Genomic DNA, 115343 nt, shown 5'->3' on the forward strand with positions numbered 1-115343 from the left:
GTAGAAGACAAAGGTGCACAGCTTGCCCTGTTCTACGTAGCGAATGGTATCTTATCTATGGTATCGGATAACGTATTCGTTGGTACGGTTTACATCAACGAAGTGAAAACTGCGCTAGTTGAAGGCATCATCAGCCGCGACCAGTTCGACTTACTAGCAGTAGCGATCAACACAGGTACTAACCTACCTTCAGTTGCAACACCAAATGGTCAAGCAGCCTTCCTATTCCTACTGACTTCTGCTCTAGCACCACTTATCCGCCTGTCTTACGGCCGTATGGTAATCATGGCATTGCCTTACACTATCGTGCTGGCTCTAGTTGGTCTTGCAGGTATCGTGTTCTTTGTTGAACCAATGACAGCTTGGTTCTACGATGCAGGTTGGATTGTTCAACATACTGGTGAAGTGACCTCTGTGATTTCAAACGGCCACTAATCGCCATAACGTGTCGTAAAGCTAATAAGTGAATCTAAGTAATGAAAAATAATCATTGATTAGGAAACTTATCCAAGATAAAAAGCTCTGAGTAATCAGGGCTTTTTTAATTTTATTGAAGGACTAAATTCGTGAACTTTCTTGTAATGCTCAAAGATTTCTCTAAAGGCCGACTTTCTTGGCTATTGTTACTTGGCTTCGTAATCTTCTTTGAAGCATGTGCGTTGTTCTTCCAACACGTTATGATGCTTGGCCCATGCGTAATGTGCATCTATGAGCGAATTGCTATGCTCGCCATTGGTGTTGCTGCAATGATTGGCGCTATCGCACCTAACAACCCTATAGTACGTTGGCTGGGCTTGGCTGGATGGGGATTCGGAGCCTACAAAGGTTTAATGTTATCGCTCGAGCACGTCGACTATCAGTTCAACCCATCTCCTTTCGCAACCTGTGATCTGTTCGTGACTTTCCCAAGCTGGGCACCATTGAATGAATGGGCACCTTGGATGTTTGAGGCTTACGGCGACTGCGCTAAAGTTGTATGGCAGTTTGTTGGTTTATCAATGCCACAATGGTTGGTAGTGATTTTCGCAGGTAACTTGATTGCACTGGGTCTCATCGTGATTTCTCAGTTCGCTAAATCGAAATAGGCGAAATTTGAAATACCAATAAAAAAGTCGACCGATAAGGTCGACTTTTTTGTTTTTCTGTTTAGCGAGCCGTTAGTCTAAAACTAAGCTTGCGCTCGACCGCAACACTGTTTGAACTTCCTACCGCTTTCACATGGGCAAGGATCATTTCGGCCAATGTTTTTAAACGGGTTTACGCTTTGAGCTTTGTTACCTAACATAGCTTCATCTGCAGCCAATGCTACTTCGTTAACCATTAAATCAACTTGACCAACAAGGTCTGCAAGCGCTGGTGGATTTTCCAGTCCTGCGGCTACCATTTGCTGCTGAGTCTGTTCTTCATCGATTGCTAACATCAGTGTCGTCAGAAGTGCTTGAAGCATTCTCAGTGTACCGTCAGCCATATTCGCTTGTTGCCACTGCTCTTCCACAGTCGGCCAAACCATCATAAAACCTTCAGCGACATCCGCAAATTGCTCATTGAAATCACCTTCAGCAAGAACCTCTGTCAGTAAGTATTCACTGCGCTGAATTAAATTATGTTGACGGTTAATCTGTTCAGTCACCAAACCGATGAAGCTCTCTTCTGCTTCTGGCGAGATCACAGCCAGCCACTCTTTCGGGTCTAGTGGCTTAGTAGCAAGGTTAGATGCCAAGATTGCACCTTCAACAAACTGAGGCGTACACTCTTGCGGCAAGCCATCTTGTTTTAATAGTTGATATGTCATTAATACTTCATCGTTCATATGAGATTTGCGCTAAGTATACTCGTTATCGTCCATCTGCACAGTTTACCTTTGGCTGAATTTACCGAGATGAGGTAAATTTTCCGAAAATGCGCCAATAGTGACAATCAACAAGGGACACCGTACAATCACGCCTCTTTATTTTCAGGACAGAGATGTTTCGGTAGTTCGATATGCGAGTAATACTAGGCCCGATGGAGGGTGTGTTAGACCACCTAATGCGAGAGATCCTCACGGAGATCAACGACTACGATCTTTGTGTGACGGAATTCGTTCGCGTAACGGATCAGCTGCTACCACCGCACGTCTTTCATCGTCTATGTCCAGAGCTGCACCAAGGCTCTCAGACTATGGCTGGTGTCCCTGTTCACGTACAACTGCTTGGTCAACATCCAGAATGGATGGCACAAAATGCTATTCAGGCAGCAAACCTTGGTGCGAAAGGTATTGACCTTAACTTCGGCTGTCCGGCTAAAGCGGTTAATAAGAGTAATGGTGGTGCTTCTCTACTCAAAGAGCCCGACCTTATTTACAAGGTCGTGAAAGCATGTCGCGAGGCAGTGCCTGAACATATCCCTGTATCAGCTAAAATTCGCCTTGGTTGGGAAGATCCTGAAGAGTGTTTTGAGATTGTCGATGCCATTGAGCAAGCTAAAGCTGATGAGTTAACAGTCCACGCCCGCACTAAAACAGGAGGTTACAAAGCCTCTGAGATTAAGTGGGATTACATCAACCAGATCCGTCAGAAGACGACACTACCACTCATTGCCAATGGTGAGATTTGGAACTACCAAGATGGTCAGAACTGTATTAAAGCGACAGGTATAGACTCCCTAATGGTGTGCCGTGGCGCGTTTAATGTTCCAAATTTAGGTAACGTTGTAAAACACAACCACCAGCCCATGCCTTGGAAAGAGGTATTAGCATTGCTGTTGCGCTATTCTGAGTTTGAAATTGAGGGCGACAAAGGGCTTTACTACCCTAACCGCGTCAAACAGTGGTTTGTTTATCTGCGTAAAGAGTACCCAGAAGCGGAAGAGATCTTCCGTGAGATCCGTACCTTTAAAAAGGCAGCACCAATCGTAGAACACATTCAGCGCTATCAAGATAAACTGTTATCAGCTCCGATAGCCTAGCTCCTCAAAACAATGTATTCGTCGATAGAGCGACATTCAACGTCGCTCTGAACATTAGAATACAATCTTGTTCTTACCTGTCGTTTTCGCAAGATACAGCTTCTCATCCGCACACTTAAACACTTCGTCAAAGTTCAAGTGAGTGCTTTCAGACTCAACAATGCAAGCACCACCGGAAACCGTGAAGCCTCCTTCGATAACATGGGTCGACTGTTCACAAATCGCAGTCTTCACGCGGTGGAGGATATTCTTCAACGTCTGGCGCTCTTCTCCCCTTAGGTAGACCACGAACTCCTCTCCACCAAACCGAGCGCCAACATCACTACTACGAATCCCATTGTGGATCTGACGCGCCATATAACGAATCACTTCATCACCTTTATCGTGACCGAAGGTATCGTTGATGCTCTTGAAGTTATCGATATCAAATACCACCAGCACGAACAGTTCGTCATGTTGAACATTACGCCAAAACGCCTCTAGCCCACGTCGGTTGAGCAAACCTGTCATTGGGTCTTTAGCAGCAAGTTCTTTGAAATAGCCCTTTTCAATTGTGCTATTGATGTAGAAAAAGATCATTACCATAAACAGATACACAGTGAGCGCTACAAAGACACTATCGGTTTCCGTCTTAACAAAAGCTTTCAGCTCTTTCATCACATCAAGTTGATAAAAGATCATATGATGTGCAGCGACACCATTTAGCTCCAAAGGCTGTATCCACACTGCGTCGTCAGGCGGCAATGCATGGGTCAAGTCAACAATATTTATCTGACCAGCAAGTAGATGGCTCTGTGACGTCAGTAGCTTACCCGAGTCGATATCCACAGAAAGCATGCCTTGATGGCTGCCTTTGTAAAATACCGGTATCGTCATGCTAATCACTCTATCCAACGTATCGGTTCGATAAGTGGGGCCAGCTAGGGTTAACAGATCTGGGTTGTTGGCTGTCCTCTGCCAATATGGGCGGCTCTTAATTGTCGACAAGAGCTCTTTCCCTAAGCCTTTAGCGAAATCCTCAGGTGAAGAGATCACATACCCCTTAGCATCAATAAAATGAACGCCAAAGTAGTAATCATCTAATTGCGCTAAGAAAGAGAGAATGGGGGCGAGCGCCACTTTCTCACTGGCACTTCGATAGGCATCACTCAATTCAGAACACAACGACTCATTGCCAACCAACATATAGTTAATATCAACGGAAGGGATATCTGCGGTTTTACCGTCGGCAAGCAACAGGCCATCAATCGGCCATATACGGCACACGCCATCTACCACAGTCTTATTGTGGTCTAAGAATAGAGGGTTACTGGATTTGTAGTAATTAGAGAAGCTGTAGTCGAGAGCAGTAACAACCGTTGTCGTTCGTTCAAACGCATCAATGATTCTTTGATATTCGTACGTAACTTCTTTCTCTACCGCATCGAGGTGATTTTTAGCGATAAGCGCAAGCAACATGCTGATAATAATGGCGGGAAAGCCAAAAACAAAGGTTAGGCTAAAGTGCCTATTAACTTTCATAAACTGTATGCTCTTCTGCTTATCTATTTCCCATTAATATTATTACATCAGTAACGACATTCAACCCGATAAAATTATGTAATTTGTTATTTCACAAATAGATATGACTCGAAAACTTCGCCCCTTGTCGCTGATGAGTCGAACAAGGGGCTACTTTAATGGTAACTAGTAAGTGAGCAATAGGGGTTAGTTAACAAGCACTAGCGAAGAGACCGGTTTTAATGACAATTGCAGCTGGCCATCTTCAACGCTCAACACAGAGTTTTCATCGAATAGCGAGCTCAGTTCACCAGATTCAAACCCTAGCTTCCAAACTGGAAGCGTAACCTCAGAGACTGATGAACCAAGGTTTATGGCAACTAACGTGTGTTCTTGGTCCAAGCTTCGAGCATAAACCAACACGTTGTCGTCACAGTAAAGCTCTTGGTAAGCGCCTGTTTGCAAACTTTGACGCTCATGCCTCAACTGAATGAGTCTCTGAGTAAAGACATACCAGCTCGACGTCTGTTCTTCTCCCCACGGGAAACAACGTCGGTTATCTGGGTCTTGACCACCTTCTAGTCCGATTTCAGTACCGTAGTAAAGGCAAGGCGTTCCGACGTAGGTCATCAGTAATGTCAGAGCAATAGCCTGTTTCTGTGCATCACCGTCAAGCAATGAGATAAAACGCGCAGTATCATGGCTGTCTAGTTGATTCAATTGAGACAGTTGATTCTGCCAAGGCACTTTGGCACGAGCTTCAGCTAACCAATCAGAGAAATCTCGCATACTGATATCAATTGGCTCATAAGCGATGTCTTGCTTAGCCAAAAGAGCGCGAACGGGATGAGCAAACCCGTAGTAGTTCATGGAGCCATCTTCTTGGTCTCCCTGCAGCCACGAAGTCGCTTCAAAGAAATGCTCTCCGAGTATGTAGGCATCTGGGTTTTGGCTTTTAGCCGCGTTACGAAACTCTCTCACGTAGTGGGCGTTGTTATAGGCACCCTCGCCTTCGCCAAGCATATGGATCACATCAAAACGCCACCCATCAATGCCATAGGGTGCTTTAAGCCAGTGTTTGATCACCGAATCTTCTGATTGATAAATATAGTCTCGAACCGAGTCATTGGAGAAGTTCAATACGGGCAGAGAGTTAATACCTTTCCAACCTACGTAACTTTTCGCGTCATCTTCATTGAAAAAGTAGTAGTCATGGTACTCAGAGTCAGACTGACCAAAAGCCCCGGTGCCACTTGTGCCTAACTTATCAAACCATGGATGCTCAACCGACGTGTGGTTAAACACCGCATCTAACACCACTTTCATACCTCTTGAATGCAAATCAGCTGACAGCGCAGCAAACTCTTGATTGGTACCAAAGTGAGGATCGACATTGTAATAGTCGGTGGTGTCGTATTTATGGTTGCTTGGCGATTCGAATATTGGGTTCAAGTACAGCGCCGTAATACCCAAGTCTTGCAAGTAATTGAGTTTGCTATGTATGCCCGCTAAGTCTCCACCAAAGAACTCCGCAGCACCAGTGCCATTATGGCCTTCAACATCAGCCCCCCACTCTTTTACCACGACATCAAGAGTGCCCTCTTTTAATCGGTACTCGCCAGGCTGAACACTAATCTCTGGTTTCCCGTTACAAAAACGTTCTGGGAAAATCTGGTAAAACACTTGCTCAGGTACCCAGCTTGGCGGTTGATGATCAGCATTGTATTTAAAGTGATGCGCACGGCTTGGCATACGCAAATGAACGCCTTGTGAGTCCAACCAGAATTGGCCAGTGTTACTCAATAGTTTAAAGGTATAGTGGGTAATGGATTGATCGGAGTTAAGTGGAATCTGCGCTTCCCAGACAAAAAGTCGCCCTTGTTTTCCGACCAAAGACATGTCCACCAGATACTCTTCATTGTCTGGTTCATGGCGAATTTGCACCTTAATCCAGTCATCACGATCTGTATGGAGCTTTAAAGTAAGTACTCTTTGCTCAAGTTGAACGTAATCGCAGGTTTGAGCATGGAATAGATATGGACGCATAACGAATCTCGAACGTTGATTGATTCGCTAAAGATATGAAAAATCCTATTCGTAACAATGTGAAAACTATCAACAATTAAAGTGGATCACGCTTTGTAGCCCTACATTGTTCAAATAAAGTTCACTGGTTAGTGTTTTGTAGGGCTATCGTTTACTGCACGCTTGTCGCTTGATCTAAAATGGAAGTTGGCAATGTGATTCGAAACTTCTTTAGTGCCTCAAGATTTATCTTGAGGGTTGAGCTTTTAGGCGTTCTTACATTTAACTTCCCCGGCTGTTCACCCTCTAAAATCGCAGCCACATACTCTGCCGTTTCTAAACCAATTTGGTAGTAATCAAGACCAGCTCCAATAACCGCACCATTTTTGACATAGGCGGTGGTCCCCGCAACGACAGGTGTGTTCTGGCTATCGGCGGCTTGAATCAGATCATCGATGGCACTTGCCACTGTATTATCGGTCATCGCATACACCACATCAGATTTGGCAGCCACCAGACGAGTTTTCTCTTCCACCTCATCAACAGTAAACACTGGCTCGATATGCAATGTTAAATCGTATTGTTTCGCTGCGTCTTTCAACATTGACGTTAGAGCGACCGCGTTCGACTCTCCTGGGTTATAGACAACACCGATAGAATCGACATCGGGCATCAACTGTTTAATAAGCTCAACGTGTTGATGTACCGGTGAAAGATCAGACAACCCCGTTACATTGCGACCCGGCTTTTCCAACCGTCTTACTAGACGCGCACCAACAGGGTCCGTCACTGCTGTAAACACAATAGGAATGGTGCGCGTTGCTGAAACCAACGCCTGAGAAGATGGAGTCGCTATTCCGACCAATACGTGCGGGTTTTTGCTCACCAACTCTCTGGCAATTCTAGCAGCTTGGGCAGGCTTACCGTCTGCGATTTGTGATGTCAGCTCTAAATTCTTACCATTTTCATAGCCACGAGATTTTAAGCCATCAATCAGCCCTTTGTGCGCTGCGTTTAAGTCGGGATGATCGATAATCTGGGAGATAGAAACTTTTGCACTGCTTGCTAGAGAGACGCCAGAATAAAAGAGCGCCACCACACTCATCAACATGGCACTCGACCAATTCAACCTTATTTTCATCAGCACTCCCTGTGATGCACTCTCCTGCCTGCTTCCATATATCCACTGTTGCATAAATGGAATGGCGTATTATTACATTACTGATAGTATTACCAGTAAGAGTAAAGTAACGAAAGCTAAAAATAACAAAAGTGCAACAAGTGTCGAATTTATGAGCTAGCTTCAAAAATTAGAGTGAAAGGTCTGAAATGGAAAATTGAAAAGGCGACTAAGCGCACAAAAGAAAAGCAGGAGCAGGAGAGATCAAAAACGCCCCAAAGGAATCTCTAGGGCGCAGTGATTTATGATGTTGTTTGAAACTTGGTTTAACTTAGAACCAACGTTCCATTGATGACTTATCAAGTTGCCGGAAGGCTCGATTCAAAATGATCGCCAGCTCTTTATAGCGTGGGCGAGACTTCATTGGCTCTAAAGCAAAGCCCGTTTCAGTAATCTTTTCATGCAGTTCACGATACCAAGATACCAATGCTGGTGGCAGTTGTGTATTGGAGCGGTTGCCCAACCACCACATACCTTGCAGTGGTAAGCTAATCGCAAACAAGGCCATAACCACAGCTTGCGGCATCGCTTGATAATTGTTGAATACCATCTGCGTTAAAATGCTGATCGCTGCGATCGCTGGCATAACCTTAATACCAAAGCGAGTAGCCTTAATAATGCGTTGCTCGGGAAAGATCGCATTTAACTCTTTTCTGACAGGCCAGAGATCCATGTACTTTTGGCCATCTTTTAAACTACTGGCTAACCCAACTCTATTGCTCATATGAGTCTCCCGTTAAAAAAAAGTTGAAATCATCAACTAAAAACGCAAAAAATTGACGAAAAATAATATTCTTTCAAATTTTTTTGTTATATTTGCACAATATCGCTATTATTTGCAGACCTCAATCTCATTGTTGCCCTTATTTACAATTTAAGCAACTTTGTGACGACCTCTGCAAGGATTGCACCTGTCCCTTTTATGACGAAAGGCGACATTCACTTATACGGAAATTAATGTTTTTTTGACCAAGATTAGTACGCAAGCTTGTGTGCTTCGTCTATTCTTGTGATTGATTTTCACCCTTAACTGATTTTATCAGACAAATTTACAGGTAGTCATTCATGTCTAAGCTAGTTTTAGTTTTAAACTGCGGTAGTTCTTCTCTTAAATTCGCTGTTGTTGACGCAGAAAACGGTGACGAGCATCTAACAGGTCTTGCAGAGTGTCTGCACCTTCCTGAAGCTCGCATCAAGTGGAAACTTGACGGCAAACACGAAGCTCAGCTAGGTAATGGCTCGGCTCACGAAGAAGCGCTAGCGTTCATGGTAGAAACTATTCTTGCTTCTAAGCCAGAACTTGCTGAAAACCTAGCAGCAGTTGGTCACCGTGTTGTACACGGCGGCGAGAAGTTCACTCAGTCTGCGCTAATCACTGACGACGTACTAAAAGGTATCGAAGACTGTGCTGCTCTAGCACCACTTCACAACCCAGCTGCGATCATCGGTATCAAGGCGGCTCAAAAGTCATTCCCTGGCCTACCAATGTCTGCTGTATTTGATACTGCATTCCACCAAACAATGCCTCAAGAGTCTTACCTATACGCTCTACCGTACAACCTATACGAAGAGCACGGCATCCGTCGTTACGGCATGCACGGTACTTCTCACCTGTTCATCGCTCGCGAAGTAGCTGAGCAACTAGGCAAGCCTGCTGATGAAGTAAACATCATCAACTGTCACCTAGGTAACGGTGCATCTGTTTGTGCAATCAAGAACGGTAAATCTGTAGACACTTCTATGGGTCTTACTCCTCTTGAAGGTCTAGTAATGGGTACTCGTTGTGGTGACATCGATCCTGCGATCATCTTCCACCTACACGATTCTCTAGGTTACTCTGTTGAAGAAATCAACAACATGCTAACTAAAGAGTCAGGCCTAGCTGGTCTAACTGCAGTTTCTCCAGACTGTCGTTTTGTTGAAGACAACTACGGTAAAGAAGAAGCAGCAACTCGCGCGATGGACGTAATGTGCCACCGCCTAGCGAAATACATCGCTGGCTACACTGCAACTCTTGACGGTCGTCTAGACGCTATCGTATTCACTGGTGGTATCGGTGAAAACGGCGCTCCAATCCGTGAACTAGTACTTAACCGCCTAGGCATCTTCGGTATCGAAGTTGACGGCGAAGCTAACCTTAAAGCTCGCTTCGGTGGTGAAGGTGTTATCACTACTGCTGACAGCCGCATCCCTGCGATGGTTATCTCTACTAACGAAGAGCTAGTAATCGCTGAAGACACTGCACGTCTAGCAGGTCTTTAATCAAGATTTTTACCGCTAGCTCATCCGGGCTAGCGGTATTTTGATACAAAAATGGGGCTCAGCTTCTATTCCTATTCCTACCCTCCAATAGGAATATGAAGTTGAGCTTTTTTAATCCAATAGCTAAAGGTACTTATACGAATGTCTCGTACTATTATGCTTATCCCTACTAGTGCTGGTGTTGGTCTAACTAGCGCAAGCATGGGTGTTCTTCGCGCAATGGAGCGCAAAGGCGTTAAGGTTTCTTTCTACAAACCAATCTCTCAACCACGCTCTGGTGGTGATCAACCGGATCTAACTTCAACTATCGTTGGCGTAAACAGCGATGTTAAGATCGGTCAACCTCTAGCGATGTCTGTTGCTGAAAGCCTAATCGGTAACGACAACATGGACGAGCTACTAGAAACTGTTGTTGAGCGTTACAACCAGATCAACAAAGATGCTGACGTAACACTTATCGAAGGTCTAGTACCAACTCGTAAGCACCCATTCGCTAACCAAGTGAACGCAGAAATCGCGGCTACACTTGGCGCTGAGATTGTACTTGTTGCAACTCCGGGTACTGACAACCCAGCTCAACTTAAAGAGCGCATCGAAGTAGCGTGTTCTAACTTCGGAGGCACTAAGAACAAAAACATCTCTGGTGTTATTATCAACAAGCTTAACGCTCCAGTTGATGAAGCAGGCCGTACTCGGCCTGACCTATCTGAAATCTTTGACGACTCAGACAGCGCTCAGCAAAGCGAACTAAAAGTAATGGAGATCTTCAACACTTCTCCAATCCGTGTACTTGGTTGTGTGCCTTGGAGCATCGAGCTAATCGCGACTCGTGCTGCAGACATGGCTTCTCACCTAAACGCTGAAATCATCAACGAAGGTGAACTGAACACTCGTCGTATCAAGAGCATCACGTTCTGTGCGCGTTCACTGCCTCACATGATTGAGCACTTCAAGCCAGGTTCACTACTAGTAACTTCGGCTGACCGTCCGGACGTAATCGTTGCAGCAGCACTAGCAGCAATGAACGGCGTTGAGATCGGTGCGGTTCTTCTAACTGGCGGCTACGATATCCCTGCGGAAATCGAAGAGTTAATTAAACCAGCTCTAGAAAGCGGTCTACCAATCTTCAAAGCGCAAGGTAACACTTGGCAGACATCTCTAAACCTACAGAGCTTCAGCCTAGAAGTTCCTGCTGACGATAAAGAACGTATCGAGTTCATCAACGAACACGTTGCGGGTCACATCGACGGTAACTGGATCGAGTCTATGACTGAAGGTACTCAGAAGTCTCGCCGTCTAAGCCCACCAGCATTCCGTTACCAGCTAACTGAATTCGCTCGTAAAGCAGCTAAGCGTATCGTTCTTCCTGAAGGTGACGAGCCACGTACAGTTAAAGCTGCGGCTATCTGTGCTGAGCGCGGTATCGCTGAATGTGTACTTCTAGGTAACCCTGAAGAGATCAAACGTGTTGCTGCACAGCAAGGCGTTGAGCTAGGTGCTGGCGTTAAGATCATCAACTCTGACGAAGTACGTGAAAACTACGTTGCTCGTCTAGTTGAACTACGTGGCGCGAAAGGCATGACTGAAGTTGTTGCTCGCGAGAAGCTACAAGATTCAGTATTCCTAGGCACAATGATGCTTGAGAACGACGAAGTTGACGGCCTAGTTTCTGGTGCTGTTCACACGACTGCGAACACTATCGTTCCTCCGTTCCAAATCATCAAGACTGCACCTGATGCGTCTATCGTATCTTCTGTATTCTTCATGCTGCTACCTGACCAAGTACTGGTTTACGGTGACTGTGCGATCAACCCAGATCCAACAGCAGAACAGCTTGCTGAAATCGCTATCCAATCTGCTGATTCTGCAGCAGCATTCGGTATCGAACCTCGCGTTGCTATGATCTCTTACTCTACTGGTGAATCTGGCAAGGGTGCAGACGTAGATAAAGTACGTGAAGCGACGAAACTTGCTCAAGAGAAACGTCCAGATCTAGTAATTGACGGCCCTCTACAATATGACGCGGCTATCATGGAAAACGTTGCAGCTTCTAAAGCTCCAAACTCTCCAGTAGCAGGTAAAGCGACTGTATTCGTATTCCCAGATCTAAACACTGGTAACACGACTTACAAAGCTGTACAGCGTTCAGCAGACCTAGTATCTATCGGTCCAATGCTTCAAGGTATGCGTAAGCCAGTAAACGACCTGTCTCGCGGCGCTCTAGTTGACGACATCGTTTACACAGTTGCTCTAACAGCGATCCAAGCTGACCAAGCTGCTCAAGCTGAAGAAAAAGTAGTTAACTAATTCTCTTTTTCAGAAAGCAAAAACCCTAGATGATTATCTAGGGTTTTTTTATGCCTGAAGAAAAGCGAATTAATTAATGATTCTAACCGCGCCCATGAGGTGACTCTATGTCCAGCTCAGGACCTTTTGGTACCACTTGTGTTGGGTTGATGCCTGTATGGCTGTAGTAATAGTGACGTTTGATGTGGTAGAAATCCGTCGTCTCTTTAACACCCTTAACTTGGTAAAGCTCTTTCATATAGCCATTCAGATGTAGGTAATCAGCAATACGTTTTTTATTACATTTGAAGTGCCCTACATACACAGCATCAAAACGAATCAGAGTCGTGAACAAACGCCAATCCGCTTCGGTAATTGTATCTCCAGCTAAGTAACGACTTTTTGCTAGGTGTGCATCGACTTTATCCAGAGCAGCAAATAATCCTTCATATGCTTCTTCGTAAGCCTCTTGGGTAGTCGCAAAGCCACAACGGTAAACACCATTGTTGATGTTCGGATAAATAAAATCATTCCATTCATCGATCGCGTGGCGAAGTGCAGGTGGGTAGTAATCATCGTCATTACCCGTTAGGTCGTTAAACGCAGAGTTGAACATGCGAATGATCTCTGATGACTCATTACTCACGATAGTGTTGGTTTTCTTATCCCACAACACGGGCACCGTAACGCGCCCAGTATAATCCGGCTTAGCTTGTGTGTAGATTTGGTGTAGACGGGTATGACCAAACAATGGTTCAGGCAACCCCATCTGCCAGCCTTCACTCATCATGTCAGGGCATACAACGGTGACATCGATATGTCCAGTTAGGCCTTTAAGCTCGCGGAAAATAAGTGTTCTATGTGCCCAAGGACAAGCCAGAGAAACATACAGATGGTAACGTCCACTTTCGGGTTGAAACGGCGCGTCTGCGCGGTTCTCTATCCAGCTACGAAAGCCTGCATCTTCACGAACGAACTTTCCATTGCTTGCCTTAGTGTCGTACCAGACATCATGCCACTCACCTTGTATTAACTTACCCATTTTGAACCCCTTCATATCCGAACTTTTTATACCAAACACAACCAGTATAAAAAAAGCCAACTTTTTCAAAACTAGAAGAAGTTGGCTTAGTTGTTCGAATTATTTGAATAAGCGCTACAGACAAAAAAAGCGTGACCGTTTGACCAGCCACGCTTAAGCCTGTCACAGGCTGAATTACGTTTTATTAAACCTGAACATGAAGACAAGATACCGCGTGAACGTCGTTACCTTGAATCTTAGGTTTTGTTTCTGCACACGCCTCTGTCGCTTGAGGGCAACGAGTACGGAATACACAACCTGATGGTGGGTTGATTGGTGATGGTAGATCACCTTCCAACATCTGAATTGTCTTGCTGCGCTCAATACGAGGATCCGGGATTGGAACTGCAGACATCAGTGCCTTGGTGTATGGGTGTTTAGGATCAGAGAACAGTGCATCTGATTCACCTAGCTCAACAGCATTACCTAGGTACATTACCAATACACGGTCAGAGATGTGCTTAACCACTGACAAATCGTGCGCGATGAATACCAGTGAAAGACCTAGCTCTTTTTGCAGCTCTTTCAGAAGGTTAACAACTTGTGCTTGGATAGATACGTCAAGTGCCGAAACCGGTTCGTCACAGATGATCATCTTAGGCTTCAAGATAAGTGCACGCGCGATACCGATACGCTGACACTGACCACCAGAGAATTCATGCGGGTAACGGTTAATGACGTTTGGTAGTAGACCTACCTTCGCCATCATCTCTTTAACGCGGTCCTTTACTTCCTGCTTAGAAAGTTCTGGGTAGAACGTCTCTAGCGGCTCAGCAATAATGTCACCTACTGACATACGCGGGTTAAGCGATGCAAGTGGGTCTTGGAAAATCATCTGAATCTCTTTACGAGTTTCACGACGTTGAATCTCTTCCATTTTTGTTAGGTCTTGACCTAACCACATTACTTCACCGTCTGTTGCTTCAACCAAACCGATGATTGCACGAGCAAATGTTGACTTACCACAACCTGACTCACCCACTACGCCCAGCGTCTCGCCTTCGTAAAGGTGGATATCAACGCCATCAACCGCTTTAAGGTTAGAAGGCTTAGCCCAAGGCCATGCCGATTTAGCAGCGATGCTAAAGTGAACCTTAAGGTCTTTAATGTCTAATAGTAATTGCTTATCTACACTCATTTTTTCCAAGCCTCCCAATCAGAAAAACATGCACGTTGACGGTCATTTCCGAATGGCGTCAGAATCGGTGCTTCTTGCTTACAACGGTCCATTACACGATGACAGCGGTCTTGGTAAGGACAGCCTGGTGGTAGACGAAGTAAGTTTGGCGGGTTGCCTGGGATAGTCGGAAGAATCTCACCTTCAGTATCTAGACGAGGAATCGCTTTCAACAGACCTTCCGCATATGGGTGGCTTGGGTTGTAGAAGATTTCATCTACAGTGCCGTATTCCATGGTACGACCTGCGTACATCACAAGTACTTTGTCACAAGAACCCGCAACAACACCCAAATCATGGGTAATCATGATGATTGCTGTGTTGAACTCATCTTTCAGTTCGTTCAGCAACTCCATGATTTGCGCCTGAATGGTTACGTCCAGTGCTGTTGTCGGCTCATCGGCGATAAGCAGCTTAGGACGACAAAGTAGCGCCATTGCAATCATTACACGCTGACGCATACCGCCAGAGAATTCGTGTGGGTACATGGTAATACGCTTACGCGCTTCTGGAATCTTAACGGCTTCAAGCATACGTACAGATTCTTCGAATGCTTCTGCTTTGCCCATGCCTTTATGCAGCATCAGCACTTCCATCAACTGATCGCTTACCTTCATGTAAGGGTTAAGCGAAGTCATTGGATCTTGGAAGATCATCGCGATCTGTTCAGCACGAACTTTGTTTAGCTCTTTTTCTGGAAGGTTAAGAATCTCTTTACCTTCAAATTTTGCACTACCAGAGATGATGCCGTTTTTTGCCAGCAACCCCATGATAGAGAATACAGTCTGTGATTTACCTGAACCTGACTCACCTACGATACCTAGCGTTTCGCCTTGGTTAAGTGAGAAGTTCAAGTCATTTACTGCGGTTACGATACCATCTTGAGTGGTAAATTCGACGCGCAGGTCTTTGACATCTAATAAGCTCATCATTGCTTCCTTAATCTTTTATAGCTTTTATATTTTTATTTGCTATTTAGTTTATCTGTCTTTTGGATCAAGCGCGTCGCGCAGGCCATCACCTACATAGTTAAAGCAGAACAGCGTAACTACCATGAATGCTGCAGGGAATGCCAGTTGCCAGATAGCAACTTCCATCGTCTGCGAACCTTCTTGAAGCAGTGCGCCCCAGCTTGTCATAGGCTCTTGAACACCAAGACCAAGGAAAGATAGGAATGATTCCGTCAGGATCATGCTTGGGATAAGTAGAGTTGAGTAAACCGCTACGATACCCAGTACGTTTGGAACGATGTGACGTGTAATGATCTTCCATTTGCTTACACCACATACGTGAGCAGCTTCAATGAACTCTTTACTACGTAGGCTCAGCGTTTGACCACGTACAATACGCGCCATATCAAGCCAAGCAATCGCACCGATCGCAACGAAGATAAGTACAATATTACGACCAAAGAAGGTTACTAGTACGATAACTAGGAACATGAATGGAACCGCGTACAAGATCTCAAGGATACGCATCATCACTCGGTCAGTACGACCGCCAATGAAGCCTGAAGCTGCACCGTAAAGCGTACCAATCAATACCGCTACGAATGCACCCATCACACCAACCATCAACGAGATACGGCCGCCAATGAGAGTACGTACGTAAAGGTCACGACCTAAGCTATCAGTACCAAACCAGTGGTCAGCGTTTGGACCAACGTGCATTGCATACCAGTCAGTATCGTCATAAGTGTATTGAGCCAGCATTGGTAGGAAGATAACCGCCAATACCATCAGTGTTAGAATAAACAGGCTCACCATTGCAGCTTTGTTGCGCATAAAACGAATACGCGCATCTTGCCACAAACTACGACCTTCAATTTCTAAGTTCTCAGAGAACTTTTCGATCGCTTCTAAATTTTCTTTTTTCTTCAACATAACCATGCGTCCCTGTTAGTAGCGAATTTTCGGGTCAATAACCGCTAGCAAAATATCAACAATTGCGTTGAATAAGATGAATAGGAAACCAATCAAGATGGTTACACCCATTACTAACGAGTAGTCACGGTTAAACGCAGCGTTCACGAACAGCTTACCGATACCCGGTAGGCCGAAGATGGTTTCAACAACCACCGAACCTGTGATGATACCTACGAATGCCGGGCCCATGTACGAAACAACAGGCAGCATCGCTGGCTTAAGCGCATGTTTAAGAATGATGTAACGGTAGCTTAGACCCTTAGCACGAGCGGTACGGATAAAGTTACTGTTAAGAGTTTCGATCATGCTACCACGAGTAATACGAGCGAACGTTGCAACGTATAGAAGCGACATTGCGATTACAGGCAGAACGAGGTAAATAAAGGTACCACCATGCCAGCCACCTGCCGGGAAGATGTTCCAGTGAAGCGAGAATAGGTAAATCAGAGCGGGTGCCAATACAAAGGATGGCATTACAACCCCGAGCATGGCGGTCGACATTATGGTGTAGTCGATCCAGGTATTATGCTTCAAGGCGGCTATGGTTCCGACCGATACCCCCATAATCAGCGTAAAGATAAAGGCAACGAAACCAACCTTCGCAGAAACAGGTAGTGCTACTGCGATCAGCTCATTTACTGTGTAATCTTGGTACTTAAACGAAGGACCGAAGTCGCCTTGCAGAATGTTCGTTAAGTATGTTGTGTATTGCTCAAATACTGGTTTATCTAAACCGTATTTAGCTTCGATGTTCGCCATAACTTCTGGCGGTAATGGACGCTCGCTTGAAAACGGGTTACCCGGTGCGAAACGCATAAGAAAGAAAGATATAGTGATCAACACCAACATTGTTGGGATCGCTTCAAATATCCTTTTCATAATGAATTTAAGCATAAACTCACTCTTTCAGTCTGTGACAATTAAAATTAGAAAGACGCTACATGCGCGCCCTGCGCATGTAGTGTCTGTATCGTTATATTTTTATATTAACTTTCTAGAATCGAAGCGCAGATTACTGAGCTTTGATGTAGAGGTCTTTAGAGAAGATTTTCTCTTCCGCGTTTTCAGCTGGGAAACCACCAACTTGCGGAGAAAGTAGACGTGAACGCACGTATTGGTAAATCGGTGCGATTGGCATATCGTCAGCCATCATCTTCTCTGCTTCTAGGTAGATAGCTTTACGCTCTTCTTCAGAAGTAGATTTCAGTGCTTTGTCGATAAGAGCATCGTATTCTGCGTTGCCCCAGTGCTGACCACCTGTTGTGTTCGCACTTACCATTAGAGTTAGGAATGAAGATGCTTCGTTGTAGTCACCACACCAACCAGCACGTGCAACTTCGAAGTCACCTTGATCTTTAGAATCTAGGTATGTTTTCCACTCTTGGTTCTCAAGAGTTACTTTCAGGCCTAGAGTCTTCTTCCACATAGAACCAAGTGCTACCGCAATCTTCTTGTGGTTTTCGTTGGTGTTGTATAGAAGAGTGAATTCTAGAGGGTTGCTCTTACCGTAACCTGCTTCTTCAAGAAGACGTGCAGCTTCTGCGTTACGCTCTTTCTGAGATAGCTCACCGTAAGCAGCCATTTCTGGATCGAAGTTAGCTGTGATTTCAGGAGTTAGGAAGTAAGCTGGTTTTTGGCCTTGGCCAAGGATAGCACCCGATACGATGTCACGGTCGATAGCGTAAGAGATCGCTTTACGAACACGTACGTCGTTGAATGGTTCTTTCTTCGTGTTGAAAGAGTAGTAGTAAGTACACAGGCTACCTTCAACAGATACAGAATCTGCATGTTCTTTCTTCAGACGCTTAAAGTGCTCAGTTGGCAGCGTTGAAGTGAAGTGGATCTCACCAGATAGGAAACGGTTCATTTCCGCTACTTGGTTTTCGATCGGTAGGAAAGTAACTTTGTTTAGGACAGTTTTGTCGTTGTCCCAGTAGTTTGTGTTACGAACCATTTCTAGACGCTCGTTCACAACCCAGTTGTTTACTTTGAACGCGCCGTTACCAACGAAGTTTTCTGGTTTAGTCCATTGATCACCAAACTTCTCAACCGTTGCTTGGTGTACTGGCTTCATTGTTGTGTGGCCAGTCATCATTACGAAGTATGGTACTGCTGTTTCTAGCTCAACAACAAGAGTCTTATCGTCTAGTGCTTTAACGCCTAGTTCGCTCTTGTCTTTCTTACCAGCAATGATGTCTTTCGCGTTCACCATCTTCGTGTACTCCATGTACCAAGAGTATGGTGATGCTGTTGCTGGATCTACCGCACGCTGGAAGCTGTAAACGAAATCGCCAGCAGTTACTGGGTCGCCGTTAGACCATTTTGCGTCGTCGCGTAGGTGGAAAGTGAAAGTTTTGTTGTCAGATGTTTCCCAGCTTTTTGCTACGCCAGGAATAGTGTTGCCGTCCGCGTCTTGATTCACTAGACCTTCTAGTAGGTCACGAATTACGTGAGACTCTGGTACACCTTGAGATTTGTGTGGGTCGATTGTTGCAACTTCAGTACCGTTACCACGAACGAGTTCCTGAACCTTTGCCAATTTTGTACCCGCTGGAACGTCCGCAGCGATTGATGTAGTAGAAGTGGCAGCCACTGCCAGACCAGCACCTAGAAGAAGGGCCTGAGTGATTTTATTCTTGTACATGCATAAACTCCAAGTTTTTGTATTGCATCCATGACTTCTTTGCTTGGTTCACTGAACGGTTAGTGATTTAGATTTATTTAGCTCAATTTTTGAGCATAAAAACCTAAAACCTTACAAAGATTGCGGCACACACTATCAATCATTGAATTAATTTGCCATAAAGAACTAGCAAAAAATCGGATAATTCTCCGAAATACTCAATGATTCAGCGATAAACTCTAATAAAAACGTAATTTATAGCTATTTAAATACGATGTATTATTAAAAGTCAGCCGTAAATGTTGATATATCTGTTTTGATACTTATTTTTAGCATCTTATGCTAGAACAACCCTGACAAATTAACATTATTGCCACATGAAAGCTAATCGGGCATCACATATCACCTAAGTTGCTTACGTTAATTGTGAGGATTATCACTCTATAAAAAGCAGAACAAATAGCTGCTTAGTGAATTATATTGGTGTAACAAATTGTTTTAATCAGTTTATATGCGTATTTATTCACACAAACCTACTGCATCTTTTGGTTAATTATTCTTCAGGTAAAAAAAAACCGACTCAAAGAGTCGGTTTTCGAACATCAAAATAGGTGTTTATTTCTGCCAACGTTCAGCGGCTTTCGCGTCTGAATCACGAGATTCTACCCAACGGGTTGCCTCGGTTGTACGCTCTTTTTTCCAGAACGGTGCCTTAGTTTTCAGGTAATCCATGACAAATTCGCACGCTTCAAACGCGGCACCTCGGTGAGCACTAGACACACCAACATATACAATCTGATCACCAATATCGAGGTCACCCACTCGGTGGATAACACGCATTTTTTGAATTGGCCAGCGGGCTTCTGCTTGATCACAAATCTCGCTTAAGGACTTTTCAGTCATACCAGGGTAGTGCTCTAGAGATAAGCCAATAACGTTATCCCCTAAGTTCATGTCACGAACCTTACCCACGAAAGTTACCACTGCCCCCGCTGAGGTGCCTTGAGCCAGAAAGTCGTACTCGTCAGCAACTGAAAAGTCTTCAGCTGTCACTAATACTCTTGAGTCCATCGCTAGCCTCCGGTTACTGGTGGAAAGAATGCAACTTCGTCACCATCTTTCACTTTAGTACTTAGAGGAACAATCGACTGATTCAGAGCCGCCAAAAGCTTGCCCTCTTCCAAAGCGATGTCCCACTTCCCCTCTTGCTGAACAAGGTGGCTGCGAATCGCTTCGATAGTGTTAAAGCTTGCGTCAACCTCTACGCTGTCTACACCCACCAATTCGCGAGTTTGTGCAAAGAAAAGAACTGTAATCATCATTCCGCCTTAAAGTGGCCTGACTTGCCACCCGTTTTTTCTAGCAAGCGTACCTGATCGATCACCATGTCTTTTTGTACCGCTTTACACATGTCGTAAATGGTTAAAGCCGCTACAGAAGCTGCAGTCAGTGCTTCCATCTCAACGCCGGTTTTACCCGCCAGTTTACAAACAGACTCGATGCGTACCTTGTTTTCTTCAACAACTGGTTCAAGTTGAACTTCAACCTTTGATAGTAGCAACGGATGACAAAGTGGAATCAAGTCCCAAGTTTTCTTTGCGGCTTGAATACCAGCAATACGCGCTGTCGCAAACACATCACCTTTATGGTGGCTGCCCGACATAATCAACTCAAGCGTCTCAGGCGCCATATGAACAAAAGCTTCTGCACGTGCTTCACGCACTGTTTCTGCTTTTGCCGACACATCGACCATGTTTGCTTCGCCCGAAGCGTTAATGTGAGTAAATTGACTCATAATCACCTGCCTTATACAGAAAGGTGTGGCATGAAGTTACATGGTCGGTGGCTAGCATCAAGTTGTTGTTTGATGATTTTTGTCCAGCCTGTACGACATGCACCCGTTGAACCAGGCATTGCAAAGATCACTGTGTGGTTAGCAAAACCCGCAATCGCACGTGATTGAATCGTCGATGTACCGATCTCTTCGTAAGAAACCTGACGGAATAGCTCACCAAAACCTTCTACTTCTTTATCGAAAAGCGGTTTTAATGCTTCTGGAGTACTATCGCGAGAAGTAAATCCAGTACCACCGGTGATCATAATTGCTTGTACTGTTTCATCGGCAATCCACTTAGAAACGATTGCACGGATCTTGTACATGTCATCAATCACGATCTGCTTGTCGACAACGTTATGACCCGCTTCTTGAGCGTTTTCTGCCAAGTAACGACCTGATGTATCGTTCTCTTCTGTACGAGTGTCTGAAACGGTTAGTACTGCGATATTTGCAGGTTGGAATTTACTCTCTGCGTGACCCATTTGTTCACCTATTCTATCTATTTCAATGATTATACTGAATCACCTAGCTTATCTAAGCTAGGTGATTAAATGTTGTTGATGTGGGAGCTTAGCCGCCAATGGAGGCAAGGTGCGGTGTCATGCCGCTGTTGCCATCATGGAGAAAGTGACTCACTGACTTGGTCTGTAGCTCGGCCTGAATACGTGCGATGAGCGCGTCTTCTTGTTCATCCTCTTGGAGAAGATCACGCAGCTCAACACCATGGTCCCCAAAGAGACACAGATGAAGCTTGCCGGTCGCAGACACGCGCAAGCGGTTACAGCTTTCGCAGAAGTCTTTCTCATAAGGCATGATCAAACCAATCTCACCCTTATAGTCTGGGTGGACAAATACCTGTGCAGGTCCGTCATTCACGGCTTTGACTTTCAAAAGCCAACCGTTGGCGATCAGATGGTTTCTAATGGCAACGCCTGATACATGGTGTTTATCAAACAGATCGTCCATTTCGCCGGTTTGCATCAGCTCAATAAACCGCAGTTGGATAGGTTTGTCTTTGATCCAGTTGAGGAATGAAGGCAGCTCTTGGCTATTAAGATCTTTCATCAACACTACGTTGACTTTGATCTGCTCATAACCGACTTCGAACGCTTTATCGATACCACGCATCACCTCGGTAAACTTATTCTCACCTGTGATTTGGTGAAACATGCGCGAGTCTAAACTATCGACGCTGACGTTAATGTTCGTTAGACCAGCTTCACGCCACTGCGCTACCTGTTTCTCCATCCGATAACCGTTGGTGGTGGTTGCCACTTTTTGGATGCCTGGAGTGCTAGCTACTGTATCAATAATTTCAGTGAAATCTTTACGTAGGCTTGGCTCGCCACCAGTAATACGAATCTTGGAGGTACCACAATCTGCAAACGCTCTTACGATACGTTTGATCTCGGGAACACTGAGAAAAGACGAGTTTTTTTGACCCGAAGGCTTATAGCCATCAGGTAAGCAATACGTACATTTAAAGTTACAGACATCTGTAACTGACAAGCGCAAGTAATAAAACTTGCGATGGAATCTATCTTCGAATTGTTGCGCCACGGAACACCTTTCCAAACACGGGAGGCATAATCATTTCCAATTAAGCCCTTGTGACAACATGTCACTGGCTCTCAACGCTTATCAATACAGCAAAATACCACTGTGCGACTTAGCATGTAAGAGCTCGGAGTTATGGCAACTACGGTACACTGAGGCACGCGTAGCAGCTGCGTATAAAATACTTAATAATTGTGTGTGAATCTAGTTCTGTTGCCAAAAAAACGAACCTTAACAGCAAAAAAACCGCACCAGACCCTCAAAATAACTCTTGTTGAGTATCTGCCTATAAGCATTTACCCTAAATTATAGTTGGTAATAATCTAATAAGAACTAAAAAATGAATTTGTACTCTTCAAAGAAAGTCGTCGCGATCGGCGGCGGTCACGGCTTAGGTCGCATGTTAGCGGCACTTAAACAGTTTGGCAGTAATGCGACGGGAATTGTCGCCACTACCGATAATGGCGGCTCAACAGGCCGAATTCGAGATTGCCAAGGTGGTATCGCATGGGGCGATACTCGCAACTGTATCAACCAGTTGATCACAGAGCCTTCTATCAGTTCGATGATGTTTGAGTATCGTTTCCGAGGTCAAGGTGAACTGGATGGCCACAATCTCGGTAACCTAATGCTCACTGCTTTGGATAACCTCTCTGTTAGACCATTAGAAGCAATTAATCTAATCCGCAGTATGCTCAAAGTCGACGTCAACATTGTTCCGATGACGGAACACCCTTCTGACCTAACAGCACTTTCGATGGAAGGTCGCTGGGTTACAGGTGAAACCAATGTCGATGACATGGACGAGCGTCTGCGCCGCCTTGATCTTTCTCCAGAGGTGCCGGCAACCAAAGAAGCGGTACAAGCGATCGCAGAAGCTGATTGTATCGTGTTAGGACCGGGCAGTTTCTTAACCAGCATTATGCCCCCATTGCTATTACCAGAAATTGGTAAGGCGATTGCTGACAATACCAAAGCTAAGGTGATTTTGGTCGAAAACCTTTCGCCTGAGGCAGGCCCAGCAGGAATGATGACACTAAGAGAAAAAATCGAATGGTGTGAACGCGCATGTAAAGCGCGCAAAATCGACGTGATTATTGGCGATACAGCTCACCCGGAACTCGATGGCCTGTGGCATTGCGTTACCACTGAGCTCGCCTCACCTAACCGAGATTGGCGCCACGACAGGGTCAAACTTCAGCAAGCGATTGAAGCTCAATTGGCTTAAACAGTTTACTTATCTAAGTCATACAAAAAAGGAGCATTACGCTCCTTTTTTATTAATTCATCAACTGTTGGTACTCAGTGTACGTTGTGACCAAGAGAACCTTCATATCTTGATAGTCTTCGTCTGTAATAGATTTGGCTTGTTTTACCTTAGCATCCAAACCAATCGCAAAGTTACACAATGAATCTGCCCCAAAGCTTGCTGCGCTACTCTTAAGTGCGTGGCTAATATCAGCCAAATACTTGGCAGAGTCCACCGCATTACTTTGTTCTAAATGCTCGTGATAACCCTTGAGTTCCCCTAAAAATATCTCTAGTAAAACAGGGACATTCTCTTGGCCAATTTCACTAGCAAGTTCATCAACTTTTTCTTGGTTTAGTATTTTCATCGTTATTCTTATGCACTAATTATTCTGAGGATGATTGTTTTGCGTTCCACGCCTGTAATTTGCGATAAATAGTTGATGGGCTAACATCTAAGAAACCAGCGGCTCTCGGAATATTACCATCACACGCTTTAATTGCTTGTTCTATCGCAGTTTTTTCAGTGAGCCACAATGGGAAGATATCTTTAACAGATATATCTTCGCTCTGTTTCTCTTTCAATCGTAGACTGTTTTCCAGCGGTTGGTTGAGTGGTGGTGGCAACATGTTTAAGTTGATCTCTTTGCCGTTATTAAGCACCACAACATTTCGCAAAACATTCTGCAGTTGACGTACATTACCTGGCCACTCATATTGATTAAATCGGTCGATCACTTCTTGAGAGAAACGAACAAACGCTTTGCCCTCTTCCACTGACATATAGCCTAGTAATGAGTATGCAATTTCAATGACGTCTTCACCACGCTCGCGCAATGGCGGAAGGTGCAACGGGATAACGTACAGGCGGTAATATAAATCTTCGCGGAAGCGCCCCTCTTGCACTTCTTTCCATGGGTCACGGTTCGTCGCACAAACAAAGCGCACATCCACACTCTTCATTTTTGAAGAACCTACTTTTTGGAACGTACCCGTTTGGATAAAGCGAAGAAGTTTTGTTTGAAGCTCCAGATCCATTTCACAAAGCTCATCTAGGAACAAAGTTCCTCCATCCGCTAACTCAGCAGCACCTTGTCGATCGGTAGCCGCGCCTGTGAACGCACCTTTAACGTGACCAAACAGCTCACTCTCAATCAAGTCTTTAGGGATAGCGGCACAGTTAATGGCAATAAACGGCTTGTCACCACGTTTACTCGCAGCATGGACCGCTTCGGCACACACCTCTTTACCGGTACCACTTTCACCAGTGATAAAAATACTGGCTTTACTTGAAGCAGCTGAATCGATGGTACGATACACCTGCTGCATGGTTTGGCTACTGCCGATAAAACCTTGATAATTTTGGCTACCCGGGTGCTCAGCGCTATTCTTCAGCTTAGTTGCTTTACGGATTGCGTTGTTTACTGTGATACGAAGACGGTCTGCTTCACATGGCTTAATCAAGAAATCTTGAGATCCGTGACGCATTGCTTCAACTGCAGTATCGATTGAGCCATGTGCGGTCATGAAGATCACCGGGACTTCTGGGAAATTCTGTTTTACAGCAAATAAGACATCCATCCCCGTCATATCAGGAAGACGAAGATCCAAGAGAATGAGGTCTGGGATTCTATGGTTAAGGCTCTCAATAGCCTCTTTACCTGTACCCACGATATTGATATCTATCTCTAACGGGGTCAGGTAAGAACGATACAACGCCGCAACTGATGCTGTATCTTCCACCATTAACAAGTACTTTGACTTGTTATCAAATGTTTTTGATTGCATATCCTAGCCGATATTATTTTGCATTTATTGTAATAATCGCATTCCGCTTTGCATTATGCAAATTACAACACGCTTTTTATGGTTTTACTTTTTACTCAGGCTAAAAATCATACAGTTAAACATCCGGCATGAAGAATGCAGATTACTAATTGACCTACGGGTCACCTAGCCAACTGACGTTGTTAGTGGATGACATTCCCACAAATGTGAGCCAGTAGATCACTTGCTACTGGCTTTTTTTTGCGTCACAAACAAATGATTATTATCGATTAGCTGTTGGTAATGAACTGCTGCCTCATCTGTTCAATCTCATCACGCTTCTGCGCCGCAAGCTCAAACTCTAGGTTTTGGGCGTGCTGATACATTTCTGCTTCTAGCTTGCTAATTGCTTTATCGAGTTCTTGCGGGCTCAATGTAGCGTAGTTAGCTGGCTCTTCAGCTACTTTAGACAGTGGTACTTGTTTAGATTGGCGCTGTTTCTTCGACTTGGTGATATCTCCAAGCTCCATGATATCTTTAACATTGCGCTTCAATGCTTGTGGGGTAATACCTTGCTCTTCATTGTATTGCATCTGTTTGATTCGACGGCGCTCAGTCTCATCGATTGCCTTTTTCATCGACTTGGTGATCGAGTCACCATAAAGAATCGCCTTACCATGTAGGTTACGCGCCGCACGACCAATCGTCTGAATCAAGGAACGCTCAGAGCGCAGGAAACCTTCTTTATCTGCATCGAGGATCGCCACCAGCGAGACCTCAGGCATATCTAAGCCCTCTCGCAGCAAGTTGATACCCACCAAGACATCAAATTCACCCAGCCTCAAATCTCGGATGATCTCAACACGTTCCACCGTATCAATATCTGAGTGTAAGTAACGAACCTTAACATCATGCTCAGTAAGATACTCAGTAAGGTCTTCAGCCATGCGTTTGGTTAATGTTGTTACCAGTACTCGTTCTTCTTTTTGTGAACGGATACGAATCTCAGACAGAAGATCGTCGACTTGAGTTGCAACTGGACGAACTTCAATCTCAGGGTCCAGAAGACCTGTTGGACGAACCACTTGATCAGCAATATCGCCATCAGACTTCTCAAGCTCATAGTTACCCGGTGTCGCCGAGACAAAGATAGTCTGTGGCGCAATCGCCTCAAACTCATCAAACTTCATTGGCCGGTTGTCTAGTGCTGAAGGAAGACGGAAACCAAACTCCACCAGCGTCTCTTTACGCGAGCGGTCACCTTTATACATAGCACCAATTTGCGGCACTGTTACGTGTGACTCATCAATAACCAAAAGCCCATCAGCAGGTAAGTAATCAAATAAAGTCGGTGGCGCTTCACCTTCCGCACGCCCACTTAAATAACGGGAGTAGTTCTCGATGCCGGAACAAAAGCCAAGCTCCGTCATCATCTCAATATCAAACTGTGTACGTTGAGAAATACGCTGCTCTTCCAACAGTTTATTATTATCTTTTAGGTATTGCGCTCGTTCACGCAGTTCTTCTTTGATGTTCTCGATCGCATCTAATATGGTTTCGCGTGGCGTTACATAGTGCGTTTTCGGGTAGACTGTGAAACGTGGTAAGTCGCGCTGCTTCACCACACCAGTAAGTGGGTCGAAGATACTAATGCAGTCAACTTCATCATCAAACATCTCGATTCTAACGGCATCTTGATCAGATTCAGCAGGGAAAATATCGATCACCTCCCCACGCACACGGAACTGGCCGCGTTCAAAGGCAACGTCGTTTCTTGAGTATTGCAGTTCAGCTAAACGACGTAGAATATCTCGTTGGTCAATCACATCACCGCGACAAACATGAAGCATCATTTTGAGGTAAGACTTGGGATCACCCAGACCGTATATCGCAGATACTGACGCTACGATAATGGCATCTTTACGTTCAAGCAGGGCCTTAGTTGCGGAGAGGCGCATTTGTTCGATGTGTGCGTTAACCGACGCGTCTTTCTCAATGAAGGTATCAGTGGTTGGTACGTAAGCTTCCGGCTGGTAGTAGTCATAGTAAGAAACGAAATACTCAACTGCGTTGTTTGGGAAGAAGGCTTTCATCTCACCGTACAATTGAGCCGCTAGGGTTTTATTTGGTGCGAGTAAAATAGCTGGACGCTGTGCTTCGGAAATGACATTAGCTAAGGTAAAGGTCTTACCCGAACCAGTAACCCCCAATAACGTTTGGTGCGCTAGCCCAGAATCTAAACCATCTAACAGCTTTGCAATAGCGGTAGGTTGGTCACCTGAAGGTTTATAGTCAGAAACCAAGTCAAAGAGCTTACTCATAGGTTGTCATTCCCATACTGTTTATTTAATCAGGGTATTGTCTCCTTAGGTTGGCTATAGATGCAACCTTTATCGAGATAATCACCTCATATTATTGTTGTTAAGTTATAGCTTTTATTCAGATTAATTGATATTATGCGTCGCCCCACCCAAGCTTCTCCGCTTAATCTCGAATATTTTCATCCACGACTTTTCCCCAAAATATCTGAAATAACCACGTTTTATGCTGTTCACGCAATAACCACAAAAAGTTATACACGCGCCAACAATCAGAATAAAATCATACTAGCCAATCACTTACGATAAACCACCCTTTTCGAAGAAAACGCCTTATTCGCGTTGTCAAAGTTTCGCCCACACACTTATCCACAATTTTGGTGGATAACTAAAGCAAAGCCAAATTCTACAAGGGATACAGAAAAGTAAAGTAATTTATCTATTTTTTTGTCGCTATTTTCTGTTGACAGAAATCGATGGTGTTATTAATATTCGCGTCGCTAACAAGCAATTCCCCCTTAGTTCAGTTGGTAGAACGGCGGACTGTTAATCCGTATGTCGCAGGTTCGAGTCCCGCAGGGGGAGCCAAATTTAAAGAAGCCGCATCACTCGATGCGGCTTTTTGCGTTATAGAGCGACTGGTTTGTACCAAACCAATGTTTCAGAACTGGCCGTCCGCGTTCGAGACCCGACATGGGAAGTCCAAATTCTAGAGAAAAGCTCAATCGAAAGATTGAGCTTTTTCGTTTTTAACTGCGACTAACTTGTTCCAAGCTAATGTCTCAGCCGAAGCGTCGGACCGTACTCGCCGCCCGCGTTCTAGTCCCGACAGGGGGGCCAAATTTAAAGAAGCCGCATCACTTGAAGCGGCTTTTTGCGTTTTTGTTGACCTGAAATCCTCGCAACTTCGTATCACTCTACTCGTAATATCTGCATTCTTAGTCTTACATTTTGCAACGATCCTTGGGATTGAGAGCGTCTATACTTGCTACAACCAAGTGAATCAAACGATTAGGCGTAGATTTTTTCATCAACTGCCTAAATCCCTAACGATCCTTGGTTGTTATTAGGTGAGCAAAGCAGGATAATATTGGGATCGGAATTTCAAGAATTAATCCATTATGACCGAATACCTTTTGTTGTTGGTTGGCACTGTGCTGGTCAACAACTTTGTGCTAGTTAAATTTTTAGGGCTGTGTCCTTTCATGGGCGTTTCCAAAAAACTGGAGACGGCGATCGGTATGGGCCTTGCCACGACGTTTGTGTTAACACTGGCGTCGGTTTGCTCGTACCTTGTAGAAAACTACATCCTCGCGCCATTGGGCATCGAGTATCTAAGAACCATGAGCTTCATCTTGGTGATTGCTGTTGTGGTTCAGTTTACTGAGATGGTTGTGCACAAAACCAGTCCAACTCTGTACCGACTTCTGGGTATATTCTTGCCATTGATCACAACCAACTGTGCAGTATTAGGTGTGGCACTTCTTAACATCAATGAGAACCACAACTTTATTCAATCGATCGTTTACGGTTTCGGTGCATCGATTGGTTTCTCTTTGGTACTGATCCTATTTGCCGCTATGCGTGAGCGCATTACCGCGGCTGATGTACCAATGCCATTCAAAGGCGCGTCTATTGCGATGATCACTGCTGGGCTGATGTCTCTTGCATTCATGGGCTTTACAGGGTTGGTGAAGTAACCATGAGTACCATTTTAATTGCAATTATTGCCTTAGCTGTATTGGCCGCTGTATTTGGTGCCATTCTTGGTTTTGCATCTATCCGATTTAAAGTTGAGGCTGACCCTATCGTCGATCAAATCGACACTATTCTCCCTCAAACACAATGCGGTCAATGTGGTTACCCTGGCTGTAGACCGTATGCGGAAGCTATTGCCAACGGAGATAACATCAATAAATGTCCTCCTGGCGGTCAGGCAACAATCGAAAAACTTGCCGATTTGATGGGTGTAGAAGTTGAAGATTCAGCACACGATCTCGACAATAAAGTTAAGACCGTTGCCTTCATTCATGAAGATATGTGTATCGGCTGCACTAAGTGTATTCAGGCGTGCCCGGTCGATGCGATCGTTGGCGGGACCAAAGCCCTACACACGGTGATCAAAGATGAATGTACTGGATGTGATCTTTGTGTGGCTCCATGCCCTACAGACTGTATCGAGATGATTCCAGTAGCAACAACAACTGAAAATTGGAAATGGCAGATGAACATGATTCCGGTTACTGATATTACTAACCAAGCTGCAGACGCAGAAAAACAAGCGTAGGGTTAGTATGAACTCATTAATTGAACAAATTCGTACCGGCTCTGTTTGGACATTTCCAGGCGGTGTTCACCCTGCTGAAAACAAAAAGCAATCTAACGGTTTAGCTATCGCTCACGCTGCGATCCCGCAAGAAATTGTCCTGCCTGTAAAACAGCACATTGGTAAAGCGGGCAACCTTCTGGTCGCCATTGGCGATGATGTATTGAAAGGCCAACAGCTGACAGCTCTCGACACAGGTTTCACACTTCCTGTTCATGCTCCAACCTCAGGTACGGTTGTCGCAATCGAGCCAAGAACGACAGCGCACCCTTCTGGCCTATCTGAACTTAGCATTGTGATCAAACCAGATGGCAAAGATCAATGGATCGAGCGCCAAGGTACTGAAGACTACACCGAAAAAACATCAGATGAACTACTTGATATCATTCGTCAGGCTGGTATTTCCGGTATGGGTGGTGCTGGCTTCCCGACTGCGAAAAAACTGCAATCAGGCTTAGGTCGCACAGAGATTTTGATCGTTAACGCAGCCGAATGTGAACCTTATATCACTTCAGACGACAAGTTACTTCAAGAGCACGCAGACGAAGTGCTCAAAGGCATCGAAGTTGTTGAGCACCTGCTGCAACCAAAGCTGACTGTCATTGGTATCGAAGACAACAAGCCCGAGGCGATCAAAGCTCTTGAACAGGCCGCGAAAGAGAAAGATATTGTCATCCGCGTTATCCCTACCAAATACCCTTCGGGTGGTGAAAAACAGCTGATTAAGATCTTGACCAACAAGGAAGTCCCTGCCGGCGGCATTCCAGCCGATATCGGAGTCTTGGTTCAAAACGTTGGATCACTGTACTCAATCAAACGTGCTGTTATTGATGGCGAGCCTGTTGTGAATCGCGTAGTCACACTTACCGGGAAAACCTTTAAGCAACCACGTAACGTTTGGGCTCTACTGGGCACACCAGTAAGCGCATTGCTCGAAGAATTTGGATACAAAGCCGATAAAAAGCTACCGCGACTTATTTTAGGTGGGCCTATGATGGGCTTTACCTTGCCGCATGAAAATGTGCCAATCACTAAGACGTCGAACTGTATTCTAGCGCCGACACGTCGCGAGATTTCTCCAAATAGCTATGAAATGGAGTGTATCCGTTGTAGTCAATGTGCAGAGGCTTGCCCAGCTTCTCTATTACCACAGCAACTGCAATGGCACGCTAAGGCGAATGAGCTCGACAAGTGTGAAGAGCTGAACATTAAAGACTGTATTGAATGTGGAGCTTGTGCGTTTGTCTGCCCGAGTGAGATCCCATTGGTTCAGTATTACCGCCAAGCGAAAGCCGAGATCAAAACTCGCCGCGATGAAGCTGCCGCAGCCGAGAGAGCCAAACAGCGTTTTGAAGAGAAAAACGCTCGTATGGAGCGCGATAAAGCAGAACGCGAAAACCGCTTTAAGAAAGCAGCAGATAACCGTCGTAAAGAGATGAAAACATCTGACGGTGATGATGCCATCGCTGCAGCTATCGCACGAGTAAAAGCACAGAAAGCGGCTGCGGATACAACAAGTAAAGAGCCTGCTGTGAAGCCAGCAGTCGCCGCAGCCATTGCGAAAGCAAAAGCGAAACAAGCTGCGGCTCAACAAAGCAACAGTGCAGAACCAGATAACTCTGAAATGTCCAAACTGCGTGAGGAACGTAAGAAGCTAGCAAGAGAGCGCAAAGCTCAACAAGCTAATGCAGAAAACCAAACTTCAGGCGAAGACAAAAAAGATGCGGTCGCTGCTGCCATTGCACGTGCCAAAGCTAAGAAAGCCCAACAGGCAGAAACAAGCTTAGACGCAAGCAGTGACAACAAGAAAGATGCCGTAGCTGCCGCAATAGCTCGAGCTAAAGCTAAGAAAGCTCAACAATCAGAAACAAACTCTGATGCGAGTTCGGACAGCAAAAAAGACGCTGTAGCTGCAGCTATTGCGCGTGCTAAAGCGAAAAAGGCGCAGCAAGCTCAGCCACAAGCTGAAGAAGTAGATACGGAATCAGCAGACCAAACGGTTGATCCGAAGAAAGCAGCAGTTGCCGCTGCCATTGCGCGCGCCAAAGCGAAAAAGGCACAACAAGCGCAACCACAAGATGAACAAGTAGATACCGAATCAGTAGACCAAGCAGTTGATCCGAAAAAAGCCGCAGTTGCCGCTGCCATTGCGCGCGCTAAAGCGAAAAAGGCACAACAAGCTCAACCACAAACTGAACAAGTAGATACCGAATCAGCAGAACAAACGGTTGATCCTAAGAAAGCTGCGGTTGCTGCTGCCATTGCACGCGCCAAAGCGAAAAAGGCACAGCAAGCTCAGTCACAAGCTGAACAAGTAGATACCGAATCAGCAGACCAAACGGTTGATCCTAAGAAAGCTGCAGTTGCTGCTGCCATTGCTCGTGCCAAAGCCAAAAAGGCACAACAAGCGCAACCACAAGCTGAAGAAGTAGATACCGAATCAGTAGACGAACCTGTTGATCCGAAGAAAGCTGCGGTTGCCGCTGCCATTGCGCGTGCTAAAGCAAAAAAGGCACAACAAGCTCAACCACAGGTGGAAGAAGTAGAAACGGAATCAGCAGACGAAGCGGTTGATCCGAAAAAAGCTGCAGTTGCTGCCGCTATTGCGCGCGCTAAAGCGAAAAAGGCACAGCAAGCTCAACCACAAGTGGAAGAAGTAGAAACGGAATCAGCAAACGAAACGGTTGATCCTAAGAAAGCTGCAGTTGCTGCCGCTATTGCACGCGCTAAAGCGAAAAAGGCACAGCAAGCTCAATCACAAGTGGAAGAAGTAGAAACGGAATCAGCAGACGAAACGGTTGATCCGAAAAAAGCTGCAGTTGCTGCCGCTATTGCACGCGCTAAAGCGAGAAAAGCTCAACAAGAGCAGAATAAAAAGAATATTGAGGAGAAAGAGTAGTGGCCTTTTTTATTGCCAGCTCACCGCACGCGCATAGCCGCAGAAGCACGCCAGATCTAATGAAATGGGTGGCGATTGCGGCATTACCTGGATTATTGGCGCAAACCTACTTCTTTGGTTGGGGCACAATTATCCAACTTGTTTTGGCTATATTGCTTGCAGTTGCTTTTGAAGCTGGTGTTATGTTGCTTCGTAAGCGCCCACCTATCATGGCTCTGCGTGACTACAGTGCAGTCGTGACAGCTTGGTTGCTTAGTGTTGCAATTCCGCCACACTCTCCGTGGTGGTTGATGGTTATCGGCTTATTCTTTGCCATTGTTATTGCTAAGCACCTCTATGGTGGATTAGGACAAAACCCATTTAACCCAGCCATGGTCGCGTACGTGGTATTGCTGATTTCATTCCCAGTACAAATGACCAGCTGGAATGCGCCAATCAGTTTGAGTGCAGAGCCTGCAAGTTTTGTTGATTCGTTCTTGATGATCTTTACTGGCTTCAACAATGAAGGCCTATCATTGCAGCAAGCCCGTATCGGTATCGATGGCACGACAATGGCAACGCCACTGGATGCCTTTAAGACAGCATTAGCTGCAGGTAACACAGCTTCTGAAGCACTTTCACAGCCACAGTTTAGCTGGCTTGCAGGCATCGGTTGGGAGTGGGTAAACATCGCTTACCTTCTGGGCGGTTTAGTACTTATCAAACAGCGGGTGATTCAGTGGTATATCCCTGTTTCTTTCTTAGCAAGTCTGACGCTGTTTAGTCTGGTGTTCAGTGTGCTTACTCCAGGTGAGACAGCATCGCCTATGGTTCACCTACTCTCTGGTGCGACTATGCTAGGCGCATTTTTCATTGCAACAGATCCGGTTTCAGCCTCTACTACGGTTAAAGGTCGACTCGTATTCGGTGCGATGATCGGTGGCTTAGTCTTCATTATTCGTAGCTGGGGTGGTTTCCCTGATGGCGTTGCATTTGCAGTATTGTTAGCAAACATGTGCGTTCCGTTGATCGACTACTACACCAAACCTCGTACATACGGCCATTAAGGAAACGACAGACAATGCTAAATGCGATTAGAAAAAATGGTCTAACCCTTGCGATTTTTGCCTGTGCATCGACTGGTTTAGTGGCTGTGACTCACTACCTGACCAAAGATCAGATCAAGCTACAAGAACAAGCTCAGCTGCTGTCGGTTTTGAATCAAGTGATTCCTCACGAGAAGCACGATAATGAACTTTTTTCATCCTGTACCTTGGTTGAATCTGAAGCACTTGGCAGTAAACAAGCCATGCCAGCGTACATAGCAACCATCAATGGTGAACCGAGCGCAATTGCGATTGAAGCGATTGCACCTGATGGCTATAACGGTGCGATTAAGGTGATCGTTGGTCTTGATATCGATGGTACTGTATTGGGTACTCGTGTGCTTTCACACCAAGAGACACCTGGGCTTGGGGATAAGATCGACCTACGCGTCACAGACTGGATCACTTCATTTACTGGCAAGCAAGTAACCGAAGCGAATCAAGACAAGTGGAAAGTACGTAAAGATGGCGGTGACTTTGACCAATTCACTGGTGCAACCATCACACCAAGAGCTGTTGTCAAAGCGGTCAAAAATGCCGTCGTTTTCGTTAATGAAAACCAACAAACACTGTTATCTCAGCCTAAAAACTGCGGAGGAGCGTAATGAGTGAACATAAAACGCTAATCAAAAATGGTATTTGGGCAAACAACCCTGCCCTTGTACAACTGCTTGGTCTTTGTCCATTACTAGCGGTGTCGTCGACTGTGACTAACGCGCTAGGCTTGGGCATTGCAACACTGTTAGTTCTAGTTGGCTCGAATGTTTGCGTATCTCTGGTTCGTAACCATGTTCCAAAAGAGGTGCGTATTCCCGTATTTGTAATGATCATCGCGTCGTTAGTAACTTGCGTTCAACTATTGATGAATGCTTACGCTTACGGCCTATACCTGTCTCTAGGTATCTTTATTCCGCTTATCGTAACCAACTGTATTATTATTGGTCGCGCAGAGGCATTCGCTTCTAAAAACACCGTACTACCGGCAGCACAAGACGGCTTCTGGATGGGCATGGGTATGACAGCTGTATTAGTTGTACTGGGCGCGATGCGTGAAATCATTGGTAATGGCACTCTATTTGATGGTGCGGATCTTCTGCTGGGTGATTGGGCATCAGCGCTAAGAATCGAAATATTCCAGTTCGATAACAGCTTCTTGCTTGCTCTACTACCACCAGGTGCATTCATTGGGGTAGGTTTCTTGATTGCATTGAAAAACCTCATCGACCATCAAGCGAAAGCAAGACAGCCAAAACAAGAAAAACCAACCATCGAACGTGCTCGTGTTACTAACGCGTAGTTCAAACTATTCAAAGGGGCTAATTTAGCCCCTTTTGCAAATATAAATAGAGACACTCATAAGAGTGCAAAAATGAGCAAGCTTGACGCTTAAGCGACTCCAAGCTTTAAAACTGGAAAGTAATGTCACTATGAATAATGTCAAACGCGTTCAGATCTTAGAGCGTTTAAGGGAGAACAACCCGAATCCTCAAACCGAACTTAACTGGAGTTCGCCGTTTGAGCTGTTAATCGCTGTTTTACTATCAGCCCAAGCGACTGATGTCAGTGTGAATAAGGCAACCGACAAGCTTTATCCTGTCGCCAACACACCTCAAGCTATCTACGACCTAGGTGTCGAGGGACTAAAAGAGTACATCAAGACGATCGGCCTATTTAACTCTAAAGCCGAGAACACCATCAAGACCTGTCGTATGTTGCTCGACCTGCACAACGGCGAAGTTCCTGAAGACCGTGCCGCTCTTGAAGCCTTACCTGGCGTTGGCCGAAAAACAGCAAATGTGGTGCTCAACACTGCATTTGGCTGGCCAACCATTGCCGTCGATACTCACATTTATCGCGTATCGAATCGCAGTAAGTTCGCAATGGGTAAAACTGTTGATGACGTTGAGCAAAAACTGCTTAAAGTCGTACCAAAAGAGTTTAAGCTAGATGTACACCACTGGCTGATTCTGCACGGCCGCTATACTTGTGTAGCGCGCAAGCCACGCTGTGGTAGCTGCATCATTGAAGACTTATGCGAATTCAAAGAGAAGACCGAAGTCTAACCAATTATCGGTTTTCTATAAAAACATCTAAGCTAGGAGCAAAACACTATGTCAAATGGCCGTATTTTACACACCATGCTGCGCGTTGGTGATCTTGACCGTTCAATCGAGTTCTACACAAACGTTATGGGTATGAATGTACTTCGTCGTAACGAAAACAAAGAGTACGAATACACATTAGTATTCGTGGGCTATGGCGACGAGTCACAGGGCTCTGTAATCGAGCTGACTTACAACTGGGGGACGTCTGAGTACGACCTTGGTAACGCATTTGGTCACGTAGCGATTGGCGTTGACGACATCTACAGCACTTGTGACGCTATCAAAGCGGCAGGCGGCAAAGTTACTCGTGAACCAGGCCCTGTGAAAGGCGGTTCAACTCACATTGCATTCGTTAAAGACCCTGACGGCTACATGATTGAGCTGATTCAAAACAAACAAGCGAGTGCAGGTCTAGACGGTTAATTCCTTATCTAAACGTCATTGAATAGCGACATTCTGTAAGACATAAAGCGAGCATGAAGCTCGCTTTTTATTTGCCTCTATTTTGTAGCAGCGCGTCTCAGAAAACACTATATCTTGCCGAATTCTCAATCATTAGACTTTACATGATAATGATTATCGTTTAGATTGATGCCAGTTTTAATTAGGGAGCTATCATCATGATAAACGAATGGGAAAAACACACATTACTTGCCGATACTGCACTGCAACTCGACGATCCTATTCGAAGCATCCTTCATTATCAGCAAGCTCTGACTCTCAGTGAAAAAATCACTGAACGCACTGATATTGAAGCTGACGAGCGACTATTAATTTCAGTTATCTCTTGCCACAACTTAGCGCAATTTTGGCGTTGGGCGGGCGATACTGATTATGAATTGAAGTATCTTCAACTGGCTTCTGAAAAAGTGTTAACCCTTATTCCTCAGTGCCCTAACACGCAATGCTCAAGCTTCATCGATTCTATTGGCTGCTGCAAAAAGGCATTGATTGACTTCATGAAACGTCACCCGAACCCACAGATAGCGTCCATGGTTGAAAAGATCGATACCGCAACCAATTGTGAAATCATTGCTAAGTTCCGTCTGAATTAGTTCCTGCCCGGAAACAAAAAATGCCAGTCTCAACAGACTGGCATTTTTTATCGGTTGACTTATTAAGGCGGCAAGAACCGTAAAATCTAGACCTGAGTTCGTCCAAGCGAAATCACCACGCGTCGGTTCTTATCTTTGCCAATTGGAGACGCATTATCAGCAATTGGGCGGCGCTTACCATAACCCTGCACCTGAATTCGCTCTTCGGAGAGACCAAGCGATTTAAAGTACTCACGTAAAGACTCTGCTCGACGCTCCGATAAGTTTTGGCTAACACCTTTGCTGTCCGCCGAATCGGTATAGGTCGCCACCAGCACAAGGTCAATATCTTGGTTATAACGAATGTATTCGGCAATCTGACTCAAGCGCTTTTGCGATGCCTTACTCAACTGGTCACTATTTCGATCGTAGTGCAGAATCGTAAATGAGATATCTTCAAAGCTGTAAGGCAGTAGATTCGAAATACAGTCACTGAACACATTATATTTCTGTTGGAACAATACCGAAGAGAGTGCCACTTCAATTCGTTGGTCTCGGCTTTGCCACTCTTGGTAGCTAAACGTTGGGTAACGCCCTTTCTCTAACTCGCTCAAGATACCCCAAGCAGTTTGACCACCAACATAGCCGTCAAATTGTTGGAAAAACTTAATCGTTGTCATTCGATCAGCACTCTCACCTGGACGCCACGGAGGCGGCATAGAGATCAAACTGACATTACGTGTTGCCCCCATTGGACGACGCATTTTAAGTTCAAAGTCTAATATGATCTTTTTGCTGGCACGGGATGAAAACTCCGCATCACCAAAATTTGGAATTGGGTGAACCAATCGACATTCCAATGGGGTATTTGCCACCATTTCCCAAGTCGACTGTTGAGGAGATGCCCCATATCGCTTCTCTTGCGCAAGCGCCGTCGACGACATCAGTAACGAAAACAGAATTGAACCTGTAATTAGTCGTTTATTCATAAGGGGGAGTATCTCTTAAGCAATTCGTTTAACAATGCAGCCAATTGCCGCATATTCTCTCTCAACAGATTAATGCAAATATCGCGCCGAGTGTAGGTAGCTAATTTATGAATTAATCACTTTCTGGAGTTTTTATCACTGCTATTATCTGCAATAATGCAGCCTCAATCACACTTATTTGGGCTAACATGACTGTAGAAAACGAAGCTCTGACCCTAAAAAAACGTTTCCGCGGCTATTTTCCAGTAGTCATTGACGTGGAAACCGCAGGGTTCAACGCGAAAACCGATGCATTATTAGAAATCTGTGCCATTACCCTAAAAATGGATGAAAACGGAGATCTCCATCCAGCATCGACGCTTCATTTTCATATCGAGCCCTTTGAAGGTGCCAACATCGAGCAAGAAGCCTTAGATTTCAATGGCATCAAAGACCCTTTCAGTCCATTACGTGGTGCGATCTCTGAGCAAGAAGCCCTCAAAGAGATCTACAAACTTGTGAGAAAAGAACAAAAAGCTTCCAACTGCAGCCGTGCCATTATGGTGGCACACAACGCAACATTCGACTTAAACTTCGTCAATGCTGCTAGTGAGCGTTGTAAGCTTAAACGCGTCCCTTTCCATCCTTTTGCAACTTTTGACACTGCTGCCTTAAGTGGACTTGCCTACGGCCAAACCGTTCTGGCTAAAGCTTGCCGTACTGCAGGGATGGAATTCGACAACAAAGAAGCACACTCTGCTTTGTATGATACCCAGAAAACAGCTGAACTGTTTTGCGGTATCGTCAACAAATGGAAAGCGCTTGGCGGCTGGCCACTTGTTGAACCAGAATAAAAATAAAATCGACACACGTCTTTTCGTAATGTCATTAATTAAAAATAGTTAAACACAACACTCCGAGAAAATTATGAACCCTGTTGTTATATCAGTTTGCATCATGCTAGTTCTAGCCTTGATGCGTGTTAACGTTGTCGTTGCTCTCACGTTCAGTGCGATCATCGGTGGCGTTGTGTCGGGCATGACTCTTAACGATGCCGTTGCTGCTTTTGAAAGTGGCTTAGGTGGCGGCGCGACTATCGCTCTAAGCTACGCAATGTTAGGTACATTTGCTGTTGCTATCTCACGTTCAGGTATTACTGACCTGCTTGCTCAAAGCGTTATCAAGCGCATTCACGGCAAAGAGAACAGCACAGCTTCGACTGGTTTGAAATACGGCATTCTTGCATCACTTATTCTTGTGACAATGTCTTCTCAAAACGTTATCCCTGTGCATATCGCCTTCATCCCAATTTTGATTCCACCTCTACTAGGCGTGTTTGCAAAAATGAACCTCGATCGTCGTTTGATCGCGTGTGTTCTGACTTTCGGTCTGATCACACCTTATATGGTTCTTCCAATCGGTTTCGGTGGTATCTTCCTAAACAACATCCTGCTAAAGAACCTTCATGACAACGGCCTAGAAAATGTTGTTGCGAGCCAAGTTCCTGTCGCGATGCTACTACCAGCAGCAGGTATGATCTTTGGTCTACTGACTGCAGTGTTCTTTACTTACCGCAAACCTCGTCAATACAAAGAAACTGAACTTACAACGGTTTCTACAGAGACTAAGCAGATCAACAAGAAACACATCATTGTTGCAGCAGTGGGTATTGTAGCAGCACTGACTGTACAGCTTTCTACTGGCTCTATGATCATTGGTGCTTTGGCTGGTTTCATGGTGTTTACGTTTGGTGGCGTGATTGCATGGAAAGAGACACAAGATGTGTTCACGAAAGGCGTTCACATGATGGCTATGATCGGCTTCATCATGATCGCAGCAGCAGGTTTTGCAGCGGTAATGAAACAAACTGGTGGCGTTGAGTCTCTGGTTGAAGCGCTATCAACATCGATCGGCGACAACAAGCCGCTTGCTGCACTCCTAATGCTAGTTGTAGGTCTACTGGTAACCATGGGTATTGGCTCTTCGTTCTCTACGATTCCAATTCTTGCAACGATTTACGTTCCACTAGCGGCAGCATTTGGTTTCTCTCCAATGGCGACTATCGCACTTGTGGGTACTGCAGCAGCATTGGGTGACGCAGGTTCACCGGCTTCTGACTCTACGTTGGGTCCAACGTCTGGTCTTAACGCAGATGGTCAACACGAACACGTATGGGAAACGGTAGTACCAACTTTCCTACACTACAACCTTCCACTGATTGCATTCGGTTGGATTGCAGCTATGGTTCTTTAGCCTATAGCTAAGAGCTAAGAGCTAAGAGCTAAGAGCTAAGAGCTAAGAGCTAAGAGCTAAGAGCTAAGAGCTAAGCATATACCTTTCAAAAACCGCCTACATTTAGGCGGTTTTTTATTACCTTTCTCATACCCCTCCCCTTATTACGTACGTGATGCCCTTTCCAAAAGCACTCTGTTTCTATGCACTAGGTGGCATTTTATAACATGCCCTTCTACACTTAAGTGTCTAATAAATAAGCTGTGCAATCCTAGATAAATAATTCGATAAACAGATGGATATGTACGGTAAAGGCTCAAACGTCATAAGGCTAATATATGGATATACTTGCCCAGTCACGCTACCTGATCATTGATGACAGTAGCGTAATTCAGAGTGCGACCAGAGCGCTTCTTATCAAGCTTGGTGTACCTAACAACAACGTTATCAGTGCGTCCAATGCTCAAAATGCTATTGAGGCGTGTCGAGCACACAGATTTGATATTCTATTGGTCGACCACGACCTTGGTGCTGGCAGTAATGGCCTGCAGCTATTGGAGTACTTACAACAAAAAGAGCTGATCAAACCACAAACTCTGGTTTTCATTGTGACTGGTAATGACAGTCAAGATATCTTCTTTGGTTACGCAAACTTCGAACCAGATGGGTATTTAATTAAACCGATACGTGCAGACGATATCATCAAACGTGTCACGTCAGGACTCTCCAGACAACACTATTTTTCCACACTCGAGCAAACGTACGTTAAAAGTGGTCTCAATGCCGTGAAGCCTCTCTTCGCCAAAGCACCGGATCCTTCAGCTTTGAAAGATGCCATTGTCTATATGGCGAAAGTCCTTATCAAAAACCAAAAACTCGACGAAGCGCAAGCCATGCTCAACGGCTTGTTACAGCTACATGATTACCTCCCAGCAAAGACAAAGCTCGTTGAAATCCTGATAGCTAAGCAACAATATCATGACGCACTGACTCAACTCGATGCTTTGATAACGGCCAACCCGCGCAGTCTCAAATTGCAGCAGCTTAAAGTAAAAGTGTGCTTAAACACCAATAAGCTCGAGATGGCTGACAGCATGATTGATCATGTGTTATCAGTGAATAGCAGCAATATCGAACTCACTAATACCATGGTGTGGCTACAACTGCTCAACCGCGACTTTGATAAGGCTACTCAACATTTAAAGTCTTTAGCGCAGCTTCTACCTCACTCGATCTGGGATACATCAGGAAAACGAGCTCTGATCTTATGGTTTGACTCTTCAAAACTGACAGAGAAGGAGCTGCAATTGTGGCGACCGGAAGCGGCATGGCAGAGACTTTCTCATGCAGAGAAGAGCTATGCACTCAGCAAACCACTGCTCAAGTTGTGTCGCACCATACAGCTTATCCAACTCAATCAACCAGATTCGGCACTGCAACATATCGAAAACACATCCACCAATGAGTTTTCTGAACACGATATCGAGGCATTTTTCTTACTGGCGGTTTGTTATCAAGCATTAGGCGCACATGACAAGGTTGAACAACTCAAATGTCATTTAGACAACTTACTTCAATCAGACAGCAGTAGTTTGGCGCATTTACAACAAATGGCATTACAACAAGCAGACAACTTTGCTCTACCACCACTTGTTAAAGCTGTGCCAGCCGCAGCTAACTGTTAGTTCCTCTACAAATAAACCGCTAATGACAGGATGTCTTTATGCATGACGATTGTGTTCAAAACCTAGTTAAACGCTTCTTACTGCCCTTTATCTGGCTATGTTTAGTGGCGCAGCCGCTCTATGTCCATGCCGAGGATCAAGTTCAAGCACAGTCAAACCACGCATTGAGTTCAAGCACTATTAGCTCATCGAACAAGCCTGTTCTCAGAGTTGGTCTCCCCTCTTACGACATGGTGCCATATAGCTATCAACATGAGACTCCTAGCGGTAGCAGCGTTACCGAAGGGTTATTGATCACCATGCTAGATCAAACGTCGATTAAGGCTGGCTTTGAATATGAGCTCACTCTCTATCCTACTTTCAGTGCAGTACTAGACGCCTTTAGGCAAGGTGAACTCGATTTGTTAGTTGGGGTTTCAGCGACCAAAGAGCGACAAGACTATATGGCGTTCAGTGAACCTATGTTTTCAATTCGTAGAGCGGTAATCACCCAACAACATAGCATTAACCAACTGAGCGATCTCGCGACAGCCAACCTTGCGCTTGAAGAAGGCTTTGCATTGAATGACTTGCTCCCTAGTTTGCTACCCGACAGTCGGATAACTAAATTAACAAGTACTCAAGATGCATTCCTCGCCATCAAAGAAAACCAAGTTGATGCTTATATCGGTGATGCACTCGCTCTATCAGCACTATTGAGAGAGCAGCCCCAAGAGTCGCTGATGCTTTCATTATTGCCCGATTTACCCGCGGACCATCTCCACTTTGCTGTGAAGAAAGGCAAACATCGGCTATTGAGTCGAATTAATTTCGCCTTAGAAGACATCAAGCAAGATTCACTTACTTCCATATACAATCAATGGCTTGCGCCTTCTCAACACTCAATGCTTTTAAATTACGGGACGCTCAACCTTACGTTAGAAGAGCAAGAGTGGTTAGAAAGAAACCCGACAATTCCTGTTGGCGTTCACGGACATTGGTACCCTTATGACTTCATCAATGATCAGAAGCAACACGATGGCCTATCTGCTGATGTACTTAAGCTGATTGGTAACGTCCTGGGCGTCTCATTTGAGACTAAGACCTACCTCACTACTGAAGCGGCAGAAGTTGCATTTAATCGTGGTGAAACCATGTTATTGACCAACATGACGCCAACCTCAGAAAAGGCGAGATACATGGACTTTACTCAGGCCTATAGTTACGAGCCTTGGGTAATACTAAGCCGAGCGGATCGCTTTGGTAGCTTCACACCAAGCCGTTCAGAGAATATCGGAATCATTGAGAATAGTGGTGGAGCAGCCGTACTCCCCTCGCTCTGCCTAGCCTGTCAGGGACAAACCTATATCAATCATGTCAGTGCTTTCCAAGCGTTACAAAAAGAAGAAATTGAATATGTGTTAGCTTCTTTGCATCATGCCGCCCCCCTTCTTCATCAAGACTACTTAGGGCAGTTTAAAATCACAGGAACCATTACCGAACAAAACAATGCTCAGTTGGCAATGGCCGTTAACTTCCGCCATCCCATGCTACTCAGCATCCTTAACAAAACGATTAGCGCTCTGCCTCCAAAGGAGCTCGAGCGTCTGGAAAGCAAATGGTTAACGTATGAATATCAAGAAGGTTTATCGCCTCGCGAAGTCGCTAAATGGTCAGCCATCATCGGCTTAACCATAGGTTTGATCATCTTAGCGATCGTCTTTTGGAACCGAAAGATGGCGGCTGAAATCAAGCAAAGAAAGATTGCAGAAGAACGCGCTAGAGCTGCCGAAACCCACTTACAAACCTTGGCCGATAACATTGATGGTGTGGTGTTAAAGCATACTCAGGTCGATATAAACCAGCCTTTAAGCGTTCAATTTAGCTTCGTCAGTGCCGGAGTGAATGACATGTTTGGTCTCACAGCACAAACAGTTCAAGACACGCCACAGAGGCTATTTCAACTGTTTTCTGCTCAAGGAATACGCGAGCTAGAGAGCATTATTGTCCAGGCCTTGCCCACGGGGCATTGGGAGAGTGAGCAACAAGTGAAGCTCCCCTCTGGCGAAACTAAGTGGGTTAAGTTCAGCAGCCAAGTATCCCATAGCTCGGATACAGCCAGCTCCAAATCGTCCGTACCAAATGATGTGGAAGCGCCGAACAAGAATCGACGTAACCAGCAAAGCGCCATGCAGTGGAATACGGTGATTACCGATATCACCCTCCTCAAGAAACAACAACAAGCATTGGATAACGCGCGGCAGAAAGCGGAAAGTGCAACCGCAGCGAAATCCCAATTCCTCGCCACCATCAGCCATGAAGTTCGTACGCCAATTAGCGGTATCTTAGGTCTATTAGAGCTAATGCAGGAGCATCAATTGAATGAAGAGCTACAGAGCTTACATGGAGGATTGACTCAATCCGCTCGCAACCTTCTGCACATCGTCAATGATGTGCTCGACTATTCGAAGATTGAAGCTGGAAAACTGGAGCTCAACCCAACCGACATTGAGTTGGGGAAAGTTTTAGCACGCATTGTTCAACCACAATCCATTCACGCTCAGCAGAAAGGATTAGCGTTCCACTATTGGCAAGATCCTGCACTCGCACAATGGCTCTATGCTGATGACATAAGGCTGCATCAAATTCTGAATAACTTCCTCAATAATGCGATTAAATTCACCGAACACGGCAAAATCTCACTCCATGTTAATGTTATTGAAAGCACTCAACATCAACAAAAGATCAGCTTAACTGTATCAGATACTGGTATTGGCATTCCCAAGGATAAACAAGATGCCCTTTTCCAACCATTCGAGCAGGTTGATAAAACCACCAGCCGTCGATTCGGGGGGACTGGTCTTGGGCTTTCTATCGCCACCAAGTTAATCGAGCAGATGGAGGGAATACTGACATTAGATAGCGATGAGGAGAAAGGGAGTGATTTCACCGTCACAATATCTCTACCCATCAGTAGTACATCAGATGATGAAGCAAGATACCCATTGGCACTGCCCGCTTTTCTCGATGAGCAACTACAAAATCCAAGCCTGATCGCCAACTCCTCTTCCGAGGTTTATATTGTCGGCTTCTTCTTGCAGCAAGAAGAGTTGTGTCGTTATCTCAAACATCTTGATTTAAAGCCGAAAGTTCTGCACATCAACCAGAAAGACCTACTCCAAGAATCGGTAGTTCAGAACAAGCCAAAACACATCTTCGTCGCTATGTCAGTCTGGCAACAACTTGCTATTACCGATGCATGGATAAAGGAACATGCCGAGACAACAAGCTTTACCATCATAAATCAAAGTCCAATGCTCTCTCCAGAGCCACTCGGCAGTTCATGGTGCCTATCTGTCAATCCACTTTTACCTGATAATCTAGTACACGTACTCACCAAACCTGTTAGCCACGACTGCATGCCATTGCAAACAACTAACGAGGCGACTTCACGCTTCATGCAAGAGAGTCGTGAACAAGCAGAGAGAAATGGGCGATTAATATTGGTCGCAGAGGATCACCCAATCAACCAACAAGTTATCGCCAAACAGCTAGCAAACATCGGAGTGCATGCCGATATCGTAGACAACGGCTTGCTTGCCTTGAACGCACTTAAAGAGAAGCGTTATGGGCTGCTTTTAACCGACTGTCACATGCCAGAAATGGACGGCTATACTCTCTCAGCCAGCATTCGCCAACTGGAAGCCCAATCTGATGAAATGCATCGTGAGCTACTCAAACAAATGCCGGGACTTGAGCTAAATGAACTAGAAGTTTCGACGTTATACAGCTTGGGAGAGAGCTTTATTGCGCACCGCGTAAACCGCACTGGCGCCGATGATTCTCATCAGCTCAACACATTGACTGACTATCGACTCCCTATCGTCGCACTGACTGCCAATGCCGTTCAGGGGGAGGATGAGAACTGCTACGCACATGGCATGGACGACTTCTTAGTCAAACCTGTCTCTATCAAACAGATGATACTGACTTTAGAGAAATGGCTGCCTTCACTTAATGATATTTCAAACGAGGAGTCGAAAGAGCAAAAAACAGCGTCTTCATCACAAGGTGCCGATGACTTTTCTGCATTGTTTCAAGGTATCGAGGATAGTTTCGAGTCCTCAGAACCACAAATAGATGGAGAAAGTGTAGTCGCTGACAACACAGGTGACATCACTACCGACGTAATAGACTTCAAGGCATTGAATGAACTATTTGGAGATGCCGATGTGGCAATGTCACTGCTCGAAGAGTTTGAAACTAGCTTTATTGATGATTGGCGGACGATCACTCAATTGTGGGAAGAGCAGAGATTTAAGTCTCTTAAAACAACCGCTCATCGAGTGAAAGGTGCGGCTAAAATGGTCGCTTGTGACGCTCTCGCAACGCCACTTGCTGACATTGAATCGCTCGCAAGTGAACTGGCTTTGCAAGCGTTAGAGGTATCTTCTGCAGAAACGCAAATGCTACTTTATCTGCAGGAAGTTGAAGCCGTTGCTACGCAATTCCAACAAGAGCTGAATCAGATACGTCATACCCTCTCAAGGGAGCCACAATCAAAGGCTTACTCATATGAGTAAACCTTTATCGAGCTAATAAACACGTTCGCCAAGCACTTTGTATTGGATTGCGCTATGCTGCAAACTCTAACAAAACTAAGCGGGTGTGTTCTTTAGGATGATTTCTCTAATCGACTTAAGCGTCGCTTCAGTAGAAAGGTAGTCCAACTCAACCTCTGTGAAAATGCCATCAACTTCAAGCATTAATGTTGGGTACGAGTAAACCCCCATCGCCTCTTTGAAACTCAGCTGGTCGTCTAACTCGCCTTCCAAAAGCTTACCAGACAGATCATTTTCAAATTGCTGCACATTCATTCCAAGCTCTTTGGCTAACTGGAGATGAGTTTCAACACTATGTGGCAACATCGCGCGCAGATAATAAGCATGTTGAATCGCTTCTAACATCTCTTCATAGTGGTCCTGGAATCCAGCAGCAATGACGGCACGGCAAGCAGGGTAAGTACTGCGTACTGGTTTGCACTCAGTCCAAAATTCGTGGTTAAACTCAGTACCAAGTTTTGCTTCAATCTGCTTCCAAATCGCTTGCAGCTTTTGCTTCATCTCATCTGACATAGGCTCATCAGAATCAGGAGCAAGGCCACCAACCACGTAGTTAAACTCGATGCTTGCAGGCAACTGCTGTTTAAGAAGTTTTAATGTTGGCTTGTATCCCCAACACCAACTGCACATTGGATCGTGGACATAGTGAAGTTTTACATTCATTGCATTTCCCTTATACCAATAAAAAAGGAGCCCAACGGCCCCTTTTCTCATTGAGTGTCGCTAAAAAGCTCAGCTCTTATGCTTCGTCGCCAGCAACTTTCGCTGCAGCTTCTTTAATAAGAGGCTGAAGTTCGCCTTTTTGGAACATCTCAAGAATGATGTCACAGCCACCGATCAGCTCACCTTCAACCCAAAGTTGTGGGAATGTTGGCCACTGTGCGTAAGCTGGTAGCTCAGCACGAATGTCAGGGTTTTGCAGGATGTCTACGTAAGCAAACTTTTCACCACATGCCATTAGCGCTTGAGATGCTTGAGAAGAAAAACCACAGCTTGGTAGTTTAGGAGAACCTTTCATGTAAAGTAGAATGGCATTTTCTTCAATTTGCTGTTTGATTTTATCGATAGTTTCCATTGCTTCCTCGTTAATGGATTACGGCTATATTGCCTTTATTCTACCCCAAACCCCAAGAATAAAAACCATATAAAAAAAATGGTTAAGGAGTTAGAGTAAGATTTCATAGAAAATCACGCAAATGTGCTTTTAATAAAGTAAAAACTTGCTAAACTATATCGCAAGTCAGCAAATTGACCGTAGCCTGCAAAAAGTAAGCTATGAATAATAAATAACACTGGAAGCAATCGAAAGAGGTAACTCTTTCATATCAATGGAGAATTGAGCAATGGCATTTGAACTACCAGCTCTACCTTACGCGAAAGACGCACTAGAACCACACATCTCTGCAGAGACTCTAGATTTCCACCACGGTAAGCACCACAACACTTACGTTGTTAAGCTAAACGGTCTTATCCCTGGTACTGAGTTCGAAGGCAAAACACTAGAAGAGATCATCAAGACTTCTACTGGTGGCGTATTCAACAACGCAGCTCAAATCTGGAACCACACTTTCTACTGGCACTGTCTAGCTCCTAAAGCTGGCGGCGAACCAACAGGTGCAGTTGCAGACGCAATCAACGCTTCATTTGGCTCTTTCGAAGAGTTCAAAGCAAAATTCACTGATTCAGCAATCAACAACTTCGGTTCTTCTTGGACTTGGCTTGTTAAGAACGCTGACGGTTCTCTAGAGATCGTTAACACGTCTAACGCAGCGACTCCTCTAACAGAAGAAGGTGTTACTCCACTTCTAACTGTTGACCTATGGGAACACGCTTACTACATCGATTTCCGTAACGTACGTCCAGACTACATGAACGCTTTCTGGGCTCTAGTTAACTGGGAATTCGTTGCAGCGAACCTAGCTAAATAATTAGCACTTAGCTGATTCTGATAAAAGCTCACGCATGCGTGGGCTTTTTTGTTTTTGACACTTCCTCTCTCCTCCTGATTAAAATAAAACCAATCAATTACTTAATCGATTTAAACACTAAAGTTTGAACCAAGCTTGCCGTTATAGGTGTATCCAAAGAGAGGCACCATGCAAGTAAACACACTCGACAATAACGTCATTATTAACGAACTCAAGTTCGGGACTGGAATCAACCAAGCGGTTGAACAAGGTCGCCGTGCCGATTTCGCGTTGCTGCTGTCTATGTTTTCCGATGATGTTCGTGATAACACGCCTCTGGATGTTTTGTCAGTAGAAGAGACAACAGAAAGTAAATTGCGCCAACAATTTGGTGTCGCAGAGCCGCAGCCTTTACGCTCGAACCAATCTTCATATGAGATCTCAGCAAAACAGTCGCAAGGCTTTCATCAAGCCGGACTCCCTAGCGCCAAGCTGAATCATTACCTAACCCCAGAAGCGTTGGCTTTCATGCCCGAAGGAACACATGACTTCCCTGAAGAGGTTTACCACAACCTTTCTACACATGAGCGCCGCAAACTTGCCAAGCAACCACCAGCCGAACTGCCACATGCAACTTTGTACAACGAGCTAACCACCGCTCAGCGTCAATTCCATATTCAGGCACAGGTTTAACCCTACAATCCATAAATAAGCGTGATATATTTCACACCAGTACCCCCAAAGTGTGAGCTGACACTAAGTTCATATAAAGTTCTGTATTTTCGCCGCTTACTTTGAACTAATTCACATCGATCGTACATTTTTTAACCCATCCTTACCTAACCACTACTACTCATTTAGGTCTAGGAATGGAAATTAAAAGCTCTATCATATTGGTGACATCTGCAGGGTCACAACTCGGCGGAACCATCGCAAACCACTTTGTGAATCTGGGTGCGACCGTGATTCTTTGCGATATTGACAGAGCTAGCCTAGATGATACCTACCAGCTTTGTTCTCGCTATTCGACGTCGGTTTACAGCTACCCGATAGAGCGCTATGACAGTCAAACCATTCTCAAGGTTTTTGACTTCATTCAGCTCACGTTTGGCACAACTCCCGACGTACTGGTCAATAACTGGGTCAGTACCCCTATGCCAACGCTCACCGGTACACAGCCCGTTAGTTGCTTTATAGATAATCTGTCAGCGATGGCCTCAACCCTTTTCTCGTTCGGACAAGCAAGTGTCGATAGACTACGTCAAGCCAACAAACAAGGGGTGATTGTTAATGTAATATCCCACGATGACTTTAAAGACATGTCAGGCTTAGAAAGTGCTAATTCAATGATCACCGGCTTCACCCATAGTTGGGCCAAAGAACTGACCCCTTTCAACATTCGTGTTGGCGGTGTGATTCCAGCTATCCATAATGCCGATGGCAAACTCAATAAATGTCACTGGGCTCAGCTTCAAGATGAACTGACCCGAACCGCGGAATACATCATATCCAACGACTACTTTAGCGGACGAGTAGTCGCGGCCGAGGTTTAATCTTCTCTCCAGTCGGTATTGGCATAATCAAAGATCAAAAAAAGCCCCAGTCTCTCGACTGGGGCTTTGTTCTTTTCCCGATTGTAGATTAACGTGCTAGCGAAAATCTATCTCAAAACTGAATCTAATTAAGCGTCAGCTTTTTCTTTTTTAGCTTTTGGCGCTTTAGCTTCTGCTGGTTTTTGGTCAGCTTTCTTAAGGATTACAGTAGTACCTTCGAAAGTTTCACCTTCAACGTAAGCTTGGCCGTGGTAAGACGCTAGTAGTACGTCTTTAAGCTCAGTGATTAGTGGGTAACGTGGGTTCGCACCAGTACATTGGTCATCGAACGCTTCTACCGCTAGCTCATCAAGCTTAGCTACGAAGTCAGCTTCAGAAACACCCGCTTCTTTGATTGACTTAGGAATGTCTAGGTCGCCTTTCAGCTCGTCTAGCCATGCTAGTAAACGTTCAATCTTCTGAGCAGTACGGTCACCAGCTTGGCTTAGGCCTAGGTGGTCAGCAACTTCAGCGTAACGACGACGTGCTTGTGGACGGTCGTACTGAGAGAATGCAGTCTGCTTAGTTGGGTTATCGTTCGCGTTGTAACGTACCACGTTAGAGATTAGTAGTGCGTTCGCCAGACCGTGTGGTAGGTGGAACTCAGCACCAATCTTGTGCGCCATAGAGTGACAAACACCTAGGAATGCGTTCGCGAATGCTACACCAGCGATAGTTGCTGCGTTGTGTACTTTCTCACGAGCGATTGGGTCATTTGCACCGTTCGCGTAGCTTGATGGTAGGTACTCTTTTAGCATCTTAAGTGCTTGTAGAGCTTGACCATCAGAGTATTCGTTAGCAAGAACAGATACGTAAGCTTCTAGAGCGTGAGTTACTGCATCGTAACCGCCGAATGCTGTTAGAGACTTAGGCATGTTCATTACTAGGTTAGCATCAACGATAGCCATGTTTGGCGTGATTTCGTAGTCAGCTAGTGGGTACTTAGCACCAGTCTTGTCGTCAGTAACAACCGCGAATGGAGTAACTTCTGAACCAGTACCTGAAGTTGTAGTGATACATACAAGCTCAGCTTTCTTACCCATTTTAGGGAACTTGTAGATACGTTTACGGATATCCATAAAGCGCATTGCTAGTTCTTCGAAGTGAGTTTCTGGGTGCTCGTACATAACCCACATGATCTTCGCAGCATCCATCGGTGAACCACCACCTAGAGCTAGGATTACGTCAGGTTGGAAGCTCTTCATTGCTTCTGCACCTTTCTCAACAACAGATAGTGTTGGATCCGCTTCTACGTCGAAGAATGTTTGAACTTCGATGCCTTGCTCTTTAAGCAGTTTAACTACTTCATCAGCGTAACCGTTGTTGAATAGGAAACGGTCAGTTACTAGGAATGCGCGTTTCTTACCTTCTAGGTCGCTCATTGCGATTGGAAGGCTACCACGACGGAAGTAGATAGACTTAGGTAGTTTGTGCCACAACATGTTTTCAGCTCGCTTAGCTACAGTTTTCTTGTTGATAAGGTGCTTAGGACCTACGTTCTCAGAGATAGAGTTACCACCCCAAGAACCACAACCAAGAGTTAGAGACGGTGCTACGTTAAAGTTGTAAAGGTCACCGATACCACCGTGAGTAGTTGGGATGTTTACAAGGATACGTGCAGTCTTCATCTTGTCACCGAAGTAACGGATGCGGTCTGCGTTAACGTCTTGGTTAGTGTAAAGACCAGATGTGTGACCGATACCACCGATTTCAACCATAGTTACCGCTTGAGCAACTGCGTCTTCGAAGTTGTCAGCACGGAATAGACCTAGAGTTGGAGATAGTTTCTCGTGAGCGAATTCGTCATCGTAAGAAACTTTACCTAGACCTTCACCAACAAGCACTTTAGTGTCTGCAGGAACTTTAACACCAGCCATTTCAGCGATTGCTGGAGCAGGTTGGCCTACGATTTTCGCGTTTAGGTTACCGTCGATTAGAAGTACTTTACGTACTTTGTCAGCGTCAGCTTTAGATAGAACGTGAGCTTTGTGAGAAGCGAAACGCTCTTTTACTTCGTCGTATACTTCACTAACTACGATAGCTGCTTGCTCAGAAGCACATACCACGCCGTTATCGAAAGTCTTAGACATAAGGATAGAAGCTACAGCACGTTTGATGTCAGCTGTTTCATCGATAACTACAGGAACGTTACCTGCACCTACACCGATTGCTGGCTTACCAGAAGAGTATGCTGCTTTAACCATGCCTGGACCACCAGTTGCAAGGATAAGTGCGATACCGTCGTGCTTCATAAGAGCGTTAGAAAGCTCTACAGATGGTTGGTCGATCCAACCGATGATGTCTTTTGGAGCACCTGCTGCTACTGCTGCGTCTAGTACAAGTTTCGCTGCATCGTTTGTAGAGTTCTTCGCACGTGGGTGTGGAGAGAAGATGATGCCGTTACGAGTTTTAAGTGAGATAAGAGACTTAAAGATCGCAGTAGAAGTTGGGTTAGTTGTTGGTACGATACCACAGATGATACCTACAGGTTCTGCGATAGTCATTGTACCTAGGTTGTCATCTTCTTCTAAGATGCCACAAGTTTTTTCGTCTTTGTATTTGTTGTAGATGAATTCTGACGCGAAGTGGTTTTTGATTACCTTATCTTCAACAATACCCATTCCAGATTCTGCTACCGCTTGTTGAGCTAGCGGGATACGAGCATGGTTAGCTGCAAGAGAAGCTGCGCGGAAGATTGCATCTACTTTTTCTTGTGAGAAAGTTGCGAACTCTTCTTGTGCTGCTTTAACGCGTGCTACTAGAGCATCTAGTTCAGCTAAGTTAGTTACAGGCATGGTGGATCTCCTAAAATAATAAATATTAAAAACTTTTTATTAATTTCACTGTGTCATCACTCGGTTGCCAACAGCGTTCTTAGTAAATTGCTTTCGGAACTGAGTATATTATTTCAGTGTGTGAAAAAAATTGACCCAGATCAGTTACCCAAAAGGAATTAACCAATAAGTGGTAAGGCAATCGCAAAAACATCCATAAACCCATGATTTATTTAGACTAAAATCACAATTTGCATTCGTACAAAAAACAGGCAAACGGATAATTTTTTTCTAATTAATGTCATATTCTGTAAAAAAGTTTCATTTTTAATCAGCTCACTTACATGTACACGGCAAAAATTGTGCTACTGAGAGTATATCCATCCCGTTGCAACGGGCGAGAAACTGTCATAATTTTTATTAAAAGCGTGCGCGAGATAACATTTAGATCAAATCAGGTTACAACATGAAACACCAAACAACATCCCGCAACATTCAAATTACACATCTATCACTCAATTAGTTTTTCTAAAAAACAGCCCCCTTTTCAGGTTAGTTTTTTTCATTCGCGCTCTTTGAATTTGTCCCTTACATTACGCACTCTGATATAGGTCAGATCAAAGTCACTTTACTATTAACGCTAACTGGAGATCGCTCTCATGCAAGGTTTAGAACTCGCAATATTTCTGCAATTCTTCCTTGGGCTTGTCGCTGCTGTAAACCCTATTGGTATCATGCCTGTATTCGTTTCTCTCACGGCCCATATGCCGCCTGAAGAGAGGAATCGAACTGCATTACAGGCTAACGTCGCTGTAGCGGTTATATTGATTGTGTCGTTAGTCGCAGGACAAATGCTATTAGACATGTTCAGCATCTCTTTGGACTCATTCCGAGTCGCCGGTGGTTTACTGCTTCTTAGCATCGCGTTTTCAATGATGAGCGGTAAATTGGGTGAAGATAAGCAGAACAAACAAGAGAAGTCAGAATACGTGAGCAGAGAGCAAATTGGTGTAGTGCCTCTTGCGATGCCGCTCATGGCAGGTCCAGGTGCGATCAGTTCGACCATTGTTTACGGTTCTCGCTACCCAGCGGCCATTGATACTGTGGGTATTGGCATTAGCATCGTCGCTTTTGCAACCTGTTCATGGTTACTGTTCCGTTCCGCCCCCGTGATTGTGCGCTTCCTGGGCCAAACAGGCATCAACGTGATCACGCGTATCATGGGTCTGATTCTTGGTGCACTAGGTATCGAGTTCATTGCCAACGGTCTTCGCAACCTATTCCCAGGTTTGGCGTAATAAAGAAAACGTTTAACCGACGCTAAAAAACGCTATCGAGGCGAGTAAAGCATAGGCTTTCACTCGCCTCATTTATTTCAACCGAGTATGATGTTTACCAAGTCATTACAATAAGCACATTATTACAACCATGCCTCGACACTCTCTTAAACATCATCTCTATGTCATCATTTTTGGTACACATACCCGAGCGGGACGTGTCTTTGATATCTCGCTGATTGTTGCCATAATTGCGTCTTTAGTGGTTTTGATTCTCGAGTCACTACCTAACGTAATGACGGCGTGGTCACAAGAGCTGCGCTATATTGAGTACACGTTTACGGCACTGTTTACGATTGAGTATCTATTAAGACTGTATTGCTCACCAAAACCGAAGTCCTATGCCACCAGCTTCTATGGTGTGATCGACCTACTTGCAATTTTGCCAACCTACCTAGCGATACTCTTCCCGGGAGCATCCTTCATGGGCGTGATCAGGTTGTTACGCGTGATGCGCATTTTCCGCATCCTAAAGTTGGTGCGCTATCTTCAAGACTCCAACATCCTTTTGCGTTCGCTATTACATGCAAGGCGTAAAATTCTGATCTTCTTTAGTACCGTGGGTATCTTGGTAACCATTTTTGGCTCTCTAATCTTTGTTATCGAAGGGCCGGATAATGGCTTCACCAGCATTCCACAAAGCATCTACTGGGCAATTGTAACCATCACAACTGTAGGATACGGCGATATCGTTCCACAGACGGTACTCGGCAAAGCTATTGCGTCACTAACCATGCTATTGGGTTACTCAATTCTGGCAGTACCAACAGGCATTATTACCGCAGAACTGAGCAATGAAATGAATGCACATAAAGAGCTAGTAAAGTGTCCAAACTGCAATCGCTCAGGCCACGATTCAGACGCTCTCCACTGTAAGCATTGTGGCAGCGAGCTGGCTGATCCTGATAAGCGAGTTGTGGTTGAGGATAACTAGGAGCAGAAGCGGGATTCGAGTGTCGAGATGCGAAAAGATTTAGGAGCAGATACTAGATTCGGGTAGCGAGATGCGAAGGGATTTAAAAGCAGTTTCGAGAGCCGGATAATGAGATTCCCGACTACGCTCCTTCGTCGCTATCGGGAATGACGTAGGTTTGGAGGTAATCTCTCGTCATCCTTAAGAGTGAGGAACGAACGAGTTGGGGATCTTTGTTCTTTTTAGTGTGAAGGACAAGTTTTGATATCTAAACAGATTGAGCCTTAGATACACTGGCCTCCAGCGATCAAAAAAGCCGATGTATAAACACCGGCTTTAGACTCTTATTAAGCGAAGAGTTTAAAAAGGACAACGCCCCTCTCACCTCAAAACAGAGAACTCTTTTTTACGCCTTCTCAGCAAGGATGATGCGTAGAGTACGGCGTAGAGGTTCTGCTGCACCCCATAGCAGTTGGTCCCCTACTGTGAATGCGTTTAGGAAGTCGTTACCCATAGACATCTTACGTAGACGACCTACTGGCACAGACATAGTACCTGTTACTTTCGCCGGCGTTAGCTCTTGAGCTGTGATATCACGGTCGTTAGGGATCACTTTAACCCAATCATTGTGCGTTGCGATGATCTCTTCGATTTCGTCCATTGGAACGTCTTGCTTAAGCTTAATAGTCAGCGCTTGAGCGTGACAACGCATTGCACCGATACGTACACAAGTACCATCGATTGGAATCGGTTGACCATCTAGGCCTAAGATCTTGTTCGCTTCAACGCCCGCTTTCCACTCTTCTTTGCTCTGACCGTTTTCACGCTTCACATCGATCCATGGGATTAGCGAGCCAGCAAGAGGCGCACCGAATTGGTCTGTAGGGAAAGATTCTGAGCGAATAGTGTCCGCGACCTTCTTATCGATATCAAGAATAGAGCTTGCTGGGTTAGCAAGTTCAGAGCTTACGCTGTCATTGATAACGCCCATTTGTGAGATAAGCTCACGCATGTTCTTCGCACCTGCACCAGAAGCGGCTTGGTACGTCATTGCGCTCATCCACTCAACCATGCCTTTTTCGTAAAGACCACCCAGTGCCATAAGCATCAGGCTCACAGTACAGTTACCGCCAACAAACGTGTTGGTGCCGCCGTGAATGCCTTGTTGGATTTGCGCCAAGTTAACAGGATCAAGAGTAATGATAGAGTCAGCATCCATACGTAGAGTTGAAGCTGCATCAATCCAGTAACCTTTCCAACCTGCTTGACGCAGTGCTGGGTAAACTTTTGATGTGTAGTCGCCGCCTTGACATGTGATCACAGCATCAAGCTGTTTTAAGCTATCAATGTCAAATGCGTCTTGCAGTAAACCCGCATCTTTACCACCAAGAACAGGGGCTGGGATACCGATTTGAGATGTACTGTAATAAACAGGTTCAATCAGGTCGAAGTCACGCTCTTCAACCATACGTTGCATTAGTACAGAACCGACCATACCACGCCAACCAACTAGACCTACTCTCATCTCGAACTCTCCATGTATAAAAATTAAATTGCTTTCCTCCATCTATAAGTTTTTCAGTAACAGAACTCAAGCGCTTTTTGTCAAAAAGTGTAACTTTTTCGTTTCTTTTCAGTGAACGGGATAAATCTGCGAGTTATCTGATCTTGGCTTAACTTAACTAAAGTACAGAAAACACACGCCAAATCTCCTTTTGAAGGCTTTCAAACTGTCATTTAGCTCAAATTAAAACCAATACGAACAAACTCCAATCAGCACTTATAACTACAACACAGCCAATAAACAAAATAATAATTCACAAGGCGAAAACAACGTGCAACAAAAATCAACATTATCAAATCATTAATTTAACAAATATTTAGATTTTGATACTAAAAATAAGACTATAAATAGTCAAATATCACAACTATTGGCTTATTTTTCGATATAATCATCCAATTAATGTAGTGTCCAATTCGTACCCCACACTATAACGAAGCACTATAATGCTCGAAATAATAAGAGGCTTTTATGCAGCAGAGTAAAACTCGCCTACCGAACTTGATGCAGGTTTTCATTTCGTTAGGGCTATTTTTGTCCCTCGCGTTTTCTTTTACAGCGAAGCTTGATCTTCCTATCCAACTCGCGCTGTACATCGGTTGGTTTATCATCATGGTTTTAGGTATTCGACTAGGCCATCAATACAAAGACTTAGAAAAAGCAGCACTCAATGGGATCTCCAATGGCTTAGGTGCTGTTTTAATACTTTTAGCGGTAGGTGCTTTGGTTGGAACATGGATCTCTGGCGGTATTGTTCCGACCATTATCTACTACGGTTTGAAAGCGATTCACCCATCGATCTTCCTGCTAGCAACAATGATCATCTGTTCATTAACTGCACTCGCAACTGGCACTTCGTGGGGCGCTGCGGGTACTGCTGGTATTGCGATGATGGGTATTGGTCAAGGTCTAGGTGTTCCAGCTCCAATTACAGCAGGTGCAGTACTTTCAGGCTGTTACTTTGGTGACAAAATGTCTCCACTGTCTGATTCAGTAATCCTTGCTTCTTCAATGTCTAACGTAGAAGTGGTCGAGCATATTAAAGGTATGCTGCCAGTTGCTCTGATCAGTTACATCATCACCGGTATTATGTTTACAGCGTTTGGCTTCCACTACGCAGGTAACGTTGACATGAGCCAGGTTGAATCGGTCATCAAAGCGATGGAAGTACAGTTTTACATTACCCCTTACTCTTTCGTTCCTGTTCTAATCGTATTAGGTCTGCTTGCGTTCCGCATGCCTTCATTCCCGGTGATCAGCTTTGGTTCTCTGCTTGGTATTATCTGGGCAGTGATGATTCAAGAGATCGATTTCCTAACGGCGTTTAACACGGCTTGGGCTCCTTTCTCTATCTCTTCTGGTGTTGAATTTATTGATTCAATCTTGAACCGCGGTGGCATGTCTTCAATGCTTGGTTCAGTAGCCGTCATTGTGTTTGGTTTAGGCTTTGGTGGTTTACTTGATAAAGTGGGCGTACTAGAGACAATCGCAAAAGTGTTCGAGCGCCGCGTAAACAGCGCAGGCTCACTAGCCACCAGCACGATTGGTACGGCTTTCATGGGTAACGTATTTGGTTCTGCAATGTACGTATCTCTAATTCTTACTCCAAAAATCTGTGCGAAGAACTACGACCGTCTAGGTTACCAACGCAAGAACCTATCACGTAACGCTGAGTTTGGCGGCACCCTTACATCAGGTATGGTTCCTTGGAGTGATAACGGTATCTACATGGCGAGTATTCTGGGCGTTGCGACCCTGTCTTATGCTCCGTTCATGTGGCTGAGCTTTATCTGTATCATCGTAACCATCGTAACCTCTTACATGGGTTGGTTCGTTGATAAATGTGAACCTACAGCACCTGCAGTTGAAGCTGAAGAAGCGCTAGAGTTAAACAAGCAGCAAGCTTAAATCTCTATAGTACTCAAATAGAAAAAAGAGCAACTACACCTAGTGTCGTTGCTCTTTTTTATAGAGGTTGGTTTATCCGTGTTTTTCTAAATGGTCTCTCGCTGCTTCGACTGTCGCGCCGATAGCTAATTCCAGTTCTTGTAGATCGCTATCTTCTATTGACTTGGACTGCTTCATCTTAGCTTCAACACTAGTCGAAATGGCAGCAAGCCTTGATGCTTTAATACTCCCTGCGACACCTTTTAAGCTGTGTACAACGCGAGCAGCCGTCACTTCATCGTCAGTTTTAAGCTCCATGAACTTATTGAAGTCATTGGCATGATCTTCTACAAACACGTTCAGTAGCAAAACCACCGACTCGTGATCGCCATCCAGAGTTTCAAGCATCTCATCAATATCAATGACAGGCTTGTCGTCGTCCAAATCAACGGATGCAGTGCTCTCTTCCTTCTGTTGCAGTGGAACCACGTTATCCATGTCTACAACAGTTGAACCCGCAGCCAAAGAAGATGGCGAGTTATTGGAGGTTGACGCATCCACGCCACCAGAATGCATACCATTTGACGGTACTTCAACAATAGGTTTTTCAGTCGCTGGCGTGTTCTGATTCTCAACGGAGATCGAGTGACTTTCCAAGTGATCTTTGGATTCTAGTGATTCTAAAGTATCTGCGGATTGGTTGCCTTCCGACTGGCTGCCTGGACGCAGAGGCTGTTCATAATCACTGACATCTGATGCGTGCAATTTGAGCCGAGCGAAAGCCAGGCAACAAAAAGCAAGGGCACTCAAAACAGCCAACGCCGTCAGCATGTAAAACTGGCCAGAGTGGTATTGGTTTTCAAGAGCGATGATCTGCTCGTTGACTGAGTTCTTCTTGATTCGATCAACCAAATAATTGAGCTGAGCGTAATTTCCTAGTAAAGACGATGCGTCGGCTAGCAATTGCTGTAGTGCGTCTTGTTCATCTTCGTCCAACTGATAAGACTGTTCTAAAATCGCATCGAAAGCACGGTAAATCGATGAAGAAGTATGGTTTTCAGAGTACATGGCTTGGAACACCACGGTGCCAAATTGGTTCAGCAGTGGCAGCATTTGCTCTGAAGTATTTGGATCGCCGCGCAATGCCTTTATATCATCGACCAGATACTGAACTTGGCTCTCTATCGGTATAAATTCGTTAAATTTCTCTAGAAACTGGTCAACGACATAGAGCAGTTGATTCACGTCTGGGCGAATCCAAGCATTTTTGTAATCTGATTCAACTTGCAGTCTTAGTGAATAAACGAGTTGAGCATCGAGTGCCATGTCGTTAATCCTTGAGACACGAAGTGGCTCTGAAAAGTAGAGTGACTGCCTAAGTTCAGTAACACGAATGCCGAGTTCTTCTATCTGTTCTAATGACTGGTTATAGGCGCGACTGAGGTTGAGTAGCATCAAGGTAGGAATAAGCCAGACAATCAAAACCAAAGCGATGATTTTCGTTGAACGCTTAATCGTGGGTTGTGGGGTCACAGATAATTCCATCGACATTCCTTGTTGTGATCCAATGATTCGACGAGACAGGTATCGATTAGGGCAACATAACCCCAACCAAGCATGAGTAGCAGCGTCCTGCTGCCACTCATTGTTAACTTAACTCTATGACTTATTTCTAGTCAACTGATCACGTAAGTTTGGTGGAGTACCTTTGATCGTCAGTGTGTCTGTTTCCGGATCGTAAAAAATACGCTCGCCAAGCAGCAGGCTGTCAAAACTCACGTTCAAGCCGCCACCGGCGCCAACAAACTTGGTCAGTTTACGCATTGTCGCGCGATCTGCAGGGAAACTCTCTTCAAGCTCATACCCCTGTTCGCTGGTGTAATCTAAAAAGCTGGTACCGTCTGTGCTTGGAGGAAGCTCTCCAGAAAGCTCACGAACCTGAACCTCATCCCCCGCTTTCAACTGTTCGTTGCAGTAATCAGCTACCTGTTTCTTGTAGCTGATCGCTTCTTCTTTCTCAAGCTTAGAGTCAGAAACAAAGTCTTCTACTGCTTGCATCAGTACTTGGTTTTGTTGCTTTGCATCCAAACCTACTTCAGCTTGTAAAAAGTCTAAGAAGAAGTCTGCCACTTTACGGCCAACACGACCTTTAATGTATGCAAGGTAGCGATTCGACTCTTTATCCGTTTCGTACGTCGATAGGTCAAGACGAGCCGCAATGTCCATTTTCGAGATATCTAGGTAGTCTGTTGCACTGATATCAAGGCCTTCGGTCACTTTAAGGCTTTGGTTTGATGGCAGCAGACCGATGAATAGGTAATCTGTCGCCAGCGACTGATATTCTGCTAAAACCAACGTACCTTCATCAGCAAACGGGTATTTTGAAAGCTCTTCTTTCAGACGTTGAGCACTTTTTTGTGAGAAATCGTAGAAATTTGTCTCGCCTTTACGAAGTTCATGCAACCACTGTTGAAATTCGCTGTCGGACTTAAATGCACCAAACCCTTTGCCAGGTTTTGAGTTAAAAACGCGATGCAGTTCAGCCACTAAGCTTTCAGATGAAGCATCGTTATCGAGAGACTCAGCACGGAAGTTAACAATCAGTTCATCCTGATCGTTCTTGCTCAGCTGGTGTAAAATTACGTTGGAAAGATGAAGGCTCATAGTGAAAATATTATCGTTCAGGTTTCAGTTGTCGTGAATTGTAGGTTATCATAAGCCGCTTTTACTATCATTATTAGAGTCCTTATGCCGATTATATCTAAATACACAGATGAACAAGTTGAAAACATCCTAGCTGAAGTAGGTGCTGTACTGTCTAAGCACAAAGCTTCACCAGAACTTTCACTGATGATCGCCGGAAATATCGCAACCAATGTCTTAAATCAGAACGTTGCTGCTTCACAACGCAAAGGAATTGCTGAAAAATTTGCCGAGGCATTAATCTCTTCGCTTGACGAAAAGAAGTCTCACTAAGATAGACTGACGGATAAAAGAATAATAAATGGTAGACAGCGCAAACTCATATAGCGATCGTGTATCTCGACTAGTTGGTTGGGGTCACTGGTTTGCATTTTTCAACATCATTGCTGCGATGTTGATCGGTACTCGTTATATCACTCAATCAGCTTGGCCCGAAACTCTATTAGGACAGTTCTATCTGGCCGTTTCTTGGGTTGGCCACTTTGGCTTTTTAGTATTTGCTCTCTACCTATTGGTGTTGTTCCCACTCACCTTTATATTACCGTCAAGAAAGTTACTCCGACTTGTTGCGGTTTGCTTCGCAACAATCGGATTAACTGTTCTATTGATAGATACTCAAACCTATCAAAGCATTAACCTCCACCTGACGCCTGTCGTTTGGGAGGTACTATTTAGCGAAGAAGAGACTGCGTTCAGTTCAGACTTGCAGCACCTATTCATCGTTATGCCGCTGATCTTCATGCTCCAGCTCGGTCTTTCTGAGTGGGTATGGCGCAAACAGCGCAAACTTTCACACAAACATGTCGGCCGACCTATAGCCGCTGTGTTTTTCTTAAGTTTTATTAGTAGCCATCTCACCTACATTTGGGCAGATGCGTACTTCTATAACCCAATTACCAGCCAAAAGGCGAACTTTCCACTCTCTTACCCTATGACAGCGAAAAGCTTCATGGAGAAACACGGCTTACTTGACCGTGAAGAGTACTTAGAGCGACGCGAAGCAAATGCTGATAACGTTGATCTTGTTAGCTACCCACTGGAAGAGATTCAATATAACCGCCGCAGTGCTGACCTTAACATTCTTCTAGTTAGCGTGAATAACCTGCGCGCTGACGCTCTGAATAGCGACGTAATGCCAAACAGCTTTGCGTATGCCAAAGAAGGAATTAACTTCACCAATCATTACAGCTCTAGTAATGATATGTATGGCATTTTCGGTCTGTTCTATGGGCTGCCAAGCAGCTACTCAAGCAGCATTAAATCACAAGGTTCGAACGCGGTATTACTCGATGTTCTAGAACACCACAACTACAGCATCGCTGCCTTCAGTGGCGATCACTTCGAAGATGCAATGTTCTCTGAAATTATCTTCCGAGGCAGAAATGTAGAAGAGAGTGCAGCGACTTACGATGACCAGAGTGCCATTAATGCTTGGTCTGAATGGGTACAATCTCCAGATGCTGGCGCACCTTGGTTTAGCTTTATCGAGCTCACAACGCTGGATAATTTCACCAACTACCAAAATGACAGCAATGAAACTCGCAGTGCTGTTGAGCGATTCACTGCCGACTATCAAAAATCAGCGATGGCGGCAGACAATGAACTACAAACGATTTACCAAACTCTTGAAGAATTGTCATTGACTGAGAATACCGTTGTGATCATAACTTCAAACCACGGTACTGAGTTTAACGAGACTAAAACAAACAGCTGGGGTGCAAACTCAAACTACAGCCGTTACCAACTGCAAGTGCCTATGTTTATGCATTGGCCAGGTAAAACGGCGTCTGAGTACACTCACCGTTCTAGTCATTTAGATCTATCTGTCACTTTGCTACAAGATTTATTGGGCGTTTCTTCTAACCCGAACGATTTTAGCAGTGGCCGTAACCTATTCGACGAGAGTAAGCGTAAGTGGATCTTAGCCGGTGATTCTCGTGAACTTGCGCTGGTTACAACACAACAGACAACGGTTATCGACAAGTTTGGTAACTACAAGCTTTACGACAAAGATTACAAGCGTTTGAAAGACGTGAGTCCGCGCTTACCTGTGTTGATGCAAGGTCTGACTGAGCTGCAACGTTTCTATACTAAGAACGACTAAAACTCAGTGAAATATAGGTTTAACCAAAAAAGGAAGCGTGAGCTTCCTTTTTTATTATCACTAATGTTTATAAAACGAGCATTCAAACTAAATAATGAAAATTAAGGGTTTACAAGCCCAAGGATGCCTTATATTATTCACCGCAATGGAGAGATGGCTGAGTGGTCGAAAGCACCGGTCTTGAAAACCGGCAACCGTTAATAGCGGTTCTAGGGTTCAAATCCCTATCTCTCCACCACATTCTAAAAGCCGCTGAGAAATCAGCGGCTTTTTTCGTTTATGAACTCTAAAGTTATCTTCACTCATATTTACGACCCTCTCCCTAAACTTCGAGACTCAATAAGCTCGCGGTACAAATATTCACTCGCAAATCTTCAAACCAACGCACTCATTTGATCAAGTTTTCAGCATTCAAATAAAAAAACCAGTTAAAGCGGTCATAAAGAAAGCAAACTCTCTTTGTAGGGGTTTACAAGCATCAGCATGCTTTATATTATGCACGCCATCGGAGGGATGGCTGAGTGGTCGAAAGCACCGGTCTTGAAAACCGGCAACCGTTAATAGCGGTTCTAGGGTTCAAATCCCTATCCCTCCACCACATTCGAAAAAGCCGCTGAGAAATCAGCGGCTTTTTTCATTTCTGTCGTCGTCGAACTTAACTCATGACCTTATATGCCGCGTTCAACAGCTGCATGTGAATCGGCACTAAATCTTGATGCTGTGAACGATATCCGCCCCCAACAACACACGCGATAGGAATATCATTACTTTTCGCCATTTCAAACATCAGGCAATCGCGTTGATAGATCCCGTCAGTCGATACGTTAAGGTACCCAAGCTCGTCGTCTACATGAATATCAACACCCGCATCGTAGATAATCAAATCTGGCTGATAATGCATCAAAGCCATTTGTGTCACTTGCTCGAAGCTTGCTAAAAATTCTGTGTCTTCGGTTTCTCGAGATAGAGGGACATCAAAATCAGATGACGGCTTGCGCGCTGGGAAGTTCTTGTCGCAATGAAAAGAGAGCGTCGCAATATCTGGCTCATTCTGACATAGAGTTGCAGTACCATCGCCATGATGGACATCGCTGTCGACAATTAAAACTGTTTCTATGTGTTCAAAAGTCAGCGCATGCTTCGCCGCCACGACCAGATCGTTAAACAGACAAAAGCCACTGCCAAAATCATGGTGAGCGTGATGGTAACCACCACTCAAATGAATAGCGATACCATGTTCAATCGCCATTTCAGCAGCTAGAGCCGTTCCACCAGCAGAGCAAAGCGTCCGCTCAATAAGCTGCTCACTCCAAGGAAAACCTATACGACGCATCTTAGGTGCAGCTAGCTGACCGCTGGTGAGCAAATCAACATACTCTGCACTATGAACGTGTTTCACCTGCTCTATTGATGCGGGGTGCGGTTCAAACAACTCAAACGCTTGATGCCAATTAGAGGATTCTGCTCGTTTGGCCTCGACAGCCTGATAGAGAAGTCGATATTTGTTAATTGGATAACGGTGCCCTTCTGGTAAAGGGAGCTGCGAGTATATGGGATGATAGATTAACGGGATCATAAAACGCTTCATTTTGACGGAGTCTCAAGATCATAACAGCCTGAGTCTTGGCGACAACCGCAATAAGTGATAATAGTTATCATTTACTTAAATGGAGGCACCATTTTGAAAAACATAATGTTATTCAGTGGAGTGATCTGCGGCTCTCTGGTTGCAGTAATGATATTCGTGACTATGTTGCTAACTAGTTGGTGGGTCGTTGATTTTCTGCTGGGAAGCCATCAAACTTAATTTAATCTCTCTACAAGGACTTCTCATGAGCACCATCTTCATTACTGGCGCAAATCGCGGCATCGGACTCAGCCTAACGCAACAATACTTAGAGTTAGGACACACGGTTTACGCGACCTATCGCGATCATAAAACAGCGGCATCATTGATTGCTATGGGTGAGCAATACCCACAACTCACCTGCGTCCCACTTGATGTAACAAACTACCCAGCTGTGTCATCACTTGCAGACCAAATCAGCCACATAGATATATTGATTAACAATGCTGGTTACTATGGACCAAAAGGCTACGGTTTGGGCAATACCGATGTTGACGAATGGCGTCGCGTGTTTGAGGTTAACAGCATAGCCCCTCTCAAACTCGTTGAAGCCATGCTACCAAATCTTTCACAAAGTGCCGTTAAGAAAATCGCTTGTCTCTCTTCCAGAGTAGGCAGTATGGCAGAGAACACCTCTGGAGGTGGCTACATTTATCGCTCTTCCAAAGCGGCTCTTAACTCAGTAGTGAAAAGCTTAAGCAACGACCTGACCTCTCAAGGCTTTACTGTATTGGCGTTGCACCCAGGTTGGGTACAAACTGAGATGGGCGGACCAAATGCTCTTATCGATACCGATACTTCGGCAAAGGGACTCATTCAAGTTATCGAGCAAAGCGGCCTTGATTCAAGTGGTCACTTCCTTAACTACGATGGCTCTGCTATCGCTTGGTAGACAGATCTAGGTGCTAAGATGAGATTCCCTTCAACCCACTATAAATCAGCTCTTCTAGGCGCTGTATGCCTGCTTCTCGGTGGGTGTTGGGATAATCAAGGCGACTTATTTGATGAATACCACAGTCGCGTCGCTCGAGTTCAAGATGAAAGTCAAATCTCAGAAGAGTGGGAGTTTGAAGCACTACCAAGAAAACGGGAGCTTAATATCAACATTGAGCCGATTTCGATGGGGCTTTTAGATAGCTATCAACTCAGAGAGTGCGGGCTGTTCAATTTGATTGCGGAGCGTAATTCTGTACTTGGTAAAGTCGCGGACCAGTTTCGCAACTTTGACTACCAAGTTGCGTTCCTCAACGGACTGTCCGAGTGCTTGAATCATCAAGGTATCTCGTCTGACGTTCATCAGCAACTTCTCAAAATTGATCAACAAAAGCGTGACCAACTCGCACAGCACCAATGGAACCTTCTCTACGCCAGTGACGCAATGCAATCTCAATTACGTGGTAGCCAATGGCTTAACGAAGATGTTGGCCTAAAAGTTCAACGTGTCAGTGACGCTTTGGGCTATCTTGACCAATCCTTCAATACAAGACTCACCTTAGGGTCGGTAACCGAAGTACAAGAGACACTTGAAAAACAAGTCGTACTTGGCGATCTTCACTACTCTTTGAGTGCTGCTACGTTCGAGTTAAATCAGATAACCCAACAACTCAAAACGTACGATCACAAAATCATCTGTGGAAAGCAGCGCGATACCACCAAATTTCGCCACCTCAATAATGTCTTCGAGCAACAGTTTATTGGACTGGTTCAGCCCTATATGGCCCAGTTAGATGGTTACTACCAACAACTAATCCCACACCTTTCATTGTTCGAGGCCCAACCGCAGTTGCACTCTTACACTTTTCCGTTAGCAGAAACTCATCAAGCATTCAGAGTCTCCATCCGTGAGCACGTAGACTATTGGAAAGCCCTTTTTGAGCGCTGCGGCCGCAAAGTCGGACGCTAGCTCGATGCTCGCTTCTTGGTAAACTTCTTACGCCCACCAGCCTTACGTTTTTTATAAGCCGGCCTTTCAACTTTAGGCAGATGGCGCAGCGATTCTGGTACTTCAGATGTTTTCACCTGATGCATAAGCCCAGATATTTTATTTTCAAGATCAGACATGAAAGGCTGGTAAGCTTGATTCCGTTCCGCCATCCCTTGCAGTTGGTGTTCCCAGTGTGCGGTCATATCAGGGAAGGTCGAATCTTCAGGGAGAGCATGAATCAAGCCTCGGCCTGCAGGGCTGCTATGAATGCTCTTACCCTGACGCGTCAACAATTGCCTTTTGAATAGCGTATCAAGGATGCCAGCGCGGGTTGCTTCGGTACCTAACCCATCAGTCTCTTTCAAAATCGATTTCAGCTCTTTATTGGCAACAAAACGTGCAATACCTGTCATCGCCTGTAGAAGCGTTGCTTCAGTAAAGTGTTTTGGTGGCTCTGTTTTCTTATCTCCAATCACGCCCTCGCGACAAGTCAATACGGTTCCTTCAGGCAAAGGCGGTACCGTATCAGCGCCATCACTCTTATCAGCCGAATCCGTTTTGCCCATCAGCACTTTCCAGCCTGGAGATACCAGCTGTCGGCCTTTAGCAATAAATACGCCTCCAGCAATATCAAATACCAGCTTAGCCTCTGCATAGACGGCGTGTGGGTAGAACTGCATTAAATATTGTCGAGCAATCTGCTGGTAGATCTTCATTTCATTACCAGAAAGGCCGTTCACTGAAGACTTTTTCGGGGTTGGAATAATCGCGTGGTGCGCATCAACCTTACTGTCATTCCAAGCTTTTGAACGCAGTGACAAATCAGCACCCTGAGCACCTTGCTCAAGCTCTTTGGCATTGTTGGCGATAGCATCAACAACAGACTGCCTTTGTGAGTAGTGATCTTTCGGTAAGTAACGGCTATCTGAACGCGGATACGTGATCAGCTTATGTTTTTCATACAGAGACTGACAGGTATCCAACACTTGTTGTGCGCTCATACCAAAACGTTTTGCAGCGTCGATTTGTAACGCAGAGAGCGAGTATGGGAGCGGAGCCGCTTGTTTGGTCTGCTTCTGCTCGGATTCCACCACTTTAGCGGGTTGATTCTGAATCCGGCTAGCGACGTTCTCCACCAGTTTGCGATTAAGAACTCGCCCCTCTTCGTCCTGCCAAGGTTTGCACGCTTCGCTCGGCTTCCAGCGAGCACGAATATCGAAGCTATCGCTGCCATTTTGATAAGGAATCAAAGCATGCAGTGTGAAATAGTCTTTGGGGATAAAGTTTTCGATCTCTTCATCACGTCTCACGACCAATCCAAGCACCGGAGTCTGTACTCGTCCGACCGACAACACGCCTTGGTATCCCGCCTTTTGTCCGAGTAGGGTATAGGCACGAGTCATATTCATACCATACAGCCAGTCAGCCCTTGAACGCGCTAAGGCAGACACAGACAGAGGGATAAACTCTTTGTTGCTGCGCATCTGTCCTAGTGCACGCTTAACAGCCGGTAAGTTTAGGTCGCTGATTAGCAGTCTCTGAATCGACTCTTTGCGAGTTTTGGAGACTTTACAATAGTCGATAACCTCATCCACCAACAGTTGCCCTTCTCTATCAGGGTCTCCTGCATGCACGATCTGTTTGGCATCTTTGAGTAGTTTACGGATTACAGTTAGCTGTTTACTGGAGCTCTTTCTTGGTCTGAGTTGCCACTGTTCAGGCACGATAGGTAGGTCGACTAAGTTCCACTTCTTATATCGCTCTTCATAAGCATCGGGCTCGACTTGCTCTAAAAGATGACCAATACACCACGTCACTACATCGCCATTTCCGCACTGTATGAATCCTTCCCCCTTTTTCTGTGGGTTAGGCAAAGCAGCGGCAATAGCACGACCTAAGCTAGGTTTTTCAGCGATGATTAAGCGAGACATGATTTTCCAAAGACAACAAACAATTAGAGCCACATTATCTAATGTGGCTCTAATAAATCAAGATAAACTGTTTTTTTATACAGTAATTGAGTATTTATAGGAACTCGACAAACTGAGATAGATTACGCTCTGGCACTTTCATTGGCGTACAGCCTGGCGTCCCTAAATACAAGAAGCCGACAATTTCATCTTCGCCTTCGAGTCCAAACGCTTGATGTACCTCAGGGTGGAACATCCATTTACCTGAACGCCAGAAGCCTTGGAAACCCTGCGCGACAGCGGCCATTTGCATTGCTTGAGCGGCACAACCTGCAGACAGGTGCTGCTCTAACGCCGGTACTTTTTCGTGCTCAGTCACTTTTGCGATAACGGTAATCACCATAGGTGCACGAAAAGGCGCTTTTTTCACCTTCTCAACAACAGCATCTTCACTGTTATCCGCTTCTGCTGCACGAACCAGAATATCAGAGAGTTTCTGTAGCCCTTCACCTTGTGCGATCACAAAGCGCCAAGGGGTTAAAGCAGCATGGTCAGGGGCACGCAATCCCGCTTTAATAATGTTCTCTAGGGCAACACCTTCAGGGGCTGGCTCAGATAGCTTGGCGATAGAGCGTCTATTGAGCAATAGATCCAAAGCATCCATTTGAAGTCCTTACTATTTTCTTATTTGTATCTTTGAACTGTAGCATAGATTACAAACGATAATAAGTCGCAACATCTGTAACAAAAAAGCCCTCAGAGGTTCTCTAAGGGCTTTGATGAGTTTTCACACTATCTGTGCTCGGATATAGCTTAAAGCTTGGTTGCTAGCTCTACACCTTGACGAATCGCTCGAACTGCATCCAGCTCACCCGCGTAGTCCGCACCACCGATTACGTGTAGCTTGCCGCCAAACTCTTGCCACATATCTTCAAACGGTCGCACAGACACTTGGCCTGCACAGATCACAACTGAATCCGCATCCAACACTTTCGACTCTTTGTTAACAGTAATATGCAGACCTTGGTCGTCAATTTTCTCGTAACTTACGCCACCCATTAGGTTTACACCACGCTTCTCAAGGGTACGCTTATGAATCCAACCCGTGGTCTTACCCGGACCTTTACCCACTCTGCCCGCTTTACGCTGCATAACCCAAACGGTTTTATCACTCATTGCATCTGGGTATGGGAACAAGCCACCAGGGTGCTCCATGTTCTTATCAATGCCCCACTCGTGCAGCCAGTCATCCAAGCTATGTGAGGCAGGTTCAGTCAGCATAGTGGCGACATCGACACCAATGCCACCAGCACCAACGATTGCAACCTTTTCGCCTACCGGTGTCTTATCGCGAATCAAGGTTTGGTAGTCGACCACTTTCTCTTGGTCAATGCCTTCTAAGTTCAGCTTTCTCGGCTCAACACCCGCCGCCATGACGACTTCATCGTACTTAAGGAGCATCTCAAAAGTGGCTTCCGTATCGAGTTTAAGGTTCACACCAGACGCATCAACTTGGTTGGCGAAATAACGAATCGTCTCTCTGAACTCTTCTTTGCCCGGTATCTGCATCGCCAGTCTAAATTGCCCACCGATACGGTCATTCTTCTCTATCAAATCAACTTTGTGACCACGCTGAGCCAATGTCGTCGCACACGCCAAACCCGCAGGGCCGGCACCAACAACGGCAATAGATTTACTCGCTTCTGCTGGTTGAACCACAATTTCTGTCTCGTAACAGGCTCTTGGGTTTACCAAACAACTTGCTCGTTTGCCCTTAAACACATTATCCAAACACGCTTGGTTACAGCCGATACAGGTATTAATGAACTGCGCTTGGTCTTGAGCGGCTTTATTTACAAAATCTGGGTCCGCCAAGAATGGTCGCGCCATCGACACCATATCTGCTTGCCCAGAACTTAGAATACGTTCTGCTTCTTCAGGCGTGTTGATTCGGTTACATGTCACGACTGGGATGGAGACATAAGGCTTCACTTTTTCCGTTACCCAAGAGAAAGCGCCGCGTGGTACTTGAGTTGCAATGGTCGGTACACGAGCTTCGTGCCAGCCGATACCAGTATTGATGATGGTAACGCCTGCCTCTTCAAGCTTTTGAGCCAATAGAACAACATCTTCGAAGGTACTGCCTTGCTCGACCAGATCCAGCATAGATAGACGGAAGATAATGATGAAATCTTTACCAACGGCTTCACGAATCGATTTCACAATTTCAAGCGGGAAACGCATACGTTTTTCGTACGAGCCACCCCATTCGTCATAACGCATATTAGTGCGCTTACAAATAAATTGGTTAATCAAGTAGCCTTCAGAGCCCATGATTTCAATACCATCGTAGCCCGCTACTTGAGCGAGCTCAGCGCTGTTAGCAAAGGCATTAATCGTCTTCTTGATTTGACGAGGGCTCATTTCACTCGGTGCAAACTTAGCAATAGGCGCCTTGATTCCCGATGCACTTTGCGCGAATGGGTGCATTGCGTAACGGCCGGCATGCAAAAGTTGCAGGGCAATTTTACCGCCGTGTTTGTGTACGGCTTGCGTGACGACTTGGTGTGCCTTCGCATGTTTTACTTTGCTGAATTCAGCACTGAAGGGATGCAGTCTGCCACGTAAGTTGGGAGAAAAGCCGCCCGTTACAATAAGACCGACGCCCCCTCGCGCTCGCTCTTCGTAAAATGCAGCCAACTTGTGCAGCCCTTCTTTATTTTCTTCAAGGCCTGTATGCATTGATCCCATCAATACACGATTTCGTAACTGAGTAAATCCAAGATCTAGAGGTTCTAATAAATGTGGGTACATGGCAGACATCACTTCTGTTATTTATCCTTGTGGTCTGACCACATTATAGTGCACAAACCAAAATTTCAAACAACCGTTTACATTTTTGTAACACCGATCATAATGCTGAGTGCATTAATCGCTCGACAACCCTTAAAATGACTACACTTAATGAGAATATCTATCGATTAACAAATAGTTCATCTAGTTTGGAACTTTGAATTAACGTAGGATACTAAACAGTTAATATTATTGAGATAAATAGTACTACTGCTTGTTTAAGTATGGTGTTCTCGCCGTGGAGAAATAATGAAAAAAATAGCCAAATTTATCGGTATGATCTTTAAAGGGATATGGAAACTGATCACCTTCGTACGTGTCGCGTTGGTCAATCTATTCTTTTTATTGAGTATTGCCCTCATCTACTTTGTGTACTTCCAAACGGACAACACACAACCTACGGTTCCACAGCAATCGGCATTAGTGCTTAACCTATCTGGTCCAATTGTCGAGCAGAGCCGTTACATCAACCCTATGGATTCAGTCACCGGCTCGCTGCTGGGTAAGGACTTACCAAAAGAAAACGTGCTTTTTGATATCGTTGATACCATTCGTTACGCGAAAGATGACGAGAACATCACCGGCATCGTGTTAGCACTGGGTGAGTTGCCAGAAACCAATCTCACTAAGCTTCGCTACATTGCAAAAGCGCTGAACGAGTTCAAGGCAACGGGTAAGCCAATCTACGCCATTGGTGATTTTTACAATCAAAGCCAATATTACCTGGCTAGTTACGCCAATAAGATCTTCATGTCTCCAGATGGCGGCGTTCTCCTCAAAGGCTACAGCGCTTACTCGCTTTACTACAAAACACTGCTAGAAAAGCTAGACGTAAACACGCATGTATTCCGCGTAGGTACGTACAAGTCAGCAATCGAGCCGTTTACACGCAACGACATGTCGCAGGAAGCGAAACAGTCTGCGTCTCGTTGGTTAGGCCAGCTCTGGGGAGCTTATGTTGATGATGTATCAAATAATCGTCAGATCGAGTCTGCAACCCTAAACCCAAGCATGGAAACCTTCCTATCTGAACTTGAGTCTGTAGATGGTGACATCGCTAAGCTTGCTAAGAAACTCGGCCTAGTTGATCAGTTATCGACACGACAAGAGGTTCGTTTAGAGCTTGCTGACACCTTTGGTAGCGATGGCAAAGACAGCTACAACGCGCTGAGTTACTACGACTACCGAGCAACCATGCTACCAGATCTGCCAACTTCGACGGATGACATTGCCGTTGTGATTGCAAGCGGTGCGATCATGGATGGTAAGCAGCCTCGCGGTACAGTCGGCGGCGACACTACCGCAGCTCTACTTCGCCAAGCTCGTAATGACGACCAAGTTAAAGCTGTCGTTTTACGTGTCGACAGCCCGGGCGGCAGTGCATTCGCGTCTGAAGTGATTCGAAATGAAATCGTTGCTCTGAAAGAAGTAGGCAAGCCAGTTGTGGTATCTATGTCTAGCCTAGCGGCTTCTGGTGGTTACTGGATCTCGATGAGTGCAGATAAGATCATGGCACAGCCAACGACTCTTACTGGTTCTATCGGTATCTTCAGCGTGATTACGACCTTTGAAAAAGGCTTAAATGACATTGGTGTTTACACTGATGGCGTCGGTACATCGCCGTTTTCTGGCCTGGGCGTAACAACCGGCCTAACCGACGGCGCTAAAGATGCGTTCCAAATGGGAATCGAGCACGGCTACAAGCGCTTTATCAGTCTAGTTGGCTCTAGTCGCGGTATGGATGTAGAGAGTGTCGATAAAGTAGCTCAAGGTCGAGTATGGACAGGGCAAGATGCTCTACAGTACGGACTGATTGATGAAATCGGTGACTTTGACGACGCTATCGCTGCTGCTGCAACGCTGGCAGAGCTTGAAGAGTACAACGTTTACTGGGTTGAAGAGCCGCTTTCAGCAACCGAGCAATTTATTCAAGAATTCATGAACCAAGTTCAGGTGTCTTTAGGACTTGATGTTCAGAGTCTTATCCCAAGTGGTTTACAGCCAGTTACTCAACAATTGGCACAAGATAGCCAACTTTTAAGTAACTTTAATGACCCTCAAGGCCGCTACGCATTCTGCTTGAATTGCCAAGTGCAATAAACGTCTCTCCTTACTGTTCTATTAAGAGGTACCTCTGTGTGAGGTGCCTCTTTTTATTGGCAGATTATCCGCTATAATCGCGTCCCTGTTCCCTATAAACAAAAAGTAACAATCGCTATGGAAAGAAAACATATCTACATTGCGTACACTGGCGGCACCATCGGTATGCAGAAATCGCATGACCACGGCTATGTTCCAGTGGCGGGTTTTATGGACAAGCAGCTAGCAAGCATGCCTGAGTTCCACCGCCCAGAGATGCCTGAGTATACGATTCATGAATACTCTCCGCTGATGGACTCTTCAGACATGACGCCACTAGATTGGCAGACCATTGCTGATGACATCCGCGCTAACTACGATAAGTACGACGGCTTTGTTATTTTGCACGGCACAGACACCATGGCTTACACGGCCTCGGCACTCTCTTTCATGCTAGAGAACCTTGGCAAACCAGTGATTGTGACAGGCTCACAGATCCCACTTGCAGAGCTGCGCTCAGATGGTCAAGCAAACCTGCTGAATGCACTGCACATTGCAGCCAACTACCCAATCAACGAAGTCACACTGTTCTTCAATAATAAGTTGATGCGTGGTAACCGCAGTACTAAATCACACGCAGATGGCTTCAACGCGTTCACTTCGCCAAACCTAAACCCATTGCTTGAAGCGGGTATCAATATCCAACTAAGCAACAATGTAGTGGTTGATCAGAAGCCTGAGGGCGAATTCAAGGTACACAACATTACACCTCAACCAATTGGTGTGATCACAATGTACCCAGGTATTTCTCACGAAGTCATTCGAAACACCCTGCTTCAGCCAGTAAATGCGATGATCTTGCTGACATTTGGTGTGGGCAATGCGCCACAAAACCCAGAGCTGCTGCAACATCTAAAAGATGCCTCAGAGCGTGGCGTCATCGTGGTTAATCTGACTCAATGTCTTGCTGGTAAAGTAAACATGGGTGGTTACGCGACAGGCTGTGCTCTTGCCGATGCCGGTGTAGTGAGTGGTTACGATATGACTCCTGAAGCGGCACTGGCGAAACTGCATTTTTTACTTAGCCAAGACCTAAGCTACGAGCAAGTAAAAGAAAAAATGCAGCAAGTTTTGCGTGGTGAAATGAGTCTATAACCGAAGATGTATTCGGATAGACAACACGCTAAAACTCAAAGTGAAGACAATAAAAAGGGGCGGCTCAATGCCACCCCTTTTCACTTTAAATCTTAAACTATGTGATATTGTCACAAGTATGACTTAGTGATTAGGATTTACTCTAACAATATCTTCTTGATCTGAAGTAAATTGTTTCTTAAGTTCAGCTTTCGACTTAAAGCTAATGTCACCACCCGCAGCAACTGTCATATGCTGTGCTTCAACATTATGCTTTGACTGGTAAAGCATGACAGCTTGCATACAAGAGTCACGCTGCTCTTGCGTCAATGCCGTACCCTCGGGCCATTTTCCCGTCTCTACTGCATACGTTAGGCGCTCATAGACCTCTGGGGTCATTGCGTTAAGAAGTTGTTCTGCATCCATGGTAAAGCCTTAGTATTAACAATTTTCACCAGAAAATAACCTGTCGTGGAATGGAGTCAAGCGGAGCACTGGAAATAAGTGTATTCGATCACAAGTGAAGGTATATGAGAATTTTTAAATGGCTACTCGCCGCTGCCCCTTTGGCGCTAACTGGGTGCTTTGAGGGGAACAAAAATACAGAACAGCTATGTGAAGCTCACTCAGAGCTGCGTTGTGCTGACCTCAACATGAATGATGGTCAATGCCGAGTTGCCCGTACCGATCTCATCTGGCACCGCTTCGACGTATTGAAGCAACCTACCGAGTACAACAAGATCGTAGAATATGGTTTAATCGCCGAGTACAAGAAGTGTCTTGAGCTGGCTTCTCAAATTGAAACCATCGATCAGACCTTACTCAAGCAGCGCCGCTTCTCAGCACTGATGCACAGCATCGAAGAAGAAGAACGAATTGTAAAAGAGCTTTTGGGTTCCAATAAGCCGGAAACCCTCTACTTCTTATGGTCGCAAACCGGCAATATTGATGCGCGTCGTAGCTTCTTGCAGCTAGAAGGCAGCGCTGCACTCAACACGGCGGAAATGCAATACGCATTAGCGACCTTCTATACCACGCGTGATCACAAGAAAACCGTCAAGCTACTCAATAACGCACTGACACTTTCCAACGGCTCGACCGTCAATACCGAGATCTTCAAATCCCTAGCGAGTATTAATCACAGCCTAGGTAACATGGAAAGAGCGTATCTATGGGCGATGGTTGCCAAAGAGTTTAATGTGCCGATTGCATCAGAGCCTGAACTGAAAGTACTGTACCACTTCCCAAGTGATGTTTATGACAAGCTAGAGGATGACGCTGACTACATCGTTGAAGCCATTGAAGATGGAAGGTACCAACCATCGCTTGTATCTAAACGATAACTACACAGTTCAACAACGCAAACCAGACGCACAAAAAAACAGCTACCCTTTTCGGTAGCTGTTTTTTTATGCCTTTGAGAGAAGCGACTCGCAATTCGTCAACGTACTTTGTAACGACACCACGTCATATGAAAGGTTTTGACAATAGATGTCACTTATTCTGTAGTTTTGTCATTTTTGTTGAAAATTAACGACACAGAATTTACACAAAAACGCTCCCCAGTGGTTTTAGGACCATCCGGAAAAACGTGACCTAGGTGGCTATCACAGGCCGCACAACGGATCTCTATACGTTTCATACCGTGACTTAGATCTTCTAAATAACGGATTGCCTTATCATTTATAGGGGCATCGAAACTTGGCCAACCACAGCCGGAGTCGTATTTATTCTCAGACACAAACAGTGGGGCTTCACAACAGGTACAGCTGTAAACCCCTGTCTTATGATTGTGTAACAGCTTGCCGGTAAAAGGAGGCTCTGTTCCACGTAGACGACACACCTGATATTCTTCATCAGTCAGGCGCTCACGCCAGTATTCATCGGGCTTCGTCATATTTTCTCCCCTTTGATTCACGTTAATATCTCTCCACATTCTCTTTTATTATATTTACTTTTTTCCATAAATACTTGCATCTAGCGGGATTTGTAGCACATACTTTCTCACCGAGATACATTGTACATATACACTCATAAGTGAATCGTCATTTAGAGGTATTTTACCCAACTGGAGGGGTACAGAACCACTAGCAATGGTCAAATTTCAACCACTTACACCCAATTGTTAAGAAAAGCGTCGCTTTTTTTTGACATTAAACAAGTTAAGTCGGATTATCTATTGCAGATTTAAACTGGATTCTGTAATTTTACTACCAGTTATCTTTAATCAGAAATTAAGTTGTGGAGCAACTACAATGACTATCAAAGTAGGTATTAACGGTTTTGGCCGTATCGGTCGTTTCGTATTTCGTGCATCTGTTGAGCGCGCTGACATCGAAGTAGTAGGTATTAACGACCTTATCGACGTAGAGTACATGGCATACATGCTTAAGTACGATTCAACTCACGGTCGTTTCAACGGTACTGTTGAAGTTAAAGACGGTAACCTAATCGTTAACGGTAAAACAGTTCGCGTAACTGCTGAGCGTAACCCAACTGACCTTAAGTGGGACGAAATCGGTGTTGACGTTGTAGCTGAAGCAACTGGTATCTTCCTAACTGACGAAACTGCTCGTCAGCACATCACTGCTGGTGCGAAGAAAGTTGTTCTAACTGGTCCTTCTAAAGACGCAACTCCAATGTTCGTTATGGGCGTTAACCAAGACACTTACGCTGGTCAAGACATCGTTTCTAACGCTTCTTGTACTACTAACTGTCTTGCTCCAATCGCTAAAGTTCTTAACGACAAGTGGGGCATCGAGTCTGGTCTAATGACTACAGTTCACGCTACTACAGCAACTCAAAAAACTGTAGATGGTCCTTCTGCTAAAGACTGGCGCGGTGGTCGTGGTGCTTCTCAAAACATCATCCCATCTTCAACTGGTGCTGCTAAAGCTGTAGGCGTTGTTCTTCCAGAACTAAACGGCCTTCTAACTGGTATGGCTTTCCGTGTACCAACTGCTAACGTTTCTGTAGTTGACCTAACTGTTAACCTAAAAGAAGCTGCATCTTACGAAGCAATCTGTGCTGCAATGAAAGAAGCTTCTGAAGGCGAAATGGCTGGCGTTCTAGGTTACACTGAAGACCAAGTTGTTTCTCAAGACTTTATCGGCGAAGTTAACACTTCAGTATTCGATGCTAAAGCTGGTGTTGCTCTAACTGACAAATTCGTTAAAGTTGTATCTTGGTACGACAACGAAATCGGTTACTCAAACAAAGTTCTAGACCTAATCGCACACATCTCTAAGTAATTACTACTTAGATAGCGTTTAGCTAGACTGTCTTTGAGAAAAGACTGAAAAGAAAAGGCGGCTCTAGAGTCGCCTTTTTTGTACCTGCGATTTATGAAACACCAAAGCCCTTGTCAAAGATGATGTTTAACAAGCGGCACATTTGTTAGGTATGAGATTCAATTCAAATACGAGAGCTCCCCTACTCTTTCCCCGAGTCCGCTCAACTCGAATTTGAATTCAATTTCCCTTAAGAAGGATTATGTAATGGATTTATCAACTCTCCCTGCTGTAGCCGTGCTTTCAGACAACGTAACGATTGTTGAACACGAAGACGTAAAGCTGGTTCGTATTATTCATGAGAAAGCGAACGCTGCGATCTCTCTGTTTGGTGCACACGTGGTTTCTTACCAACCAAAGGGCCAACAAGACCTAATTTGGATGAGCCAACAAGCAAAGTTTGACGGTAAAACAGCCCTACGTGGCGGCATCCCAGTATGTTGGCCATGGTTTGGCCGTATTGCTGCACCTGCACACGGTTTCGCGCGCAACAGCGAGTGGCAACTCATTGAGCACCGTGAGAGTGAAGTCGGTGTTATCGTAAGCCTAGGTTTGAGCACTAATGACAACACGCTTGCAGTATGGCCACACCGCTTTGACGCTCGTCTTAACGTCGAAATCGGTGATGAGTTGAAAGTAACGCTAGAGGTAACAAATACTGACTCTCAACCTTGGAAGTGTTCTGGTGCACTGCACACATACCTTAATGTGGGCGATATTCACCAAGCTAAAACGACAGGCATGGGCCCTGAGTACATTGATAGCCTACAAGATGGTAAAGTGTGCCAAGGCGGTGATGAGCTTGTACTGACTGATACTATCGATCGTGTTTACACGCAGCCAGAAGCCGTTATTTCAGTCGCTGATGCGAAACTTGCGCGCACACTGACTGTTGAAAACCAAGGCCACAACAGTGCAGTTCTATGGAATCCATGGGCAGAAGGCGCTGCAGGTATGGGTGACATGCAAGATGATGGCTACCTAACCATGTTATGTGTTGAATCAACCCTTCACGCTCCAAGCATCGAACAAGGTAAAGAGCTGCAACCAGGCGAAAGCCACCAGCTGATCACAACTATCGCAGCAAAATAACTCACCAGTTAAGTATTTGAGCTGACAGGCCATCTCTGTCCAATAAGTCGCTCGATTCAATAATCTCTTCAAGGCCGGAATCTCTGGCCTTTTTTTGTAATTTATTCCTCACACACCCGGTCAAATCATGAGCAACTCGCTCGCTTTGTTTATTTTTTTGATAGTTAAATTAATAAATATCAAATTAATTGGTTTTATAAATAGCTAGCATGCAAAATATATATTTACAAAATGAACAATAAAGGCACGTCATGTGGAATAAATACAAGAATCAAAGTGTTGGGCTTCAATTAAAGCTAGTCACAACACTGTGTCTAGTCATCGCATTTTCCAGTATTGCTGCACTGGTTTATCAAAATGCCTCAAATGTGCTGTTAGAAAGTACTCTCAAAGAACACCAATCTAAAATTGAATCTATGGCTAAGACCATTGAAGGCCAATTCAATGCTTACCTTCACACAGCCGAGGTTTTAGAATCTACTTTTCGTAACGGCTACCTAGCAGGCGTATACGTAGAAAACTATACGGTCGACTTTCAAGGTCATCAGGTACCAAACATTACACAGTACAGCGAAAGCTTAATCGGCGACACCAAACTCGTTGATAGCTTTACTCGTGACACAGGAGCCGTTGCCACGCTATTTGCGCCACTTGGTGATAAGTTCATTCGTGTTGCGACCTCGCTGAAAAATCCGCAAGGTGAGCGTGTGGTTGGTACAACGCTTGACCAGAGCCACCCAGGTTATCAAAAACTGATTAGTGGTCAGCCTTACTATGCACAGATCAAGCTCTATGGTCAGCGCTACATTACCTATTACGCACCAATCAAGGATGCTCAAGGTGAAGTGATGGGCATCTCTTTCATCGGTCTTGCCGTAGAGCGTGCAACTCAAGATTTGTTTGCCGCTTTGAAAACCGTGAACTGGGGTGATACTGGCTATACTATTGTGCTTGATAACAACCCAGATCATTTAGGCCACTACCTATTACATCCGAAGCATACTGAAAGTGATCCTTCGATTATTGATGTGAAGGATTATGAAGGTAACAAACCGTTTTACCAGCTATTTGAACAACCGAGTGGCCTCATCAAGTACCCATTTGAGTACCAAGGCAGCATCGGTGAAAAGTATCTAGTTTACACGGAAGTCGCTGGCTGGAACTGGAAACTACTCGGTGGCACTTTCATCAGCGAAGTCACCAAAGGCAGTCAAGAGTTGCTTAAACTGATCGCTATCGTATCCTTGGTTGTTGGTTCTATCACCTTCTTGATTCTAACTGTGTTCTTGAGCCGTACACTCAACCCATTGACGACCTTGAATCAGTACATGAATCGCCTTGCTAAAGGTGAAGTCAGTATTGATATCCCACACACAGCTGGAAATACCAATAACGAGATAGTTAACCTGAGTAATGGGCTATCTAACATGGCTCACCAGCTCAACAATTTAGTCGGTGAGATCCGTGGTGCGAGCGATAAGGTTGAAAGCAATTCTAGCAGTGTAGCGAGTGATGCGTCACTCAACCTTACTCAATCTGAGCGCCAACAAGAACAAGTTGAGCAAGTGGTGACTGCTATTGAAGAGATGGCATCATCGGCGCAATCTGTTGCCCAACAAGTCGAAAACATCGCTGAAAACGTACGTTCTGCGAATACCGATGGTCAATCAGGCTTAGAAATTGTTGAGAACGTCTGCATTGATGTTGCTCAGCTTAACGATCAACTTGACCAATCAGCGGCGGCAATTGAAAAAGTAAACACAGACAGCGAAAGCATTCAAACCGTTACTAAGATGATTGATGAGATCGCCGAGCAAACGAACCTACTAGCACTTAACGCTGCAATTGAAGCTGCGCGTGCTGGCGAGCAAGGTCGAGGGTTTGCTGTGGTTGCTGATGAAGTGAGAACGCTAGCGCATCGTACACAAACATCCGTTAAAGACGTTGTAGACATTATTACGGTTCTTAAGAGTTCAACGGACAATGCTGTACGCATGATGAATGAGAGCCAAACAAGCGCTAACTCTGTACTAGACAAAGCACAGGAAGCGGGTACGGCCTTGGAGTCTATTGCTGACCAGATCCATTCAATCGCTTCTCAAGCTGATGCCATTGCTGCGACTTCTGAAGAGCAAGCACACGTTACCCAAGAGATAGCTGCTAATGCGCACTCAATCAGCGAGCTAAACAGAGAGAGTCGTCAAACCAGCGCACAAACATCGCAAAGTGCTACCGCGCTCCAACAGCAAGCTCAAGACCTAAAACAACAGGTCGACTTCTTCCATTAACCCCATCAAGAGCCGCATTACGCGGCTCTTTTTATTTCGCCTAGTGCGACATTTTTGATAAACTCGCTGCCCACTTTACTAGCCGCACAGAGAGCGTCATGAACTACCAGTGCCCTTTATGTCACCAATCTCTCACTCAAGTTGATCGAACTTTCAGGTGTGAGAACAACCACCAATTTGATCTTGCCAAAGAGGGTTACGTCAACTTGATGCCAGCCCACCACAAGCGCTCAAAAGATCCAGGTGACAATAAAGAGATGATGCAAGCTCGTCGCCGATTCTTAGAAGGTGACCACTACAACCCAATGCGCCAAGCTGTGGTTGCTCTGTGTGAAAATGTATTGCCAGCGGAACAGCCAAATCTATTGGATATTGGCTGTGGTGAAGGCTACTACACCAATGAAATCGCTCTTAAGCTCGCGCAGCGTGAGCCAAGCATTTACGGCTTAGATATCTCTAAGGTTGCTATCCGTTATGCGGCTAAGCGCTACCCAGCGGTTAACTTTTCAGTGGCATCGAGCCATAGACTACCTTTCGCTAACAACAGCTTAGACGCCGTTCTACGCATCTATGCGCCTTGTAAGGCAGAAGAGTTACAACGAACATTGAAAGAGCAAGGTGTGGTAATTACAGTGACGCCTGCTGGCCGCCACCTGTATCAACTGCGTGATGCGATCTATGACGGCGTGCGACTGCATGACGAAACACCAGAAACCATCGAAGGATTTACCCTAGAGAGCCAACAGCACCTAAACTACATGATGGAGCTTTCAGGTTCGGATGCCTTTGACCTGCTTCAAATGACCCCGTTCGCTTGGAAGGCAACAGAGTCATTTAAGCAAGAGTTGATGCAAAGCGATAGCTACCAGTGCGAGGCAGATTTCATGCTAAGAGTTTATCGTAAACAGAGCTAGTTGATATTAATTATCGTTTGCATTGAATTCTCTGTGAGCCTCATTTAGTATGCTTACTCTTCAAGGAGTTATTCAATGCAACGTATTTTTCTTATTGGCCTAACCGCCCTTCTTACTGCTTGTGCAAATCAGCCTTCTCAACAGGCTCAAGGCGACAACAAAGCAGTTTTATCCCCAGTTACTACCTATTACGACTACCAATTTGCTTCTGCCAAAGGGGAGCCGATTGCGCTTAACCAACTCCCGAGTGCATTGATTGATGCCGATGTGGTTCTAATTGGTGAATGGCATACACACTCTGCTGTACATAGATTCCAGACCGACTTTCTTAAGGCACGTTTAGCTGACAGCAAAGACGTTGCCCTATCCATGGAACAGTTCACGCGACAGCACCAAAATGTTATCGACGACTATCTTGCGGGAGAGATCGGTGAACAAGTTCTCATGTCAGACGCAGCGGCATGGCCAAATTATCAAAGTGACTATCGCCCACTCGTGGAGCTAGCGAAGTCACAAGGTATCGATATCATCGCCGCCAATGCACCAAAGCCAGTTGTGCAGTGTATCGGCCGTAATGGAATTGATTACCTAGAAAAATTGACTCCTGAAGAGCGCCAATGGATAGCTGACGACGTCAATACTAGTGACAGCCCTTATAAAGAAAAATTCATGGCTTCCATGCACCACGGCACACCTGAGCAAACAGAAAAACAATTTGCCGCTCAAGTGACCTGGGATGAAACCATGGCAGATTCGATTGTGAAATACCTAGATGAAAATCCAGATAAACAAGTCATTCACGTCGCGGGCAAATTTCATACAGAACAAGGCTTAGGAACTGCCGCCTCTATTTTACGTCGTAATGCCGACCTGAATGTAGTGGTCATCACTCCTGTCGAATCATTGAGTGATTCTAGCGAAGACTACCAACTGCAAGTTCTGTCTCCACCAACGCGCTACGTTAAACAAGAAAATCGTATGAAAGCGTACAAGAAACTTTCTCATCGAGGCAAAGGCTTAGAGTGCAAATAGCCCACGAATAACACAACCACGTAGTTCAACCTAACTGAGTATCGGCACAACTATTGCTTATTAATTAGGCAAGCCTAGATAGAGTAGCAAAACATCACCTCGGTGATTAATTACACAAGTTTTTCACTGCTCGGCCGATACTCTATTTAAGGTGCAACTACGGAGAGTGTTATGACGCCTGTTACCAACAATGCTACTCAAACTTATAGCCCGGCGAAGCTTCAGCCGACAAAAGGTGCGCCTGTACCTTCAGAGCCTGCGCCACTTAAGGTTGAGCAAAATACCGTTAAGCTGTCTGATGAAGGAAAAGCGCTACTAGTCGCCCTGCAACAGATAGATAAAGAAGCGAAGAAAATCGAAGCTGAAAACGAAACCGTTGGTGACAAGGTTGAATCTTTTGCCCATGGCGCACTCGGAATGGATCATCCAGACAAAATTGAAGAAGAGGAAGATGGCTCATACTCAGCGGGGCAATATCTGTCCGCAGCGGTAACCATTGGCGGCATTCTGCTTGCCTTAGTCTAGCGAGTCACCGAACCACTCTTTACTGGCATCACTTTACAGATTTATCGTTACGACAACATTCCTGATTTGTTCTAAAAAACGACTTCACACCATAATTCTGGTCTCATTATTATGGAATAAAGCTCGTGAAAAACTCCTTTGCGCTTATTGATAAGCCCACCTTTTTCGGTGCCATTGCACTGCTACTCACGATTGTGTTTCCGCTGATCATGTTCCCTGCACAAGGGGCAGAATGGATTGCGATCGCGAAAACCTTCATGACCGACAAGCTCGGTTTCCTCTATCTAACACTTGGCTTAGCAGCCTGTGCTTTCATGGTTTATGTCGTATTCAGTGACATGGGCCAGATCAAGCTAGGTGAAGCTGATGAAGAGCCAGAGTTTGCCACTGCTTCTTGGGCTGCCATGCTATTTTGTGGCGGCATCGGTGCCAGTATTCTTTATTGGGGCTGTATCGAATGGGCCTACTACTACCAATCACCACCGTTCCAACTTGAGCCTGGCAGTGAAGAAGCGGTTCGCTGGGCTGCGACCTATGGACTGTTCCACTGGGGACCAATCGCATGGTCTATCTATTTGATCCCAGCTTTGCCGATCGCTTACTTCTTCTATGTGCGTAAACAGCCGGTTCTAAAGATCTCAAGTGCATTGATGCCGGTTCTTGGTGAACACCGCAGTAAAGGCACACCAGGTAAAATCGTTGATGTTCTATTTATCTTTGGCCTCTTAGGCGGCGCGGCAACCACGCTTGGTCTAGCGGCTCCTCTTATCACCGAAGGTTTGAATCACCTATTCGGTTTGCCAAAGAACACCCTGACACAAGCGGGTGTATTGCTGATCTGTACCGCGATTTTTGCCTACTCTTCCTACGCGGGCCTAGAGAAAGGCATCAAGATTCTCAGCAACATCAACTTCTGGGGGGCGATGGGTTTATTGGCGTTTGTGCTTGTTGCGGGTCCAACCATCTTTATGTTGGAAACCGGCCTAGATTCAATTGGTCGCTTACTCTCTAACTTCTTTGTAATGGCGACTTGGGCTGAACCCTTCGGAGGCTACGGTACATTTGAAAACACCCATTTCCCACAAGATTGGACCATCTTCTACTGGGCATGGTGGCTAGTATTCGCCCCGAGTATGGGTTTGTTCGTTGCACGTATCTCCCGTGGCCGCACAATTAAACAGATGGTGACAGGTTCGATCTTCTTTGGATCTTTGGGTTGTTTCCTATTCTTCATGATTTTGGGTAACTACGGTCTGTCATTGCAGCTGTCTGGTGATTTAGATGTGGTGGCGGTACTCAACGAGCATGGAGCAACTAAAGCGATCTTCTCGATGCTTGACCAACTGCCGATGAGCACACTGGTTATCGCGGTATTTACGCTGTTGTGCATTATCTTCACGGCAACGACATTTGACTCTATCTCATACATCTTGGCATCGGTAGTACAAAATAACGTTACAGAAGAGCCTATGCGTTGGAACCGTATGTTCTGGGCATTTACGCTGTCATTTCTGCCAACGATTTTGATGTTCTTAGGCGGTTTAAGTACGCTTCAGACTGCTGCTATCGTGGGTGGTCTGCCGCTACTAGGGATTTCGGTTATGTTGATGGTTTCTGCTGTTCGTGCGACCAGTCTCGACCTACGCCATCAAGATGACTACATCGAGCCAACGATCAACATCGAAGAGCTACCAGACATGGATCCATGGTCCGCTGAAGGCATGGCACTGGCTCAGTTTGAGAAAGTAAAAGATGCTGCTCAAGACGCGGCCGAGCTAGAACGCTCTGCTTACAAAGCGCTGGCAGATGTGAAGAAAGAGATTCGAGCATATGTTCTTGAACAAGGCTCTCAGATGGAAACGCATGAATTACCGGAAGAGTTGCAGCAAGCATTGGAACTTGCAGAAAGCAACCTAACCGCAGCACAAGCGAAGAAACTTGAGTTGTCCGAACAAGCACAGAAAGCTCGTAGTGCGTTCAATCAAGTGGTTGCAGAACTACCACTTAATTGACCTTAGCCATGACGATGTCCACTTGCTTGGACCCTCCTAACTAAGCAAAAGGCTCACAGAGATGTGAGCCTTTTTTTCATTCTTTTATTCGCGATTAATCCACACTAAGCGCGATTTGGGTGGTTGATGATGTGGTCTTCCCAATCAACAACATCAATCTCATACACTACTTTATTACGTACACTTTCACCCGCAGCATGCATTGAAGATTTAGAGCCAGTGATCAGTGGGTGCCATTCTGGCAGTGGCTTCTCTTCTGACAATAGGCGATAAGCACATGTGTCAGGAAGCCAGTGAAACTCATCAATCTTGTCACGAGTTAACTTCAAACACTCTTCACCTGAGCTAAAACGATTTGGGTAATCTTTACAAGAACACGTCTTACTGTTTAACCAGCTACATGCCACGTTGGTGTAGTACACTTCGTCGCTATCTTCATCCATTAGTTTGTGCAGGCAACATTTGCCGCAACCATCACAAAGCGATTCCCACTCTTGCTCGGTCATCTGTTCTAGTGATTTTTCTTGCCAAAATGGACTGGTCATAATAGGACTTCTTACTCTTTTACTGGGGTGCGTGTTATACCGCTAGCCCACAAAAAGTTCAAGGATAAAAAGTGTTCAGGGATTAATCACAGACAAAAGCTGCCACAAGCGATAATTTTTGCTACTATCGCGCACCCTGTTTTGACTGAGTATAAATTGATGGAATGTCGTCTAGGTTGTGGTGCCTGCTGTATTGCACCAAGTATTACATCTGCTATTCCTGGTATGCCAAATGGCAAGCCTGCTGGCGTTCGCTGTATTCAGCTCAATGAACAGAATCTATGCAAACTATTCGGACAGCCGGAACGCCCAAAAGTGTGTCACCAATTTAAAGCGTGTCCAATCATTTGTGGCAAAACAAACCAAGAAGCGCTCGACAATATCACTGAACTCGAAGCCATCACATAGCCTCTGTCTCAATAAAATTGTTTGCTCATGAACAAAAAAGCCGCTGACTTTCTAGATAAGAGAGCAAGCGGCTTAGATTAGATTTTGTGTCGACCTAGTAGTGAGTGAGACAGCGTGGTGCCATCCACCAGCTCTAGCTCGCCACCAACGGGAACACCGTGAGCGATTCGGCTAGCGTTCACTTCATGAGCGCTACACAACTCAGCAATATAGTGAGCAGTCGCTTCGCCCTCTACCGTTGGGTTGGTTGCAAGAATCACTTCTGCAATATCGCCACGGCGTAGACGGTAATCCAAAACATCGAGACCGATATCGCTAGGACCAATGCCATCAAGCGGTGATAGGTGCCCCATCAACACGAAGTAACGACCAGAGTACTGACCTGTCGCCTCGATTGCTGCGATGTCTGCAGGGCTTTCAACCACACATATTTGACCATTTTCCTGACGTTTAGGGTTGGTACAAATATGACAAACATCTTCTTCTGTGAAAGTACGACACTCACTACAGTGGCCAATTTCTGTCATCGCTTGACCAAGCGCCTCAGCCAATTGCAGGCCGCCTTTTCTATCGCGCTGTAACAAATGAAAGGCCATACGCTGCGCCGACTTGGGGCCAACCCCAGGTAGACAACGTAAGGCCTCCATCAAATGCTCCAGCATATGACTGGTACGCATTATTTAACCATTTCAGTTTTTAATTCACGATGCACTTAGCGCATCATTGAGAAAAACGAATTAGAAAGGCATCTTCATACCTGGTGGAAGTTGCATACCACCAGTTACGCCAGCCATTTTCTCTTTTTGAGTCTCTTCAACACGACGAGCTGCATCGTTGAATGCCGCAGCGATAAGATCTTCAAGCATCTCTTTATCGTCTTCCATTAGGCTTTCATCGATATCAACGCGACGTACACTGTGGCTACCAGTGATCGTTACTTTTACTAGGCCAGCACCAGATTCACCGGTTACTTCCATATTTGCGATTTCTTCTTGAAGCTTTTGCATGCGATCTTGCATTTGCTGGGCTTGCTTCATTAGGTTGCCCATACCACCTTTACCAAACATGATAATCTCTCTGGTCTAATTGGTTATAAAATACATTAAGCAATAACTGACTTAATGGGGGTTGAACCGTTCTGATTCAACCCTACGATACTGTTAATGTGACGAAGGACATATTGCCTATAACCACATTCGCGGTGACTAAATTGGACGAACACTGTCTCTGTCCAGCTCAGCAGCAAAGCGCTTCTCAATGAACTGAACATTGGCATCATTCTCAAGGCTGGTGAAAGCATCTTTCAACTTACCTTGATACAGCCTCTCACGTAATTCTAGTGGCGTTTCGCCTGATTCGCCGATCTCAACACTTAAATGGCACTCTTCACCTAGTACAGTATTCAGTGATTGCAGTAATTCACTCTGCGCTTTATCGGTATTCAAGTGCGCTTGTGTTGGTCGTAACATCAGACTAATTGACGTGCCGTTTTTACTGAACACGGAATTCAGCGCCAACTGCTCGACAAGTTTCGCCGTTTCAAGCTTTTGTATGGTTGCCGACCATTCATCTTGAGCGATCGACTCATGCAACAGCTTTTCAGTCATCTCAGGTGTTTTAACGTGCTCCAAAGCGCGTCTTATCTGAGTAGGTGTTAGCTCTTTTGAAACCTCTTTCACTACAGGTTTAGACGGTTTCCAACGATAAGGTTCATTATCATCGGTTACATTTTGTGTCGATGCTGCAGGGAGAGAAGTTGGCGACACCCGCTCAGAACCACCGTGTTGCTGAGCAACTCGGTCGAGAACTGAAGTTTTAGCTGGTGTCGCTTTAGCCTTTTTTGGTGCACTGCCTCTTGCGTCTGGTGTTGCACCTTTACGTTGAGAACGTAACTGATGACGTAACCCGCTTACAGGTGATGCAGGACGCTCAGAAGCCGGCGCAGGCTGACTTTGTGCCACAGGTTGGCTTGGAGCAGGTGTTGCAGGTTGCTGGCTCATTGGCGCAGCAGGCGCAGCAGGCGCACCATACTGCCCATGATCATCATACGCCGGAGGCATATCCTGTGGGCCACCCATATAACCAGAGTCAGGATACCCTTGAGGCTCTGAGTATTGTGGTGCGCTTGGTTGGCCGTAACCTTGCGGTGGCATAGAGCTTGGCATTGACTGCCCTATTGGCGCCTGCTGTTGAGGTGTTGCCATTGGCTGAGCCTGATTCATAGGCTGCGCCGGGTTAGCAGGTTGCGTAGCTTGTGTTGGTGCTGCTTTGGGAGCACTTGTCGCTTTCAACTCCGCAGGCTCAGTCGAGATAGCGCTTGACGATATCTCTGCAGCAGGGCGGAATGCCAACATTCTCAGAACAACCATCTCGATACCAACGCGAGCCGTTGGTGAAAGAGGTAGGTCTTCGCGCCCTTTAAGCACGATCTGATAATAGAGCTGCACATCTTGCGGCCTGAGTGCTTGTGCAAGAAGTTCTATCTTTTCAGCATCTGGCTGAGCTTTATCTAACGAAGCTGGTAGAGCCTGATACATAGCCAATCGATGCAGTTGAGTCGCCAACTGATTCAGTAAGCCATCCCATTCGACACCGTTTTCAGCTAGTGCTTGGATACACGCCATTGCAGTTTGGGGCTGCTTGCTACTGATAGCCTCAAGCAGGTGAATCGCTTGATCAGTATCTAGCGTACCCAGCATATGGGAAACAATGTCAGTTGCTACATTGCCGTTACCCAATGCAATCGCTTGATCGGTTAAGCTCAATGCATCACGCATACTGCCATCAGCAGCGTGCGCTATCATTCCCAGAGCGCGAGACTCAGTCGTCACTTTCTCTTCTTCAAGAATGTGGTCAAGCTGCTCGTGGATGTTATCAACGCTGATAGGCTTCAAATGGAACTGCAGGCAGCGAGACAAAATTGTCACAGGCAGCTTCTGAGGATCCGTTGTTGCCAATAAGAATTTCACGTACTCAGGCGGCTCTTCTAAGGTTTTTAGAAGGGCATTAAAACTGTGCCTAGAGAGCATATGAACTTCATCGATAAGGTAAACCTTAAAGCGACCACGAGCAGGCTTGTATTGAACGTTGTCCAATAGCTCACGTGTGTCTTCAACTTTGGTTCGAGACGCCGCATCGATTTCTAGGAGATCAACAAAGCGACCTTCGTCGATCTCTTTACAGGTTGCACATTCACCACAAGGTGTAGATGTAATGCCTGTTTCACAGTTTAGCCCCTTAGCAAACAAGCGGCCGATGGTCGTTTTACCGACACCTCGAGTACCGCTAAACAGGTATGCATGGTGCAACCTGTTTTGGCTAAGTGCATTCTCTAAAGCTGTTAAAACATGGGCTTGACCAACGACTTCTTTAAACTTCGTTGGTCGCCATTTTCGCGCTAACGCTAGATAGCTCATGAATAATTCCGAAAGGATTAATGACCGTCAAATTCGCAGATGCTGAACACTTCAAGGCCTAGACCTTCTAAGCGCTTGTCACCGCCAATTTCAGGAAGATTAATAACAAAGGCTGCGTGGTCTACGACACCACCAAGCTGACGAATCAGTTTAGTTGTTGCTTCAATAGTACCACCTGTTGCCAATAGGTCATCGACCATCAACACTTTATCGCCTTCAGAGATCGCATCAGTATGGATCTCAAGAGTATCTGTACCGTACTCAAGCTCATACGATTGTGCCACAGTTTGACGTGGTAGCTTGCCTGGCTTACGAACAGGAACAAAACCAACACCCAGCTCAAGCGCTAGTGGCGCACCAAATAGGAAACCGCGTGCTTCCGTACCAACTACTTTAGTGAAGCCCATATCTTTGTAGGTATCCACTAGCAGTTCGATCGTCGCTTTGTACGCAGCCGGGTCTTCCATAAGGCTGGTTACGTCACGAAATAGAATGCCCGCTTTTGGGTAATCAGGAATGCTTTTGATGCTTGATTTGATCAGAGCGATTTTTTCTGTGTTCATAATAGTGATGCACTTCATTAGGCCGCTTTCCCAACATCAATCAACGCCATCGTCGTTACTAATTTTGCTTGAGAAAGGCTCGGTTGGTTTTCATTGCAATCAGAGTCATAACTCTGATGCTGAAAAAATAAACGCCCGCTATAAGTCAGCAGGCACACTGGCTTAATGTTAGTGATTTTCTTTGCTGTCAGCAACTAACTCATGGGTCGGAAGGCGAATAAACCATGTGAGAAGAATAGCAAGTACGACAATTAAGAACACTTTTACCCATACAATAGGTGCAAAGTAGATAGAGAGTGAAAAGCTAAGAAGAATAAATAACACACCACGACTTTTAACGCGTTTAGTTACCGCACCATGTTCATACCAGTTGGTGAGCAGAGGGCCAAGTGTTGGGTGTTGATGCATCCAACGATGCAAACGCGGGCTACTACGCATAAAACAAGCACTTGCTAGTAGCAAAAAAGGTGTTGTTGGCAGTAGAGGTAAAACGATGCCTAGAAAAGCGAGGATGATGCAGAGGCCACCAGCGAGGTTCAGGCTAAGAACTTTGATGCTAATTGTGACCTCCAGAAGTCTTTAAAATGTCGCATAACCATTGAAAACGCGGTAAAGCGTCAGGGTTGCTGGTAGTAGCGGAATCGCTGCAAACGTTAATAAAAATCCTAAAAAGTAGAATACATTAAACGGGTCTTTAAAATCTTGATTATCTGCCATGATTACTTCTTTCTTACAAAATTAACGCTAGACCCAGATAATTTTTGCTAAATGACACTCAACAAAAAAGGTATAGCCACACAATTTTGCAACTATACCTTAATAAAACATCTACAAATACCAAGCAACTGTAGGGTTAATCTCCGCCGCCTTGATGCAAATCGAGGCTAAAACTGGCTGAACCTAAAAGGCTCAAAGAGAGCTGACAACCTGTCTCTATCGGCAACCTATCGGTAATGAAATTCTTCTTGCAGTTGTCGCCCAACCTCTGCCCTGCGGCAATATGTTGATTGATAAGGCCGTTTGACCATTGCCCATCCAATCCTGCTGGCAAAATCGAAATCGTCCCCTCTGCTAGGTTAGCGACACCAAACAGCGCATTCACCGGAGTCGCGCACTGTGAACATTGAATGCCCTTCTCCAAGATCTCCGCCATATCTTTCAGATCAGCACTGAAACTTTGCAGATTTCTAACGTAATCGTGGAACAAAGCTCGCACTAACAAGGTGGTGGCCGCCCCACCCTCAGATGACGATGAAGAATCCACAAGATAAAACGCAAACTGCCCATTCATCAGCCAAGCATAATCAAACACCAAAGGCATCATCTCTGTTGATTGCAACAAACGATAGCTGCTGCGCCAAGTTCCTTGGCTGGTGTCTTTATCAGGTAACAACGCATGCAGCAAATCTCGTGCAGCGCTCGGGTTATTCTGTAGATAATTCAGGTGCCAATGCAGTTCTTGATCTTCGGGTATCTCACCGCCATCATCGACACTGAACCATTGGCTCGAAAAATCCCTTTGATTGTTCATATTATCAAAGGAGTCTTTCAGGGTATTTTCTATGGCACTACCCAAGTGGTTTGGATCTTCCAGCGGCTTGGGTAAGAAATCCTTAATCCCAAAGCGCAGTGCTTTAGCAACGTCTGACATTTCATCCGTTGCGGAAACCACAATCATAGGCAGTGATGGATACTCGAGACTTAGCTCTTCTACAAGCTCGATACCATCAAGTATCGGCATTGAGAGATCACACACGATAAGGTCGGGTGCTGCGTCGCGTAATTTTTGAAGTGCGTCTAAGCCGTTTTCAGCTTCAACCACACGATAACCGACAGCATCTAAGTATGCTGACGTTATGCGGCGAAAAATGGGGTCATCATCAACCAACATAATACATTTTTGGTTGAGCGCTTCCTGTGCCGAGGTCGTAACGGGCTGACTGTGAGTTTTATACATACTCATTAACCTCACAAAACAAAGTCGATTTATTATTGTTATCTGTTCTAAGAACTCTTTATCAAACTTAGTAATAAAATGGTGAATACACAAATTTACCAACTTTACTGGTAATTGCCATCAGGGATTGGAATACTTGTAAATAGTGCAACAAGTTGACGTGACGCAAACTTTGTTCTCAGTGTTACGTATAAATTAAGTGAGTTTGTAAACAAATGTGTCTGGATTTATGAAATTAGATGATTTAAACCTGTTTCGATTAGTCGTCGAAAATGGGAGCTACACCGCAACATCACGCAAAACTATGATTCCGGTTGCGACGATCACACGACGTATTCAAGCTTTGGAAGACTCTCTAAACCTGAGGCTTCTCAACAGACATGCGCGTAAACTTTCATTGACAGAGGCTGGCGAGCGTTTTTTCAATGAGTGCTCACCGTTACTACAACGTTTGGCATCGACTGCCGAAGAACTGACTGATGTCTGCAAGGGCGCATCAGGTAAAATCCGTATTTCTGCACCATCAAACCTGACCAAGCGTATGATGATGCCGATGTTCAGCGACTTCATGAGCCAATACCCAGATATCAACATTGAGCTGATGATGAACAACCAAGCTGACCAACTCGACCCGACCGAATGGGACGTTATTTTCCGTGTTGGCCCGCAGCGAGACTCTAGCCTTATTGCTCGTAAGATCAGCGAAGTTAAGGACATACTCGTTGCAAGTCCTGATTATTTAGCGAAAAATCCAGCCCCTACTCACGCGGAAGAGCTGGCTAACCACTCACTTCTCAAAGGCTACCCTTTAATTAAATGGCAGCTAAGCAACTCTAACGATGAGAGCGTTGTGAACACCGAGAAAGGCCGCTTTAATGCTAACGCGTTAAACGTGGTAAGACAGGCATGTTCAGGAGGCTTAGGCATCACTCTAATGCCAGATGTTATGATCCGTGAGTACATTGAAGATGGCAGTTTAGTACGAGTGTTAGATGATTGGAGTGCTAACCCGAGAGACATTTACATGCTCTACAATCACAAAGATCACCTACCAGAAAAAGTGCGCCTATTTATCGATTTTGTGATCGCGTACCACATTCACTAAGCAAGATATTCTGCTTACCCCATAAAAAAACCAGAGCTCGTGCTCTGGTTTTTAGTATTTGTTTTGCTGAGAAAGCTATAAATTCACCTACACAACTGTGAATAAAGCTTACGCACCTTCGTTGTGTAGTTCGAGGTTTGCTAAATCCTGCTGAATCTCACGCTGAATCTTTGAATCATCGTTACGCAGTGCATCTAGGAAATCTAGGTACTTCTGGTCGATGTCACCTGTAACGTACTCACCGTTGAATACCGAAGTATCAAACTGAGTAATGTCTTGGTTGCCTTGACCTACCGCTTCAATCAGATCATCCAGTTTTTGGAAGATAAGCGCGTCTGCACCGATTTGGTCACAGATAGTTTGATTGTCACGACCGTGCGCAATCAACTCGTTTGCACTTGGCATATCGATGCCGTAAACATTCGGGAAACGAACTTCTGGTGCAGCCGAAACCATATAAACTTTATTAGCACCTGAGTCACGAGCCATCTCAATGATCTGTTCTGATGTTGTACCACGAACAATAGAGTCATCGACTAACAGTACGTTCTTGCCTTTGAACTCAGAGCGAATCGCATTCAGTTTACGACGAACAGACTTCTTACGCTGTTGTTGACCTGGCATGATGAAAGTACGACCAACGTAACGGTTCTTCACAAAGCCTTGGCGGTATGGCTTATCGATCGCTTGAGCAATACGTAGAGCAATGTCATTCGATGTTTCAGGGATTGGGATAACCACGTCGATATCAAGATCTGAGTACTCGTCTTTGATACGACGACCTAGTGCTTCACCCATCTCAACGCGTGCGCTGTAGACCGAGATCTTGTCGATAAAAGAATCTGGGCGTGCAAAATAAACGAATTCGAAAATACAAGGGTTCAGTTTTGGATTGTCAGCACACTGCTTAGTAAACAGCTCACCTTCAAACGTAGCGTAGATAGCCTCGCCCGGCGCAACGTCACGCACAAAGTCGAAACCAACCGCATCAAGCGCTACCGACTCAGAAGCAACCATGTACTCAGTGCGACCGTTAACTTCACGCTTACCAAGACACAGTGGGCGAATACCGTTTGGATCGCGGAACGCAATCATACCGTGGCCGATGATCATTGCTGTCACTGCGTAAGCGCCACGAATGGTGCGGTGTACATTAGCCACTGCGCGGAATACGTCATCAGACGTCACGTTACCTTTCACAGTATCGATCTCGTGAGCAAGTACGTTTAACAGTACTTCAGAATCTGATGTTGTATTTACGTGACGACGGTCTTTTTCAAACAGCTTCTCACGAACTTCGTTTGCGTTCGTTAGGTTACCGTTGTGAGCTAGGGTAATGCCAAATGGCGAGTTTACGTAGAAAGGTTGAGCTTCAGAAGCGCTAGAGCTACCTGCTGTTGGGTAACGAACGTGACCGATACCAACATCACCTTGGAGGCGTTGCATGTGTTTAGCTTCGAAAACATCTTTAACTAAACCGTTCGCCTTACGCAGACGAAAACGATTGCTTTCTATGGTACAAATACCAGCGGCATCTTGGCCACGATGCTGCAATACCGTTAAAGCGTCATAAATTGACTGGTTTACAGGTGTTGAACCCACGATTCCAACAATACCACACATGTCCTAATCCTCGATTTTCGACATTAACTGGCGCTAAAGCGCGCCAGATAAGAAACTTGATGTTGCTTGTAAATGCTCGAAGAACGGTGCAATGATTCGACTGAATTCAGGAACCAACTGCGAGTTCTTCCACCACTCAGAACTTGGGAATGCAGTAAACGCATCCATAAAAAACAGCACAGCTGACACAATCAGAACACCTCGTAAACCGCCAAAGACGATACCCAGGATTCTATCTGTACCAGACAAGCCCGTTTTCTGTACTAGCTGCCCAATCACGTAATTGATTAACGCACCGACAACCAGAGTCGAAACAAACAATGCTGCTATCGCGGCGCCATTTCGAAACATGTCATCTTCGATATTTGTAAAGTAAACCGCCAATTTGGCGTAATACTGGCTGGCGATAAAAAACGCACCAAACCAAATAACGAGTGACAATGCTTCCTTAGCAAAACCACGAACTAAACTGATCAAAGCTGAAAAGCCGATCACCCCTAAAATGACAAAATCTAACCAATTCATGAATTCTTCATCTTAAGTTGGCGCGCATTTTAACAGAAAAAATGCTGACGCAAACGTTTTCTTATGGATTTAACGGTTTAAATTTGAGCAATTGGCCTTTTGAACCAGTAATTTTTTCTAATTCCTTAATTTGACGCTCAAGTTTGGATTTAGAGATATCTGGGCCAATTATTACTCGCGTAAATGTTTTTTCTTGCTTGGTATGAGCTTGATAACCACGCTTTTGCAGATCCTTCACAACGTTCTTAGCGTTGTCTGCATTTTTCAATGCCATTAATTGGATGATCCACGCGCTATCTTGATACTCATTCTTCTCAGTCACCGGCTTGATAGCAATCTCGACATTATCATCGACTTTGCTCTCTTTGCTGGCTGTGACTGTTTCTGGCTGTGACGACTCTTGTACAATCGCTTCTACTGGAGAGTCAGGTAGCGCAATTTCATCTTCGACAGGATCAAGCACCTCAAACACTTCAACATCACCTTCAAGTTCAGGCTTAATTGGAATGCTTGCAAACTCCTCTTTGTAGTGAAGCTTTTTGCCATCCAGTACATCCGGAAGAACAATAACGCCCACGGCCACCAAAATAATGGTGCCCACTAAGCGGCTTTGGAATTTACTTGCCATTTAGTTTCCTTTTGTTTGCCAATGCTCCAGTACTTCACCCACCGTATGGAATGAACCCACAACAAGAATCACTTCGTCTTCGCTTACTTTAGATAGAGCCGTCTCAAATGCCTCTACAGGCGATGAGTACTCTGTTGTTCCACTTGGTAAGCTTTCACATAACTCAGCAGCTTTCGCCGCTCTTGGGCCCTGTAGTGAAGCTGGATACCAATGTTGAGCGATTGGAGCAAGTACATCTAGCGTGGCAGGAATGTCTTTGTCGTGCAGCATAGCCACCACAACATGCAGAGTTTTACCCGCATACTGTTGACCAACTTGCTTAACAAAATATTCAGCCGAATGTGGGTTGTGTGCTACATCTAAGACGATTGTTGGCTTATCACTGATCTTCTGCATGCGACCAGGAAGTTGTGCGTTCTTGAGGCCATTTACAACATTAACATCGCTGATGTCGAGTTCTGAGGTGCCAAGTGCCATCAACGCGGTTGCAGCATTCGGTAGTGGTAAGCTTGGAATTGGCAGCTGTTCTAGCTGGAATGCACCGCTATGCCAGTTCCAAGTGTCACCCGTAACTTCATATGTGTATTGAATGCCAACTTGGTAAAACTCAGCTCGAATATCGTCTGCGTGTGCAGCGACGGTTGCTGGCGGCTTAGGTTGGCCACAGATTGCAGGTTTACCACTACGGTAGATACCAGCTTTCTCAAAACCAATCACGTTAATATCATCACCCAGCCAGTCAACATGATCGACCGCTAAACTCGTGATAACAGAAACGTCATGGTCAACGACATTGGTCGCATCGAGACGCCCGCCGAGACCCACTTCTAAAAGTACCACATCAACGTTTTCAACTTGGAAGGCACGCAGCGCAGCTAAAGTACCGTACTCGAAAAAGCTTAAGCTAATTTCGCCACGTTCTTTCTCAATGAAATCGAAAGAATCGACCAGTTGTTGATCAGAAAGGTCTTGCCCATTAATACGGACACGCTCGTTGTAACGAATCAGGTGTGGAGAGCTGTATACGCCAACTGAGTAGCCAGCATCAAGAAGAATCGCTTCCATCAAAGCACATGTTGAGCCTTTGCCGTTCGTCCCAGCAACAGTGATCACATGCTTAGCAGGTTTGGTGAGATTGGATTTCTGTGCGACAGCTTGAACACGGTCTAATCCGAGGTCGATCGCACTGGTGTGAATGTTTGTTAAATAATCAAGCCACATCTCGAGAGAGGATGTGGCTTGAGGAATAGGTTGTTGACTCATCTAACTCATAACCATATGTAAGTAGGTTTGTTAGATGGTACTTTACCCTTTTTCTGGCGCTTCTGGTACTTCATAAGTAGCTTCATTCGGTGAATCGTTCACAGAAACTACTAATGGTGAAGGCTGGTTAGTCATTTTCGCGATTAGGCTACCTACGCGCTGACGCATATCACGACGATCAACGATCATATCGATAGCACCATGCTCTAGTAGGAACTCACTACGTTGGAAACCTTCAGGTAGGTCTTCACGTACAGTCTGCTCGATAACACGACGACCAGCAAAACCGATAAGTGCTTTCGGCTCACCGATGTTCACGTCACCTAGCATAGCTAGACTTGCTGAAACACCACCCATTGTTGGATCTGTCATTACAGAGATAAATGGTAGGCCTTTCGCAGAAAGACGCTCTAGAGCTGCACTGGTTTTTGCCATCTGCATAAGAGACATCAGTGCTTCTTGCATACGAGCACCGCCACTAGCAGAGAAACATACTAGACCACAGTTGTTCTCAATAGCTGCGTCAACCGCACGAACGAAACGAGCACCCACAACCGAACCCATTGATCCGCCCATGAATGAGAATTCAAATGCACAAGCAACGATAGGTAGACCTAGCAGCTCACCTTTCATTGCAACCAGTGCGTCTGTTTCACCACTGCCCTTTTGAGCAGAAGAGATACGCTCTTTATAGCGCTTTGAATCTTTGAATTTTAGCTTATCTTGTGGCTCTAATTCAGAACCTAGCTCGACGCGCTCACCTTCATCTAAGAAAGTTTCTAAACGACGACGCGCTTTCATACGCATGTGATGGTCACATTTTGGACATACTTCTAGGTTACGCTCTAGTTCAGCATGGTAAAGAACCTGCTCACAAGAAGTACATTTAGTCCAAACACCCTCAGGGATAGACGCTTTACGAGAAGTTACGATGTTGCTTTTTTCTAAAATCTTTTCAAGCCAACTCATGGAAGACCTTTTCTTTCGATTCTTCCGCCTAATTGCGAAAGAAATAAATTTGGGAATTATGCGAGGAGATTAAAGCACATAAAACAGCAAGTGTAGATAAAAAACTGGTTGTACCTATTTTCATGAGCTATTTTACGCACGATTTCGCAATATTTTTTGAACCTAAGTCCCACATTTAGTTCAAATTATCAGGTAAAAACAGCGGGCCGACCGGCTCCCTTGGAAGCTCAAAGTGTGCAGGATAATCCACATCAATCAAATAGAGACCTTCAGCCTTAGCAGTAGCACCAGCTAGCTTTCTATCTTTGGCTTCAAGCAGCCACTTAATCCATTCCGGCTTTTGCTCACCTTTACCGACCGCAATCAAGCTGCCCGTGATATTGCGCACCATGTGATGCACAAATGCATTGGCTTTAATATCGATGACAATGTAGTGACCATGACGAGTAACGTTCAGGTGGATTAGATTGCGCCAAGGGCTATGGGACTGACAATGCGTTGCACGGAATGAAGTGAAATCATTTTCGCCCAGTAAGTACTGCCCTGCTTCATGCATTTTCTTTTCATCAAGCTCACCGTGGTAGTGGCTCACGCCTGAATTCAAGATTCCCGGGCGAAGTGCATGGTTGAATATCACGTAACGGTAGCGACGCGCTGTTGCAGAGAAACGAGCGTGAAAATCTTCAGGTACCTCTTTTGCCCAACGAACCGCAATATCTTTAGGCATGTTTGCATTAGCACCCATTGTCCATGCCACCATTTTACGGTTTACATTGGTTTCAAAGTGAACGACTTGCCCTGTACCGTGTACGCCTGCGTCTGTTCGACCTGCACATTGCACTTCAACTGGGTGGTTTGCGACAACCGAAAGCGCCTTTTCCAAGGATTCTTGGACACTCTTTACGTCACGTTGGCGTTGCCAACCAAAATAGTGGGTACCGTCATATTCAATACCTAAAGCAATTTTCATGTTTTTGTTCTCTTTGAAAATGGGGCTCGAAGTATATACGCAAAAGGAGCGTATCCCAAATCGCTTGACGGAAAACTACCGATAAAAAAAGAGAGCCGTGTATCTGGCTCTCTTCTCATTTTCTTAGATTAGCGTCCGTTTAACGTATCAATTAAGTTTTTAGCTTCTCGACGAATTTCATCAGAACCATCAACAATGGCCTCTTCTAACAACTTAATCGCGCCTTGCGGATCGCTCATCTCAATGTAGATCTTAGCGAGGTCTAGCTTACCTGCAGCTTCAGCATTGCTATCGACATCATAATTACCGATATCGCCAATTACATCTGGGAACTCGTTAAGGCCAACATCTAGCTTGAGTTCTTCCTCATCAGGGTTCACCATCTCGCCGTCTTCTTGCTCAACCTGAGCCATCAGTTCATCAATAGTCATGAACTGTTGCTCTTTTTCAGCCGTTGCTTCGAGCAGTTGGTCTTGCGCACCCCAGTTCTCTTCTTTGATTTGAGGCTCTGGTTGATGCTTAGCCGATTCCCAAATCTCTTGCTGGTCATCAGGCATTTCATGAGATAGGCTCGATTGCTGTTCAGGCTCTAAGCTGAAACCTTTCCAATCTTCGCCACCCACTTCCAACATTGCATCAATATCAAGACCTGCACTGTCGATAGCGGTGTTGTCCATTGGCTGGTCGAACATAGAGTCAACCGAGTCTTGTACATCTTCAGACAGCAACTCAACTAATGCTGATTCATCGAACTCGTCAAAACCCTCTAACGGTTCATCTTGAGCCACTGCCGATGATGGTTGTTCTGCTTCAGGCTGATGCGGCGTAATCTCATCATTTGCAAAGCTATTCGCACCAGAGAAAAGGTCATGCAGTGCATCTTGCTCTTCCGCTTGCGCCCCGTATGTATTAAGTGGCTCACCAATTTCAGAGAACGCATCGCTAAGCGCTTCATCTTCCCCATACTCAGGTAGCTTACTTTCATCAAGCTCCACACCCGGCTCAAGAGGGACAGGCTCAGATTGCTGCAGTTCGATGTCATCCAACACCGCATCTGCTTTTGCACTCTCTTCGTCGTATTCTGGCAGTTCACTCTCTTCAAGCTCTAGCGCGCCATCATCAATGGCAAGGTCTTGCTCGAGTTGAGCATCATCTTCACCACTTAAAATCTCAGCTAAAGCGTCTTCTTCTTCAAAGTCTGGTAGCTCTAAATCGTCGAATGAGAACTCGTCTTCAGCTGTTCGTTCTTGTGCTGGAACTTCTGAAGTCAAATCTTCTTGAGCCGACTCTTCCTGAGCTAAAGGCTCTTGAACTGAAGACTCTTGAGCGACTGTCTCTTGAACAGGCGCTTCAGATTCTAGTTGCGGCTCAGTTTGAACGGCATCTAGCGCATCATCCTCGTCAAACTCTGGCAGTTCGAGATCATCAAACGAGAACTCTTCCTCAACAGCTTGCTCTGGAGCTGAAGTTTCTGTCTCTAATTGCGGCTCGTCTTGAACAGCATCTAGCGCATCGTCTTCGTCAAACTCCGGCAGTTCCAAATCATCGAACGAGAAATCTTCCTCAGCAGCTTGCTCTGGAGTCGGTGTTTCTGTTTCTGGCGTTTCCGTCTCTAGCTGCGGCTCATCTTGAACAGCATCTAGTGCATCATCTTCGTCAAACTCTGGCAGCTCTAGCTCATCGAACGAGAACTCTTCCTCAGCAGCTTGCTCTGGAGCTGGCGTATCCGTTTCTAGTTGCGGTTCATCGTGCACAGCATCTAGCGCATCTTCTTCGTCAAACTCTGGCAGCTCTAGATCGTCGAACGAAAACTCTTCCTCAGCTGTTTGCTCAGGAGCTGGCGTTTCTGTTTCTAACTTAGGTTCATCTTGAACAGCATCTACTGCATCGTCTTCACCAAACTCTGGCAGCTCTAGATCGTCGAACGAGAACTCTTCCTCAGCAGCTTGCTCTGGAGCTGGCGCTTCTTGAGTTACAGGCTCTTGAATTGGCGCTTCTGTTTGGAGTTCAGGCTTTTCTTGAGCTGGTGTTTCATCAGCCTGCGGCTCTGCCATTAAAGGCTCGGAACTCGCATCATCTTCGAACAGCCAATCGTCATCTTCTGGTACGCCAAACTCGTTTGGAATGATCTCTGGCATATTCGCAGCACGAACTGGCTCTGGCTCTGGCTCTGGCTCTGGCTCTGGCTCTGGCTCTGGCTCTGGCTCTGGCTCTGGCAAAGAGTCTTCCATATCCAGCTGAGGCTCGCTAGCTTCAATTTTCGGCGCGAAGTCAAAATCCGACTCGACCTCTTGCGGCGACTCAACATCGTCGATTGCAGCAGAAAGCCAATCATCCTCAAGCTCTGTCGAATCTTCTACCGATTGTTCTTCTGTGAACTGCTGAGATGTCTCTTGTTCTAAATCCGCGGCTAGTACATCTTCCAGATCATTTAGTGTCGGCTGAACTTCCGGCTCTGGTTGAGACAGTAGTTCTTCTACACTCTCTTCCAAATCCGCAGATGGCGTTGGTTCATCAAATGCTTCTAGCTCAGGTTCGAACTCTTCTAACTTGGGCTCTACTGCTGATGCAACATCCTGCTCTGCGCTCTCAACTTGTGGGGAAGCAAGCATATCCTCGTCGATGGACGCTTCTTGATCAGTAGCTTGAGTCTCTGATGTCGCTTCTAGCTTCGAATCATCTGTCGCAATAGAATCTTCTTGTTGAGTATGTTCATCAAACAGTGCATCTGCTTGAGGCGCAATGTCGAACATGTCATCAATAAAGTCGTTACGGTTGAAATCTTTGCTTTCTTGCTCAACCGGAGCTGTCGGCTCATCTGTTACTTCAATATCATCAACAGGACTTTCCGCTTCTAGTGCTTCAGGTTCTAACTCTGCGGCAACTTCTTGTTCAGTATCGTCTTCCGGTTCAGGAGCTTCTGCTGTTTCAAATGGATCAAGTTCGTCTAAGCTCGCTTCTGGAGTTTCAGGCGTCTCTTCAAGTGCTGAAGAGAGTGATTGCTCAAAGCTTGGTTCTTCAGGCTGGGTGTGTTGTTCAAGCTCTAGATCATCAATGCCACTAGTTAGCAGATCATCGAACGGGTCGAGAGATTCTGACTCTTCTTGCGTCTCGGGTTCTAGCAGTGATGAGTCAGATAAGTCGTTACCCAGAAGCTCATCGAGTGTCTCATCATCGTCAAGTGACAACGGCGTATCATCGTCATCTAAGATGTCATCGAGCAGATCTGTACTGCTTTCATCTAACTTAAAATCATCTTCATTTTCTTCAGATAAACCCGACAACTCTTCAAGTTCAGCAAGCGGGTCTAGGTCTAGATGTTCCTGTTCGCCAGTCTCATCGTCATCTCCTAGCATGTCATCAAGAAGATCGATTGAATTGCTAAGGTCTACATCGTCACCATCAAGCAGTTCATCGAGTAAGTCAGTACTTTCGTTAGAAGCCAGCTCTGGGTCGTTGGAAAGTAGATCGTCTCCAATCAATCCTTCCTCTTCGGGCGCAGGCTGATCAAATTGAGAAAGGATATTCTCGATGTCATCATCAGAAGCGAGCTCACTTGAGAACTGAGACGTCAGGTCTTCTTGCTCATCAAGCTTAAACTCGTTTTCAGTATCCGCTGGCGACTGCTCTGCAACTTGAGCGAAAATATCGTCAATATCATCGTTGCTTGCAGGCTCAGCTGGCGATTGTTGCTCTGAGATAAGAGCATCAATATCGAATTCGTCACCTAAGTCAGGCGTATCAGTAGAAGTCGACGACTCATCCGCAGACGGCTGCTGCTCTGAAATAAGCGCATCGATGTCAAAGTCATCACTCACACCCGGCGTAGTAGAGCTGTCGTCTTCCGACATCAAGGTATCGAGGTCGAAGCTATCGTCATCATCATCGCTAGATGCAAACAGGTCGTCCAACATCGACTGATCCAACTCATTAGAGCCAAGATCTTCAGTTTGGGCATCTTGAGACAATAGAGCTTCAATATCGTCGGCAGACATTGGGTTATCATCTGAAAGGTCAAATTCACCTTCATCAGAATCAAGTGCACTCTCTACTGTTTCGTCAAGGGCACGCTCCATCTCTTCAAGACCAAGCGCTTTTTCTTCACCGTTAACACTAATGCCGTTATTGCTATCAAGGTCATTGCTGTCTAAATCGATATCCTCGAAGCTACCATCTAGATCGCCGTCATCACCAATACCAGCAAATGGGTCGTCATCTTCGCCGTCAAGGTTGAAGTCAAGATCAGCATCGTCCAATCCAGCAAAGACATCTTCCTGCTCACTGCTGCCTTCATCATCAAACAGCTTCTCAGTGTCTTCATCAGCACCGAACAGCTCATCGTCCAAAGAAAGCTCTGTATCAAGGTCCGCCATCTCTTCGTCGAGCTGCATTGGAACAACGTTGTTTTGCTCCGGTAAATTATTAGTTTCTTGCGCTGCTTGTTGAGGATCGTCTTGTTTAGACTTTCTGCCTAGCAGTAGAACAATTATTAGACCAATTAGAAGACCCGGAATAATGGCCAATGCAGCAACAAGCCAACCGTTAGACAGCAGTTGGTCCATGGTGCTAGGTGCCATTTTTTCCATTTCAGCGTTCTTCTGACGCTCTTCTTCAAGCAGTTTTTCTACTTCATTGCGAATACGGTCTTCATCGCTCAGCTCAGTTTTGAGTACCTCTACTTCAGACTGAACATTGGACAGCATCAGACGCAGCTGATGGTTTTTCTCTTCAAGAGACAACAGCTCAGACTCTGACATCTCCAGCTGCTTCTCAAGCTGGTTCACTTCATTTTCTTGAGGCGACATCATCGGCTTTGATGGCGCAGCAGGTTTGGTCTCAGCCGTTACCTTAGGTTCAACCGTTTCTGGTTTTACGACTGGAGCAGGTTTTGGTGTCGCAGGTTTTACTACTTCTGGTTTAGTAGGAGCGACTGGCTGGCTAGATGGTGCGTTCAGCTTAGCTTGGTGCGAGTCCATAATTCGGATCGCTTGCTGCGTTGAGCTTGCACGAGCCTGCTCTAGAGATGGTACACGCAGGTAACTCGATGGCTCTAAACTGTGGATGTTTTGATTTTCAAAAGCCTGAGGGTTTAATCGGTAGATCGCCAAAAGCGTTTGTTGCACTGAAACTGAGTTATCAGGGCGCAGTCGAGATGCAATAGACCACAAGGTTTCGTTGCCATTGGTTGGTCCATAAAATCGAGAAGGCTCACTCGCTTGATTGAGTGATTGAGCGCGAACTGGCTCTGAGAATGTTGGCGAGGATTTTATCTGTCCATCGGGGCCAACCACTCGAATAGTATCTGCACGAACTACGGAAATCTGAGTCGCAATAACAAACGCTAAAGGCATCCACCACTGCTTGAAAATTTGAAACATAAAAGGCTCAGTTAGGTGCTTAAATTCGGAAAAATAACGATCTACTAAATATATCGGATAACAGGAGCAAAACTATAGGGATGAAAACAAAAAATGTGTTGCGACGACAATATTCGCAGCAATTTCACACAATTTGTGAAGATGTATTTTTGATTGATTAAAAAAGCCCCACTAATGAGTGAGGCTTCAATAAACAGTGAGGGTGTCGATTAGAAGTAATCGCGAATCAATACTTCACCGATTTGCACTGCGTTGGTCGCTGCGCCTTTACGAACGTTGTCAGCAACCACCCACATATTAACGCCGCTGTGGTGACTGATATCACCGCGGATACGACCAACCATTACATGATCTTTACCGCCTGCATCACGAACCTGAGTTGGGAACTCTGCGCCGTGGAACACTTCAACACCTTCTGTGTTCTCTAGCAATTGAACAACATGCTCAGCACCGATTGGAGAGCGTGTTTCAATGTGTAGAGATTCAGCGTGACCGTAGAATACTGGCACACGAACACATGTTGGGTTTACTGTGATTGAAGAGTCAGCGAAGATTTTTTGAGTTTCCCAAACCATCTTCATCTCTTCACGGGTGTAGCCGTTTTCAGTGAACTCATCAATCTGTGGGATACAGTTGAATGCGATCTGTTGAGGGAACGCTGAGTTCTCTGCTGGCATACCGTTCAGCAGCTTCGCTGTTTGGCCTGCTAACTCATCAATACCCGGCTTGCCTGCACCAGAAACCGATTGGTACGTAGAAACGTTAATACGCTCTAGACCCACTTCATCGTGAATCGGTTTTAGTGCGACAACCATTTGGATAGTTGAGCAATTCGGGTTTGCAATGATGTTACGGTTACGGAACTCTGCGATTGCTTCTGGGTTCACTTCAGGAACAACCAGAGGAACATCATACTCGTAACGGAACTTAGAGGTGTTGTCGATAACAACGACGCCTTCGTCTGCTGCAATCGGAGCCCACTTCTCAGATAGATCACCACCAGCAGAGAAAAATGCGATATGTACTTGAGACCAATCAAAGTCTTCTACATTCTGCACTTTTACCGTTTTACCATTGAAACGGTAGGTTTTGCCTTCACTACGTTCACTTGCTAGTAAGTGCAGTTCACCGACAGGGAATTTACGCTCTTCTAGTACTTCGATAATGGTTTCGCCAACCGCACCCGTCGCACCTAAAACAGCAATATTAAATTCTTGGCTCATTGTTTCTCTCTTTTATAAAGTTGGCTTTACCATAAAACCGAGTTTCGCTAACGGTGCTAAGTTACAAGTCTCATCACCCGTTAGTTCGACTGCACTGTATTCTCTGCGGTCCCAATATTCTTTACGCATGCGGTCAAAAGAACCTGGCGTAGCGATATTGCGACGGAATAAGGCGTCGTCTTTGCGCACATCATAGATCAACTGAGTCAAATTGTGCAGTGTTGCTTCGTCCCATGCTCTATCTAATTTCATTTTCGGCACTGGTGCCGTCGGCAATAAGTCACTTGCATAAGCACGTTGCTCTTTACCTAAGAACTCACAATAGCTGTTGAAAATCATGGTTGTACCGCGCGCTTTGCCCTCTAAACCATAACCAGCAACATGTGGTGTTGCGAAGGCAAGCAGTGGCAATAGCTCCATGTCCACTTCTGGCTCAAATTCAAAAACATCCAATACTGCTGTGAAACCATCCGCTTTTTGTAGGCGAGCCTTCAGCGCTTGGTTGTCCACCACAGGACCGCGAGCTGCGTTAATCAAGATTTGATCAGCACGGAAGTTGTTCAGTACCGTTTCGTTGATCAAATGATGCGTTGGGTAGTCACCCGTTTTGGTGATCGGCGTGTGCGTAGTGATAATGTCCGCTTGCTCAAGTAGAGTTTCAAGCTCAGTGAACTCACGCGCGTCGCCCTCTTGCTGTTTTAGAGGATCATTCAAAAGCACCTTAATGCCGATACCTTCTAAGCAACGAGCTAAGTAGCTGCCCACTTGACCACAACCGATAATGCCGACCGTTTTGTCGAATACTGAAAAGCCTTGCTGCTGCGCCAGTACCATCATTGAGCTGAACACATATTCAGCCACACCGACTTTGTTACAACCTGGAGCGGCTGTAAAGAAAATCCCACGCTCTTTCATCAAGTCTTGATCAACATGATCCATACCTGCGGTTGCCGTGCCGACGAACTTCAATTTATTCGCTTTGCTAATCAGTGACTCATTCACTTTAGTCACAGAGCGAATCATTAGAGCATCAACATCTACAAGATCGTCAGCTGTTAGGGTACGACCTGACTTTAAAATCACTTCGCCCAGCTGACTGAATAGATCTTCAGCATAAGGCATATTTTCATCGATTAAGATTTTCATTACGCGGGTACTTTAGTTACGGTCCATCGACCTAAAATGAGAATTGAAATGATTGTGCAAAATTAGACAGCGGCTGTCGAGGGCAAATAGACAAACGACCTTAGCTTGTGGCGCTTAGGACGCTATAAAAAGAAAAATGCCCGATTGAATAAACAATCGGGCAAATACCCAGAACAAAAGGATCCTGTCTCGCTCTCCAGGAGACAGAGTCTGCGTCTGTTCGACCAGTGACTAACCAAAGCCAGTACTGATCAAGCTCTGGAAACCTAGAAATCTAATAATCTATACGCCTGTCGTCAGACTTATTCTGTTTATTGGTGATGAAAGTAAAGACTTAGTCTTGGTACTTTTTGATCACTAGCGTTGCGTTAGTGCCGCCGAAGCCGAAGCTGTTCGACATTACTGTTGTTAGCTCTTGCTCGCGAGCTTCAGTTACGATGTCTAGACCCGCTGCTGCTTCGTCTAGGTTTGCAACGTTGATGCTTGGCGCAATGAAACCATTGTCTAGCATTAGCGTTGAGTAAATCGCTTCGTGTACACCAGCAGCACCTAGAGCGTGACCTGTCATAGCTTTAGTTGCAGAGATAGCTGGGCTGTTGCCACCGAAGACTTCTTGGATAGCACCAAGTTCTTTAACGTCACCAACTGGCGTTGAAGTACCGTGAGTGTTCACGTAATCAACACCTTCAACGTTTTGCATTGCCATCTTCATACAACGAACTGCGCCTTCACCAGACGGAGCTACCATGTCGTAACCGTCAGATGTTGCACCGTAGCCTACGATCTCACCGTAGATTTTCGCGCCACGTGCTTTAGCGTGCTCAAGCTCTTCGATAACCAGCATGCCGCCACCACCAGAGATTACGAACCCGTCACGGTCTGCATCGTATGTACGAGATGCTTGCTCTGGAGTGTCGTTGTACTTAGTAGATAGTGCGCCCATCGCGTCGAACATCATAGTCAGAGACCAATCTAGTTCTTCACCGCCACCAGCGAATACTACGTCTTGTTTACCCAGTTGGATAAGTTCCATTGCGTGACCAATACAGTGTGCAGATGTCGCACACGCAGAGCTCATTGAGTAGTTCACACCACGGATTTTGAAAGGAGTCGCTAGACAAGCAGAAACCGTTGACGCCATTGTACGTGGAACCATGTATGGACCAACGCGCTTAACGCCTTTTTCACGCAGGATATCAACCGCGTTAACTTGGTTTAGAGATGAAGCACCACCAGAACCCGCAACAATACCTGTGCGATCGTTTGATACTTGCTCTTCTGTTAGACCAGAGTCAGCGATTGCTTGCTCCATTGAAAGGTATGCAAATGCCGCTGCATCACCCATAAAGCGCATTTTTTTGCGATCGATATGGTCAGCTGGGTTCATTTTTAGGTTACCCCAAACTTGAGAGCGAAGGCCTTGTTCCTTGAACTGCTCTGAAGCGGTAATACCTGACTTACCCGCTTTTAATGATGCTAAAACTTCTTCGACGTTGTTACCGATACTTGAAACAATACCCATACCGGTGATTACGACTCGTTTCATGTGACATTCCTATAATTCAAAATTCAGCTAGATGATAACCAAGAAGGCCAACAAAAGTGGTCAGCTTTCCTAGAAATTCGTACAATCCCTCCCAACATATCGCTTCAAATCACAAAATGACAGATTTTATGACTTCAATTACTAATGCTGAACTGGAATGGAACGAGTCTGGTACGCCAGTTTCCGACCAATTCGACGACGTTTACTTCTCAAACGTAAACGGTTTAGAAGAGACTCGTTACGTGTTCTTAAAACAAAACCACCTTCCAGAGCGCTGGCTAGAACACGAACAGCGTCGCTTTGTAATTGCAGAAACGGGCTTCGGTACTGGCCTAAACTTCCTTGCTGTCTGGCAGTGGTTTGACACGTTTCTCAAAGATAACCCACAAGCTGTGACCAAAGAGTTACATTTCATCAGTTTTGAGAAGTATCCACTAAATAAAGACGATCTCATCAAAGCACACAAGGCATGGCCGGAGCTGGCTGAGTACGCGACTCAGCTTCAGGAGCACTACCCGATTGCACTGCCTGAGTGTCACCGCATTGTGCTAGGCGATGGTAAAATCACGCTCGACCTGTGGTTTGGTGATATCAAAGACTGCATGCCACTTGTCCCTAACCCACAGCAGGGACTAGTCGATGCTTGGTTCCTCGATGGTTTCGCACCGAGCAAAAACCCTGAAATGTGGAACCAAAACCTGTTCAATGGCATGGCTAAACTGGCTAAGCAAGATTGTAGCTGCGCGACCTTCACTGCAGCGGGCTTTGTTCGCCGCGGTCTTATTGAAGCTGGCTTTGAGATGAAAAAGGTTAAAGGCTTTGGTACCAAGCGCGAAATGATTGCGGGCCGCCTCAATGAAAAGCAAGATAACTCCAACATCAAGCCTTGGTTTGGTTTAGCGCCTCATAGTGACACCGAAGATATTGCCATCATTGGTGGTGGTGTGGCGAGCGCAGCACTGGCCAAAACGCTCACCCGCCGCGGTAAGCAAGTATCGCTCTATTGTGAGCATGCACAGCCTGCAGAAAATGCATCTGGCAATAACCAAGGGGCGATCTATCCACTGCTAAGTGAAACTCGCTCAAACGTGTCGCGTGTATTTGGTCCCGGGTTACTGTTTGCGCGCCAGTTCATTGAGCAAGCGTCTGATTCCATCGAGTTTGATCACGACTGGTGCGGCGTGAATATTCTGATGTGGGATGAAGGCTCGACCAAAAAGCTCAATCGTATGCTTGAAGGCAACTTCCATACTGATTTGATTCAGCGTCTGTCTCCAGACCAAGCCAATGAAAAAATTGGTCTGCCTGTCGATAAAGAGAGTGTCTACTTCCCACTCGGCGGTTGGTTAAGCCCACGCCAACTGACTCAAGGCTTGATTTCTCAACTTGAGGCTAGTGGTCTGCTGCAAGCTCACTACCAACATCAAGTAACCAATCTGGAGTGGCTTGATGCTGACCAGAAATGGAAGCTCACCATCGATACCCCGCAAGGCGAAGTCACTAAGCTGCATAGCCAAGTGGTGGTGGCTAATGGACACAAGTTTACTCAGTTTGAGCAAACCGCTCCGGTACCATTGACCCCGGTGAAAGGTCAGGTCAGTCATATCCCAACCACTGAGAATCTGAGTAAGCTTAAAACCGTGCTCTGCTTCGATGGCTACATGACACCGCAAAACCCGAACAATGGTCACCACTGTATTGGGGCAAACTACGACAAGAGTCATATCGATCAAGAGTTTGATGCTGAAGTTCAACAGCACAATGGTGAGCGCCTACATGGCTCGCTACCAGACCAAGCATGGACTCAAGATGTCGACACCACTGGTAACCTATCACGCCAAGGCATCCGCAGTGTTAGCCGTGATCACTTGCCATTTGTTGGTAACGTCGGCAATTTCGAAGCGATTAAAGTGCAGTATCAAAACCTGCATAACTTTAACCCGCAGCGTGACCAAGCTAGCAGCATAGAAACCGTAGCCAGCTACCCTAACCTCTACTGCTTTATTGGCTTAGGCTCGCGCGGATTAAGCTCAGCACCGTTACTCGCTGAAGTGTTAGCATCGCAGATCTGTGGCGACCCAATGCCATTACCTGTTGATGTATTGGAAGCGATTCACCCTAGCCGTATGTGGGTAAGAAGGCTGCGCAAAGGCAAAGCGCTCACCGCTGGTTGGGTGGCGGACAAACAAGCCGGACGTAATCAGTAAAACCAAAAAGCCCAAGCTTAGTTAAAAGCTTGGGCTTTTTCTAATTTCTAGTAAGCATGACTTACAGTTTGGCTACCGCATCTTTAATCTGGGTTGCGATCTCTTCATTGCTGATTGAACCCGTCTCAAAGTCAAAGTTATCGTAGAAGCTTGGTACAGACACCGACGCTTTTACATTGCCACCGAAGTAAGGTGCTGAACCCGTTGCCGCACCTAGCACATTCTGTGCACCACCAGGGCCTGGAGACGTCGCTAGGTATACCGCTGGTTTCTCACCATATACTGAGCGCTCAATTCGTGTCGCCCAGTCAAACAGGTTTTTAAACGCTGCTGGGTGGTGGCCATTGTGCTCAGCGAAAGAGATAACAAAAGCGTCGGCTTCCGCTAAGTCGCGTAAAAATGCTTGAGCACCTTCCGCTTGGCCAATCTCTTTCTCTTTATCTTCACTGAACATTGGAACTTGGTAATCGTTAATGTCCAAGATTTTTACTTCAGCTCCTTCAATCAAGTTAGCCGCGTAAGTTGCTAGAGCTTTATTGATAGAAGTAGAGCTGGTGCTTGCGCCAAATGCGATAACTTTCATGATGATGTCCTTTCGTTTATCTCGGTAAGTGGTATTAGATTAGCCTAAGCACGAAATGGAACAATCACAAGATTTGTACAGACTCATTCAAATTTTTCGAACAAGTTAGAAAGGAAGAACGGCGCACCACAAGGAGGGTTAAATCAGCGCGCCATTTATGAAGAAGTTAAGCGAGGTTTTGTAGTTCAACCCATAGGTCGTTAACGATAGTACGGTCTGCTGGAGTCAGTTCTGCACGAGCGTCTTCTAGACTCTTTTCGATGCGAACTTTTACTTCAGCAATATCTTCGATGCCTTCTTCTTCACACGCTGCAACAGACAGTGAAATATGACCACGCAGATAGCCACCCGCAAACAGCTCATCATCAGAGGCATTCTCAATACGAGCATCAATTACTTCAAGTAGCTTTTCTTCAAATTCGATAATCATAGTCTTCTCTTATTTCACAATAAATTGGTTCGCCGTCAATGGGGCAATGTTATAGAAGTCTCGCAATGCCTCTGACAGCATTTTTACGCGAGGTGGTAAACCCACTTCTAAAATACCCATGACTTCGTTGTGTACCTTTTGCATAAAGGCCAAACGATCTGGCTCAAAATCGCCGTGTAGATTGTCACAGCTGACGTTAAAAGGAAAGCCTGCACTCAATGCTAAGATCCATTCGTATGCTTGAGGTCGAATTTCTACCTTCTCAAACTCCGCTTGCACAGCCTCAGTGCGACCATCCGGCTCATACCAATAGCCAAAGTCTTCCAATAAGCGACGCTCTGGACCAGCCACACACCAGTGAGCGATCTCATGTAAAGCTGATGCGTAAAACCCACGAGCAAAGATGATGCGATGGTGAGCAACTCGCTCATCCGCTGGAAGGTAAATCGGCTCATCTTCTCCCAACTCTAACTTGGTATTAAAGCTCTCGAAAAAAGTGCGGTTGAAGATGTTAATGATATCTGGATATTGATGCGTCATAAGATAAAAAATAAATAAGAACAACGAGGGCATTTTGCGTTTTTTTGAGTGCTTGGTAAAGCCCTATTCTGCGTAATGTCATTGGGTAGGTAAGCTCATCGGGCCATGATAATCGATTGCCCATCCCAGATTAACCCACCTTAGGTTGTATGATTAGTTTAGCTAATCTGAAACGCCAATTCGCGGTACAAATATTCATTCGTAAAATGTGACTTTTCGCACTAAACTCGCGCTTCTTTTTTATATCGCACGGCTCATAAATCACGATTTTATAGACCGAAATTATAGAGTTACAGCAATGCTACTAAGTGTTTTATATATCATTGGTATCACGGCAGAAGCCATGACTGGCGCACTCAGCGCTGGCAAACAAAAAATGGATTGGTTTGGTGTAATGTTGGTTGCAAGCGCAACCGCAATTGGTGGTGGTACAGTACGAGATATCTTGCTTGGCCATTACCCACTAGGCTGGGTGGAAAACCCAGAATTTTTGGCTATTACATGCATTGCGGGCGTCATCACTACTGGTCTCGCAAAGTGGGTGATTAAGCTCAAAGGCTTATTTATCCGCTTAGACGCACTTGGCTTGATTGTATTTAGCATCATCGGTACTAAAGTGGCAATGAACATGGGTTTGCACCCAATGATCTGTATGGTGTCAGCACTAGTCACTGGTGTCTTTGGCGGCCTACTGCGTGACCTCATCTGTCGCCAAACGCCGCTTGTGCTGCATGAGGAGCTTTATGCATCTATCGCACTTATCGCATCAGGCCTATACCTCGCATTACTTGAGTTTGGTATTAACGATGTAACCGCAACCATCACAACCTTGGTTGTTGGCTACCTATTGCGAATGGCAGCAGTGCGCTTTAAGTGGCGTCTACCATCATTCCACTTAGACCCAGAAAGCTCTGTTCACTAATCTGTGAGCTAATTAGAGACACTGCATTCACTCGAAAACAAAAAGGGTTGCTCCAACAGGAAGCAACCCTTTTTTAATCCATTATCCTATACACTCAGTCGTTAGATTTGAGGTGTATTGGTTGTCACGCCGTGGTTTTGACCACGATGGCGCAAGAGATGATCCAGAAGTACGATCGCTAGCATCGCTTCTGCAATTGGCACAGCACGAATACCAACACATGGATCGTGACGACCTTTAGTGATCAGCTGTGTAGGTTCACCATCTTTAGTGATGGTGTCGCCCGGAACTGTGATGCTTGATGTAGGCTTAAGCGCAATGCTTGCTACGATATCTTGGCCTGTTGAAATACCACCCAAGATGCCACCAGCGTGGTTACTTGTGAAGCCTTCCGGTGTTAGTGGGTCACGGTGCTCGCTGCCCTTTTGGTTAACGACATCAAAGCCATCGCCAATCTCGACACCTTTAACCGCGTTGATGCTCATTAGCGCGTGCGCGATGTCAGCATCTAGACGATCAAAGATCGGCTCACCAAGACCGACTGGTACTTGCTTTGCCACAACTTGGATCTTAGCACCGATAGAGTTACCTTCTTTAAGTAGGTCACGAATCATCTGGTCGAACTCTGGCACTTTATCTGCGTCAGGACAGAAGAATGCGTTGTTCTCGATTTCGTTCCAATCTACTTTCTCGATAGCGATATCGCCCATCTGAGATAGGTATGCCTGAATCTCGACACCGAACTCTTGCTTAAGGTATTTCTTCGCAATTGCACCCGCTGCTACACGCATTGCTGTTTCACGAGCTGAAGAGCGACCGCCACCACGGTAATCACGTACACCATATTTCTGATGATATGTGTAATCCGCATGACCCGGACGGAACTTGTCTTTAATTTCTGAATAGTCTTTAGAGCGTTGGTCTGTGTTTTCGATTAGTAGACCAATAGATGTACCCGTAGTTTGACCTTCAAAAACACCCGATAGGATCTTCACTGCGTCAGCTTCACGACGAGCTGTGGTATAGCGAGAAGTCCCCGGACGACGACGGTCCAGATCTTTCTGCAGATCTTCTTCGGTAATTTGTAATCCTGGTGGGCACCCGTCTACGATACATCCTAGTGCGATACCGTGACTCTCTCCGAATGTAGTCACTCGAAAGTGTTGTCCGATACTGTTTCCTGCCATTGCTTCCTCTAAATTAGCAGCTAGTGAGGCGGTTTGAATAAGTAAACCTTCTTCCTAGCGGCTTTACTTGTCTATTCTTCGTGG

97 protein-coding genes, 3 tRNA genes and 1 riboswitch (1 of these 101 only partly in view) are annotated in these 115343 nt (G+C 45.4%); of the genes, 46 read left to right on the top strand and 54 right to left on the bottom strand.

The window, feature by feature from the left end; genetic code table 11:
* Both nhaB and dsbB read left to right on the top strand, forming a co-directional pair.
* Nucleotides 1-435, top strand: the 3' portion of a protein-coding gene (gene nhaB / locus FIV04_RS09960; protein ID WP_032552020.1) for a Na(+)/H(+) antiporter NhaB. The gene continues 1155 nt to the left of window position 1, outside the view; the window shows 435 of its 1590 coding nt (coding positions 1156-1590); its start codon lies off the left edge, out of view; the stop codon is at nucleotides 433-435.
* Between the two features lie 146 nt (nucleotides 436-581).
* Nucleotides 582-1085 carry a disulfide bond formation protein DsbB gene (dsbB, locus tag FIV04_RS09965; RefSeq protein WP_152469563.1) on the top strand — a complete coding sequence of 168 codons (504 nt, stop codon included), beginning with the start codon at nucleotides 582-584 and terminating at the stop codon, nucleotides 1083-1085.
* 83 nt (nucleotides 1086-1168) lie between these two features.
* Here dsbB and FIV04_RS09970 read toward each other — a convergent pair whose 3' ends face one another.
* A complete protein-coding gene (locus FIV04_RS09970) occupies nucleotides 1169-1792 on the bottom strand; it encodes a YecA family protein (protein WP_152469041.1) in 624 nt (207 codons plus the stop codon).
* Between the two features lie 191 nt (nucleotides 1793-1983).
* Here FIV04_RS09970 and dusC point away from each other — a divergent pair, with 191 nt between their 5' ends.
* Nucleotides 1984-2946: a tRNA dihydrouridine(16) synthase DusC gene (gene dusC, locus FIV04_RS09975; RefSeq protein WP_152469042.1), complete on the top strand. Its 963-nt coding sequence runs from the start codon at nucleotides 1984-1986 to the stop codon at nucleotides 2944-2946.
* 54 nt (nucleotides 2947-3000) lie between these two features.
* Here dusC and FIV04_RS09980 read toward each other — a convergent pair whose 3' ends face one another.
* The 4 genes from FIV04_RS09980 to yfbV all read right to left on the bottom strand — a co-directional run bounded on the left by FIV04_RS09980 (nucleotide 3001) and on the right by yfbV (nucleotide 8375).
* On the bottom strand, nucleotides 3001-4467 hold the full coding sequence (locus tag FIV04_RS09980; RefSeq protein WP_152469043.1) for a diguanylate cyclase: 1467 nt from the start codon (nucleotides 4465-4467) through the stop codon (nucleotides 3001-3003).
* 186 nt (nucleotides 4468-4653) lie between these two features.
* Nucleotides 4654-6492, bottom strand: a complete 1839-nt coding sequence (gene malZ / locus FIV04_RS09985; RefSeq protein ID WP_152469044.1) for a maltodextrin glucosidase — start codon at nucleotides 6490-6492, stop codon at nucleotides 4654-4656.
* Nucleotides 6493-6643: 151 nt separating this feature from the next.
* Nucleotides 6644-7612 carry an ABC transporter substrate-binding protein gene (locus tag FIV04_RS09990; protein ID WP_152469045.1) on the bottom strand — a complete coding sequence of 323 codons (969 nt, stop codon included), beginning with the start codon at nucleotides 7610-7612 and terminating at the stop codon, nucleotides 6644-6646.
* Nucleotides 7613-7922: 310 nt separating this feature from the next.
* A complete protein-coding gene (yfbV, locus tag FIV04_RS09995) occupies nucleotides 7923-8375 on the bottom strand; it encodes a terminus macrodomain insulation protein YfbV (protein ID WP_032552015.1) in 453 nt (150 codons plus the stop codon).
* 341 nt (nucleotides 8376-8716) lie between these two features.
* Between yfbV and FIV04_RS10000 the strand changes: the two genes are divergently transcribed.
* Complete coding sequence (locus FIV04_RS10000) at nucleotides 8717-9913, top strand: acetate kinase (RefSeq protein WP_152469046.1); 1197 nt, start codon at nucleotides 8717-8719, stop codon at nucleotides 9911-9913.
* 141 nt (nucleotides 9914-10054) lie between these two features.
* Nucleotides 10055-12220 carry a phosphate acetyltransferase gene (gene pta / locus FIV04_RS10005; protein WP_032552013.1) on the top strand — a complete coding sequence of 722 codons (2166 nt, stop codon included), beginning with the start codon at nucleotides 10055-10057 and terminating at the stop codon, nucleotides 12218-12220.
* 82 nt (nucleotides 12221-12302) lie between these two features.
* On the opposite strand, the gene FIV04_RS10010 is transcribed toward pta, so the two are convergent.
* The 11 genes from FIV04_RS10010 to moaA form a co-directional block, all read right to left on the bottom strand.
* Nucleotides 12303-13241: a glutathione S-transferase family protein gene (locus FIV04_RS10010; RefSeq protein ID WP_152469047.1), complete on the bottom strand. Its 939-nt coding sequence runs from the start codon at nucleotides 13239-13241 to the stop codon at nucleotides 12303-12305.
* A gap of 184 nt (nucleotides 13242-13425) precedes the next feature.
* Entirely contained in the window at nucleotides 13426-14418 is a 993-nt protein-coding gene (oppF, locus tag FIV04_RS10015; RefSeq protein WP_275665674.1) for a murein tripeptide/oligopeptide ABC transporter ATP binding protein OppF, read from the bottom strand.
* Nucleotides 14415-15386: an ABC transporter ATP-binding protein gene (locus FIV04_RS10020; RefSeq protein ID WP_032552010.1), complete on the bottom strand. Its 972-nt coding sequence runs from the start codon at nucleotides 15384-15386 to the stop codon at nucleotides 14415-14417. The genes oppF and FIV04_RS10020 overlap by 4 nt, the downstream gene beginning before the upstream one ends.
* A 51-nt stretch (nucleotides 15387-15437) precedes the next feature.
* On the bottom strand, nucleotides 15438-16340 hold the full coding sequence (oppC, locus tag FIV04_RS10025; protein ID WP_032552009.1) for an oligopeptide ABC transporter permease OppC: 903 nt from the start codon (nucleotides 16338-16340) through the stop codon (nucleotides 15438-15440).
* A gap of 15 nt (nucleotides 16341-16355) precedes the next feature.
* The gene (oppB, locus tag FIV04_RS10030; protein WP_032552008.1) at nucleotides 16356-17276 is read right to left on the bottom strand and encodes an oligopeptide ABC transporter permease OppB; all 921 of its coding nucleotides are present in this window, start codon (nucleotides 17274-17276) and stop codon (nucleotides 16356-16358) included.
* Between the two features lie 118 nt (nucleotides 17277-17394).
* Nucleotides 17395-19026 carry an ABC transporter substrate-binding protein gene (locus FIV04_RS10035; RefSeq protein ID WP_032552007.1) on the bottom strand — a complete coding sequence of 544 codons (1632 nt, stop codon included), beginning with the start codon at nucleotides 19024-19026 and terminating at the stop codon, nucleotides 17395-17397.
* Between the two features lie 594 nt (nucleotides 19027-19620).
* Nucleotides 19621-20076, bottom strand: a complete 456-nt coding sequence (gene moaE, locus FIV04_RS10040) for a molybdopterin synthase catalytic subunit MoaE (RefSeq protein ID WP_032552006.1) — start codon at nucleotides 20074-20076, stop codon at nucleotides 19621-19623.
* A 2-nt stretch (nucleotides 20077-20078) separates the two neighbouring features.
* A complete protein-coding gene (gene moaD / locus FIV04_RS10045) occupies nucleotides 20079-20324 on the bottom strand; it encodes a molybdopterin synthase sulfur carrier subunit (RefSeq protein WP_152469048.1) in 246 nt (81 codons plus the stop codon).
* Nucleotides 20324-20800: a cyclic pyranopterin monophosphate synthase MoaC gene (moaC, locus tag FIV04_RS10050; RefSeq protein ID WP_032552004.1), complete on the bottom strand. Its 477-nt coding sequence runs from the start codon at nucleotides 20798-20800 to the stop codon at nucleotides 20324-20326. Before moaC ends, moaD begins: the two co-directional genes overlap by 1 nt.
* An 11-nt stretch (nucleotides 20801-20811) precedes the next feature.
* The gene (gene moaB / locus FIV04_RS10055; RefSeq protein WP_150868996.1) at nucleotides 20812-21324 is read right to left on the bottom strand and encodes a molybdenum cofactor biosynthesis protein B; all 513 of its coding nucleotides are present in this window, start codon (nucleotides 21322-21324) and stop codon (nucleotides 20812-20814) included.
* A gap of 88 nt (nucleotides 21325-21412) precedes the next feature.
* Complete coding sequence (gene moaA, locus FIV04_RS10060; RefSeq protein WP_032552002.1) at nucleotides 21413-22402, bottom strand: GTP 3',8-cyclase MoaA; 990 nt, start codon at nucleotides 22400-22402, stop codon at nucleotides 21413-21415.
* Nucleotides 22391-22544, bottom strand: a riboswitch (molybdenum cofactor riboswitch). (Overlaps the previous gene by 12 nt.)
* A 195-nt stretch (nucleotides 22545-22739) precedes the next feature.
* Here moaA and FIV04_RS10065 point away from each other — a divergent pair.
* Nucleotides 22740-23627: a YvcK family protein gene (locus FIV04_RS10065; RefSeq protein WP_152469049.1), complete on the top strand. Its 888-nt coding sequence runs from the start codon at nucleotides 22740-22742 to the stop codon at nucleotides 23625-23627.
* Between the two features lie 52 nt (nucleotides 23628-23679).
* Here the strand turns inward: FIV04_RS10065 and luxU are convergent, their stop codons facing one another.
* From luxU to uvrB, 3 genes are all read right to left on the bottom strand, one after another.
* Nucleotides 23680-24015 (bottom strand): quorum-sensing phosphorelay protein LuxU, encoded by a 336-nt coding sequence (gene luxU / locus FIV04_RS10070; protein WP_032552000.1) that lies wholly within the window; start codon nucleotides 24013-24015, stop codon nucleotides 23680-23682.
* A 19-nt stretch (nucleotides 24016-24034) separates the two neighbouring features.
* Complete coding sequence (gene luxO / locus FIV04_RS10075) at nucleotides 24035-25435, bottom strand: quorum-sensing sigma-54 dependent transcriptional regulator LuxO (RefSeq protein ID WP_032551999.1); 1401 nt, start codon at nucleotides 25433-25435, stop codon at nucleotides 24035-24037.
* Between the two features lie 269 nt (nucleotides 25436-25704).
* Nucleotides 25705-27735, bottom strand: coding sequence for an excinuclease ABC subunit UvrB (uvrB, locus tag FIV04_RS10080; protein ID WP_152469050.1), 2031 nt, complete (start codon nucleotides 27733-27735; stop codon nucleotides 25705-25707).
* 509 nt (nucleotides 27736-28244) lie between these two features.
* Between uvrB and FIV04_RS10085 the strand changes: the two genes are divergently transcribed.
* From FIV04_RS10085 to FIV04_RS10130, 10 genes are all read left to right on the top strand, one after another.
* Nucleotides 28245-28320: transfer RNA gene (locus FIV04_RS10085), tRNA-Asn, on the top strand.
* A 533-nt stretch (nucleotides 28321-28853) separates the two neighbouring features.
* Nucleotides 28854-29432: an electron transport complex subunit RsxA gene (gene rsxA, locus FIV04_RS10090; protein WP_152469051.1), complete on the top strand. Its 579-nt coding sequence runs from the start codon at nucleotides 28854-28856 to the stop codon at nucleotides 29430-29432.
* A gap of 2 nt (nucleotides 29433-29434) precedes the next feature.
* The gene (gene rsxB, locus FIV04_RS10095; protein WP_152469052.1) at nucleotides 29435-30019 is read left to right on the top strand and encodes an electron transport complex subunit RsxB; all 585 of its coding nucleotides are present in this window, start codon (nucleotides 29435-29437) and stop codon (nucleotides 30017-30019) included.
* 7 nt (nucleotides 30020-30026) lie between these two features.
* Complete coding sequence (gene rsxC, locus FIV04_RS10100; protein WP_152469053.1) at nucleotides 30027-32957, top strand: electron transport complex subunit RsxC; 2931 nt, start codon at nucleotides 30027-30029, stop codon at nucleotides 32955-32957.
* Nucleotides 32957-34003, top strand: a complete 1047-nt coding sequence (gene rsxD, locus FIV04_RS10105) for an electron transport complex subunit RsxD (RefSeq protein ID WP_150869002.1) — start codon at nucleotides 32957-32959, stop codon at nucleotides 34001-34003. The genes rsxC and rsxD overlap by 1 nt, the downstream gene beginning before the upstream one ends.
* 14 nt (nucleotides 34004-34017) lie before the next feature.
* The gene (gene rsxG, locus FIV04_RS10110) at nucleotides 34018-34647 is read left to right on the top strand and encodes an electron transport complex subunit RsxG (RefSeq protein ID WP_150869003.1); all 630 of its coding nucleotides are present in this window, start codon (nucleotides 34018-34020) and stop codon (nucleotides 34645-34647) included.
* Nucleotides 34647-35339, top strand: coding sequence for an electron transport complex subunit E (locus tag FIV04_RS10115; RefSeq protein ID WP_152469054.1), 693 nt, complete (start codon nucleotides 34647-34649; stop codon nucleotides 35337-35339). The genes rsxG and FIV04_RS10115 overlap by 1 nt, the downstream gene beginning before the upstream one ends.
* A 130-nt stretch (nucleotides 35340-35469) precedes the next feature.
* Nucleotides 35470-36105 carry an endonuclease III gene (gene nth, locus FIV04_RS10120; RefSeq protein ID WP_032551991.1) on the top strand — a complete coding sequence of 212 codons (636 nt, stop codon included), beginning with the start codon at nucleotides 35470-35472 and terminating at the stop codon, nucleotides 36103-36105.
* A gap of 48 nt (nucleotides 36106-36153) precedes the next feature.
* Complete coding sequence (gene gloA, locus FIV04_RS10125; RefSeq protein ID WP_152469055.1) at nucleotides 36154-36570, top strand: lactoylglutathione lyase; 417 nt, start codon at nucleotides 36154-36156, stop codon at nucleotides 36568-36570.
* A 197-nt stretch (nucleotides 36571-36767) separates the two neighbouring features.
* Nucleotides 36768-37202, top strand: coding sequence for a DUF2753 domain-containing protein (locus FIV04_RS10130; RefSeq protein WP_150893929.1), 435 nt, complete (start codon nucleotides 36768-36770; stop codon nucleotides 37200-37202).
* A gap of 86 nt (nucleotides 37203-37288) precedes the next feature.
* Here the strand turns inward: FIV04_RS10130 and FIV04_RS10135 are convergent, their stop codons facing one another.
* Nucleotides 37289-38170, bottom strand: coding sequence for an OmpA family protein (locus FIV04_RS10135; RefSeq protein ID WP_032551988.1), 882 nt, complete (start codon nucleotides 38168-38170; stop codon nucleotides 37289-37291).
* Nucleotides 38171-38358: 188 nt separating this feature from the next.
* Here FIV04_RS10135 and rnt point away from each other — a divergent pair, with 188 nt between their 5' ends.
* The 4 genes from rnt to FIV04_RS10155 all read left to right on the top strand — a co-directional run bounded on the left by rnt (nucleotide 38359) and on the right by FIV04_RS10155 (nucleotide 46628).
* Complete coding sequence (gene rnt / locus FIV04_RS10140; protein ID WP_152469056.1) at nucleotides 38359-39003, top strand: ribonuclease T; 645 nt, start codon at nucleotides 38359-38361, stop codon at nucleotides 39001-39003.
* 73 nt (nucleotides 39004-39076) lie between these two features.
* Complete coding sequence (locus tag FIV04_RS10145) at nucleotides 39077-40402, top strand: Na+/H+ antiporter family protein (RefSeq protein WP_032551986.1); 1326 nt, start codon at nucleotides 39077-39079, stop codon at nucleotides 40400-40402.
* Nucleotides 40403-40719: 317 nt separating this feature from the next.
* The gene (locus FIV04_RS10150; RefSeq protein WP_152469057.1) at nucleotides 40720-42066 is read left to right on the top strand and encodes a response regulator; all 1347 of its coding nucleotides are present in this window, start codon (nucleotides 40720-40722) and stop codon (nucleotides 42064-42066) included.
* Between the two features lie 38 nt (nucleotides 42067-42104).
* The gene (locus FIV04_RS10155; RefSeq protein WP_152469058.1) at nucleotides 42105-46628 is read left to right on the top strand and encodes a transporter substrate-binding domain-containing protein; all 4524 of its coding nucleotides are present in this window, start codon (nucleotides 42105-42107) and stop codon (nucleotides 46626-46628) included.
* A gap of 75 nt (nucleotides 46629-46703) precedes the next feature.
* Here the strand turns inward: FIV04_RS10155 and FIV04_RS10160 are convergent, their stop codons facing one another.
* Together FIV04_RS10160 and FIV04_RS10165 are read right to left on the bottom strand one after the other, a co-directional pair.
* A complete protein-coding gene (locus tag FIV04_RS10160) occupies nucleotides 46704-47330 on the bottom strand; it encodes a DsbA family protein (protein WP_152469059.1) in 627 nt (208 codons plus the stop codon).
* Nucleotides 47331-47406: 76 nt separating this feature from the next.
* Nucleotides 47407-47742 (bottom strand): Grx4 family monothiol glutaredoxin, encoded by a 336-nt coding sequence (locus tag FIV04_RS10165; protein ID WP_032551983.1) that lies wholly within the window; start codon nucleotides 47740-47742, stop codon nucleotides 47407-47409.
* Between the two features lie 268 nt (nucleotides 47743-48010).
* On the opposite strand from FIV04_RS10165, the gene sodB reads away from it, so the two are divergent.
* The 3 genes from sodB to FIV04_RS10180 all read left to right on the top strand — a co-directional run bounded on the left by sodB (nucleotide 48011) and on the right by FIV04_RS10180 (nucleotide 50127).
* On the top strand, nucleotides 48011-48595 hold the full coding sequence (gene sodB, locus FIV04_RS10170) for a superoxide dismutase [Fe] (protein ID WP_032551982.1): 585 nt from the start codon (nucleotides 48011-48013) through the stop codon (nucleotides 48593-48595).
* Nucleotides 48596-48763: 168 nt separating this feature from the next.
* Nucleotides 48764-49267, top strand: coding sequence for a VC2046/SO_2500 family protein (locus FIV04_RS10175; RefSeq protein WP_152469060.1), 504 nt, complete (start codon nucleotides 48764-48766; stop codon nucleotides 49265-49267).
* 176 nt (nucleotides 49268-49443) lie between these two features.
* On the top strand, nucleotides 49444-50127 hold the full coding sequence (locus FIV04_RS10180) for an SDR family oxidoreductase (protein ID WP_152469061.1): 684 nt from the start codon (nucleotides 49444-49446) through the stop codon (nucleotides 50125-50127).
* A 128-nt stretch (nucleotides 50128-50255) separates the two neighbouring features.
* On the opposite strand, the gene adhE is transcribed toward FIV04_RS10180, so the two are convergent.
* Complete coding sequence (adhE, locus tag FIV04_RS10185) at nucleotides 50256-52961, bottom strand: bifunctional acetaldehyde-CoA/alcohol dehydrogenase (RefSeq protein ID WP_032551979.1); 2706 nt, start codon at nucleotides 52959-52961, stop codon at nucleotides 50256-50258.
* 638 nt (nucleotides 52962-53599) lie between these two features.
* On the opposite strand from adhE, the gene FIV04_RS10190 reads away from it, so the two are divergent.
* Both FIV04_RS10190 and FIV04_RS10195 read left to right on the top strand, forming a co-directional pair.
* The gene (locus FIV04_RS10190; RefSeq protein ID WP_032551978.1) at nucleotides 53600-54238 is read left to right on the top strand and encodes a YchE family NAAT transporter; all 639 of its coding nucleotides are present in this window, start codon (nucleotides 53600-53602) and stop codon (nucleotides 54236-54238) included.
* A 130-nt stretch (nucleotides 54239-54368) separates the two neighbouring features.
* Nucleotides 54369-55211: an ion transporter gene (locus FIV04_RS10195; protein WP_152469062.1), complete on the top strand. Its 843-nt coding sequence runs from the start codon at nucleotides 54369-54371 to the stop codon at nucleotides 55209-55211.
* Nucleotides 55212-55596: 385 nt separating this feature from the next.
* On the opposite strand, the gene asd is transcribed toward FIV04_RS10195, so the two are convergent.
* A complete protein-coding gene (asd, locus tag FIV04_RS10200; RefSeq protein ID WP_032551976.1) occupies nucleotides 55597-56715 on the bottom strand; it encodes an aspartate-semialdehyde dehydrogenase in 1119 nt (372 codons plus the stop codon).
* A gap of 507 nt (nucleotides 56716-57222) precedes the next feature.
* On the opposite strand from asd, the gene nhaC reads away from it, so the two are divergent.
* Nucleotides 57223-58659: a Na+/H+ antiporter NhaC gene (gene nhaC / locus FIV04_RS10205; RefSeq protein ID WP_150893888.1), complete on the top strand. Its 1437-nt coding sequence runs from the start codon at nucleotides 57223-57225 to the stop codon at nucleotides 58657-58659.
* A 72-nt stretch (nucleotides 58660-58731) separates the two neighbouring features.
* Here nhaC and FIV04_RS10210 read toward each other — a convergent pair whose 3' ends face one another.
* On the bottom strand, nucleotides 58732-60183 hold the full coding sequence (locus FIV04_RS10210; RefSeq protein ID WP_152469063.1) for an Hpt domain-containing protein: 1452 nt from the start codon (nucleotides 60181-60183) through the stop codon (nucleotides 58732-58734).
* A 114-nt stretch (nucleotides 60184-60297) separates the two neighbouring features.
* Nucleotides 60298-61302, bottom strand: a complete 1005-nt coding sequence (yejK, locus tag FIV04_RS10215; RefSeq protein ID WP_150869014.1) for a nucleoid-associated protein YejK — start codon at nucleotides 61300-61302, stop codon at nucleotides 60298-60300.
* Nucleotides 61303-61386: 84 nt separating this feature from the next.
* Between yejK and FIV04_RS10220 the strand changes: the two genes are divergently transcribed.
* The 4 genes from FIV04_RS10220 to FIV04_RS10235 all read left to right on the top strand — a co-directional run bounded on the left by FIV04_RS10220 (nucleotide 61387) and on the right by FIV04_RS10235 (nucleotide 64043).
* Nucleotides 61387-61614 (top strand): YejL family protein, encoded by a 228-nt coding sequence (locus FIV04_RS10220; protein WP_032551972.1) that lies wholly within the window; start codon nucleotides 61387-61389, stop codon nucleotides 61612-61614.
* 28 nt (nucleotides 61615-61642) lie between these two features.
* A complete protein-coding gene (locus tag FIV04_RS10225; protein WP_152469064.1) occupies nucleotides 61643-63445 on the top strand; it encodes a DUF3413 domain-containing protein in 1803 nt (600 codons plus the stop codon).
* Nucleotides 63446-63592: 147 nt separating this feature from the next.
* A tRNA-Ser gene (locus FIV04_RS10230) sits at nucleotides 63593-63683 on the top strand.
* A gap of 269 nt (nucleotides 63684-63952) precedes the next feature.
* Nucleotides 63953-64043 (top strand) — tRNA-Ser (locus FIV04_RS10235).
* 57 nt (nucleotides 64044-64100) lie between these two features.
* Here the strand turns inward: FIV04_RS10235 and FIV04_RS10240 are convergent.
* Entirely contained in the window at nucleotides 64101-65021 is a 921-nt protein-coding gene (locus FIV04_RS10240) for a histone deacetylase (RefSeq protein ID WP_152469065.1), read from the bottom strand.
* Nucleotides 65022-65277: 256 nt separating this feature from the next.
* Between FIV04_RS10240 and FIV04_RS10245 the strand changes: the two genes are divergently transcribed.
* Together FIV04_RS10245 and FIV04_RS10250 are read left to right on the top strand one after the other, a co-directional pair.
* Nucleotides 65278-65964 (top strand): SDR family oxidoreductase, encoded by a 687-nt coding sequence (locus FIV04_RS10245; protein ID WP_152469066.1) that lies wholly within the window; start codon nucleotides 65278-65280, stop codon nucleotides 65962-65964.
* 18 nt (nucleotides 65965-65982) lie between these two features.
* Nucleotides 65983-66975 (top strand): DUF3080 domain-containing protein, encoded by a 993-nt coding sequence (locus tag FIV04_RS10250; RefSeq protein WP_152469067.1) that lies wholly within the window; start codon nucleotides 65983-65985, stop codon nucleotides 66973-66975.
* On the opposite strand, the gene FIV04_RS10255 is transcribed toward FIV04_RS10250, so the two are convergent.
* The 3 genes from FIV04_RS10255 to FIV04_RS10265 form a co-directional block, all read right to left on the bottom strand.
* A complete protein-coding gene (locus FIV04_RS10255) occupies nucleotides 66972-68927 on the bottom strand; it encodes a DNA topoisomerase III (RefSeq protein ID WP_152469068.1) in 1956 nt (651 codons plus the stop codon). The two genes, FIV04_RS10250 and FIV04_RS10255, sit on opposite strands and share 4 nt — an antisense overlap.
* Before the next feature lie 94 nt (nucleotides 68928-69021).
* Entirely contained in the window at nucleotides 69022-69570 is a 549-nt protein-coding gene (locus tag FIV04_RS10260; protein WP_032551966.1) for an NAD(P)H nitroreductase, read from the bottom strand.
* Nucleotides 69571-69719: 149 nt separating this feature from the next.
* Nucleotides 69720-71729 (bottom strand): NADPH-dependent 2,4-dienoyl-CoA reductase, encoded by a 2010-nt coding sequence (locus FIV04_RS10265; RefSeq protein ID WP_172974269.1) that lies wholly within the window; start codon nucleotides 71727-71729, stop codon nucleotides 69720-69722.
* A 279-nt stretch (nucleotides 71730-72008) separates the two neighbouring features.
* Between FIV04_RS10265 and sppA the strand changes: the two genes are divergently transcribed.
* Nucleotides 72009-73859, top strand: coding sequence for a signal peptide peptidase SppA (gene sppA, locus FIV04_RS10270; RefSeq protein ID WP_152469070.1), 1851 nt, complete (start codon nucleotides 72009-72011; stop codon nucleotides 73857-73859).
* 117 nt (nucleotides 73860-73976) lie between these two features.
* Entirely contained in the window at nucleotides 73977-74993 is a 1017-nt protein-coding gene (gene ansA, locus FIV04_RS10275; protein WP_032551963.1) for an asparaginase, read from the top strand.
* Nucleotides 74994-75116: 123 nt separating this feature from the next.
* On the opposite strand, the gene FIV04_RS10280 is transcribed toward ansA, so the two are convergent.
* Nucleotides 75117-75398, bottom strand: a complete 282-nt coding sequence (locus tag FIV04_RS10280) for a YeaC family protein (protein WP_032551962.1) — start codon at nucleotides 75396-75398, stop codon at nucleotides 75117-75119.
* Between the two features lie 104 nt (nucleotides 75399-75502).
* Between FIV04_RS10280 and FIV04_RS10285 the strand changes: the two genes are divergently transcribed.
* Complete coding sequence (locus tag FIV04_RS10285; protein WP_152469071.1) at nucleotides 75503-76315, top strand: DUF2989 domain-containing protein; 813 nt, start codon at nucleotides 75503-75505, stop codon at nucleotides 76313-76315.
* A 155-nt stretch (nucleotides 76316-76470) separates the two neighbouring features.
* On the opposite strand, the gene msrB is transcribed toward FIV04_RS10285, so the two are convergent.
* Nucleotides 76471-76869, bottom strand: a complete 399-nt coding sequence (msrB, locus tag FIV04_RS10290) for a peptide-methionine (R)-S-oxide reductase MsrB (RefSeq protein ID WP_032551960.1) — start codon at nucleotides 76867-76869, stop codon at nucleotides 76471-76473.
* 358 nt (nucleotides 76870-77227) lie between these two features.
* Between msrB and gap the strand changes: the two genes are divergently transcribed.
* From gap to FIV04_RS10325, 7 genes are all read left to right on the top strand, one after another.
* On the top strand, nucleotides 77228-78223 hold the full coding sequence (gap, locus tag FIV04_RS10295) for a type I glyceraldehyde-3-phosphate dehydrogenase (RefSeq protein ID WP_004740660.1): 996 nt from the start codon (nucleotides 77228-77230) through the stop codon (nucleotides 78221-78223).
* Between the two features lie 246 nt (nucleotides 78224-78469).
* Nucleotides 78470-79354, top strand: coding sequence for a D-hexose-6-phosphate mutarotase (locus tag FIV04_RS10300; RefSeq protein ID WP_152469072.1), 885 nt, complete (start codon nucleotides 78470-78472; stop codon nucleotides 79352-79354).
* 251 nt (nucleotides 79355-79605) lie between these two features.
* Complete coding sequence (locus FIV04_RS10305; protein ID WP_152469073.1) at nucleotides 79606-81642, top strand: methyl-accepting chemotaxis protein; 2037 nt, start codon at nucleotides 79606-79608, stop codon at nucleotides 81640-81642.
* A 98-nt stretch (nucleotides 81643-81740) separates the two neighbouring features.
* A complete protein-coding gene (gene rlmA / locus FIV04_RS10310; RefSeq protein ID WP_152469074.1) occupies nucleotides 81741-82556 on the top strand; it encodes a 23S rRNA (guanine(745)-N(1))-methyltransferase in 816 nt (271 codons plus the stop codon).
* 75 nt (nucleotides 82557-82631) lie between these two features.
* Nucleotides 82632-83588, top strand: a complete 957-nt coding sequence (locus FIV04_RS10315; RefSeq protein WP_152469075.1) for a ChaN family lipoprotein — start codon at nucleotides 82632-82634, stop codon at nucleotides 83586-83588.
* A 171-nt stretch (nucleotides 83589-83759) separates the two neighbouring features.
* Nucleotides 83760-84113, top strand: coding sequence for a hypothetical protein (locus tag FIV04_RS10320; protein WP_150893860.1), 354 nt, complete (start codon nucleotides 83760-83762; stop codon nucleotides 84111-84113).
* Between the two features lie 125 nt (nucleotides 84114-84238).
* Nucleotides 84239-86125 (top strand): BCCT family transporter, encoded by a 1887-nt coding sequence (locus FIV04_RS10325; protein ID WP_152469076.1) that lies wholly within the window; start codon nucleotides 84239-84241, stop codon nucleotides 86123-86125.
* A gap of 104 nt (nucleotides 86126-86229) precedes the next feature.
* On the opposite strand, the gene FIV04_RS10330 is transcribed toward FIV04_RS10325, so the two are convergent.
* Nucleotides 86230-86670, bottom strand: a complete 441-nt coding sequence (locus FIV04_RS10330; RefSeq protein ID WP_152469077.1) for a YcgN family cysteine cluster protein — start codon at nucleotides 86668-86670, stop codon at nucleotides 86230-86232.
* Between the two features lie 159 nt (nucleotides 86671-86829).
* Between FIV04_RS10330 and FIV04_RS10335 the strand changes: the two genes are divergently transcribed.
* Nucleotides 86830-87078, top strand: coding sequence for a YkgJ family cysteine cluster protein (locus tag FIV04_RS10335; protein WP_032551915.1), 249 nt, complete (start codon nucleotides 86830-86832; stop codon nucleotides 87076-87078).
* A gap of 77 nt (nucleotides 87079-87155) precedes the next feature.
* On the opposite strand, the gene recR is transcribed toward FIV04_RS10335, so the two are convergent.
* The 7 genes from recR to FIV04_RS10365 all read right to left on the bottom strand — a co-directional run bounded on the left by recR (nucleotide 87156) and on the right by FIV04_RS10365 (nucleotide 93014).
* Nucleotides 87156-87755, bottom strand: coding sequence for a recombination mediator RecR (gene recR / locus FIV04_RS10340; protein ID WP_032551914.1), 600 nt, complete (start codon nucleotides 87753-87755; stop codon nucleotides 87156-87158).
* Nucleotides 87756-87815: 60 nt separating this feature from the next.
* Complete coding sequence (locus FIV04_RS10345; RefSeq protein ID WP_004748326.1) at nucleotides 87816-88145, bottom strand: YbaB/EbfC family nucleoid-associated protein; 330 nt, start codon at nucleotides 88143-88145, stop codon at nucleotides 87816-87818.
* A gap of 138 nt (nucleotides 88146-88283) precedes the next feature.
* Nucleotides 88284-90494, bottom strand: coding sequence for a DNA polymerase III subunit gamma/tau (dnaX, locus tag FIV04_RS10350; protein WP_152469078.1), 2211 nt, complete (start codon nucleotides 90492-90494; stop codon nucleotides 88284-88286).
* 17 nt (nucleotides 90495-90511) lie between these two features.
* Entirely contained in the window at nucleotides 90512-91057 is a 546-nt protein-coding gene (gene apt / locus FIV04_RS10355; protein WP_032552216.1) for an adenine phosphoribosyltransferase, read from the bottom strand.
* Nucleotides 91058-91225: 168 nt separating this feature from the next.
* Nucleotides 91226-91618 carry a YbaN family protein gene (locus FIV04_RS10360; RefSeq protein ID WP_032551911.1) on the bottom strand — a complete coding sequence of 131 codons (393 nt, stop codon included), beginning with the start codon at nucleotides 91616-91618 and terminating at the stop codon, nucleotides 91226-91228.
* An 18-nt stretch (nucleotides 91619-91636) separates the two neighbouring features.
* Complete coding sequence (locus FIV04_RS26925; protein ID WP_032551910.1) at nucleotides 91637-91774, bottom strand: hypothetical protein; 138 nt, start codon at nucleotides 91772-91774, stop codon at nucleotides 91637-91639.
* A 136-nt stretch (nucleotides 91775-91910) separates the two neighbouring features.
* Nucleotides 91911-93014: a response regulator gene (locus FIV04_RS10365; RefSeq protein WP_032551909.1), complete on the bottom strand. Its 1104-nt coding sequence runs from the start codon at nucleotides 93012-93014 to the stop codon at nucleotides 91911-91913.
* Between the two features lie 229 nt (nucleotides 93015-93243).
* On the opposite strand from FIV04_RS10365, the gene FIV04_RS10370 reads away from it, so the two are divergent.
* The gene (locus FIV04_RS10370; protein WP_150869031.1) at nucleotides 93244-94119 is read left to right on the top strand and encodes a LysR family transcriptional regulator; all 876 of its coding nucleotides are present in this window, start codon (nucleotides 93244-93246) and stop codon (nucleotides 94117-94119) included.
* Between the two features lie 108 nt (nucleotides 94120-94227).
* Here FIV04_RS10370 and purF read toward each other — a convergent pair whose 3' ends face one another.
* The 10 genes from purF to fabB all read right to left on the bottom strand — a co-directional run bounded on the left by purF (nucleotide 94228) and on the right by fabB (nucleotide 109390).
* Complete coding sequence (purF, locus tag FIV04_RS10375; protein ID WP_032551907.1) at nucleotides 94228-95742, bottom strand: amidophosphoribosyltransferase; 1515 nt, start codon at nucleotides 95740-95742, stop codon at nucleotides 94228-94230.
* A 33-nt stretch (nucleotides 95743-95775) separates the two neighbouring features.
* Nucleotides 95776-96267, bottom strand: coding sequence for a CvpA family protein (locus FIV04_RS10380; protein WP_032551906.1), 492 nt, complete (start codon nucleotides 96265-96267; stop codon nucleotides 95776-95778).
* Between the two features lie 61 nt (nucleotides 96268-96328).
* The gene (locus FIV04_RS10385) at nucleotides 96329-96895 is read right to left on the bottom strand and encodes an SPOR domain-containing protein (RefSeq protein ID WP_152469079.1); all 567 of its coding nucleotides are present in this window, start codon (nucleotides 96893-96895) and stop codon (nucleotides 96329-96331) included.
* Nucleotides 96896-98158, bottom strand: coding sequence for a bifunctional tetrahydrofolate synthase/dihydrofolate synthase (folC, locus tag FIV04_RS10390; protein ID WP_152469080.1), 1263 nt, complete (start codon nucleotides 98156-98158; stop codon nucleotides 96896-96898). It abuts the gene before it with no gap.
* Between the two features lie 42 nt (nucleotides 98159-98200).
* Nucleotides 98201-99127, bottom strand: coding sequence for an acetyl-CoA carboxylase, carboxyltransferase subunit beta (accD, locus tag FIV04_RS10395; protein WP_032551903.1), 927 nt, complete (start codon nucleotides 99125-99127; stop codon nucleotides 98201-98203).
* Nucleotides 99128-99302: 175 nt separating this feature from the next.
* The gene (truA, locus tag FIV04_RS10405) at nucleotides 99303-100097 is read right to left on the bottom strand and encodes a tRNA pseudouridine(38-40) synthase TruA (RefSeq protein ID WP_152469081.1); all 795 of its coding nucleotides are present in this window, start codon (nucleotides 100095-100097) and stop codon (nucleotides 99303-99305) included.
* Between the two features lie 128 nt (nucleotides 100098-100225).
* Nucleotides 100226-105475, bottom strand: a complete 5250-nt coding sequence (locus FIV04_RS10410; protein WP_152469082.1) for a FimV/HubP family polar landmark protein — start codon at nucleotides 105473-105475, stop codon at nucleotides 100226-100228.
* Nucleotides 105476-105684: 209 nt separating this feature from the next.
* On the bottom strand, nucleotides 105685-106698 hold the full coding sequence (locus FIV04_RS10415; RefSeq protein ID WP_032551900.1) for an aspartate-semialdehyde dehydrogenase: 1014 nt from the start codon (nucleotides 106696-106698) through the stop codon (nucleotides 105685-105687).
* A gap of 12 nt (nucleotides 106699-106710) precedes the next feature.
* Entirely contained in the window at nucleotides 106711-107844 is a 1134-nt protein-coding gene (locus tag FIV04_RS10420) for a 4-phosphoerythronate dehydrogenase (RefSeq protein WP_152469083.1), read from the bottom strand.
* A 334-nt stretch (nucleotides 107845-108178) separates the two neighbouring features.
* A complete protein-coding gene (fabB, locus tag FIV04_RS10425) occupies nucleotides 108179-109390 on the bottom strand; it encodes a beta-ketoacyl-ACP synthase I (protein WP_032551898.1) in 1212 nt (403 codons plus the stop codon).
* 56 nt (nucleotides 109391-109446) lie between these two features.
* On the opposite strand from fabB, the gene mnmC reads away from it, so the two are divergent.
* Nucleotides 109447-111597, top strand: coding sequence for a bifunctional tRNA (5-methylaminomethyl-2-thiouridine)(34)-methyltransferase MnmD/FAD-dependent 5-carboxymethylaminomethyl-2-thiouridine(34) oxidoreductase MnmC (mnmC, locus tag FIV04_RS10430; protein ID WP_152469084.1), 2151 nt, complete (start codon nucleotides 109447-109449; stop codon nucleotides 111595-111597).
* 61 nt (nucleotides 111598-111658) lie between these two features.
* On the opposite strand, the gene FIV04_RS10435 is transcribed toward mnmC, so the two are convergent.
* The 3 genes from FIV04_RS10435 to FIV04_RS10445 all read right to left on the bottom strand — a co-directional run bounded on the left by FIV04_RS10435 (nucleotide 111659) and on the right by FIV04_RS10445 (nucleotide 113150).
* Entirely contained in the window at nucleotides 111659-112180 is a 522-nt protein-coding gene (locus FIV04_RS10435) for an NADPH-dependent FMN reductase (RefSeq protein ID WP_152469085.1), read from the bottom strand.
* A gap of 166 nt (nucleotides 112181-112346) precedes the next feature.
* Nucleotides 112347-112610: a YfcL family protein gene (locus tag FIV04_RS10440; protein ID WP_032551895.1), complete on the bottom strand. Its 264-nt coding sequence runs from the start codon at nucleotides 112608-112610 to the stop codon at nucleotides 112347-112349.
* Between the two features lie 9 nt (nucleotides 112611-112619).
* On the bottom strand, nucleotides 112620-113150 hold the full coding sequence (locus FIV04_RS10445) for an elongation factor P hydroxylase (RefSeq protein WP_152469086.1): 531 nt from the start codon (nucleotides 113148-113150) through the stop codon (nucleotides 112620-112622).
* A 298-nt stretch (nucleotides 113151-113448) separates the two neighbouring features.
* Here FIV04_RS10445 and FIV04_RS10450 point away from each other — a divergent pair, with 298 nt between their 5' ends.
* Entirely contained in the window at nucleotides 113449-114072 is a 624-nt protein-coding gene (locus FIV04_RS10450; protein WP_150869040.1) for a trimeric intracellular cation channel family protein, read from the top strand.
* A 101-nt stretch (nucleotides 114073-114173) separates the two neighbouring features.
* Here FIV04_RS10450 and aroC read toward each other — a convergent pair whose 3' ends face one another.
* Nucleotides 114174-115259 (bottom strand): chorismate synthase, encoded by a 1086-nt coding sequence (gene aroC, locus FIV04_RS10455; RefSeq protein WP_032551893.1) that lies wholly within the window; start codon nucleotides 115257-115259, stop codon nucleotides 114174-114176.
* Nucleotides 115260-115343: the final 84 nt, after the last annotated feature.

Source organism: Vibrio sp. THAF190c (assembly GCF_009363355.1).
Taxonomy (GTDB): Bacteria; Pseudomonadota; Gammaproteobacteria; order Enterobacterales; family Vibrionaceae; genus Vibrio; species Vibrio fortis_A.

Bases quoted from the DNA above. Each gene is read 5' to 3' on its own strand.
- dsbB (WP_152469563.1), top strand. From the start codon at position 582: ATGCTCAAAGATTTCTCTAAAGGCCGACTTTCTTGGCTATTGTTACTT.
- FIV04_RS09970 (WP_152469041.1), bottom strand. From the start codon at position 1,792: ATGACATATCAACTATTAAAACAAGATGGCTTGCCGCAAGAGTGTACG.
- dusC (WP_152469042.1), top strand. From the start codon at position 1,984: ATGCGAGTAATACTAGGCCCGATGGAGGGTGTGTTAGACCACCTAATG.
- FIV04_RS09980 (WP_152469043.1), bottom strand. From the start codon at position 4,467: ATGAAAGTTAATAGGCACTTTAGCCTAACCTTTGTTTTTGGCTTTCCC.
- malZ (WP_152469044.1), bottom strand. From the start codon at position 6,492: ATGCGTCCATATCTATTCCATGCTCAAACCTGCGATTACGTTCAACTT.
- FIV04_RS09990 (WP_152469045.1), bottom strand. From the start codon at position 7,612: ATGAAAATAAGGTTGAATTGGTCGAGTGCCATGTTGATGAGTGTGGTG.
- yfbV (WP_032552015.1), bottom strand. From the start codon at position 8,375: ATGAGCAATAGAGTTGGGTTAGCCAGTAGTTTAAAAGATGGCCAAAAG.
- FIV04_RS10000 (WP_152469046.1), top strand. From the start codon at position 8,717: ATGTCTAAGCTAGTTTTAGTTTTAAACTGCGGTAGTTCTTCTCTTAAA.
- pta (WP_032552013.1), top strand. From the start codon at position 10,055: ATGTCTCGTACTATTATGCTTATCCCTACTAGTGCTGGTGTTGGTCTA.
- FIV04_RS10010 (WP_152469047.1), bottom strand. From the start codon at position 13,241: ATGGGTAAGTTAATACAAGGTGAGTGGCATGATGTCTGGTACGACACT.
- oppF (WP_275665674.1), bottom strand. From the start codon at position 14,418: ATGAGTGTAGATAAGCAATTACTATTAGACATTAAAGACCTTAAGGTT.
- FIV04_RS10020 (WP_032552010.1), bottom strand. From the start codon at position 15,386: ATGAGCTTATTAGATGTCAAAGACCTGCGCGTCGAATTTACCACTCAA.
- oppC (WP_032552009.1), bottom strand. From the start codon at position 16,340: ATGTTGAAGAAAAAAGAAAATTTAGAAGCGATCGAAAAGTTCTCTGAG.
- oppB (WP_032552008.1), bottom strand. From the start codon at position 17,276: ATGCTTAAATTCATTATGAAAAGGATATTTGAAGCGATCCCAACAATG.
- FIV04_RS10035 (WP_032552007.1), bottom strand. From the start codon at position 19,026: ATGTACAAGAATAAAATCACTCAGGCCCTTCTTCTAGGTGCTGGTCTG.
- moaE (WP_032552006.1), bottom strand. From the start codon at position 20,076: ATGGACTCAAGAGTATTAGTGACAGCTGAAGACTTTTCAGTTGCTGAC.
- moaD (WP_152469048.1), bottom strand. From the start codon at position 20,324: ATGATTACAGTTCTTTTCTTTGCACAAACTCGCGAATTGGTGGGTGTA.
- moaC (WP_032552004.1), bottom strand. From the start codon at position 20,800: ATGAGTCAATTTACTCACATTAACGCTTCGGGCGAAGCAAACATGGTC.
- moaB (WP_150868996.1), bottom strand. From the start codon at position 21,324: ATGGGTCACGCAGAGAGTAAATTCCAACCTGCAAATATCGCAGTACTA.
- FIV04_RS10065 (WP_152469049.1), top strand. From the start codon at position 22,740: ATGAATTTGTACTCTTCAAAGAAAGTCGTCGCGATCGGCGGCGGTCAC.
- luxU (WP_032552000.1), bottom strand. From the start codon at position 24,015: ATGAAAATACTAAACCAAGAAAAAGTTGATGAACTTGCTAGTGAAATT.
- luxO (WP_032551999.1), bottom strand. From the start codon at position 25,435: ATGCAATCAAAAACATTTGATAACAAGTCAAAGTACTTGTTAATGGTG.
- uvrB (WP_152469050.1), bottom strand. From the start codon at position 27,735: ATGAGTAAGCTCTTTGACTTGGTTTCTGACTATAAACCTTCAGGTGAC.
- rsxA (WP_152469051.1), top strand. From the start codon at position 28,854: ATGACCGAATACCTTTTGTTGTTGGTTGGCACTGTGCTGGTCAACAAC.
- rsxB (WP_152469052.1), top strand. From the start codon at position 29,435: ATGAGTACCATTTTAATTGCAATTATTGCCTTAGCTGTATTGGCCGCT.
- rsxC (WP_152469053.1), top strand. From the start codon at position 30,027: ATGAACTCATTAATTGAACAAATTCGTACCGGCTCTGTTTGGACATTT.
- rsxG (WP_150869003.1), top strand. From the start codon at position 34,018: ATGCTAAATGCGATTAGAAAAAATGGTCTAACCCTTGCGATTTTTGCC.
- FIV04_RS10115 (WP_152469054.1), top strand. From the start codon at position 34,647: ATGAGTGAACATAAAACGCTAATCAAAAATGGTATTTGGGCAAACAAC.
- nth (WP_032551991.1), top strand. From the start codon at position 35,470: ATGAATAATGTCAAACGCGTTCAGATCTTAGAGCGTTTAAGGGAGAAC.
- gloA (WP_152469055.1), top strand. From the start codon at position 36,154: ATGTCAAATGGCCGTATTTTACACACCATGCTGCGCGTTGGTGATCTT.
- FIV04_RS10130 (WP_150893929.1), top strand. From the start codon at position 36,768: ATGATAAACGAATGGGAAAAACACACATTACTTGCCGATACTGCACTG.
- FIV04_RS10135 (WP_032551988.1), bottom strand. From the start codon at position 38,170: ATGAATAAACGACTAATTACAGGTTCAATTCTGTTTTCGTTACTGATG.
- rnt (WP_152469056.1), top strand. From the start codon at position 38,359: ATGACTGTAGAAAACGAAGCTCTGACCCTAAAAAAACGTTTCCGCGGC.
- FIV04_RS10145 (WP_032551986.1), top strand. From the start codon at position 39,077: ATGAACCCTGTTGTTATATCAGTTTGCATCATGCTAGTTCTAGCCTTG.
- FIV04_RS10150 (WP_152469057.1), top strand. From the start codon at position 40,720: ATGGATATACTTGCCCAGTCACGCTACCTGATCATTGATGACAGTAGC.
- FIV04_RS10155 (WP_152469058.1), top strand. From the start codon at position 42,105: ATGCATGACGATTGTGTTCAAAACCTAGTTAAACGCTTCTTACTGCCC.
- FIV04_RS10160 (WP_152469059.1), bottom strand. From the start codon at position 47,330: ATGAATGTAAAACTTCACTATGTCCACGATCCAATGTGCAGTTGGTGT.
- FIV04_RS10165 (WP_032551983.1), bottom strand. From the start codon at position 47,742: ATGGAAACTATCGATAAAATCAAACAGCAAATTGAAGAAAATGCCATT.
- sodB (WP_032551982.1), top strand. From the start codon at position 48,011: ATGGCATTTGAACTACCAGCTCTACCTTACGCGAAAGACGCACTAGAA.
- FIV04_RS10175 (WP_152469060.1), top strand. From the start codon at position 48,764: ATGCAAGTAAACACACTCGACAATAACGTCATTATTAACGAACTCAAG.
- FIV04_RS10180 (WP_152469061.1), top strand. From the start codon at position 49,444: ATGGAAATTAAAAGCTCTATCATATTGGTGACATCTGCAGGGTCACAA.
- adhE (WP_032551979.1), bottom strand. From the start codon at position 52,961: ATGCCTGTAACTAACTTAGCTGAACTAGATGCTCTAGTAGCACGCGTT.
- FIV04_RS10190 (WP_032551978.1), top strand. From the start codon at position 53,600: ATGCAAGGTTTAGAACTCGCAATATTTCTGCAATTCTTCCTTGGGCTT.
- FIV04_RS10195 (WP_152469062.1), top strand. From the start codon at position 54,369: ATGCCTCGACACTCTCTTAAACATCATCTCTATGTCATCATTTTTGGT.
- asd (WP_032551976.1), bottom strand. From the start codon at position 56,715: ATGAGAGTAGGTCTAGTTGGTTGGCGTGGTATGGTCGGTTCTGTACTA.
- nhaC (WP_150893888.1), top strand. From the start codon at position 57,223: ATGCAGCAGAGTAAAACTCGCCTACCGAACTTGATGCAGGTTTTCATT.
- FIV04_RS10210 (WP_152469063.1), bottom strand. From the start codon at position 60,183: ATGGAATTATCTGTGACCCCACAACCCACGATTAAGCGTTCAACGAAA.
- yejK (WP_150869014.1), bottom strand. From the start codon at position 61,302: ATGAGCCTTCATCTTTCCAACGTAATTTTACACCAGCTGAGCAAGAAC.
- FIV04_RS10220 (WP_032551972.1), top strand. From the start codon at position 61,387: ATGCCGATTATATCTAAATACACAGATGAACAAGTTGAAAACATCCTA.
- FIV04_RS10225 (WP_152469064.1), top strand. From the start codon at position 61,643: ATGGTAGACAGCGCAAACTCATATAGCGATCGTGTATCTCGACTAGTT.
- FIV04_RS10240 (WP_152469065.1), bottom strand. From the start codon at position 65,021: ATGATCCCGTTAATCTATCATCCCATATACTCGCAGCTCCCTTTACCA.
- FIV04_RS10245 (WP_152469066.1), top strand. From the start codon at position 65,278: ATGAGCACCATCTTCATTACTGGCGCAAATCGCGGCATCGGACTCAGC.
- FIV04_RS10250 (WP_152469067.1), top strand. From the start codon at position 65,983: ATGAGATTCCCTTCAACCCACTATAAATCAGCTCTTCTAGGCGCTGTA.
- FIV04_RS10255 (WP_152469068.1), bottom strand. From the start codon at position 68,927: ATGTCTCGCTTAATCATCGCTGAAAAACCTAGCTTAGGTCGTGCTATT.
- FIV04_RS10260 (WP_032551966.1), bottom strand. From the start codon at position 69,570: ATGGATGCTTTGGATCTATTGCTCAATAGACGCTCTATCGCCAAGCTA.
- FIV04_RS10265 (WP_172974269.1), bottom strand. From the start codon at position 71,729: ATGTCTGCCATGTACCCACATTTATTAGAACCTCTAGATCTTGGATTT.
- sppA (WP_152469070.1), top strand. From the start codon at position 72,009: ATGAAAAAAATAGCCAAATTTATCGGTATGATCTTTAAAGGGATATGG.
- ansA (WP_032551963.1), top strand. From the start codon at position 73,977: ATGGAAAGAAAACATATCTACATTGCGTACACTGGCGGCACCATCGGT.
- FIV04_RS10280 (WP_032551962.1), bottom strand. From the start codon at position 75,398: ATGGATGCAGAACAACTTCTTAACGCAATGACCCCAGAGGTCTATGAG.
- FIV04_RS10285 (WP_152469071.1), top strand. From the start codon at position 75,503: ATGAGAATTTTTAAATGGCTACTCGCCGCTGCCCCTTTGGCGCTAACT.
- msrB (WP_032551960.1), bottom strand. From the start codon at position 76,869: ATGACGAAGCCCGATGAATACTGGCGTGAGCGCCTGACTGATGAAGAA.
- gap (WP_004740660.1), top strand. From the start codon at position 77,228: ATGACTATCAAAGTAGGTATTAACGGTTTTGGCCGTATCGGTCGTTTC.
- FIV04_RS10300 (WP_152469072.1), top strand. From the start codon at position 78,470: ATGGATTTATCAACTCTCCCTGCTGTAGCCGTGCTTTCAGACAACGTA.
- FIV04_RS10305 (WP_152469073.1), top strand. From the start codon at position 79,606: ATGTGGAATAAATACAAGAATCAAAGTGTTGGGCTTCAATTAAAGCTA.
- rlmA (WP_152469074.1), top strand. From the start codon at position 81,741: ATGAACTACCAGTGCCCTTTATGTCACCAATCTCTCACTCAAGTTGAT.
- FIV04_RS10315 (WP_152469075.1), top strand. From the start codon at position 82,632: ATGCAACGTATTTTTCTTATTGGCCTAACCGCCCTTCTTACTGCTTGT.
- FIV04_RS10320 (WP_150893860.1), top strand. From the start codon at position 83,760: ATGACGCCTGTTACCAACAATGCTACTCAAACTTATAGCCCGGCGAAG.
- FIV04_RS10330 (WP_152469077.1), bottom strand. From the start codon at position 86,670: ATGACCAGTCCATTTTGGCAAGAAAAATCACTAGAACAGATGACCGAG.
- FIV04_RS10335 (WP_032551915.1), top strand. From the start codon at position 86,830: ATGGAATGTCGTCTAGGTTGTGGTGCCTGCTGTATTGCACCAAGTATT.
- recR (WP_032551914.1), bottom strand. From the start codon at position 87,755: ATGCGTACCAGTCATATGCTGGAGCATTTGATGGAGGCCTTACGTTGT.
- FIV04_RS10345 (WP_004748326.1), bottom strand. From the start codon at position 88,145: ATGTTTGGTAAAGGTGGTATGGGCAACCTAATGAAGCAAGCCCAGCAA.
- dnaX (WP_152469078.1), bottom strand. From the start codon at position 90,494: ATGAGCTATCTAGCGTTAGCGCGAAAATGGCGACCAACGAAGTTTAAA.
- apt (WP_032552216.1), bottom strand. From the start codon at position 91,057: ATGAACACAGAAAAAATCGCTCTGATCAAATCAAGCATCAAAAGCATT.
- FIV04_RS26925 (WP_032551910.1), bottom strand. From the start codon at position 91,774: ATGGCAGATAATCAAGATTTTAAAGACCCGTTTAATGTATTCTACTTT.
- FIV04_RS10365 (WP_032551909.1), bottom strand. From the start codon at position 93,014: ATGTATAAAACTCACAGTCAGCCCGTTACGACCTCGGCACAGGAAGCG.
- FIV04_RS10370 (WP_150869031.1), top strand. From the start codon at position 93,244: ATGAAATTAGATGATTTAAACCTGTTTCGATTAGTCGTCGAAAATGGG.
- purF (WP_032551907.1), bottom strand. From the start codon at position 95,742: ATGTGTGGTATTGTTGGAATCGTGGGTTCAACACCTGTAAACCAGTCA.
- FIV04_RS10380 (WP_032551906.1), bottom strand. From the start codon at position 96,267: ATGAATTGGTTAGATTTTGTCATTTTAGGGGTGATCGGCTTTTCAGCT.
- FIV04_RS10385 (WP_152469079.1), bottom strand. From the start codon at position 96,895: ATGGCAAGTAAATTCCAAAGCCGCTTAGTGGGCACCATTATTTTGGTG.
- folC (WP_152469080.1), bottom strand. From the start codon at position 98,158: ATGAGTCAACAACCTATTCCTCAAGCCACATCCTCTCTCGAGATGTGG.
- accD (WP_032551903.1), bottom strand. From the start codon at position 99,127: ATGAGTTGGCTTGAAAAGATTTTAGAAAAAAGCAACATCGTAACTTCT.
- truA (WP_152469081.1), bottom strand. From the start codon at position 100,097: ATGAAAATTGCTTTAGGTATTGAATATGACGGTACCCACTATTTTGGT.
- FIV04_RS10410 (WP_152469082.1), bottom strand. From the start codon at position 105,475: ATGTTTCAAATTTTCAAGCAGTGGTGGATGCCTTTAGCGTTTGTTATT.
- FIV04_RS10415 (WP_032551900.1), bottom strand. From the start codon at position 106,698: ATGAGCCAAGAATTTAATATTGCTGTTTTAGGTGCGACGGGTGCGGTT.
- FIV04_RS10420 (WP_152469083.1), bottom strand. From the start codon at position 107,844: ATGAAAATCTTAATCGATGAAAATATGCCTTATGCTGAAGATCTATTC.
- fabB (WP_032551898.1), bottom strand. From the start codon at position 109,390: ATGAAACGAGTCGTAATCACCGGTATGGGTATTGTTTCAAGTATCGGT.
- FIV04_RS10435 (WP_152469085.1), bottom strand. From the start codon at position 112,180: ATGAAAGTTATCGCATTTGGCGCAAGCACCAGCTCTACTTCTATCAAT.
- FIV04_RS10440 (WP_032551895.1), bottom strand. From the start codon at position 112,610: ATGATTATCGAATTTGAAGAAAAGCTACTTGAAGTAATTGATGCTCGT.
- FIV04_RS10445 (WP_152469086.1), bottom strand. From the start codon at position 113,150: ATGACGCATCAATATCCAGATATCATTAACATCTTCAACCGCACTTTT.
- FIV04_RS10450 (WP_150869040.1), top strand. From the start codon at position 113,449: ATGCTACTAAGTGTTTTATATATCATTGGTATCACGGCAGAAGCCATG.
- aroC (WP_032551893.1), bottom strand. From the start codon at position 115,259: ATGGCAGGAAACAGTATCGGACAACACTTTCGAGTGACTACATTCGGA.